At 43.5% G+C, this 115343-nt stretch carries 102 protein-coding genes, 1 pseudogene and 2 riboswitches (1 of these 105 running past the window's edge); of the genes and pseudogenes, 91 read left to right on the top strand and 12 right to left on the bottom strand.

Features of this window, described 5'->3' with window-relative positions; all coding sequences use genetic code 11:
• The 3 genes and pseudogenes from AC58U0_RS29700 to AC58U0_RS29690 all read left to right on the top strand — a co-directional run.
• Positions 1-792 carry the 3' portion of a sugar phosphate isomerase/epimerase family protein gene (locus tag AC58U0_RS29700; RefSeq protein WP_497382446.1) on the top strand. The gene continues 6 nt to the left of window position 1, outside the view, so the window shows 792 of its 798 coding nt (coding positions 7-798); its start codon lies beyond the left edge, outside the window; its stop codon occupies positions 790-792.
• A gap of 29 nt (positions 793-821) precedes the next feature.
• Positions 822-1065: pseudogene (locus AC58U0_RS29695) on the top strand (hypothetical protein).
• Between the two features lie 193 nt (positions 1066-1258).
• Positions 1259-2137 (top strand): GNAT family N-acetyltransferase, encoded by an 879-nt coding sequence (locus AC58U0_RS29690; protein WP_497382445.1) that lies wholly within the window; start codon positions 1259-1261, stop codon positions 2135-2137.
• A gap of 4 nt (positions 2138-2141) precedes the next feature.
• Here the strand turns inward: AC58U0_RS29690 and AC58U0_RS29685 are convergent, their stop codons facing one another.
• Entirely contained in the window at positions 2142-2579 is a 438-nt protein-coding gene (locus AC58U0_RS29685) for a DUF6376 family protein (protein WP_497382444.1), read from the bottom strand.
• 254 nt (positions 2580-2833) lie between these two features.
• On the opposite strand from AC58U0_RS29685, the gene AC58U0_RS29680 reads away from it, so the two are divergent.
• The 20 genes from AC58U0_RS29680 to AC58U0_RS29585 all read left to right on the top strand — a co-directional run bounded on the left by AC58U0_RS29680 (position 2834) and on the right by AC58U0_RS29585 (position 29458).
• Positions 2834-4045: an ROK family transcriptional regulator gene (locus AC58U0_RS29680; protein ID WP_497382443.1), complete on the top strand. Its 1212-nt coding sequence runs from the start codon at positions 2834-2836 to the stop codon at positions 4043-4045.
• A complete protein-coding gene (locus AC58U0_RS29675; protein ID WP_497382442.1) occupies positions 4032-5162 on the top strand; it encodes an extracellular solute-binding protein in 1131 nt (376 codons plus the stop codon). The genes AC58U0_RS29680 and AC58U0_RS29675 overlap by 14 nt, the downstream gene beginning before the upstream one ends.
• 65 nt (positions 5163-5227) lie before the next feature.
• Positions 5228-6310: an ABC transporter ATP-binding protein gene (locus AC58U0_RS29670; RefSeq protein ID WP_497382441.1), complete on the top strand. Its 1083-nt coding sequence runs from the start codon at positions 5228-5230 to the stop codon at positions 6308-6310.
• A gap of 15 nt (positions 6311-6325) precedes the next feature.
• Positions 6326-8056 carry an ABC transporter permease gene (locus AC58U0_RS29665; protein ID WP_497382440.1) on the top strand — a complete coding sequence of 577 codons (1731 nt, stop codon included), beginning with the start codon at positions 6326-6328 and terminating at the stop codon, positions 8054-8056.
• A 180-nt stretch (positions 8057-8236) separates the two neighbouring features.
• On the top strand, positions 8237-10684 hold the full coding sequence (locus tag AC58U0_RS29660; RefSeq protein ID WP_497382469.1) for an NEW3 domain-containing protein: 2448 nt from the start codon (positions 8237-8239) through the stop codon (positions 10682-10684).
• Between the two features lie 62 nt (positions 10685-10746).
• Positions 10747-11508 carry a creatininase family protein gene (locus AC58U0_RS29655; protein WP_497382439.1) on the top strand — a complete coding sequence of 254 codons (762 nt, stop codon included), beginning with the start codon at positions 10747-10749 and terminating at the stop codon, positions 11506-11508.
• 4 nt (positions 11509-11512) lie between these two features.
• A complete protein-coding gene (gene argH, locus AC58U0_RS29650; RefSeq protein WP_497382438.1) occupies positions 11513-13021 on the top strand; it encodes an argininosuccinate lyase in 1509 nt (502 codons plus the stop codon).
• Positions 13021-14007, top strand: coding sequence for an N-acetylglucosamine kinase (locus AC58U0_RS29645; protein WP_497382437.1), 987 nt, complete (start codon positions 13021-13023; stop codon positions 14005-14007). Before argH ends, AC58U0_RS29645 begins: the two co-directional genes overlap by 1 nt.
• Before the next feature lie 21 nt (positions 14008-14028).
• Positions 14029-14772, top strand: coding sequence for a PIG-L deacetylase family protein (locus AC58U0_RS29640; protein ID WP_497382435.1), 744 nt, complete (start codon positions 14029-14031; stop codon positions 14770-14772).
• Between the two features lie 238 nt (positions 14773-15010).
• On the top strand, positions 15011-15721 hold the full coding sequence (locus tag AC58U0_RS29635) for a ThuA domain-containing protein (RefSeq protein WP_497382434.1): 711 nt from the start codon (positions 15011-15013) through the stop codon (positions 15719-15721).
• Entirely contained in the window at positions 15721-16848 is a 1128-nt protein-coding gene (locus AC58U0_RS29630; protein ID WP_497382433.1) for a Gfo/Idh/MocA family protein, read from the top strand. The genes AC58U0_RS29635 and AC58U0_RS29630 overlap by 1 nt, the downstream gene beginning before the upstream one ends.
• 154 nt (positions 16849-17002) lie before the next feature.
• Positions 17003-18064, top strand: coding sequence for a zinc-dependent alcohol dehydrogenase (locus AC58U0_RS29625; protein ID WP_497382432.1), 1062 nt, complete (start codon positions 17003-17005; stop codon positions 18062-18064).
• Between the two features lie 34 nt (positions 18065-18098).
• Complete coding sequence (locus AC58U0_RS29620; protein WP_497382431.1) at positions 18099-18956, top strand: helix-turn-helix domain-containing protein; 858 nt, start codon at positions 18099-18101, stop codon at positions 18954-18956.
• Between the two features lie 32 nt (positions 18957-18988).
• On the top strand, positions 18989-19792 hold the full coding sequence (locus tag AC58U0_RS29615; RefSeq protein ID WP_497382430.1) for a sugar phosphate isomerase/epimerase family protein: 804 nt from the start codon (positions 18989-18991) through the stop codon (positions 19790-19792).
• 25 nt (positions 19793-19817) lie between these two features.
• A complete protein-coding gene (locus tag AC58U0_RS29610) occupies positions 19818-21131 on the top strand; it encodes an ABC transporter substrate-binding protein (RefSeq protein ID WP_497382429.1) in 1314 nt (437 codons plus the stop codon).
• 89 nt (positions 21132-21220) lie between these two features.
• On the top strand, positions 21221-22102 hold the full coding sequence (locus AC58U0_RS29605) for a carbohydrate ABC transporter permease (RefSeq protein WP_497382428.1): 882 nt from the start codon (positions 21221-21223) through the stop codon (positions 22100-22102).
• Between the two features lie 17 nt (positions 22103-22119).
• Complete coding sequence (locus AC58U0_RS29600) at positions 22120-22986, top strand: carbohydrate ABC transporter permease (RefSeq protein WP_497382427.1); 867 nt, start codon at positions 22120-22122, stop codon at positions 22984-22986.
• 492 nt (positions 22987-23478) lie between these two features.
• Positions 23479-26478, top strand: coding sequence for a carbohydrate binding domain-containing protein (locus AC58U0_RS29595; RefSeq protein ID WP_497382426.1), 3000 nt, complete (start codon positions 23479-23481; stop codon positions 26476-26478).
• Positions 26479-27118: 640 nt separating this feature from the next.
• Positions 27119-27835, top strand: coding sequence for a WecB/TagA/CpsF family glycosyltransferase (locus AC58U0_RS29590; protein WP_497382425.1), 717 nt, complete (start codon positions 27119-27121; stop codon positions 27833-27835).
• 228 nt (positions 27836-28063) lie between these two features.
• A complete protein-coding gene (locus AC58U0_RS29585) occupies positions 28064-29458 on the top strand; it encodes a WG repeat-containing protein (RefSeq protein ID WP_497382424.1) in 1395 nt (464 codons plus the stop codon).
• A 367-nt stretch (positions 29459-29825) separates the two neighbouring features.
• Here AC58U0_RS29585 and AC58U0_RS29580 read toward each other — a convergent pair whose 3' ends face one another.
• A complete protein-coding gene (locus AC58U0_RS29580; protein WP_497382423.1) occupies positions 29826-31250 on the bottom strand; it encodes an aminotransferase-like domain-containing protein in 1425 nt (474 codons plus the stop codon).
• A gap of 116 nt (positions 31251-31366) precedes the next feature.
• Here AC58U0_RS29580 and AC58U0_RS29575 point away from each other — a divergent pair, with 116 nt between their 5' ends.
• Complete coding sequence (locus AC58U0_RS29575) at positions 31367-32305, top strand: DMT family transporter (protein ID WP_497382422.1); 939 nt, start codon at positions 31367-31369, stop codon at positions 32303-32305.
• Between the two features lie 163 nt (positions 32306-32468).
• Here the strand turns inward: AC58U0_RS29575 and AC58U0_RS29570 are convergent, their stop codons facing one another.
• A complete protein-coding gene (locus tag AC58U0_RS29570; protein WP_497382421.1) occupies positions 32469-33665 on the bottom strand; it encodes an MFS transporter in 1197 nt (398 codons plus the stop codon).
• A complete protein-coding gene (locus AC58U0_RS29565) occupies positions 33662-34111 on the bottom strand; it encodes a MarR family winged helix-turn-helix transcriptional regulator (RefSeq protein WP_497382420.1) in 450 nt (149 codons plus the stop codon). The genes AC58U0_RS29570 and AC58U0_RS29565 overlap by 4 nt, the downstream gene beginning before the upstream one ends.
• An 820-nt stretch (positions 34112-34931) precedes the next feature.
• Here AC58U0_RS29565 and AC58U0_RS29560 point away from each other — a divergent pair.
• A complete protein-coding gene (locus AC58U0_RS29560; protein WP_497382419.1) occupies positions 34932-35435 on the top strand; it encodes a GrpB family protein in 504 nt (167 codons plus the stop codon).
• 109 nt (positions 35436-35544) lie between these two features.
• On the opposite strand, the gene AC58U0_RS29555 is transcribed toward AC58U0_RS29560, so the two are convergent.
• Positions 35545-35934, bottom strand: coding sequence for a group I truncated hemoglobin (locus tag AC58U0_RS29555; RefSeq protein WP_497382418.1), 390 nt, complete (start codon positions 35932-35934; stop codon positions 35545-35547).
• A gap of 117 nt (positions 35935-36051) precedes the next feature.
• Between AC58U0_RS29555 and AC58U0_RS29550 the strand changes: the two genes are divergently transcribed.
• On the top strand, positions 36052-36732 hold the full coding sequence (locus AC58U0_RS29550) for a response regulator (protein WP_497382416.1): 681 nt from the start codon (positions 36052-36054) through the stop codon (positions 36730-36732).
• A 202-nt stretch (positions 36733-36934) separates the two neighbouring features.
• Here the strand turns inward: AC58U0_RS29550 and AC58U0_RS29545 are convergent, their stop codons facing one another.
• Positions 36935-37333, bottom strand: coding sequence for a hypothetical protein (locus tag AC58U0_RS29545; RefSeq protein WP_497382415.1), 399 nt, complete (start codon positions 37331-37333; stop codon positions 36935-36937).
• Between the two features lie 201 nt (positions 37334-37534).
• Here AC58U0_RS29545 and AC58U0_RS29540 point away from each other — a divergent pair, with 201 nt between their 5' ends.
• The 4 genes from AC58U0_RS29540 (at position 37535) to metE (ending at position 43400) form a co-directional block, all read left to right on the top strand.
• Positions 37535-38887, top strand: a complete 1353-nt coding sequence (locus AC58U0_RS29540; RefSeq protein WP_497382414.1) for a sensor histidine kinase — start codon at positions 37535-37537, stop codon at positions 38885-38887.
• A gap of 149 nt (positions 38888-39036) precedes the next feature.
• Positions 39037-39960, top strand: coding sequence for a hypothetical protein (locus AC58U0_RS29535; RefSeq protein WP_497382413.1), 924 nt, complete (start codon positions 39037-39039; stop codon positions 39958-39960).
• Between the two features lie 124 nt (positions 39961-40084).
• Complete coding sequence (locus AC58U0_RS29530; RefSeq protein ID WP_497382412.1) at positions 40085-40987, top strand: LysR family transcriptional regulator; 903 nt, start codon at positions 40085-40087, stop codon at positions 40985-40987.
• A 109-nt stretch (positions 40988-41096) separates the two neighbouring features.
• Positions 41097-43400, top strand: coding sequence for a 5-methyltetrahydropteroyltriglutamate--homocysteine S-methyltransferase (gene metE / locus AC58U0_RS29525; RefSeq protein WP_497382411.1), 2304 nt, complete (start codon positions 41097-41099; stop codon positions 43398-43400).
• A gap of 119 nt (positions 43401-43519) precedes the next feature.
• Here the strand turns inward: metE and AC58U0_RS29520 are convergent, their stop codons facing one another.
• The gene (locus AC58U0_RS29520; RefSeq protein ID WP_497382410.1) at positions 43520-45535 is read right to left on the bottom strand and encodes a GxGYxYP domain-containing protein; all 2016 of its coding nucleotides are present in this window, start codon (positions 45533-45535) and stop codon (positions 43520-43522) included.
• A 433-nt stretch (positions 45536-45968) separates the two neighbouring features.
• Between AC58U0_RS29520 and AC58U0_RS29515 the strand changes: the two genes are divergently transcribed.
• From AC58U0_RS29515 to AC58U0_RS29485, 7 genes are all read left to right on the top strand, one after another.
• A complete protein-coding gene (locus AC58U0_RS29515; RefSeq protein ID WP_497382409.1) occupies positions 45969-47090 on the top strand; it encodes an amidohydrolase family protein in 1122 nt (373 codons plus the stop codon).
• Between the two features lie 55 nt (positions 47091-47145).
• Positions 47146-47841: an aspartate/glutamate racemase family protein gene (locus AC58U0_RS29510; RefSeq protein WP_497382408.1), complete on the top strand. Its 696-nt coding sequence runs from the start codon at positions 47146-47148 to the stop codon at positions 47839-47841.
• 32 nt (positions 47842-47873) lie between these two features.
• Positions 47874-48836: an NAD(P)H-dependent glycerol-3-phosphate dehydrogenase gene (locus AC58U0_RS29505; protein WP_497382407.1), complete on the top strand. Its 963-nt coding sequence runs from the start codon at positions 47874-47876 to the stop codon at positions 48834-48836.
• A 120-nt stretch (positions 48837-48956) separates the two neighbouring features.
• Positions 48957-50786, top strand: a complete 1830-nt coding sequence (locus AC58U0_RS29500; protein WP_497382406.1) for a sensor histidine kinase — start codon at positions 48957-48959, stop codon at positions 50784-50786.
• Positions 50761-51906 carry a response regulator gene (locus AC58U0_RS29495; RefSeq protein WP_497382405.1) on the top strand — a complete coding sequence of 382 codons (1146 nt, stop codon included), beginning with the start codon at positions 50761-50763 and terminating at the stop codon, positions 51904-51906. Before AC58U0_RS29500 ends, AC58U0_RS29495 begins: the two co-directional genes overlap by 26 nt.
• 74 nt (positions 51907-51980) lie before the next feature.
• Positions 51981-52823, top strand: a complete 843-nt coding sequence (locus AC58U0_RS29490; protein ID WP_497382404.1) for an RMD1 family protein — start codon at positions 51981-51983, stop codon at positions 52821-52823.
• A 296-nt stretch (positions 52824-53119) separates the two neighbouring features.
• Complete coding sequence (locus AC58U0_RS29485; RefSeq protein WP_082562131.1) at positions 53120-53227, top strand: YjcZ family sporulation protein; 108 nt, start codon at positions 53120-53122, stop codon at positions 53225-53227.
• 178 nt (positions 53228-53405) lie between these two features.
• On the opposite strand, the gene hflX is transcribed toward AC58U0_RS29485, so the two are convergent.
• Together hflX and AC58U0_RS29475 are read right to left on the bottom strand one after the other, a co-directional pair.
• Positions 53406-54671: a GTPase HflX gene (gene hflX, locus AC58U0_RS29480; RefSeq protein WP_497382403.1), complete on the bottom strand. Its 1266-nt coding sequence runs from the start codon at positions 54669-54671 to the stop codon at positions 53406-53408.
• 450 nt (positions 54672-55121) lie between these two features.
• The gene (locus AC58U0_RS29475) at positions 55122-56021 is read right to left on the bottom strand and encodes a LysR family transcriptional regulator (protein ID WP_497382468.1); all 900 of its coding nucleotides are present in this window, start codon (positions 56019-56021) and stop codon (positions 55122-55124) included.
• A gap of 193 nt (positions 56022-56214) precedes the next feature.
• Between AC58U0_RS29475 and AC58U0_RS29470 the strand changes: the two genes are divergently transcribed.
• The 16 genes from AC58U0_RS29470 (at position 56215) to AC58U0_RS29395 (ending at position 69756) form a co-directional block, all read left to right on the top strand.
• Positions 56215-56688, top strand: coding sequence for a DinB family protein (locus AC58U0_RS29470; RefSeq protein ID WP_497382402.1), 474 nt, complete (start codon positions 56215-56217; stop codon positions 56686-56688).
• A 326-nt stretch (positions 56689-57014) separates the two neighbouring features.
• Entirely contained in the window at positions 57015-57809 is a 795-nt protein-coding gene (locus AC58U0_RS29465; protein ID WP_497382401.1) for a hypothetical protein, read from the top strand.
• The gene (gene cysC, locus AC58U0_RS29460; RefSeq protein WP_497382400.1) at positions 57790-58371 is read left to right on the top strand and encodes an adenylyl-sulfate kinase; all 582 of its coding nucleotides are present in this window, start codon (positions 57790-57792) and stop codon (positions 58369-58371) included. Before AC58U0_RS29465 ends, cysC begins: the two co-directional genes overlap by 20 nt.
• A gap of 217 nt (positions 58372-58588) precedes the next feature.
• The gene (locus tag AC58U0_RS29455; protein ID WP_497382399.1) at positions 58589-58933 is read left to right on the top strand and encodes a YojF family protein; all 345 of its coding nucleotides are present in this window, start codon (positions 58589-58591) and stop codon (positions 58931-58933) included.
• A 23-nt stretch (positions 58934-58956) separates the two neighbouring features.
• Positions 58957-59613 carry a bacillithiol biosynthesis deacetylase BshB2 gene (bshB2, locus tag AC58U0_RS29450; protein ID WP_497382398.1) on the top strand — a complete coding sequence of 219 codons (657 nt, stop codon included), beginning with the start codon at positions 58957-58959 and terminating at the stop codon, positions 59611-59613.
• A 771-nt stretch (positions 59614-60384) separates the two neighbouring features.
• A complete protein-coding gene (locus AC58U0_RS29445) occupies positions 60385-60807 on the top strand; it encodes a MarR family winged helix-turn-helix transcriptional regulator (protein WP_497382397.1) in 423 nt (140 codons plus the stop codon).
• A 54-nt stretch (positions 60808-60861) separates the two neighbouring features.
• Positions 60862-61758 (top strand): alpha/beta hydrolase, encoded by an 897-nt coding sequence (locus AC58U0_RS29440; RefSeq protein ID WP_497382396.1) that lies wholly within the window; start codon positions 60862-60864, stop codon positions 61756-61758.
• Between the two features lie 156 nt (positions 61759-61914).
• Positions 61915-62211 carry a hypothetical protein gene (locus AC58U0_RS29435; RefSeq protein WP_497382395.1) on the top strand — a complete coding sequence of 99 codons (297 nt, stop codon included), beginning with the start codon at positions 61915-61917 and terminating at the stop codon, positions 62209-62211.
• 19 nt (positions 62212-62230) lie between these two features.
• Positions 62231-62689 carry a type II toxin-antitoxin system VapC family toxin gene (locus AC58U0_RS29430; RefSeq protein WP_497382394.1) on the top strand — a complete coding sequence of 153 codons (459 nt, stop codon included), beginning with the start codon at positions 62231-62233 and terminating at the stop codon, positions 62687-62689.
• Positions 62690-62864: 175 nt separating this feature from the next.
• Positions 62865-63398: a DUF1572 family protein gene (locus AC58U0_RS29425; RefSeq protein WP_497382393.1), complete on the top strand. Its 534-nt coding sequence runs from the start codon at positions 62865-62867 to the stop codon at positions 63396-63398.
• An 80-nt stretch (positions 63399-63478) separates the two neighbouring features.
• Positions 63479-64057, top strand: a complete 579-nt coding sequence (locus AC58U0_RS29420; RefSeq protein WP_497382392.1) for a P-loop nucleotide/nucleoside kinase family protein — start codon at positions 63479-63481, stop codon at positions 64055-64057.
• 415 nt (positions 64058-64472) lie between these two features.
• On the top strand, positions 64473-65345 hold the full coding sequence (gene mle, locus AC58U0_RS29415; protein ID WP_497382391.1) for an alpha/beta fold macrolide esterase: 873 nt from the start codon (positions 64473-64475) through the stop codon (positions 65343-65345).
• A gap of 23 nt (positions 65346-65368) precedes the next feature.
• Entirely contained in the window at positions 65369-65851 is a 483-nt protein-coding gene (locus AC58U0_RS29410) for an anthrone oxygenase family protein (RefSeq protein ID WP_497382390.1), read from the top strand.
• Positions 65852-66159: 308 nt separating this feature from the next.
• Positions 66160-66687: a Nif3-like dinuclear metal center hexameric protein gene (locus AC58U0_RS29405; protein WP_497382389.1), complete on the top strand. Its 528-nt coding sequence runs from the start codon at positions 66160-66162 to the stop codon at positions 66685-66687.
• Entirely contained in the window at positions 66680-67060 is a 381-nt protein-coding gene (locus AC58U0_RS29400; protein ID WP_497382388.1) for an NUDIX domain-containing protein, read from the top strand. The genes AC58U0_RS29405 and AC58U0_RS29400 overlap by 8 nt, the downstream gene beginning before the upstream one ends.
• Before the next feature lie 353 nt (positions 67061-67413).
• A complete protein-coding gene (locus AC58U0_RS29395; protein ID WP_497382387.1) occupies positions 67414-69756 on the top strand; it encodes a glycoside hydrolase family 95 protein in 2343 nt (780 codons plus the stop codon).
• Between the two features lie 282 nt (positions 69757-70038).
• Here the strand turns inward: AC58U0_RS29395 and AC58U0_RS29390 are convergent, their stop codons facing one another.
• On the bottom strand, positions 70039-70569 hold the full coding sequence (locus AC58U0_RS29390) for a hypothetical protein (RefSeq protein WP_497382386.1): 531 nt from the start codon (positions 70567-70569) through the stop codon (positions 70039-70041).
• Positions 70570-70668: 99 nt separating this feature from the next.
• Positions 70669-70798, bottom strand: a riboswitch (SAM riboswitch).
• Positions 70799-70931: 133 nt separating this feature from the next.
• Here AC58U0_RS29390 and AC58U0_RS29385 point away from each other — a divergent pair.
• The 10 genes from AC58U0_RS29385 (at position 70932) to AC58U0_RS29340 (ending at position 81292) form a co-directional block, all read left to right on the top strand.
• Positions 70932-71438, top strand: a complete 507-nt coding sequence (locus AC58U0_RS29385; protein ID WP_497382385.1) for a hypothetical protein — start codon at positions 70932-70934, stop codon at positions 71436-71438.
• An 813-nt stretch (positions 71439-72251) separates the two neighbouring features.
• The gene (locus AC58U0_RS29380) at positions 72252-72989 is read left to right on the top strand and encodes a hypothetical protein (RefSeq protein ID WP_497382384.1); all 738 of its coding nucleotides are present in this window, start codon (positions 72252-72254) and stop codon (positions 72987-72989) included.
• Positions 72990-73001: 12 nt separating this feature from the next.
• A complete protein-coding gene (locus tag AC58U0_RS29375) occupies positions 73002-74690 on the top strand; it encodes a vWA domain-containing protein (RefSeq protein WP_497382383.1) in 1689 nt (562 codons plus the stop codon).
• Positions 74691-74712: 22 nt separating this feature from the next.
• Positions 74713-75852: a toxic anion resistance protein gene (locus tag AC58U0_RS29370; RefSeq protein ID WP_497382382.1), complete on the top strand. Its 1140-nt coding sequence runs from the start codon at positions 74713-74715 to the stop codon at positions 75850-75852.
• Positions 75853-76048: 196 nt separating this feature from the next.
• Entirely contained in the window at positions 76049-77002 is a 954-nt protein-coding gene (argC, locus tag AC58U0_RS29365) for an N-acetyl-gamma-glutamyl-phosphate reductase (protein ID WP_497382381.1), read from the top strand.
• Between the two features lie 279 nt (positions 77003-77281).
• Positions 77282-77920 (top strand): cell wall hydrolase, encoded by a 639-nt coding sequence (locus AC58U0_RS29360; protein ID WP_497382380.1) that lies wholly within the window; start codon positions 77282-77284, stop codon positions 77918-77920.
• 304 nt (positions 77921-78224) lie between these two features.
• A complete protein-coding gene (locus AC58U0_RS29355) occupies positions 78225-78743 on the top strand; it encodes a GyrI-like domain-containing protein (RefSeq protein WP_497382379.1) in 519 nt (172 codons plus the stop codon).
• 97 nt (positions 78744-78840) lie between these two features.
• Positions 78841-79479 (top strand): hypothetical protein, encoded by a 639-nt coding sequence (locus AC58U0_RS29350; protein WP_497382378.1) that lies wholly within the window; start codon positions 78841-78843, stop codon positions 79477-79479.
• Between the two features lie 175 nt (positions 79480-79654).
• Positions 79655-80215 carry an NADPH-dependent FMN reductase gene (locus AC58U0_RS29345; protein WP_497382377.1) on the top strand — a complete coding sequence of 187 codons (561 nt, stop codon included), beginning with the start codon at positions 79655-79657 and terminating at the stop codon, positions 80213-80215.
• A gap of 171 nt (positions 80216-80386) precedes the next feature.
• Positions 80387-81292, top strand: a complete 906-nt coding sequence (locus AC58U0_RS29340; protein ID WP_497382376.1) for a helix-turn-helix transcriptional regulator — start codon at positions 80387-80389, stop codon at positions 81290-81292.
• A gap of 640 nt (positions 81293-81932) precedes the next feature.
• On the opposite strand, the gene AC58U0_RS29335 is transcribed toward AC58U0_RS29340, so the two are convergent.
• On the bottom strand, positions 81933-82733 hold the full coding sequence (locus tag AC58U0_RS29335) for a helix-turn-helix domain-containing protein (protein WP_497382375.1): 801 nt from the start codon (positions 82731-82733) through the stop codon (positions 81933-81935).
• 536 nt (positions 82734-83269) lie between these two features.
• Here AC58U0_RS29335 and AC58U0_RS29330 point away from each other — a divergent pair.
• The 25 genes from AC58U0_RS29330 to AC58U0_RS29210 all read left to right on the top strand — a co-directional run bounded on the left by AC58U0_RS29330 (position 83270) and on the right by AC58U0_RS29210 (position 112314).
• Complete coding sequence (locus tag AC58U0_RS29330; RefSeq protein WP_497382374.1) at positions 83270-84199, top strand: ABC transporter permease; 930 nt, start codon at positions 83270-83272, stop codon at positions 84197-84199.
• Between the two features lie 15 nt (positions 84200-84214).
• Positions 84215-85087, top strand: a complete 873-nt coding sequence (locus AC58U0_RS29325; RefSeq protein WP_497382373.1) for a carbohydrate ABC transporter permease — start codon at positions 84215-84217, stop codon at positions 85085-85087.
• 110 nt (positions 85088-85197) lie between these two features.
• The gene (locus tag AC58U0_RS29320; protein ID WP_497382372.1) at positions 85198-86856 is read left to right on the top strand and encodes an ABC transporter substrate-binding protein; all 1659 of its coding nucleotides are present in this window, start codon (positions 85198-85200) and stop codon (positions 86854-86856) included.
• Positions 86857-87048: 192 nt separating this feature from the next.
• The gene (locus AC58U0_RS29315) at positions 87049-90477 is read left to right on the top strand and encodes a glycoside hydrolase family 2 TIM barrel-domain containing protein (protein WP_497382371.1); all 3429 of its coding nucleotides are present in this window, start codon (positions 87049-87051) and stop codon (positions 90475-90477) included.
• Between the two features lie 62 nt (positions 90478-90539).
• A complete protein-coding gene (locus tag AC58U0_RS29310; RefSeq protein WP_497382370.1) occupies positions 90540-92600 on the top strand; it encodes an alpha-glucuronidase family glycosyl hydrolase in 2061 nt (686 codons plus the stop codon).
• 99 nt (positions 92601-92699) lie between these two features.
• On the top strand, positions 92700-93494 hold the full coding sequence (locus tag AC58U0_RS29305) for a Nif3-like dinuclear metal center hexameric protein (RefSeq protein ID WP_497382369.1): 795 nt from the start codon (positions 92700-92702) through the stop codon (positions 93492-93494).
• 56 nt (positions 93495-93550) lie between these two features.
• Positions 93551-93877: a hypothetical protein gene (locus AC58U0_RS29300; protein ID WP_497382368.1), complete on the top strand. Its 327-nt coding sequence runs from the start codon at positions 93551-93553 to the stop codon at positions 93875-93877.
• Between the two features lie 293 nt (positions 93878-94170).
• Positions 94171-94605 (top strand): SRPBCC family protein, encoded by a 435-nt coding sequence (locus AC58U0_RS29295; protein WP_497382367.1) that lies wholly within the window; start codon positions 94171-94173, stop codon positions 94603-94605.
• Positions 94606-94969: 364 nt separating this feature from the next.
• Complete coding sequence (locus AC58U0_RS29290) at positions 94970-95704, top strand: class I SAM-dependent methyltransferase (RefSeq protein ID WP_497382366.1); 735 nt, start codon at positions 94970-94972, stop codon at positions 95702-95704.
• Between the two features lie 355 nt (positions 95705-96059).
• The gene (locus AC58U0_RS29285; RefSeq protein WP_497382365.1) at positions 96060-96872 is read left to right on the top strand and encodes an alpha/beta fold hydrolase; all 813 of its coding nucleotides are present in this window, start codon (positions 96060-96062) and stop codon (positions 96870-96872) included.
• Positions 96873-96980: 108 nt separating this feature from the next.
• On the top strand, positions 96981-97415 hold the full coding sequence (locus AC58U0_RS29280; RefSeq protein WP_497382364.1) for a YciI family protein: 435 nt from the start codon (positions 96981-96983) through the stop codon (positions 97413-97415).
• Positions 97412-98677 carry an RNA polymerase sigma factor gene (locus AC58U0_RS29275; protein WP_497382363.1) on the top strand — a complete coding sequence of 422 codons (1266 nt, stop codon included), beginning with the start codon at positions 97412-97414 and terminating at the stop codon, positions 98675-98677. Before AC58U0_RS29280 ends, AC58U0_RS29275 begins: the two co-directional genes overlap by 4 nt.
• Before the next feature lie 123 nt (positions 98678-98800).
• Complete coding sequence (locus AC58U0_RS29270) at positions 98801-99226, top strand: YciI family protein (RefSeq protein ID WP_497382467.1); 426 nt, start codon at positions 98801-98803, stop codon at positions 99224-99226.
• Positions 99227-99259: 33 nt separating this feature from the next.
• The gene (locus AC58U0_RS29265; RefSeq protein WP_497382362.1) at positions 99260-99601 is read left to right on the top strand and encodes a DUF1801 domain-containing protein; all 342 of its coding nucleotides are present in this window, start codon (positions 99260-99262) and stop codon (positions 99599-99601) included.
• Between the two features lie 241 nt (positions 99602-99842).
• Positions 99843-101582, top strand: coding sequence for a sensor histidine kinase (locus AC58U0_RS29260; RefSeq protein ID WP_497382361.1), 1740 nt, complete (start codon positions 99843-99845; stop codon positions 101580-101582).
• On the top strand, positions 101582-103204 hold the full coding sequence (locus tag AC58U0_RS29255) for a response regulator (protein WP_497382360.1): 1623 nt from the start codon (positions 101582-101584) through the stop codon (positions 103202-103204). The genes AC58U0_RS29260 and AC58U0_RS29255 overlap by 1 nt, the downstream gene beginning before the upstream one ends.
• Positions 103205-103289: 85 nt before the next feature.
• Positions 103290-105530: an FAD-dependent oxidoreductase gene (locus tag AC58U0_RS29250; RefSeq protein ID WP_497382359.1), complete on the top strand. Its 2241-nt coding sequence runs from the start codon at positions 103290-103292 to the stop codon at positions 105528-105530.
• A 305-nt stretch (positions 105531-105835) separates the two neighbouring features.
• Positions 105836-105994, top strand: a complete 159-nt coding sequence (locus AC58U0_RS29245; protein ID WP_057302270.1) for a XapX domain-containing protein — start codon at positions 105836-105838, stop codon at positions 105992-105994.
• Positions 105995-106237: 243 nt separating this feature from the next.
• On the top strand, positions 106238-106669 hold the full coding sequence (locus AC58U0_RS29240) for an FMN-binding protein (RefSeq protein WP_497382358.1): 432 nt from the start codon (positions 106238-106240) through the stop codon (positions 106667-106669).
• A gap of 11 nt (positions 106670-106680) precedes the next feature.
• Entirely contained in the window at positions 106681-107562 is an 882-nt protein-coding gene (locus tag AC58U0_RS29235; RefSeq protein ID WP_497382357.1) for an FAD:protein FMN transferase, read from the top strand.
• A gap of 1 nt (position 107563) precedes the next feature.
• The gene (locus tag AC58U0_RS29230; RefSeq protein WP_497382356.1) at positions 107564-108358 is read left to right on the top strand and encodes an RnfABCDGE type electron transport complex subunit D; all 795 of its coding nucleotides are present in this window, start codon (positions 107564-107566) and stop codon (positions 108356-108358) included.
• Between the two features lie 110 nt (positions 108359-108468).
• A riboswitch (cyclic di-AMP (ydaO/yuaA leader) is annotated at positions 108469-108601 on the top strand.
• 5 nt (positions 108602-108606) lie between these two features.
• Positions 108607-109257 carry a CAP domain-containing protein gene (locus AC58U0_RS29225; RefSeq protein WP_497382355.1) on the top strand — a complete coding sequence of 217 codons (651 nt, stop codon included), beginning with the start codon at positions 108607-108609 and terminating at the stop codon, positions 109255-109257.
• 330 nt (positions 109258-109587) lie between these two features.
• Positions 109588-109932 (top strand): YheC/YheD family protein, encoded by a 345-nt coding sequence (locus AC58U0_RS29220; protein ID WP_497382354.1) that lies wholly within the window; start codon positions 109588-109590, stop codon positions 109930-109932.
• Positions 109933-110201: 269 nt separating this feature from the next.
• Positions 110202-111617, top strand: coding sequence for a glycoside hydrolase family 18 protein (locus AC58U0_RS29215; RefSeq protein WP_497382353.1), 1416 nt, complete (start codon positions 110202-110204; stop codon positions 111615-111617).
• Between the two features lie 172 nt (positions 111618-111789).
• Positions 111790-112314: an LURP-one-related/scramblase family protein gene (locus tag AC58U0_RS29210; protein WP_497382352.1), complete on the top strand. Its 525-nt coding sequence runs from the start codon at positions 111790-111792 to the stop codon at positions 112312-112314.
• 183 nt (positions 112315-112497) lie between these two features.
• Here the strand turns inward: AC58U0_RS29210 and AC58U0_RS29205 are convergent, their stop codons facing one another.
• Complete coding sequence (locus AC58U0_RS29205) at positions 112498-113499, bottom strand: oxidoreductase (protein ID WP_497382351.1); 1002 nt, start codon at positions 113497-113499, stop codon at positions 112498-112500.
• 152 nt (positions 113500-113651) lie between these two features.
• Between AC58U0_RS29205 and AC58U0_RS29200 the strand changes: the two genes are divergently transcribed.
• From AC58U0_RS29200 to AC58U0_RS29190, 3 genes are all read left to right on the top strand, one after another.
• Positions 113652-114089 (top strand): Lrp/AsnC family transcriptional regulator, encoded by a 438-nt coding sequence (locus tag AC58U0_RS29200; RefSeq protein WP_497382350.1) that lies wholly within the window; start codon positions 113652-113654, stop codon positions 114087-114089.
• A gap of 72 nt (positions 114090-114161) precedes the next feature.
• Positions 114162-114617: a GNAT family N-acetyltransferase gene (locus AC58U0_RS29195; protein WP_497382349.1), complete on the top strand. Its 456-nt coding sequence runs from the start codon at positions 114162-114164 to the stop codon at positions 114615-114617.
• A 17-nt stretch (positions 114618-114634) separates the two neighbouring features.
• Positions 114635-115141 (top strand): DUF402 domain-containing protein, encoded by a 507-nt coding sequence (locus tag AC58U0_RS29190; RefSeq protein ID WP_497382348.1) that lies wholly within the window; start codon positions 114635-114637, stop codon positions 115139-115141.
• Positions 115142-115343 lie beyond the last annotated feature (202 nt).

Raw genomic sequence — 115343 nt, 5'->3', positions numbered from 1 at the left:
ATTCGCGGCTTTTCGAGCAACATGTATGGTTGGTTTGAACGATGGAAGTCAGATGGGAAGGAGCCAGTGTGGGACGATTTGTACCGTGCCTGCGCTGAAGCGGGTCTTGACGCTGTCGAGACGGATGCAACACCTGAGAAGCTGGCACTAGTCCGTGCTTACGGACTAACGGTTTCAGCTTCCTATATCGGTCTTTCTCTACATGGCGAGTATGCAGACCTTGAAGCGGAAGTTCTTCCTTATGCAGAACGGCTCGCCGCTGCGGGCGGTACCGATCTGCTCGTCAACGCTGACCCCTATGGCGGTTGGAAGCATCCGCTGCCAAAGCCGGAGGAGCTTGTCCAGCGACAAGGAGACAACTTGTCTCGTCTTGCCGACAAGCTAAGCCCATTTGGACTGCAGCTCTCGCTGCACAATCATGCGGCGGATCGCCATAATGCTGAGGCTGATTTGCTCTCTGTCGTGCAGTTCGCCGACAAAGCTGTTGGCCTTTGCGTTGATACGGGCTGGGCGCATGTAGCAGGCTGTGATCCGGTTGCTTGGGTGCGTTCATATCCTGAACGCATCAAAGCATTTCACCTGCGCAACCAACGTGGCCGCGTTCCGGTCGAGGACGTGACCGAAGGGGAAATTGACATGCGGGCCTTGTTGGAAGCAGCAGCTCATGCAAACTATGGAGGTTGGATAGCACTCGAGCTATGGCATCCGCCAGAAACGAACCCTGCGCGTACGATGACCGAGGACGTGCAGCGGTCCATCGCTTTTTTACGGGAGATAGTGGGAAAACTGTAGGGGAAATGATTCGATTCTATCAAATGACTATGGATTTAGTAACAGTTGAGGTGAAAATATGGCAGTTGTTAATTGCCAGGGATCAGGATGTTGCATTTTTGGCAAGGCTGCTTCGTGCGGAAGCTGAAGGTGAAGGCGAACCGGGCATGATGATGGTCGGAAATGTAGGGCCCTTCTACATGGTATAATCAGCCTTATATAGGGCGTTATAAGAAGCATTGCTTTTATCAACCATTAGGAAAAGAATGCGAAAATATTTATAAAACGTACTGAAACAAATACAAACCAATAGGAGCTGAAAGGCTCCTTTTTTAACATAATAGTAAGTATAAGTTGTTTAGAGATGGTCTTGCTCTACAATTTTTGCTTAGCGGTGAGGAAACCGACTATAAATCCATAATTAATGAGATGGAAAAGAAGATATTCCGATATATCATAGGATAATTCACTATGGAGGTAGAGGATTATGTTTTTCAAAAAAATGAGCGAATTGTCGGCTGACGACATGGTTTCGTTGTGGAATAAGGGATTCGAAGGATATTTCATAAATAGTACACTGAACTTGGACAAATTTCTTTCAAGAACTGTCAACGAAGGGCTCTCACTAGAGCATTCCTTAGTCGTGTATGAAAATAGTGAACCTATTGGCTTCGTGATGAATGGGTTCCGTGTCATAGAAGGAAAGAAAGTGGCATGGAACGGGGGTACTGGCATTGCGTCTGAGCATAGGGGCAAAGGGATCGGAAAAAAACTAATGGAAAGAAACCTCCAATTGTATCGTGAACAAGGTGCGGATATCGCCTTGCTGGAGGCACTCATTCAAAACGAAGCAGCCAAAAAGCTGTATCAAAGTGTCGGCTTTGATATTACCGAGCAGCTAATCTGCTTCCAACATACAGAAGCTCTGGACGCAAGTCTCTTACAGCCAAACGCTCCTAGCCGATATGTTACGAAACGAGGACTGCCTGTAGAAGTCAAAGGACTGTCTTTCTACAGACATTTGTCAGCGTGGCAAACACAATGGGCCAGTTTGAAAGATGGGGAATCTATCATCATTTTCGATGAAGGAGATGAGGTGATTGGCTACGCACTTTTTAAGCGTGTTTTCGGAGAAGACGGTAATCTGGCTACCATCGCTCTTTACCAATGTGAATCGATTCCGGGTCGAGAAGACACCGAAGATATCCTCAAAGCAGTATTAAGTGAAGTTTACGCACCTTTTTCTTCCGCTTGTAAGCGTATAACCATGAACATAAGAGATTCCAACAAAGAGCTCATTGGGGTATTAGAGCGTTTAGGATTTACTACATTTGTGGAACAAGTGCACATGATGCGTCAATTATAAGAACTTACGAGCCTAAATTTTTAATTCGATTGATTAAACCTGTTACATCATTGATTGTCGTTAAGATTTGAGAATTTTGAAGTTTATCAAGTGCCAAATGACCGTTCTCTACCACTTTATTTATCTCTTGTAACAGTACTTCATTTTTGTCTACCAATTGTTGATGAATATCCTTTGCAATCGTAGGAACACTTTTCAGATTAAATTGTTCTATTTCCGTTTTTAATTCGTTTAATTGATTTTCAAGTTCCTGTTTCGTTTCCGGATTCAAAGCAGCATCTTTCATCATTTGCGGTGCTTGTTCGGCAAAATTACTTAGTTTATTTATGTGTTGCGTAGCTTGATTTACATAGTCTATCGAGTTATTTGCTCCTTCTAATATAGAACACGCACTCAACATCATGGTTGCAAGAATTAGTAATAGTGACAACCATTTTTTCATGTTAATATCTCTCCTTTACCTGTTATTTTGCTGGCAGAATATAATTTTTGTTATTGATTTATTACGTTTTTTTAGAAATAGGGTTTCAAATTCAGAGGGGCTGCCTTATGGCAGTCCTTTTTTCCATTCATGCGCGGATAGGTGATTACAATCTCACTTTTTTATTGAAGTTGTACTTAATTCGATAAATCCATAATAAGTATCGTATTAGAAAACTTTGTTAGTCATTCTAACTATCAAAGGGGGTGAACAAGGTGCTTGGTCGCAACCAAACTGGAAATAGCAAGCTCGTGAAACAATTGAACAGACAAGAGATCCTGCGTAAGCTTCGGGAAAATAAGCGGGTTTCCAGAGCAGATTTAGCGAAGCTAACGGAGCTAAGCCGTCCATGCGTATCTGCGCTGGTAGATGAAATGATGAAGGAAGGGCTTATCCACGAAGTTGGTGTAGGTGAGTCCAAAGGCGGAAGGAAGCCGATCCTGCTTGAGTATAATTTTCAAGCTTATGGCGTAGTTGGAGCGATTTTTGAAGGTAGTACGCTGTATATGTCTATCGCTGATCTAAGTGGAGATTTGTTAGTTGATTACAACTTTCGCTTGCAACAACCAACGAATGGCGATATGGCCATTCGTTGTCTGGAATTGGGTTTACAGACGTTGCTTAGCCAGAGTGGGTTCGAGAAATCTCGTTTACTAGGTGTTGGCTTAGGCTTACCCGGAATTACACAGCGTCGCGATGGAACCGTGAGTTATGCGCCAAGCACAGGTTGGATGGGGTTACCGGTCAAACAGGAGATCGAAGAGCGATTAGGTCTACCTGTTGTCATTGATAATGACGTTAATTTGATGACATTAGGGGAGTTTCATAAGGGTGTCGGCAACGGAGTTAAGAATCAGGTCTATATGTATGTAGGGACGGGAATCGGCGCGGGAATCATCCTAGATGGCCAATTTTATAGAGGCTCGCGTGAAGCATCCGGAGAGATCGGATATATGATGGTGGGGCAGGCAAAGAAGCTTAACCGGGGTGAATATGGCGTTTTTGAAAGGAATTATTCCGTTCCAGTCATCCAAGAAAAAGCTAGAAAAGTGCTGCCTTCCTTTGTGGAAGAGCCGGGTGTGATTAAACAACTAATTCGTCATACGGAAGATGGCCACGTAGAGGCAGGGCGATTATTAAATGACATCTACAGACATTGGGCCTACGGAATCGCAAATATGGTCAGTATACTTGATCCTGAATTGTTGATTTTAAGCGGGGAGATGATTGACATCGAGGAAAGCGGTGTTGAGAAGATCCAAGGTATGCTGACGGAATGGGTTCCATACGTACCCCAAATCAAGTTGGCGGCTTTAGGTTACAAAGCGGGCATCATCGGGGCGATTCATAGTGTCCTAGAAGCTTTCCCCGTAGTAAATTCCAACAAAATATACCTTTCGGGAGGTTATGTGAATGAAAGCAAGTAAGGGGAATGTGTCCAGAATACTCGTAGGCACTCTTGTGAGCATTATGATGGTTGTGATTACAGCTTGCGGAGGCTCCGCGCCGAGCTCTGGAAATGCTAGTCCAATACCCACGGTGAAGCCTTCAGATAAACCTGTAGCTACGGAGGCACCCAAACCTGCAGAGAAGCAAAAACTTGTTATTTATACAGCTAGGGATAAAAGTGTTGTCGATGAAATTATTCCAAAATTCAATGCGAAGCATCCGGAAGTTGAGGTCGAGGTCTTAACGATGGGTGCGCAGCAGATTCTGGAGCGTGTGCGGGGAGAGAAGGCTAACCCTCAAGCAGATTTTTGGTGGGGGGGTACTCAATCCGGTCTGATGACTGCGGCGAACGAAGATCTCTTGGAAAGCTTTAAGCCAAGTTTCGCAGATAGCATACCAGCTTTGTATAAAGATGCTAAGGATCGTTGGTATGGTGAAATGCTGCTGCCCGAAGTGATCATGTACAACTCCAAAGCACTTAAGCAGGAGGATGCACCTAAAGATTGGGACGCACTTCTTGATCCTAAATATAAAGGTAAAATCATTATCCGAGGCGTACTTGCATCGGGAACGATGAGAACGATTTATTCCGCTATGATTTTCAAAGAAGGTGCCGCTGATCCTAAAAAAGGGTATGACTGGCTGAAGAAGCTGGATGCCAATACAAAGGAATATGCGCAGGATCCTACTAACCTTTACTTAAAATTAGCCCGTGAAGAAGGAACACTTTCGCTCTGGAATTTGCAGGACATTATGATTCAGAAGCATTTGAAAAATCAGCCGTTTGATTTTATTTATCCAGCTAGCGGGGCACCTATCCTAGTTGACGGCGTAGGAATGGTGAAAAATGCCAAAAGCAAAGAAGCTGCGAAGAAATTTTATGAATTTCTTTTCGACTCAAAGCTTCGTATAGAGCTTGCCGATAAATTGTTCCAAATTCCTACACGTACGGATATTAGCAAAGACTCACTTCCAGCTTGGTTGAAAGGCATTGAACTTAAACCAATGAATCTCGACTGGACCGTCATGGCTGAAAAAGAGAAAGATTGGATGCAGTATTGGGATGAGAGCATTAAAGGTAAAGGCGGGAAATAAGCGAAATATCCGTTCGGGTAGAGATAGCTCCTTTACCCGAACTCAAAGTAAGGGGGGTACTGTACGTGATCGAAGTCGCTCTAGAACATGTAACCAAGCAATTTGGGAAAGTATCGGGTGTTCAGGATGTGCATATTCGGATTAAGCCCGGTGAATTCTTTACTTTCCTTGGTCCTAGCGGATGCGGAAAAACAACAACTTTGAGAATGATTGCCGGTTTTTACTATCCAACCTCTGGGCGTATCGTATTTGGCAATCAAGATGTAACGACAGTGCCGCCCCACAAGCGCAATACGGGAATGGTGTTTCAGAACTATGCTTTATTTCCCCATCTGACGGTATTTGAGAATGTGGCCTTTGGTCTTCAAGTTAGAAAACGACCGAAAGAAGAACGTCTCCGAAGGGTAGAACGCGCCTTACAGCAAGTACACTTACAGGGTTACGGAAATCGGCGTATTGACCAATTATCAGGCGGTCAGCAGCAGCGTGTTGCACTAGCCAGAGCACTTGTTATTGAGCCGAATATTTTACTTCTAGATGAGCCTTTATCCAACTTAGATGCCAAACTGCGGGAAGAAACACGCTTGGAGATTAAAAGGCTGCAGCTTGAATCAGGCATTACAACCATTTACGTGACGCATGATCAAGCTGAGGCCATGGCGATGTCGGATCGGATTATGGTCATGCAGGGCGGCGTTGTACAGCAGGTTGGAAAGCCGGAGGAAATCTACAACCGACCTATTAATCGTTTTGTCGCTTCTTTTATTGGTGAGTCTAATCTGTGGAACGGAACCGTGGAGCGAATAGAAGGAGATCAGGTCTTTGTAAGAGTTTCACCCGATCTTGTTCTATGCGGGTTGGTGAGTCATTCGGCACCTAATCGTCACTTGGCAGTGGGCGCACAAACCACTCTGTCTATCCGTCCTGAGGCAGTACGCGAGGCACAACCAGAATCTTCACTATCGGAGAACACATTCCTAGCTAAAGTTGTCATCGCAGAATTCACCGGGGTGAATGTCAATTATTTGACGGACGTATCCAATAAGCCCCTGAAAGCGATGTTCGTCAATCAAGGTCACCAAGTACGACAGCGTGACGATGCACTCGCGTTGCATATACCAAAGGAAAGCATTTACTTTCTAGAATAGGCGGAGGATGAGAATATGACCTTCAAGAAACCAGAATCTCATCAACCAGTGATCAAACGACCATCCATCACTGCTTCGCCTCATTTCGTATATGTATTAATCGCTCCCTTGTTTCTGATACTGCTGGGCTATGTGCTCTTTCCGCTGTATCAGACCTTCATTCAGAGCATTCAAATGGAAGGTAATCTTACTTTTAAAAATTATGCGCGGTTCTTCAGCTTGGAGCATACCGCCAATTTGGAAGCCCTCTGGACCAGTGTATATATCTCTGTACTAAGTGTAGTGACATGCGCGATTGTCGGAGTCACCATGGCTTTCCTATTGGAACGCTATGAGTTTCCAGGCCGCAAAGCGCTGACTGTGCTTGCCATGGTGCCGATGGCGCTGCCACCGCTGGTAGGTGTGCTTTCATTTACTTTTCTATATGGAGAAAGCGGTATTATTCCGCGGACGCTCAAGCTTTGGTTTGAGATGGACCACGTGCCGTTCTCGCTAAAAGGTGTATGGGGCGTTCTCATGGTTCATACCTTTACGATGTACACCTATTTCTATATGACCGCTTCCGCTGCGATCAAGGGGCTCGACCCCTCACTGGAGGAAGCAGCTGCAAGTCTTGGAGCCGGACGTCTTTATATCTGGCGGAGAATCATATTACCCATGCTCACCCCAGCTATCGTGGCTTCGTCCTTGCTTGTCTTCATGATTGCCATGGCTTCTTATACGGCTCCTCTCATCTTCGGAATCGACAGAACGATGACGATGCAAATTTATTTGTCCCGAACAAACGGAAATTTGGATATGGCAGCTACGCAATCTACCTTATTATCCATTGTTTCCATCCTATTTCTCATTATTATGCGTTGGTATCAGGGCTTGAGAAATTACCAGAACTTGAGCAAAGGAGTTAGTGTACATCGGACAGAGGTCAAGAGTGCATGGGGGAAATATACAGCTATGGTCCTCTCCACGATAGGCGTCATCATTCTGCTCCTGCCTATTCTGGTATTGATTCTCATATCCTTTTCCACGGATGGTACATGGACGACACAAATACTGCCGCCAGAATATACATTTAGTCATTATGTGGAATTGTTTACTGACAGCAAAACATGGCGTCCTATTGCTAACAGCTTCAAAATGAGCTTTGTTGCAACGGTTGGCAATGTGATATTCGGTGTGGCTGCTGCCTATGCGATCGTTCGACTGAAATTTAAAGGGAAGACATTGCTTGATGTGTTTATTATGCTCCCTTGGGCATTACCAGGAACGGTAGTAGGGATTAATTTAATTACTGCTTTCAGTACTCCGTCTGCCTACAGTTTTGGTCAAGTTCTTGTGGGAACTTTCTGGATCTTGCCGCTAGCCTACTTTGTGCGTCATCTACCGCTTGTGTTCCGTTCAACGTCGGCTACGCTTATGCAGATGGATCCTTCAATCGAAGAGGCAGCCCGTAATCTAGGAGCTTCGTGGTGGTATAGCTTTCGTCGAATCGTTTTCCCCTTGTCGCTTAGCGGGATTCTAGCGGGAACTTTATTGGCCTTCGTAACAGGCATTGGTGAGTTCGTATCATCGATTCTGTTGTTTACATCTAAAACAGCCCCGATTTCGGTGGAAATTTTCCAAAGAATGTATGCATTTGAATTCGGAACCGCTTGCGCCTATGGCGTACTTCAGATCATCCTCATCATCATTGTTCTCTTTATTTCTAAAAAATTGACCGGTGACAAAGCGGGTACAGCTGTGTAAAGGATGATCATTCTGCGGGAGGGTTCAAGACCGCTGCTTGATACTAGCGGGAAATTGGTTATTCCCGCTCAACTCTCAGAGGTGTTATAAGGAGGAGTAAAAGTGAAGAAAGCTACATGGAGGAAAGTGTTTACGAGTGTCACTAGCGTTGCCGTATTAGGTACCTTGCTGTTTCCTAGCATGGCGCAGCCGGTCAGCGCTGACAGAGGCGTAGTTGATCTCTGGAAATCGATTAAACCTCTCACGACCATCGCGAGCGCTATGAACACAGGAGCTCACCCTGACGATGAACACAGCGCTATGCTTGCCTATCTTTCATTAGGAAGAGGGGTTAATACGTTAAGTGTCATTGCAAACCGTGGGGAAGGAGGCCAGAATGAGATCGGCAGTGAACTAGGTAATGCGCTAGGCATTATACGAACACGCGAACTGCAGGAAGCTTCCAAAATCACGAATGTCACTTTGGGTATGTTAAGCGAGCAAATTAATGATCCTATATTTGACTTCGGTTTTTCAAAAAGCCCCGATGAAACACTGCAGAAGTGGGGAGATTCGGTGGTCTATGAAAGACTTATTCGGAAAATCCGGGAGTTGCGGCCTGACGTAGTCATTCCTTCTTTCCTCAACGAAGAATCGACACATGGTCATCATCGGGCCATTAACGTCATAACCGTTCGTGCATTCAAGGATGCGGCTAACCCTGAGGTGTTTCCAGAACATTTGAAAAATGGCCTGCAGCCTTGGCAAATAAAGAAGCTATACCTTCCTGCCAATGATAAGGATTACAACGTGGCTGTACCTGTAGGAGATTACGACGAAATTTACGGCGCTTCTTATGTCCAATTGGGAGAAGAATCCCGTTTTATGCATAAGAGTCAAGGGATGGGAAGACATGTTGATGAAGGTTCAAGCTTCAACTATTACAAATTAAATTCATCGGTTAAATCCGAAAAAGAGAATGATTTCTTCGACGGCATTGCATTCTCCTTTGATGATTTGGCCAAAGAGATAGAAGCGAAGGGCAAAGATAACAAAGTGATCAAAGATTTACGAGCCCTCCATAAGGATGCGGAAGAAGTCATTAAAGCATACCCTGTTTTCTCTGACGTGGCGCGAGAGGTACAAGAAATGAAGGCGGATGTAGAAACGGCCTTGAGCGATGTGAATGCATCGACATTAGATGCAAGCGTCAAGACCGATTTGCTTTATCGCCTTCATGTGAAGGATGCTCAGCTGAATAAAGCAGGTATGGAAGCATCGTCGTTGGTTGTGAAGTTAAAACCGGAAACTGGCGAAATCGTTGCAGGTCAAACGGTCAAAATGGTAGTTTCTGCTTACAATGGCGGCAAGACCAACCTGAAGAACGTTGGGCTCGGGCTGAATGTGCCTGAGGGGTGGACGACAAAAGCAGTCGGAAACACAAAATTTGACCAACTTAGCTACAATCAGACGGTTTCTGCCACTTATGAGGTTCAAGTCCCTAGGGATGCTGTAGAGTTCCAGGTGTATCAACCATCTGTAGTAAGTGCAGATGTCTTGTATCAGTTAAATGGTGTTTCTGGAAAAATACGTGTTACCCCATCGAATCAAGTGGCTGTGCTCCCGGCTTTTGCTATGTCGTTGAGCCCTGAGGCTACAGTACTTAACACATTAAAGACCGAAGAGCCTCTTCCGGTCAAGGTTACGGTTCGCAACTACTCGCCAGGAGCTGCCAAAACGTCCATTTCCTTGAACGTCCCTAAGGATTGGAATGTAACACCTGCATCTCAAGAAATAAATTTCGCTGCAAAAGGTGAAACAAAGCCGGTTACGTTCCAAGTCAAAGCTCCTGCTGGAACAGCAGTTGGCAAATATACGGTAACAGCGGTAGCAACAAGCGGTAATGTTACCAGTAAGGAAAATGTACAAATTATCGACTATCCACATATCGGCAAAACCTACTTGCTTCAGCCAGCAGAATTAAAGATTCAGGCCTTTGATTTGAAGGTGCCTACAGGTCTGAAAGTGGGATATGTATCCAGTGGATTCGACAATATTGATCAGTACTTAACCCAATTTGGCGTGAACGTAACGAAACTCGATGACAAAGCGATCCAATCCGCTGACTTATCTCAATATGACACGATTGTATTGGGCATACGGGCATATGGTTTCCGTCCAGAACTGCTTTCGAGCAATCAAAGACTTCTCTCTTATGTGGAAAACGGCGGCAATCTAGTCGTTCAATATCATAAGCCGGAAGATAAATGGAAACCTGAGCTTGCTCCTTATCCGATAAAAATTGGTGAACCGTTAATTCAATGGCGTGTCACGGATGAGAATTCCAAAGTAACGATGCTAGCACCTGATCATCCGATCTTTACGACTCCTAATAAGATTACAGATGCAGATTGGAACAATTGGATTCAAGATCGTTCGGCTTACAACCCGTCTGAGTGGGGCAAAGAGTACACGCAGCTGATATCGAACGGCGATGCAGGGGAGAAGGAATTTACCGGAACGTTCCTAAGCGCTAAATACGGTAAGGGAACCTACACCTACAGTTCACTTGTATGGTATCGTGAAATTCCGAACCTTGTCCCTGGTTCTATTCGACTCTTCGTGAACATGATCAGCTTAAAGCAATAGGAATAACTGCAGAGGGAGGCCTGATGGGGCCTCCCGATTTAACAAACGGGGGAATCAAGCCCATGGATATTAGGGAAGTACACGGTCGCGATTTACAGACTGTATTAAAAGAAGTCCGATTTGCAGTGGTACCGCTCGGATCCATCGAATATCACGGTCCGCATTCACCTCTCGGTACGGATGTCATTCTAGCGAATGGTTTCGCTGAACGTCTCCATCCTGATTTGAAACCGCTCATTTATCCCGTCATCCCTTATACAGCTTGTCCTGGAAAGACCCGTCATTATCCAGGAACAATCTCCGTGAGTCCGTCTGTCATCACCGATTATTTATATGAAATTGTTGACGGGATTTGTCAGATGGGTATCCGAAATGTACTGTTGTTAAACGCGCATGATGGGAATATAGGTGTTTCCAGAACAGTAGCAGAAGCTATTACAGCAACCTATAAGGACGCTAGTGTTCTATTAGTGAACTGGTGGCAAATGGTATCAACGCAAAGTGCCAAAGAAGCTGGAATTTTTACAGGAACAACTGGCAGAGGCCATGGAGGCCCCTATGAAATGTCGGTTGTCAAAGCATTTCGACCGGATTTGGTTCACGTAATTGACAGTGATGTAGACCTAACAGCAAATCATTCACTTTCGAATCTGCCTTATGTATTAGTGGAAGGTAGTCCAGCAGGTTGGGATGGCTACACGGGGCATGTTGGGCAGACATCATTAGAAGCAGGGGAATGGATTATTGCAGAAGCAGTTACTAACTTACATCAATTACTTGAAAGCTGGTTACAGAAACCAGTAATGAAAGACGGAGGTGAATAGTTGAATGGGAAATCGTGAGTCGATTATGGAAGTTGAAGGTAAAGCATTTCCTGGTAAAACATATACAGAAGCTGTTCTAGAACCTGCTTACAATGAAGCCAAACAGCATCTATTGGATGCCATGATGGCCATTAATAAAGCTCATTTGATTATGTTGAAGGAGCAGCAGTTGATTTCACAAGATGAGGCAAGCCAGATTGCAAATGCTATTGTACATCTTGACCTTGATCTTCTACGCCAATCTAATTATTCGGGTGAGTTTGAGGATTTATTCTTTCAGGTGGAAAGTCAGCTGCAGCAGCACGCGGGCAATGTTGCGGGAAATTTGCATCTAGCGAAGAGCCGTAATGATATGGGTGTTACTATTTACCGCATGGTACTTAGGGAGAAGCTTCTGGTCACGATGCAATCCGGTTTAAAGTTACGTAAGCAGCTTCTGCAATTCGCAGAAGAGCATATTCATACGTTGATGATTGGCTATACACATACCCAGCAGGCGCAGCCAACGACCATGGCTCACTACATCATGGCTGTTGTTGACTCGCTTACGAGAGACATCCGTCGGATGACGGCCGCTTACAATAATTGTAACCGCAGTAGTATGGGAGCAGCTGCGCTTACAACGTCGGGTTTGCCTATTGATCGGAACCGAGTGAAAGAGCTTCTAGCCTTCGACGAGCTTGTAGAGAATTCCTATGATGCGATTGGCGGAGCGGATTATTTGGGAGAGGTTGCAACTTCTATTAAACTTGCAGCCATCAACCTGGGTCGAGTCGTTCAGGATTTATTGCTCTGGTGTACACAGGAGTTTGCCGCTATCAAGGTAGCCAGTCCTTATGTTCAGATCAGTTCCATCATGCCGCAAAAGCGAAATCCTGTTTCTCTAGAACATATGCGCGCCCTTCTTTCTAGCTGCGTAGGCAATGCGGATTCTGTGCTTGCGATGATGCATAATACGCCTTTCGGCGATATTGTTGATACCGAAGACGACATGCAGCCTTACGCCTGGAAATCTCTTGAACTCATGGACAAGATCTATCGACTTCTAGCCGTCGTAGTGGGGACTATGGATGTTAATAAAGAGGTGCTTCGTAAACGGACAGAAGGCAGTTTCGCTACCGTTACCGAACTGGCGGATACCTTAGTTAGAACGGACAAACTCTCCTTCCGAACTTCCCACCATATCGTAAGTTCAGTCGTAAAGAGAGCGATGTTAGAAGGATTAGCAGCGAACGAAGTTACATGGGAACTCGTCAATGAAGCAGCTAAGGAGATCATCGGTCGTAATTTGATAATGGATAGAGTCACATTGGCACAAGCCTTAGACCCTGAGAACTTTATTCAAATACGCTCCTTGCCAGGAGGACCAAGCCCTCAAGAGATGATTAGAATGATTCAACTACGTTGTAAGGATCAACTAGCTCTGGATCAATGGTTAACGGAATCGGATCATAAAAGCCGAACTGCGCTGCAGGTTTTGGATGAAGTCATGAGGGAGTGGGGGAACCCATAATGTCAGCAAAAAAGATTCCACTTCTTGCTGTGGACGGCGGAGGAACCAAAAGCCTGTGCTACTTCTTCGATGAGCAGGGTCAGATTCGAGGACAGGGTAGGTCAGGATCTTGTAATTATCAGGGGGTCGGTAAAGAAGCAGCCGTGAGGGAGCTTATCCAGGCGATTCGAAATGCTTTGGAGGACGGTAAATTAGTAGGGAATGGAGAGGTTGGCGAAACAGAATTAGAAACGGATTGTGCGGCTTTGGGGATCGCTGGTTTGGATACCGAATATGACCGCAGGATCATCCTAACGTTAGTTGAAGAGGCGCTGCAGCATTTACGTATACATGCCAAACGTTTAATTATTGAAAATGACGGCTTCGCAGCATTACTGGGAGCAACGAATGGTCAACCAGGCATTCTAATGATTGCTGGAACAGGATCTATCGTTTATGGCGTTAATGATCAAGGCGTGGTTGCCAGAGCAGGAGGGTGGGGACATCGAGTTGGAGATGAGGGAAGCGGGTATTGGATAGGTAAACAAGCGATCATTCACATTTTGAAAACATGGGATGGACGGGCGGCCCCGAACAAACTGGCTGAGCTAATCTTACCTTATTTGGATCTAAAAGATCCCGAGGATTTGTTTAATTGGACATACAACTCGAGCTATTCTGTGGAAAAAGTAGCTGAATTGTCCAGTCTCGTCTCACAAGCACATACGCAGGGCGATCAAGTGGCTAAGTCCATTATGATTCAGGCAGCCGAACAGTTATTTACTTGTGCTAAGGCCGTCATTGAGCGAATAAATTTATATAGACAACCTTTTCAAATTATTTTGCAAGGCGGCGTACTACAAAACAATGCGTTTGTGAGGGAATATGTAACGAGCCAATTCAACACCTTTGCGCCATTCGGACAAATCGAAAACAAGAATAAGGAGCCTATATTTGGAGTGATGGCTCTTGCTCTAGATCACTATCAGAAATTTCATGATGGATGATTAGTCTAGTGGAGGGATCCTATGAAAAAAAGGCTGTTGTTCGTTTTTGCCCATCCTGATGATGAGTCATTCGCTTGCGCCGGCACCATGGCAAAATATAGGGAAGACGGTCACGACGTCCATTTGATCTGCGCAACCTCTGGTTGCGGAGGGAAGTCTGGCGAGTATTCAGTTACCTGCAAGAAGGAACTCGCCACACTCCGGGAGCAGGAATTGTCACAGGCTTGCGACGTTATAGGCGTAACTAACTTGTATTTGCTTCATTACGCGGATGGCAGTTTGATTAACCAGGATATCAATGAAATAGCCGCAAAAATTGAATCCCATATTGTACAGCTGCTGCCGCAAGTCATCGTAACGTTTCCTCCAAACGGAGTGACTGGACATCGAGATCATATAGCCATATCCCGAGCTACACAACAAGCGGTTCTTCAATCTGAGGAGAAATTGATGCCATCTCAGTATTGCACCTTGTTTTTCGCATCGATTCCTCACTACTATGATTATTGCGCAGATTCAGCACCAACCGGAGCAGTCCCCATAACTGGCAAAGTGAACATAGTGAATCAGCGTGAAACAAAAGGGCGTGCGCTTCACGCTCATCGAAGTCAAATCTATTCCGTTAACCGAGCCTACCCAGGTGTTATGCAAGGAGATTATGGGGTTATCGGACAATATGAGTACTACACAAAGGTGCGGGCTGACGGACTGTTTGAAGACATTCAGGAAAGAACGGAAGGAATTCCAGAGATAGAGCTTTGTTAACGAATGTGCAGATGTTACAAAAAGTGAAGTTAAATAATCGAGACCCTAAACCCGGTGAATAATCCTACATGGATTGTATATCGGTTTTTTTGTGTTACCTGTATAAGTGACAAATCACTATTTATTCGAGGCATATAAAATTTGCGAGCTCTTACGTACAATAAATGTAAGGGCTTTATTCATTTATGTGGATTTGGAAAATGTCCATAATACAGCTCATCTGAAGGAGGATAAATCAGTGAATATCGTGGTTTGGAATGAGTATCGACATGAAAAATCAAATGAAGCTGTGGCTGCCATTTACCCTGAAGGCATTCATACGGTGATTGCACAAGGTTTGCAACAGGAAGGTGTGAATGTAAGAACGGCTACATTAGATGAGGTCGAACATGGGCTTACGGATGAAGTTCTTAGTGAGACGGATGTTTTGATTTGGTGGGGGCATAAAGCGCATGAAGAAGTACGAGATGAGATTGTACAAAAGGTCTATCAACGGGTTCTGGCAGGTATGGGGATGATTGTCCTTCATTCCGGCCATTTTTCGAAAATATTCAAAAAATTAATGGGCACTTCTTGTGATCTGAAATGGCGGCAGGTTGGTGAAAAAGAGCGATTATGGGTAGTTAACCCATGCCATCCGATTGTCGAAGGCATTGGCGAATATATCGAGCTCGAGAAAGAGGAAATGTATGGGGAATTTTTTGACGTCCCAGAACCGGAAAGCACTCTTCTTCTTAGTTGGTTTGCCGGCGGGGAAGTGTTCAGAAGCGGATGTACGTATACGCGCGGGAAAGGGAAGATTTTTTATTTTCGGCCTGGTCACGAAACGTATCCAACCTATCATCATCCACAAATTATGAAGGTCATTGCGAATGCCGCACGGTGGGCTGCTCCAATGGATGGACCTCAACTGCAATTTGGCAAATCGGAACCTTTGGAGAAGCTCTAATGAAGGTCATTACGATCGGGATTATAGGTACAGGTTTTTCAGCAAAAGCCCATATAGAAGCTATTCGGCGTATTCCTTATTTACAAGTGGTAGCAATTGCGGCTAGCAGTTTGGAGAAAGCAGAAGAGTTTGCTAAAGAATATGGGATTCCTAAAGCGTATGGAAATGAAAGTGAACTCATCCAAGACAACGACGTCATGGCCGTTCATAATTGTACGCCGAACTATATGCATTACTCCATTAATCGCGAGGTTTTATTAGAAGGTAAGCATATATTATCTGAAAAACCGTTAGGGATGAGCGGTGAGCAGACAAAAGAGCTGGTACAATTGGCTGAAAATAGTACGGGAGTAAACGGAGTTGCATTCAATTATCGTCATTTTCCGTTAATAGCAGAAATTAAACATCAACTTCGTAAGCAGGCTTACGGAAAAGTAAACCTCGTATTTGGTGGTTTTTTGCAGGATTGGTTGTTAAACAATACAGATTACAATTGGCGACTAGAACCGAAATATAATGGTGCTTCACGTGCTTTAGCAGATATAGGCTCACATTGGTGCGATACGGTCCAATACGTGTTAGGCAGGAAAATGATCAAAGTCTTTGCGGATTTGAAGGTTGTTCATCCTATACGGTTAAAGCCGCATTCGGAAACCCTCTATGAGGAAATTCCCATGGAAACAGAAGACTATGGGAGTGTGCTCGTCCATTTTGAAGGTGGCATTCAAGGTGTATTTACCATTTCTCAAGTGAGTGCTGGTCGCAAGAACAAGCTGTTTTTTGAAATTGCAGCGGATAAAGGGACACTGGCTTGGAATCAAGAACAACCCAATTCCTTATGGATTGGTCGAAGAGATCAAGCGAATCATGAGCTATTCTCAGACCCTCGTTTGCTTACCGAATCGGCAGCAGCGCTTTCCCATTATCCTGGAGGCCATCAAGAAGGTTGGCCGGATGCTTTGAAAAATATGTTGATTGATTTTTATTCCGCTATTCGAAACCGAACGGCGAATGAATCAACCTATGCCAGATCATTTGCCAACTTCGAAGAAGGCGATCAGATCATGAAAGTCATGGACGCTATTCTGGAAAGTCACCATACGGAGCAATGGGTGAAAATTGAATAACCTGTATTAGTGACAAATATCTATTTATTAGAGTCATATATTAAATCTCAATTCCCTTTATAATTAAGATGTAAGCGTATAACAAAATAAAATATTTTTGATAAATGATTTTAATACATCACAAATTCATATAGAATAACTTGGAGGTTTCAAGATGCCAAAACAGCTTGTCGCAACTGCACCACGCAAAGCAGAGTTACTTAACTATGAAGAAACTCCATTAGCACAAGGACAAGTTAGAGTTAAAGTGGACTATGCGTCTCCTAAGCATGGATCTGAATTAGCTGATTTTCGCGGAGAGCGCAACCAAATGGAAGACATATATGATAACGACTGGCAACTCTTTATGCCGCCAAATCCAGACGTGGCTGTAGGGAGTCCTTTTGGTAAATGGAATATTGGCAATCAATGGGTAGGGCGGATTACGGAAATCGGGCCAGAGGTGCAAGGGTATGAGGTTGGCGAACGACTTTGCGGTTATGGCGGCATTCGTGAATCGCATGTGGTAAACACCATCAACCCGAAGCGGTTAATGAAAATGCCAGAAGATATGTGTTGGAAAAATGCCGTCTGCTTTGACCCTGCTCAATTTGCTTTAGGCGGCATTCGAGATGGGCAAGTTAAGATAGGGGATCGAGTTGCTATTTCAGGCCTTGGAGCTATAGGTGCAATTGCTGCACAAATGGCTAAGTTAGCCGGTGCCAGCTACGTTGCCGTCATAGACCCAATCCTGAAGAGAAGAGAAGCTGCTATTCGTGCAGGAGCAGACCAAGCATTTGATCCTTTGACACAGGATGTAGGTCTGGAATTGAAAAAAGCGACCAACAAGTTGGGTGTCGATGTGATCATTGAGACAAGCGCTAACGAACATGCTTTACAAGCCTGCTTACGAGGATTAGCTTATGGGGGAACGATCGCTTTTGTTGGCTGGGCCAGACCCTTTAAAGGCGGGTTAAATTTAGGGATGGAAGCACACTTCAATAATGCGAAAATTGTGTTTTCTCGTGCATGCAGTGAGCCCAATCCGGATTATCCACGTTGGAGCTGGAAACGAATTCAAGAGGTCTGTTGGGGTTTGTTGGCAACTAATCAGGTCAATTGCGAAGAGATTGTTGACCCTGTGATTCCTTTTTCAGAAGTGGCAGATGGATATGAGCAATATGTAGATCGCACACCCGAACAAAGCATTAAATTAGGCGTAACCTTTACGGCGTAATACAGGGATTGAATGAACCAAAAGGGGTGGTAATGTGTCGGACGGTGTCATGGATTTAGATCTCTTATTACAAAATGCGGTGCTTAATATTATACAATTTGATATTCATACCAGACGTGAGATGAAAACCTATAACCGCACCCGACCTTGTTACGTCATGTCCTACCATAAGAAAGGCTTTGCCAAGCTTAGGATCGGAGATGAATTATTTTCAATTGAACCGGGTACAGTCATTCTGATCCCGCCTAATGTCGTACATGATCATTTCAAGGAGAACGCAGATGAATCGATCTTTTTATGGTCACATTTTACGTTTGAAATTGGCGGAGTCATTGATGTGCTTAAGCTTTTTCAAATCCCTTACACATTTAAGTTAAAGGATTCAGAAGAGTTCGAGAAGGTTTTCCTGCAATACAATGAGCTTAAGCAGCAAACCGGATTTTTACCTACAACCATTTTACGCAAAGCGAAAGCCCTTGAGTTAATTTACTTAGTTCTCGAAAGTGCCATTCATATGGATGAGAGCAATGGTTCCAATATTCAATCGCGCAGCTTCATGGAAATATTGGCGAAAATTATTCAACACCCTGAGCAGGATTTCTCCTTGTCTCAATTTGCCAAAGAATTAAATATGCATCCCACTTACATTAGCAATCGATTCAAAGAATTGTACGGTAGATCGCCCATTCAAGTGCAGCGTGAAATGAAAATCCACAATGCCAAAACGTTGTTAAAAACAAGTCAATTATCCATTACCGAAATTGCGCTATCTTTAGGCTTTAATGGGATACCGAATTTCACAAGATTGTTTAAAACCTACGTGGGTACTTCACCATCGCATTATCGTGAACTCAATAAAAAGAAAATTGACGGGTATTTTACAAAGAATTAATTTTTTAAATTGAACATGTAGGAGAGAACAACATGAAATTTGCTATTCAAGATAAGTTAACCGGTTTATCTGATTACAAAGAAGTTTTTCTTATGGCAAAAGAGATTGGCTATGACGGAGTTGAATTAAACCTTTTCCAGCAGCCCTTGAATGATCATTTAACCGGTGAGCTGCAAGCTGCAATCGATTCAACGGGAATTCCGCTCACAGCTATTTGCGGTGGTTATCGGCACTGGATAGGGCACTTCGACGAATCAAAACGCTTAGAAGCTGTATCGGATATTCAGAAATCTTTGAAATACGCAGCACAGTTAGGAGCCCAAGGGATTATTGCGCCAGCAGCTTACGGCATGTTCTCCAAATCATTACCTCATCAAGTATTACCGCGCGAGGAACAAGGAGATCGCATAGCACTAAAAGATTCCTTGAAGCAAATAGCTGAGCATGCTGAGAAGCTGGAAGTGACCCTATTAATTGAACCTTTGAACCGTTATGAAGATCATATGCTGCATACTGTATCGCAAGCTGCCTCGTTGATTAAAGAGGTTGAAAGTCAGCATCTTAAGGTTTTAGGGGACTTTTTTCACATGAATATTGAAGAAGCTGATATTTCACGCACCATTGAAAACGATTACAGCAGCTTGGGTTACTTTCATCTGGCTGACAGCAATCGGCAGCTTCCTGGTAAAGCACATACTGATTTCCGGACACCTTTTCAAACCTTGAAAAGACTTAACTATGAGGGCTATTTATCCATGGAATGCAGAATTGGCGAAAAAAGGAGAGAGCTTTTACAAGAAACTTTACAATTTTTGCGGGGTTGTTTGCAGCAGTAATCCAAAATGACAGGGAGAGATAAAAATGAAAAAGTGGATACGATCAATGGTCCCGATTATGCTTATGAGCAGTTTGATATTGTCAGCTTGTACGACGAATGCCCCTGTAAAACAAGAAAGCAAATCCGCTGGAGATGCGAAAAAGGGTGAAACGGTTACTGTTAATTTTTGGGATAATTATACGGATACAACGCAATCTAAAGCTATGGATACCATTATTGCCAACTTTGAGAAACAAAATGGAAACATCAAGATCAAAAGATCTTCCATGAAAGCTGACGATCAACGTAAATTAATTAAGCCGGCATTATTGAGTAAAGAAGGACCGGATTTGTTTGCTTATGATGCAGGTCCAGGTTATTTGGGCGTTCTGGCTAAAGCTAATTTACTCATGGATTTGACAGCGAAATCAGAAAGCTTAGGATGGAATAAACGCTTCCCAGCCTGGATCCAAGAGCGTAATACGTTCGACAAAAAGATTTATGGCATTGGTACGCAAGTGGAGATGTTAGGTGTTTACTATAACAAAAAGATCTTCAAGGATTTAGGCGTAAACGTGCCAAAAACGTATGATGAATTTCTGGCCATTTGTAAAGCAGCTAAAGATAAAGGCATCGTAGGTATCTCTTTGGATGATAAAGACCAATGGCCTGCGCTCCATATGGAAAGTATATTCTATACAGCGGTTGCAGGAAAAACAGGAATTGAAGCTGTTTTGAATGGTCAAAAAAGCTTCGATCAACCTATTTTTGCTGAATCATTAGATATCTTCAAGAAATTGATTACAGACGGCTATACAACAAAAAGCCCACTGGCGATTTCTTATGAAGACGGCAATAAAGAATTTTTTACAGGTAAAGCTGCGATGCGTATGACGGGTACCTGGATGGTATCCGGTATGGTTGAGAACTTGAAAGAAGATGTTGGTTTCTTCCCGCTTCCATCCATTAAGCCGGAGCAACCGCTCATGGCACCAGGTGGAATTGGCGGCACGTTTGCAGTCTCTTCCGGCACCAAGCATCCTGATGAAACTGTTAAATTCCTGGATTATATGTACTCGACGGATACCGCAAAAACATGGTACGAGGCAAGCATTATTCCTCCAATGTCAATTGATATCAACACGATTAATGCGAATTCTCTCTTTAAAGAAGTCGTTAGTTTATCTGCATCAACGGCTGGTCAATCCTATAGTATTGATGTGTTAATGCCACAGAAGGTTAATGATGTTACGATGAATGATTTGCAGGAATTGATTGCTGGGAAGAAGACTGGCGCAGATGTGGTCAAGAATAAGCAAAAAGCTTTTGAAGAAGAAAAGGCAAAAGGTAACTACTAAGCCTTCATAATGAAAAAGAAAGCATAGAGATAGTGCTTCTAGTACTATCCCTATGCTTATCTAACAGAAGAGACACCGGAGGTGAACATATGAGCATCCTCACCAAAATAAAACCATTTAAGGCATTGTTTTTTATTTTACCAGCATTGCTTTTTTATATCCTATTTCTGATTATACCCATTATTCAGACGGCTCAATATAGTATGTTTGATTGGGATGGTGCTAGCCCAGTCATGAATTTCGTAGGGTTTGATAATTATGTGCGTTTGCTGCATGACCCTATTTTCTGGAAAGCGTTAGGGAATAATTTATTTTGGATTGCCTGTTCGGTGACGATTCCCATATTCATCGGTTTAATTCTGGCTATTTTAGTCCTATCCAAAGGAATTCGGGGAGCTATTATTTTCAGAGTTACTTATTTTATGCCGACGATCATCTCTCTGGTTGCAGTTGGTATCGTTTGGAACTGGATTTATCATCCGAGCTTTGGGTTCATCAATATAACCTTAGAAAAAATGGGCTTAAGCAGTTTGGCATTAGATTGGTTGGGGAATGAGCATACCGTAATGCCTGCACTAGCAACAGCTGGGAACTGGACTTATTATGGATTTTGTATGGTCATCTTTATGGCTGCTATGCAGGGAATTGATAAAAGCTTCTACGAGGTAGCAAAGATAGAAGGGGCATCTATTATACAAACTTTTGTCCGTGTAACAATCCCCTTATTGAAGAGCACAATCACTTTATTGATCTTAAATTCGTTAATTGGCTCGTTTAAAGTGTTTGATATCATTTATATGATGACGAAAGGCGGACCTTATCATTCATCGGAAGTGATTTCTACGTATATGTTTGACAGCGCTTTTCGCTTAAATGAAGTGGGTTATGGAGCAGCAATTTCGATAACGCTGGCTCTTATTATTGCCTCTTGCTCGGTCGTCTATATGCGTTTTGCTGAAAGGAATGATTAGAAATGAGGCGTTTATTGATGAAGGATACAATCAGAATTCAACTGACGGCTCCTAAAAGCTCGTCTTCGTATGTACAGCAAACTTTAACCTATTTGATCTTGCTTGCCTTTCTACTTATATCGGTCATGCCGATCGCTTGGATCCTTCTAGCTGCACTCAAGCCAGTAAGTGAATTAAATACAAACTTGTTTGCATTTCCCAAACATTTAACTCTAGGTAACTTTTCAGAGGCTTGGACCGTAGGGAAAATGGGGAAATATTTGGTTAACAGTGTGATTGTTGCTGTTCCTCGCGTGTTTTTTATTATTGTACTGGCTTCTTTAGCAGGCTTTGGCTTCGGAAAGCTTAAGTTCCCAGGCAGAGATATCTTGTTCTTCTTCTTTCTCTTCGGGATGATGGTGCCAATACAAGCAATGGTCATTCCACTTTATTACACGATGCAGCGTTTGGATTTGATTAATTCCTATTGGGCGCTAATCCTGCCGAGTTTTGGCTTGGCCATGCCGTTTGCGATCTTCATGATGCGAACATTTTTTAAGGATTTACCGGATGAGTTAATGGATGCTTCAAAAATAGATGGTTGTAATCATTTCACATCCTATCTTTATATTATGCTCCCGTTGACAATACCTGCGTTAACCTCATTGCTGGTATTTGAATTTATGTGGTCGTGGAACGATTTCTTACTTCCGCTGCTCTTTGTATATGACGATGCTTATCGCACACTGCCGCTCGGGATGATGTATTTCTTCGGTGAATACACTTCTAATCAGTCACTTATTGCAGCAGGGGTATCCATTGCCATTGTACCCATTATTGTGATCTATATTATTTTCCAAAGGAAATTTATAGAAGGTATTACAGCAGGTTCTGTGAAGGGCTAGCACTCGCCATTTTTATGGATGCAACCCTATTGTCTGGCATTGAACTCGACATGCAGAGTGCGAATCTGAGATAACAATTGGAGAATGCTGATTTGGTCATTACGTGTGAAGGAAGATTAGGTCAGCAAACTCTTTCTGGCAAATGGGTGAAAAGGCTGAAAAATAAAAACTATTTTTTTTGTATAATTATTGACTGTTCAGTAAAGTATATCTTGAAATTTTATACACTTTTTCTTGAAATTGTCCACACTTTCTAGAAATGATGACATATTTTAAACGCACATGTGGGCTTAAAATGAGAGTAGATCATCCAGGATATTAAGTGTTGACATTCGTTGATCCATAACATGTCTAGTCGAATGTTAATGACGGAAGGGAGGTGAACTTGACGAATATAGGCCCCAATGGGTAGGAAAGGAGTTCGTAAACGCAATTCGGAATCGACAGCTTCACGATTGACCGCAGCCAAACTTTGTGTGAGGAGTGGTAATTATGAAAGCAATTACGTTTCGCCCCATGTGGATTCGCCTCGTTTGTATGGTGTTTAGTTGTTTGCTTATCATCAGCTGTTTCCAGAACCTCGATGCTCGCGCATCTGGCATCACGATATCTATCCCCAACTCTTCTTTCGAGGATGCCGGGACCGGCATACCGCAATGGTACACACACCCCACTTACGGCCAAAATACAGCAACCGTCTCGAGTGAGAAAGCTTACACTGGCTTGAACAGTATGAAAATGGTTGACACTAGTAATTCGGCTTCACTTGCTCGGATTAGTGAAAAGGTTAGCATTACGGAGAATGAAGAGTATACCGCTTCTGTTTTTGCTTATATTGAGCAGGGATCGGTTGATGTTTGGCTGATCTTCTATAACGGCACTACGGAAACGATTGTTCCGCACACTGGCGTTACGCCAACACTCAATCAATGGACGAAGAGATCTATTACAGCAAAAGCTCCAACTGGTACGACACAAGTAGCGGTCATGGTTTACAGCTCATTAACGACTGTTACAACAGCCTATATCGACGATGTTTCGATCGGTCAAACCGTTAAAAATGCAGGCTTCGAAGACTCGTTAAGTGGTACCTGGACAGTGTCCTCTGGTGCAGCCGTTTCGACGGTGCAGAAGGCGGGAGGAACCTATAGTCTTAAACTGGACGATTCCAGCCCAACCACTGCTAGCACTGCGGAAAGCTCGAAGGTAACGGTTTATAATGGCACAAGAGTCGGAGCTACGGCCAAAATCTACGCATCCAGCGGCACCGGGCTGAGCATCCACCTTCTTTTCAAGAATGGCGCTGGAATTGTCCTTAAAGATGCTGCAAACGATTTCACGGGCATTGCTTCACAATGGACCCCGGTTTCTGTATCCGCTACCGCCCCTTCAGGCACAGCATCTGTCTCTGTATATCTAACAACGGGGATCACAACGTCGATGGTCGCTTACGTCGATGATGTGACGCTGGACCGCCCGATTGAATACAATCTTGGTACTCAAATTAAGAACAATCCACTGGACGTCGCTGTATTCGGCAAAGACGCAAGCGGTAACACCGATCTGATGTATGTCGGCTCCAGCGGATTTCCGTCCAAGTTGGTGGTTTACGATGCCCGAACGGGTGAGCTGTTGGATGATCGAGATCTCATGGTTGATCCGAATAACACTAGGATAGAAGCAGTTTGGGGAATGACGGTGGCTACGGATAAGTCCGTCTATTTGGGAACGGCTAACAAGAAAACGATGTTTCGGTATCTCCCCGGCACAGTGAGCACGGTTAATGGGCAAAAAGTAATTACTGGCAGCTCGTTAGTGCCAATCACCCTACCAACCGGAATGGACGTTATCTGGGATGTAACGGCGGGAAGCAACGGAAAAGTCTACGGCGGTACTTCCACCAGCGGCAAAGCGTTCCAGTACGATCCGACCGGAGGGACTGTCGTCTTAAACAATGGCCTACCCATCGTCAGTGGCCTTGATTTCGTGAGGTCGATCGCCTATGCGAGCGATACTGAGGTTTATATGGGTATGGGACCGACCTCGAATGCGACAATCATTCGCTTTAATCCGACGAATGGAACTCAAACCACCATTTCCCCGCCAAATTATGGCAGCAAGTTTGTGTATGGACTAGATTATATTTCGAACGGATCGGCGTCAAGGGTGTTCGCCCAGCTAACGGCGGGTCCAACGCTGGTATTGGATAGCACAACGGGTGCGGTTGCCTCTTCCTTAAGCGATATCGACTCACGCGGCGTATCGATGAAACACCCTTCGGATGATAAAGTGTTCTACACGAAAGGGAATAATCTTTACAGCTACGATATTTCAACGGCAGCAGAATTAAATCTGGGCGATGTAGGAGGAAGCGCAGCTGGTTATACTTATTTGACCGATGCAGGCAACACTTATCTGTATGCTGCGCTTAAATCAGGAAAAATTTTGAAATATAAGCTCGCAGCAACGCCTACAATTGATACGACGACATCGTTTGTAATTCCAGAATCTGTGACCAAAATCCGGTCACTGGTCAAGGGGCCAGCCGACAATATTTACACAAGCGGCTATTTGCTTGGAGGGATGGGCGTCTATAATCCGGATACCTCCGAAGAAAAGCGCTATAAAGGCGCAGGCCAAGCGGAAAATATGACGACATTGGGCAACAATCTGTATCTAGGCATATATCCCGGCGCGTGGATCAAAAAATACGATACAACGTCGACATGGAATGATACTACGAATCCTTCGCTCCTGTTCCAGGATATCGACGACGCCCCTTACAAACAGGATCGTCCGTTTGGCATGTTGGCAGAACCCTCAATGAATCGGCTTTATGTCGGTTCAGTAGCGAGTTCCGGGAATAATAAAGGCTCCTTCACCGTCTATGACTTGTCTACTTCCCAACAAGTCACGACCATTAACGATATTGTCTACCATCAAAGTGTTATTTCACTTGCATACAAGAACAATAAAGTTTTTGGCGGCACATCCGTTTACGGGGGAATCAGCAGCACGGTTGATGCGACGGAAGGAAAAGTGTTCGTTTGGAATACAACGGGCGCCAACTCGACACCAGTTCCTCAATTCGTCCCAGCCCCCGGAAGAAAAGTCATCTCAGATCTCATTGTTGGTCCGGATGGGAAAATATGGGGACTTGCGGAAGGGAACTCGTCAGGCAATTCGTCCCACGACACGACCGCAGATTTATTTATTATCGATCCGAATAATCCTGATGCTGCTCATACGACAGTATATCCCGACAAATTCAGCTCAATACCCGTGTCTTGGCAAGGCGGCAAGATGGTTGTCGGCAACGACGGTAACGTCTATGTGAGCATCGGTGCGAAATTGTACGCAGTTGACGCCAATTCTGCCAACAAAGACGCAGTTTCTTTAATCGGGGCAGGTGTGACGCTGCTGACAACGGATAAGTACGGAGATCTTTATTACGTGAAGTACGAAACTAATCTCTACAAGTACGATAAATAAAGGATTCTTCAGTTCTGGTTCATTCGACCATGTCATCGACATGGTCTTTTTTTCATAGGATGCTGGTCGTATTAACTGTCTGATTTTGTCGTCACCGAACAGGATGCTGAGAGTAAGAGGTTGGACATAATGCTAAGCTTACAAAGCTCCTGCATCTCTAGCTGAATAAAACGAAGGGAAGATTGGTCGATAGTTTAATTCTTCCCTGATGCGTGTTGGCGGAAGCGTTACGATTATCCGTTGATGAATACCGCCATCTCCATCAGCTTGCAATGCCAGCAAAACTGGAGGTTGAAGAGGAACTAGAATTGAGTAGCGGGTTGGAGCAAACGGTGAGTGCTCTTGAACCTAATCCAACTTTCATTTTGGGAAGAGGTTGGCATTTATTGTTGTGGAACTGCTGAGCGACTGAAAACGTTACTGGGTCAGAACATTCCAAAAGAATGAGGGATGAAATGAACAATCTTCAATCCGAACACCTACCATTTGCAAAAGTGGGACCGCAAATTCGTAAACCACCTTAGTAGCCGCTAATATTGCGGCTTTTATTTATTTTCTATGAAACAAAGGCTTTATGTTAAAATGTGGATATATGAATCAAAGGTGGATGAGCACTCAAATGGAGAACTGTTCGAATATCATGGGAATTCCAGTTCCTAAAATAACAATGGATGATACAGTTGAATTGATTAGCGAGGTAATAACTGAGAAAAAAACAGAACTATTCCATGTGGTTACGCTCAATCCGGAAATCACCATGTCTTGTCAACACGACCAACAACTGCGTTCCATTATAGACGAGGCGGGTCACCTCACAGCTGACGGTATCGGAATCGTCATGGTATCGCGTTTAAAAGGGAATCCGCTGCCCGAGCGTGTTACCGGTTGTGACCTTCTAGTCAAATTGCTTGAGACTGGAAATCGAAACAATTGGTCTTTTTACCTTCTTGGAGCGGATGAAACGACTAGTAAAAAGGCTGCCGAAAATATCAATAAGACATACCCCAATGTATCGGTTCTGGGAAGACATCACGGTTTTTATGATCAGATGGAAGAGGCGCAAATTATTGAAGAAATAGAAATATTGAGTCCTGATGTCTTAGTTGTTGCTTTAGGAGCTCCAAAAGCTGAACGTTGGATTTATAAGTTTAAGGAAAAGCTCAATGTTAGAGTAGCTATTGGCGTTGGAGGAAGTCTTGATATCATCGCTGGTAAAGTGAAACGAGCACCTGCCATTTGGCAAAAACTCCAGCTGGAATGGCTGTTTCGATTAGTAAATCAACCTTCAAGATGGCGGAGACAATTGATTTTGCCTCGTTTTGCTATTAGAGCGTTGTTTTTTAAAGAAGAAAGCTAAGTATATTGTAGTATTGTACATGGGATAACTTTTTCATAATGGTAAGCGGTAACTTTAATTCAGCGAAGCGAAGGTGCTGCTCAAGTCTGTTTCTTTCAAGCCGACCGAAGACCACTCGCAGGATGTTTACCTTTCGATTTCATACCTCGACTAAAATAAATATCAGCCCATTAGATCGATAAGTCAGATTGTTTCATGACTTCCCAAGATTAGAGGAGAGGGATTATTATGTTGAGAAAATATCGGGTTGCGCTTAGTTTAGTTCTTTCTCTAACAGTCTGCATAACAGGGACGTCCTTGATTCAGGCCAGTGATTCCCCACTTACGATTGAGGTGGACGGAGAGTCCATTACTTTTGTCCAGCAGCCGTTTATTGAAGATGGGACCACGCTTGTACCCTTTCGTCCTCTTTTTGAAAAGATGGGTTGGCAAGTAGATTGGGATCCCCAAACGAGTAAAATTACTGCGGCTGGTGATGGATTAAAGTTTGAAATGAAACCAGGCTTGAATGTAGTTGTTGTAAACGGGGAAGATGTTTTGTTGGATCAAGCACCTACAAACCGCAAAGGAACCGTCTTCGTTCCGCTGCGATTTGTAGGAGAAGCCAGTGGAAGAAAAGTCACCTGGATCGAACAAATTCGAACGGTAACGATCGGCGAGCCTAAACTGTACCCCATTCAGCAAGAAGGGAAATATGGATTAGTCGACAACCATGGTCAAAAAATAATGGATATGCCATATTCGACGCTGTTACCCTTCTCAGAAGGCTTAGCGCAGGTATGGAATGCAGCCCAAGACGGCAATGGCTCGGGGTATATCGATGCCAAAGGTCAATTGGCCATTCCGCTTCAATACTACGAAACGGATCCTTTTTCGGAGGGATTGGCCTACGTCACCATTTTAATCAAGCAAGATGTGAAGAAGCACCAATATATTGACACTACGGGCAAGGTAGTTATGGAACCGGATATTTTATTCGGTAGTCAATTTCACGAGGGGCTGGCCGCTGTCGCTGTTGCTAGTCACAATGATAACGGATACACCTACGGCTACCTGAACGTAAAAGGGGACTTTGCAATCGCTCCACATTATAATTTTGCATACGATTTTTCGGAAGGGCTCGGAAGAGTGAAGATTGGAGATAAATTCGGTTATATCGATAAATCAGGAACATCCGTGATCGATGTGAAATATGACGATGCCCTGGATTTCCATAACGGATTAGCTCCGGTTAAAGTCAGAGAGAAATGGGGGTATATCAACAAAAGCGGAGAGTGGGAGATTCAGCCTCAATATGAAGATGCGCAGCCATTTTCGGAAGGTCTTGCCGCCATTCAAACAGGGAGTAAATGGGGTTTTATTGACTACAAAGGGATTCTAGCGATACAACCTTCTTTTGACAAAGCAAAGTCATTCACAGGCGGACTAGCAGCCGTTCAAGTAGGTGATTGGAAATGGGGGTATTTGAATAAAAAAGGAGAGCTCCAGATAAAACCGGCTTATTACTTGGCAGAGCCTTTCGCAGCCGGAATTGCGAATGTTCGTGTCGGCTGGGAAGGAGAAGGCCCGGATTCAGGATATATTGACGTAAATGGGAACTATATATGGACCCCTAGCAGATAGGCGTTCGAAATAAATCCAAAAATAATTTTAATTAGAAACTTAAGCAATTTGTCCACTTGCTATGATAAATATTCGATCAACAGCTCATGGTTTATTTGGAGTTCTTTCGGCAAGGGATTATTGGTTAAAAGAGAATTGTAATATTTTTCGGGAGTGACTGAGGAAAAAGTGTCCTGCTTTAATACTTCAAATGCTACATCCGTATAACCCCAACGTGTCAAAAGTCTTTTCAAAAATTCGGAATGAGTCATAATATCGGTAGTCCCAAGGTGGAAAATGCCCGTCAGCCCTTGTTCCATCAAACCAACGATGATGAATCCCACCCTCAAGCTTAGTCTTGGGGATGGGATTTTTTGGCGTTTTGGGATTAAAATCGTCGAGCGATATCTGCGAGCAGCCTCACTCCATCCCGTAATTGTCCCTCATTCACGAATGAATAGCTTAAACGGATCCAAGATCGCATCTCTCTAAGAGGATCACAGATGATACCCGGAACAAAAGAGACCGATTGCCGGACGCTTTCTTTCAAAAGCTCTTCTACAGGAAGTGCTTCGGGAAGCTTAAGCCACAAATTGAAGCCTCCTTTTGGACTGACCCAACTCCATCCGGTAGCGGACAATTCTTCCTCCACAATTTCTTTTCTTATTTGAAGGGCGATGCGCAGCTTCTCCAAATGTTGCCTAATCCGTTCTGACTCGAAGTAGTGCAGAAAAATTTTCTGGTTAACCAACGGAGTTCCGTTATCAGCCAACGATTTTGCGGTAATGAGTGGTTTTATAACGGACGGACGGCCGATGACGGCGCAAATGCGCAGTCCTGGTGCCACATATTTACTGAAGCTGCGGAGATATACAACCCAACCATCTGTATCGTAAGAAAAAATAGGCTGAGGAGGCGGCTGGTCAAAATACATCTCGTTAATGGCATCATCTTCTATTAGTAAACAGCGATATCGTTCAGCTAGCTCGACAAGCTGCTTGCGTTGGACTGGAGGAACCGTATACCCTGTGGGATTATGAAAAGTAGGATTCATATAAAATATACGGGGTCGGTGCTGTTTCATTAGCATTTCGACTTTCTCCAAATCATAGCCTTCGGGGGAAATGTCGACAGGAATAAACCTTGCACCCTGTTGGCGGAAAATATCTAGCGCGGCACTATATGTTGGCCTTTCTACCAAGATAAAATCCATCGGTCTGATGTATACCCGAGAAATTAAGTCAATTGCCTGCTGACCTCCAGTCGTTATCAATAGATCGCTTACTGTCAGTTGAATACTGTGATGGCGTTTCATGTACTGGCAAAGGAATTCACGCAGTTCTTCATCCCCTTGTACACTGGAGTAGGTTCCCATTAATTTCGGATAGATGTCGAAAACTTTCTTAACATATTCAGATAGATAAAGATTCGGCAGTAAATTGGGATCGATCAATGATTGGGAAAATTGATAAATAACGGGTACTTGTTGAATTTCAGATAAGGAGTTTTTCAAATGGCCGGAAGAGGTGATAGGGCTTCTATCCGTATACTCGGAAATAACATGTTCCGTGAAGTCAGGACTTACATAATATCCCGATTTCTCCTTTACATAGACCTTATCGTTTTGTTTAAGTAACTGATACGCTCGAAACACTGTTAGCCGGTGTACCCGGAGCTCTTGGGCGAGCAGCCTAATCGAAGGCAGCTTGTCATGTGCTTTTAACTCTCCGCGCTCGATCCTGGTGATGATATAATCGTATGTTTGTCTAAAAAGTAGTTTGGTATCATTCGTCAATGAGTGTATATGTTTCATACCTAGTTCGCTCCTTTATTCACTTATTATATATCAAGCTTTCGCAATCTGTTCTGCTATCTTGCATCTGTTCTATTACCTTCCTTGTATAATACATATCAAGAGGGGGAACATCCATGATTATTTTTAATTATTTGCTCGTATGTCTCATTTTTGGCACAACTTTTTTAGCGATAAAGGTAGGTGTCGACGCTTCAACGCCGCCTTTCTTCTCCGCGGGAATTAGGTTCTTCCTTGCAGGTCTGATATTGTTCTTTTGGATGGTATGGAAGAAAAAGGCCAACTTATCGTTGTTAATTCACAAAGAAATGCTGCTAACAGGAATAGGTTTGACTTTCGGCACATTCTCTACCTTGTACTGGGCTGAGCAATATGTCTCATCCGGCTTCGCTGCCATTTTATCGGCTACGGCTCCAATGATGATGCTTGTGCTGCAAACACTTGTCCTGCGGCAGAAGACAACGGCACGATCTGTATTCGGTTGCATACTAGGATTCGTAGGTATCGTGTTGCTATTGCTTCCACACCTTACAATAACCGCTAATATAAGGTGGATAATCGGATGCGTCGCTATTTTGGTCGGACAGATATTCTATTCCTCTGGTGCCTTATATTCCAAACGGGTTATTCGGAAATTCCCACAAGCATCGCCCATTGCGCTTAACGCGGCTCAGATGATTTATGGAGGCCTGCTGCTTGTTATTCTGTCTTTATTCACGGAACACGTGGACATGAAAATTATGCTGACAACAAAGGCGATCGGATCACTTCTATACTTAATCGTTATCGGCTCGATGGTAGGACATAGTCTTTTCTATTGGCTCGTCGCCAAAACGAATCCTGTCTTTCCGACTACATGGCTCTATATTTCGCCGACAATTGCTCTCACTTTCGGAGTACTATTTTATGGTGAAACGATCACTTGGGTATCGGGAATAGGGGTGATAACAATTATTACTGGAACAGTTTTTGCTAATTTGGACAGCTTGAAACAATTGATCAATAAGAAGAGAATAGACTCAATACCCGTTAGACAGGCTAAAGTTTTAGACTGATAGGAAAGGGCTAAATTAATTTTCTCTGACACAAATAGAAAAAAACCACCATATATGGTGGCGGGCTTTCCTGAAGTATCTGAATAACTAAGCATCTGGCCATCTTTGAAGGCTGGGTGCATTTTTTTATCCATCACAGGAGGCATTTATTAGTTTAAATTATTTATTTAACTGTGGGCTGGGCTTGGCTTGAGGGGAGAAGCTGTTTTCGATGATAAAGCACGTAATACAGAATGGCAGAGCACGCGACAACCATGCCAGCTATGAAGTACATCGTATGGTAATTCGTTCTCGAAGCGACAGCGCCAAGTACATAGGAGCCAATCCCATATCCGGAGTCGAAAAGTAAGAAATACGTGCCTGTCGCAAGACCTCTGCGGTGAGCCGGCGCGGCTTGAATAGCGATCGTCTGGAAGCTGGGCAGCATTGCCCCGAATCCAAGGCCCAGCATACCTCCAGCGACTAAAAATAGGACAGGGGAAGAAGCTATGCTTAGGGTTATCATCCCTAATGTGAAAAGGATAACTCCAGGATATACTAATAAATGAGGACCTGAACGATCAAACCATTTGCCTGTAAAGGGTCTGGATATAACAATCATCAAAGCGAACACCATGAAGAAGTAACTCGCATACGTATCCAACCCGATGGATTTGGCGTATACCGAAAGAAACGTAGTAATAGCTCCATAAGAAAAGGCCAACACACTGCCTGCCAAAGAAATGGGCAAAGCCCGCGGCTCAATGAACTTTCTCCAACCAGTCTCGGATTGTATGCCCACTTTAGTGATAGCTTGAGGAATACGAATGGTCACCCCAAACAAGAAAGCGAGAAGCGCGAACACAATGCACACTCCAAATAGAAGACTATTATTGTGAGTCTGCATAATGGTTAGCCCCAGAAAAGGACCAACAACCATAGCCAAGCTCATGAAAAGGCTGAAATACCCAATTCCTTCACCTTTGCGGCGATCAGGAACAAGCTCGATGGCAACTGCACCTGCAGCCGTTGTCGCCATCCCGAAACCTATGCCATGAAGAAACCGTAAGCCCAGCAAAAAAGTATATTGATGAATGAGTGGATACAATGCCGTACAAATCATAAATAGCGCAAGCGAGAAAAGTATGATCTTCTTCCGGTTCCATTCATCCATCCACTTACCGGTTAAAGGCCTTAAAATGACGGTTGAAATAATAAAGACGGTCATGACCAGACCAATCTGCTGTTGCCCACCATGCAGTGTATCCGTAACGAAGATTGGCAGTGTGACGGCAAGGATGTAAAAAGTCATAAATAAAAAAAAGCTGCTGAAACAGACAGCAACAAAATTACGATTCCACAATTTCTGATTCGTATTCACTGTGAATCCTCCACTTCCTTGATGCATGCATTGGCTTGGTTGGTCAATTGGATGAGCATTCCCCGCAATATTGATGTTTGTTCCTCCGTAAAACCGCTAAGAACCGAGGAGATTACCTTCTGCTCGATCGGTGTCAGAACATCATTCAAAGCCTTGCCTTGCTCCGTGATAAAGGTAAGAAACGATCTTCGATCCGTCTCATTGGCCCGTCGTTCCACAAAGCCTTTGCGCTCCAATTGATCGAGGATTCGAGTGATATTGGTCTGATCCTTTTCAGCTCGGATCGCTAGTAACTTCTGTGTAATGCCATCTTCATCAGCTAAACGATTGAGTACAGCCCATTGCTCTGTAGTCATATCATAGGCTTGAAAATGGTTGTTCAATAACTGTGTCAAACGTCTTCCGGCATGGTTCAAAATAAATCCAAATGAGTTATCCAATCCCAAAATCATACACCTCACGAAATTAGTTGCTATAGCAATTATATTCCTAGCAAATAAATTCGTCAATAAAATGAATCCCAAGATGTATAACATTTTCGAGAACGGACATATTACTTTATGACGGTGATTCAGCGAGGTGTTGTGTCGCATATTATGCAGCTAACTACCAGGGAAGTTGTTATTGAATCTATATAGAAGCGAGGAGATGTGCCGCAGATTCATTAATGTAGTCATGTACTACAAGAATGTGATGAGGTAGAGACCCAGCTAAGTAAGGTTCAAGGCAAAAGTACCATCAATCCTATCACCGTCGAAAAGGACCCTGAAAGGGGTCTTTTTTCTTTGAGCAACAAAACACCCATTGCTTTTTGGGATTAAATAAATATAATGGTTATTAAAGGAATACGAATAAGGCAACGACGAGAAAGAGTAGTTGGACCCCGTTCTTTGGGCAGAGAGCTCCGGTAGCTGAGAAGGAGTAAAGAAACGTCTGACGAACATGGTCTCAGAGCCGTGCATCGAACCCTCTTGGGAGGAAGTAGACCGCACCGGGCGCACCCGTTAACGTGCCAGGATACAATCATCACATTTGGTGACGTACCTGTAGAGACCGGTAGCCGTGAGGGATCGGTTAATTTAGATGGAAACACGTGAGCGACAGCTTTCGTCCTTTTTGAGGATGGGGGCTTTTTTGTTTTCAAAATTTGTTTGTAGACAGGGAGGAATTGGAAATAGGTATTGTTCTAAAGGATTGACGTCAGTCGGATTGAAGAAGAGGTCCTGCGATTAAAAAGCTATTGAAAAGGAAAGAAGGAGGATTTCTATGGGCGCCAGTGTAGTAGTTGTAGAATACGATCCTAGTTGGGTTCAGTTGTTTGAACAGTTACGAGACTTTGTACTTCCGGTTTTAAGCGATCTCGAAGTCAGGATAGAACACATCGGAAGCACATCCGTTCCTGGGTTAGCAGCTAAACCAATTGTTGATATTGACGTGGTGGTTTCTAAGCAAGATGATATCCATAAAGCAATACAAAGGCTCGCCACTCTTGGGTACGTACATGAAGGTGATTTAGGAGCTACAGGGCGAGAGGCTTTTATTCCTCCCGATGGCATAACTTGGCATCACCTTTATGTATGCACTGTTGAAAACGACGAATATAAGCGTCATATCCTTTTTCGAGATTATTTAAGAAGTCATCCAGATGACGCTAAAATGTACGGCGACTTGAAGATGGAACTTGCACTTCGATTCCATAATGATCGTTTGGCATACTCTAATGCCAAAAGTGAATTCGTAAAAGGGATATTGAAACTTGCTGGATGGTAATAACAAGATCTTACGACTAGAAGGAGGACTGAGATGGGTTCGAAAGTCCCTATCCCATTTGGAAAATATTTGCTAAAATTGAACAAGAGAATCGCACTTTGACATATCATTAGCGTTCTTTAGGATCCTTGATCATTTGAGCTCTCAGAGGTAGCAGCAAGGCAAGTACTTGAACTATATCCCTTCCGGTTACTCTTAATTCAATCAGAGAATTGGTCAAATGGCCTAATACATCATCGAAATGCTCAGAAGTAATGTTCAGGTGTTCATGTGATTGCGTCAAGCTTTTGCCTGTGTAGTAATTCGGACCACCGGATGCAAAGGAGAGGAATATCGTTTGATGCTCCATAAGTCTTGTGAAATCAACATGTTGGAAGTAATGTGACACTCTCGAATCATCCTTAATTTTGTCATAGAAAAGTTCAACTGCCGACTGAATACCATTTTTTCCTCCAAGACGGTCATACAATGATAGGTTCGGTTCGTTCCTGTTCTCCATAGCCTACCCCCTTGTTATAATTTCCTTATTTATCCATTGTAAGAAAATCTCCTACCTAAAGGCAAATGAAATTTCATCTCGAATCCAAGGAGTGTATGTTCAGAAAAGGGGAATACCATGCAGCCGATTCAAGTTTTCGTGTGCGACGACGATCCGTTATTTCGTGAACTAATCGTCGATTATTTATCACGTGAGCCCGACCTGTTTATATCCGGATCTGCCGCTTATAAGTACCAACTGTTAAAAGCTATTGAAGAAATACCTATAGATATTTTGCTCCTAGATATCAATTTGACGGGAAATAATTATGATGGACTCGAAGCGGCCATTGAACTACAATCAACAGAACCTAACCTGAAGGTAATCGTACTCTCCTCACTGGATGAGGAAGAAGTTATGACACATGCCATCGCATACGGACGTGTTAGCAATTATATTACTAAGGCACATTACCGAGATATCCCTGATGCCATTCGTGGCGTTGTGGCAGGTAAGGGCAACCTGCATCACTCTTCTGCCGGCAAATTAATGAGACGGGTGGCATCTTCCTATGAAGAGGAGCTAAAAAGAAAATTAACTACGCTCCAAAAAGAGATTTTACGCTATCTTCAACAAGGCAAAAGCAGCAGCGAAATTGCTGAGCTTTTGTTCTACAACGAACAGTCGATCAATAATGAGCTATGCAAGATTACCAAACTAATCAAAGGTAAGTTTCCCTATTTGGAGTGGCTTCGAATCAAAAAACACAACCGCCAACAACTCTTGGAAATGACGATTCAACTGCGGTTGTTGGAATAAAGAAATAAACCGGACGCAGGAAACGTCCGATTTATTTCTTTAAATAAAGCCTGGTGGATCTGGTTGCGGATTGAAGGCAAGTAAGGCAGACGGGGGGGATGTGATTCCCGGGGGATCGGGCTGTGGATTAAATGATGGCGAAAGCATGACCCCTGCAGCAGCAACTAGTAAAGTACACAAAAAAGTTATTTTTTTCATCGGGTTAACCTACAGGCTGAACGATGACTGTATAATAGCCCCATGAGCCGGTACTATTCGTAATTGTCACAGTTACCGTTGTTTTGGCCCCGTCAGAGCTGAACAAGATTTTGGATCCGAAATTTGTAATTTGTGCATGGACGAATTGGCTCAACGGACCCGTGATTTCAATGGATTGCACATCATATTTATAGCTTGCTGGCAAATACTGTTCAACTGGACCAGAAGCGCCTGGGTGCAAATACACCGTCCCCAAGTTATGCAACTGGCGGATCACCGTGGTTTGCGGAGTTGTGGACAAGAACTCATTTGGCGAAGAAGTTTGGGCACTCACAGCCACTGGTAAAGCCAAGATAGCAGAAGCTACAGCACCTAGTAAACCTAATTTGATTGTCTTTCTCATTATAAAACGCCTCCTGTTTTTTCCCTCATGGGGGTTATTTGCTACAAAATCATCATAAGCCATTTTCAAAGAGGGAAATATACTCAGAAATCAGAGTATAAAGGGAGTCAGGAACTCATCAGCCCTTAGCGAACAAGTGGGTCTTGTGGAAAGCTGTTTGAGACAGAATCGTCAATTAGGTAGTTGACAGGTGGGAACACAATGATCTTTTCAGCCATTATTGATCTTTTACTTGCCGTTTTGCTTTATTTTTATGGACGAAAACAGGAAGCGACGAAGTGGTTGGTATTATTTTTGATTTTCGCAGGTTTGGGCAGCCTTTCCGAAGTCGTTGTTGAACCTGTATGGCGCAGCCTTTTTTTCTTTATACTCCAAGTTTGTACCCCTTACGGTTTCCTCATGTTCTCGATCGTATATTCTGTAACAACGACTCGTCGAGTCAAAAATACGCTCGCTTGCGCGCTTGTACTTCCGATTTTCATTACACTTCTTATTACTCCAATGAAGCAAAGTATTCAGTTAGATTTTGTCATTCTGCTTTACTGGTCGGTTCCCTATTACCTGGTTGGATGTTTACTGGTTATTTATTCTTATAGCAAGGAAACAAATTTGGTGAGAAAAAGAAATCGGCTTATTACAGTCTTTTTTGTTGTTCCTCCTGTTATCGTTATTGTTGTGTTAAATCATATGGAAAGAGCGATTCGAACATTTGACGGGTATCGGTATATCAGTATGTTCGTATGGATGGCTTTTGTAATTTTTATTGTATCCGCGATCCGATTTGGGGTGCTTGGCGTAAAAATTAAATTTGAAAAGCAATTACATGATCAAACGATCATAGGGATTGTATCAGGTGCGGCCATGCTGAATCATGCGATGAAAAACCACATTACCAACATTGATCTGCTGACGGGCCGAATGAAGGAAAACTTACAATTTCGAATGCATGAACAAACGGAGCAAGACATTGCGAATATCCAAGCGGAGACGAGACAAATGATGTTCATGGTAAATCGGATCAAGAAGCATATCGAAGATATAGAGATTGTAGAAGGCCCTATCAACTTGTCCGATATTGTGGCTCGAGCGATTCAATCCAATCGCTATTTGCTTGACGATAAAGGGATTTCAGTTGTTACAGATTATCCACCTTCTTACAACTTGATGTGCGATAAGCTTCACATGCAGGAAGTATTCGCTAACTTGATTCGCAATGCGATCGATGCTGTGGATTCGGAAAACGGAACGATTGAAATCAGAATTCATGAGAGCAGAAAAGATATTTTGATAGAGTTCTCCAACAATGGAAAGGGAATGGATAAGGAGACTGCTGCCCAACTGTTTGAGCCGTTCTTTACTACTAAACATCAGGAGAATAATTTCGGGCTGGGTCTGACTTATTGTTATCTGATCCTGCAGAAGCATGGAGGAAGTATTGAAGCAGTGAGCGAACAGACCGGCGTGACTTTCATCATGCAATTGCCGAAAAGTCGCAAAATACTACGTAGCAACAGTTTAGATCAAGGCCAAAGAAATCAAAAACATTCTTTATAAGAGTCCGAAGTGGTGTAACCACTAGGACTTTTTTTGTTTAATCCGTCTCTTATATGAGCTGTCAATCATCACTATTTCAAGTATATTTCCCCGAGTGGTATTCGATTAAGATAAGGATCGAACCAACCAATTGAGGGAGGAATACATGAATGAATGTGAATGGAAAGTTACACGAAATCACGAATATACCACTATTTATCTCCAGCTACTCAGCGAATCCTGCACATCCGAATCCAGCGTCGTTCAAACCTATGGCAGAGGCTCAGGTATTTCTGGGAACCGACTTTCCCGCGGGCTTTACAAACAGTTTCATACCGGGATTTTCCTTTCAATCAAAAACCGATGCAACCGGCGCATTCACCATATTCGTACCGGATGGATTTCCTGCTACGATCAAGGCATTCTTACTGGCAACGCATACGATTATGAAAGTGATCCCGCCATTGAATGTTCCTATTTTCGCGCCAGTGTACCGATCAGAAACGTTCCAATTCAGCCAAATCAATTCCAAAGTACAGGATATTTATGTTATTCGAACGGATGGAACGACGCAACAAAGCTTCTCGCAGGCACAGATTAACGAAATGACTACCCACATACAGCAACAAATGCATCTGGATAGCCTTTCCGCTTTTATAAATGACGGGTCAATCGGCATCGTAGGTCATGATCAAGGAGCAACACTCAAAGCAGACCTATTTCTAAGTCCGTTTACAGGTCCAGATCTGAATAGCTTTATTAGCGAAAAAGTCGATAATATCGATATCGATTTGCCTGGGCCTGATTTTATCGTCGGACTCTTTGTAAGTAAGGACGAAATAGCGAAGCAATTCCGGCAAGGTATTCATAATATGATGCCTTCGTTGAACAAACAAATTATAGACAGAGTTCAAAAGGATTTCGGCATGTTGATCGCTCAACTTGAAAAGAATACAAACAGCAAAGTGACTTTGACGTTCGAAAAATTGCGGTTTCCTGTAGTAGAAACAAGAATCATTGGTCCATTCACCATAAAAACCCGTGCTATTGTACCGGATCTATTCGTTGGCCTATCTCGAAAACTGTTCAGTTAGAATTTTATTAGACTAAATTCAATAGAAGCGTACACTCTTGATAGAGGGTGCGCTTTTTTTGCTCTCAAATGTTATTCTTAAGTTATGTTAATTATGGATCAAAATTTTAAAGGGGAGTATTTCGTTGACTCTACAACAATTAAAGTACGTTATTGAGGTTGCAAATCGGGGTTCCATTAACGAAGCTGCCAAGCGGTTGTTTATTTCTCAGCCTAGTCTTTCAAATGCGATTAAGGATCTGGAAGAAGAAATGCAGCTTGCAATTTTCGAAAGATCTAATAAGGGGATCTCGCTTTCTAAGGAGGGGATAGAATTCTTAAGCTACGCGCGACAGGTAGTCGAGCAGGCGGAATTATTGGAAAGCCGCTACCTCAATGCGAAGCCTTCCCCGCAGCATTTTTCGGTTTCCACCCAGCATTACGCTTTTGCGGTGAATGCATTTGTGAGTCTGGTCCAGGAGTATGGCCAAGATGAATATGAATTAGCTTTGAGAGAGACCAAAACCTATGAAATTATCGAAGATGTCAAAAATTTACGCAGCGAGATCGGTATTTTATATCTGAATGAGTTTAATGGGAAAGTCATCAACAAGTTGCTCAAAACCGCGAATTTGCAATTCAATAGCTTATTTACGGCTAAGCCGCATATATTCATCAGTATTAAGAACCCGCTGGCAAAGCAGTCGATTGTAACTGTTGACCAGCTTCAGAGTTATCCGTATCTGTCCTTTGATCAAGGGGAGTATAATTCCTTTCATTTTTCAGAAGAGATTCTCAGCACGATGTCACATAAGAAAAGCATTCGTGTTAACGACAGGGCGACGCTTTTCAATTTATTGATCGGATTGAACGGATATACCATATCGACAGGGGTGTTAAGCGCTGATTTGAATGGAAATGAAATCATTCCCGTACCATTGGATTGTGAGGAAACGATCAATGTCGGTTGGATTTCCCATAGAAATGCTTCGCTATCCAAGCTAGGAGCGGCATATAAACAAGCACTTATGCAGGCAATATCCCAATAATAAATTTGCTATAGCCAATAGCTATGACTAGATATAGTTTATTCCAGTTACGCTATAGCCACCAATCCGTGATATCTTTCTTATAACAAATTGTAGAGGGGTTTTACAGATGGTGAAAAGCAGTGTGTTGGGGTATCCGCGTATTGGTGCGGATCGAGAATGGAAGAAAGCGCTCGAGGCTTTCTGGTCAGGCAAGCTCGAAGAATCGGAGTTTCACCGTCAGTTGCAAGAGATCCGTTTGAATCATTTGCGTAAGCAGCAGGAGAAGGGCATCGACTTCATCGCAGTCAACGATTTCAGCTATTACGATCATATTCTTGATACAGCCACGATGCTCGGTATTATTCCGAAACGCTTTCCACATGAGGGCGGCACGGTACCCTTATCTGTTTATTACGGAATTGCCCGTGGGACGAAGGATGCAACCGCTAGCGAAATGACCAAGTGGTTTAATACCAACTATCATTATATCGTACCAGAACTGGACGAGGCATCGCCGGTGCTTACCGAAAATAGACCTCTTAAGGCTTATCGAGAGGCTAAGGAGAAGCTCGGTATCGAGGGCAAGCCTGTTATCATCGGACCTCTGACATTCTTGAAGCTGTCAAAAGGATACCGTATTTCGGAGACTGACGACTGGCTGGGACGGTTGCTTCCACTCTATGTGCAGATACTTCGGGAGCTTGCGAGTGAAGGGGTTCAATGGGTACAGATCGACGAACCGATTCTCGTAACGAAGTTAAGCGCAGAGGATTTGCAGCGATTAAAGACTATTTATGAGACGTTTGCCGCCTCAGTGCCAAACCTGAACATCATGCTGCAAACCTACTTTGAATCGGTAGAGCACTACAGTGATATCGTCGCGCTGCCCGTCAAAGGAATAGGCTTGGATTTCGTGCACGGTTACTCAGGCAATATATCGTCGATTAAAACGCTAGGTTTCCCGGAAGACAAGGTTTTAGGTGCAGGAGTTATTGACGGCCGTGGTATCTGGAAGGCGCCACTGCGCGGGAAACTGGCACTTGTAGAAGAACTCTCTAAAATCGTAACGGCTGAGCGACTCATTGTGCAGACGTCGTGTAGTTTGCTTCATGTTCCTGTATCGGTAAATCATGAGACGAAGCTCGGAGCTGAACTGAAGGATGCTCTCGCATTTGCAGATGAGAAACTGGATGAGCTTGTACTTCTGACGAAGGCGGTCTCTCGAGGCGGGGCTGTTATCACAGGCGAACTGGCAGAACGAGATCGTGCTCTTCAGGCACTCAAGCTGTCAGATGAGCGCAACCGAAGCGACATCCAGCATGCTGTCGTTGCCATCAGTGCTCAAAGTCCAGTGCGCAGTCGACCTTTTTCTGAGCGTCATATTGCTCAACAGAAGAAGTGGCAATTGCCGATTTTTCCGACGACGACAATTGGCAGCTTTCCGCAATCCCCAGAGGTTCGCAAGGCTCGTCAACAGTGGCGCAAGGGTGAATGGAACAATGAGCAGTATGCTAACTTCATCCGAGAACAGATCGATATCTGGATCAAGCTTCAGGAGGAGATCGGATTGGATGTTCTCGTGCATGGCGAATTTGAGCGAACCGACATGGTCGAGTTCTTTGGTGAGAAGCTCGCGGGCTTCGCGTTCACGCAGAACGGATGGGTGCAGTCGTACGGTTCTCGCTGTGTTAAACCGCCAATTATATTTGGGGACGTAGCATTCAAGGGGCCGATGACTGTTGAAGAAACAAAGTATGCACAGACACAAACCAAACGCCCCGTAAAAGGAATGCTGACGGGTCCGATTACGATAATGAATTGGTCGTTCGTTCGCGAGGACATCTCGCGTGAACAAATTGCCTACCAACTGGCCTATGCACTTAGACAAGAGGTGGAAGCGCTTGAACAGGCAGGAATTGGCATGATTCAGGTCGACGAGCCTGCGGTTCGCGAAGGGCTTCCGCTCAAGGAGGATGACCAAGCAAAGTATCTAGCATGGGCGGTCAGAGCATTCCGCATGGCTACCTGCACGGTACAAGATGCGACTCAAATTCACACCCATATGTGCTATTGCGAGTTCCATGACATGATCCATTCGATCGAAGCGATGGATGCCGATGTGATATCGATCGAGACATCACGCAGTCATGGTGAACTGATTCATAGCTTCGAATTGAACACATACAAACTGGGCATTGGTTTAGGTGTATACGATATCCACAGTCCTCGTATTCCGCGTGTGGAGGAAATGACCAGTATGATCGAACGCGCCTTGCGTGTGCTGGATCCGAAGTTATTCTGGATCAATCCGGACTGCGGACTTAAAACTCGTGGATTCGAAGAAACAGTCGCTTCCTTGCGCAACATGGTTGAAGCAACGCAGATCGCACGTGCGAAGCATGCCCAAGAACCTATATCCAATAATCTCTAAACGAAACATTCCTGTAGGGACTAAGATTTGGACTTCGGGCTTCCGTTAATAAAGGAGCAAAAAAGAATCGGACAGCGGCAGTTTAAAACTGCTCGCTATCCGATTTTTTTGACTTGGATTTACTCTTTTTTGGACAACCCATAAGCTTCACGAATAAGTGTGAAATATTGTTCGGCGTTTACGATCTTATATTCCTTTTCGAGTGATTCGGCGATGGCCAGAATATCGTTGGGTCTCATCCCCCACGCATTAACCCCGATGGAAAGGAACAATGGCGATTTACCGTCCCAGCCTTTCTTGGCCTCAGCTAGTATATTAACGCCATCCTGAACCGTTCCAATTCCTCGCATCATCGATACCGGAAGCGTGCCGTTCATGATTTCAATGCCGAATTGATCTGCTACAAGCAGGATGCCGGGAACTTTATAATTTTGCTCGTATGCGGCTGCTTCGGATGAGCTTATGGGTATGTCTTTGGTGACATCCCGGTTTATCACCATCGGAATGGTCATACCGGTCTGTTTGAGATATCTATAAGTATCCTTCATGAAATCCGGTAACGTCTCTTCCGGCCACGGATGTGGGTTGAAATAACCAGCACCGGACGGTCCGGCGACCAGCAGGTCATTCTCTGTCGCTGTTTTCCGATAGTAATTAAGAACCATTGGAGCAGCATCATAGAGTAATGGGCTGGAAGTCCAGTTAATGGGTACTTTGCCGCGCGCAGGATCTTCCCATAATATCTCGCGCATATGGTTCAAATCGTATTGCAAATTGTCTCCTTCACCGAAAGTGAAAGTCACATAGATTTTGTTTTCCAACTTGAGCGGATTAGGCTTGATCTTAGGGGCTGCTTCTACCTTTGTTCCCGAGAAGACGGTCATGTTGTGGAACCAATCAGCTGCCAATACAAAGACGCTATGCCTGGAAAGTAGGTCGACGGAGGCGGCTTCGCCTTCGAAGTCATTGCTGAACCAGCCCAGATAAGGTGTCCCCGGCTCGACATCGGAAAGAATCTTCTCTAAGAGCGCTCGCTGATCCGGCACATCCGTCGAAAGCCAGAAAACCATTGCTTTGTTAGCGACCGCATAGTCTCGCAAATATCCGTAAGGCTCTTTCTGTTCAGACGAGAGAGGGCGAATGTTGCCGACCGAAACTTTGTATTGATTCCACATCTCTACAGAGATCGTCAACTGTTTCGTGTCCACAGAAGGTTTAAATTCATACATGAAGTAACTTCCGTTATCGGCGAAGCGGTGGTCTGCACCCGGTAAATGCTTTGAATTTTGCCTGTCATACAAGTACAATTCTTCCTCGGGCGTACCAGCCTCAAATTGAGCGATGACGTTCCCATCTGCCTTTACGGTGATGGCATGAACGGCCGTTCCCCATCCGTCCTGCGTGAAGGAGTCGTCGAAACGAACGTAAACCGCTTCTTTCCCTAAAAACGATGAAAGGTCGTATTCATACGTTCCCCGGTTACTGGCATCCCGTATTTGTCTTTTTTCTTCTGCGATCGTTACGAAGGATTCCGGTAGACCAGGAGGGAGCGAGATTGATGTGTCCGGACTGAGCCCAATTAGCATCCGTTGGGTCGTCTGATTCCATAAGTTTTCGTATTGCCATGTGTACGCGTCAATTTTATTTTTAAATTTGCTCCGGAAATCTTCGATCACTTTCAATTTGTAGGGAGCTGCAGTAAGTTTGACTGCCAATTCAGGGCTGACGACAACAGCATTCTTAAGTCCAGCCATCGTGGTCGCGACGTTTATGGAATCTGGTGTTTTCGGATCATAGATAATGATTCCTTTTACTTCATTTTTATACAAATCGAAGACATCCATGCTGTTATCGTGGAGCTTATGAGGTATGGTCATTTCGTTATACCAAGGATCCACCTTGTTCTGAATCAGATAGATACGCGGACGCTCTCGATTCACAATGCCCTGAAGAGTAGTCATCAGCAGTTTGACGTCTCCAGGTGCATTAGAGACATTGACAACGTCCAATTGCTTGGGTTGATTAAACGTTGGAAGCGCTTGATTTTTGGGCCATTTAATCCCATCAGGAGTCACACCTTCAGCCTGTGCCGCAGAAATGCTGAAAGGCAGCATTGTCACACATAGTAATACCATGCATAAAATTCTTAATTTCCCTATCAATCTGCTCACCTCATTTAGAAATTTTCAAATACAACGAAGCTGTCTTTGTTTCAATGTAACCTCCTTCATCGAAGAGTAGCGTGCATTGTAATGTCATGACATATCTGCATGGATATATTTAACATGTTGTATATGGTAAATCAAGTGTTTCGATAAACAATCTTAAGAAAATACAAAATATCGTCTTATTCTACACGAATAAACCTAAGTAATGACATATTTTGCAGTTGGAGGAGACTGCTTAATGGATGGGGGTAAACCTCATTTGATATATTATATAATGCAGACTAAGTTCTTAATTTTCGATGGAAAATAAAGGATAATCAGTTGAGTTCCCCGAATTAATATTATTTGGTTCTACGATTTGAAGGCTGATACATTTCAAGAAAGAAAGTTGGTCATACGAATGAAAAACCGGATTATTAGTACATTCATAGTGACAGGGAGTATAGCCATAGGGATATGGCTAATTTCTGTTTTGGATCTATTCCCTTTTGATCAAGTAAAAGATTCCGCCGTTACAAAAGATTTACCCAACCCAAGCACACCAGTAGTTATTAATGAAACACAGATTAAGAAGGGGACGGAGAAAAATGTTAAAGAGTTAGTTGAGCAATATCGCAATTTAAAAGTCATCGATTCCCACAATCATGATGCATCTGATTCAAAGTATATAAATATGCTGGAAGTTTGGAAGCGTAATGCCGTCAATCAAGTTGTTCTCTTTGGAGATGTTTCGGAGCCAAGCGCAATAATGACCGACCAGATGTCTTGGATGGCTTACAAAGATAACCCTAACGTAATTATTCCTTACTTTTCAGGCTTCGATATGCATGATAAATCGAGTCTCGATGTAGTGACACATAACCTGGAACAAGGATATTTTGGTTTAGGTGAAATTGCAGCTGCTTCTTTGTATTCACCTGTGGTATCAAAAGTGGCTTGGAAGGGTGAAAGCCCAATGGACGGCTATTTACCGGACATATACGACATATGTGCAAAATACAAAGTCCCCATTCTTTTGCATATTGACCCGCCAAACGGAATGGTTATAGATAAGTTAGAAGAGGCGCTCGACAAACATCCAAACACAATCATCATATTCGCACATGCTAACGCGTTTAACTCACCGGAAAATATCAGAAAACTACTCGAAAAGCACCCAAATTTGTACGCGGATTTTTATGCGGGTTTCACCGCTCTCAATCCTGCTAGTACCAATAAGTTGGAGGATTTCGTACCTGTGATGAAGCAGTTTCCTGATCAGTTTATGTTGAGTACGGACTCTGGATTTGATATTGGTGAAGAGGCTGCAATTGGTGCGATGTATCAGTTATTAGATAAGCTTGACGACCCTGATTTGGCACGAAAAATTGCACATGATAACCTAGACGCCATTATTCGTAACCAACCAGCTACAGAGACACAGATTGCAGAAATCCGTAAGAAATCCAAAGAAACCGGACAAAGTTATGAATGGAGTCATCTATCGAAGGTAGAGGCCGGACAAATTCTTTGGAGTAAATAAAGATAACGATTTTCTGTTATTATGTAGTAAATAGTTATTTCCGAGGTGCTTATCTATGAAAACGATTGGGCTAATAGGTGGAATGAGTTGGGAGTCGTCCTTGCTTTATTACCAAATCATCAATCAGCGTGTAAAGGAAAAATTAGGCGGACATCATTCCGCAAAAAGTATTATGTATTCGGTGGATTTTCATGAGATCAAGACTCTTCAACATGAAGGGAAATGGGATGAAGCCACGAAAATCATGATTGATTCCGCACAAAAACTCGAATCTAGTGGTTCAGATTTCATTGTTATTTGCACGAATACGATGCACAAGATGGCGACTGAAGTAGAAGACTCGGTCTCAATACCAATACTACATATAGCTGATGCAACGGCAAATGAAATTGTTAAATGTGGCATTAAAAAAGTTGCTTTACTCGGTACTGCTTTTACAATGGAACAGGATTTTTACAAGGGTAGATTGATTGAGAAATTTGGACTTGATGTTATCGTTCCAAATGAAGCCGCAAGGAAGATTGTACATGATATTATCTATCAGGAACTTTGTCTTGGAATTATTAAAGAAAATTCTAAACAATCCTACTTAGAGATAATTAATAGTCTCGTCCAAGATGGGGTAGAGGCCGTTATCCTTGGCTGCACAGAAATCACCTTATTAATATCTCAACTGGATTGCAGGGTTCCTATATTCGATACTACGAAAATTCATGCTGAATATGCAGTGGATTTTGCATTGAATGATTAATTTAACAGGATGTAAAGGAGCTGATCTACTTAATGAGGGTTTCTGTTTTAGGTTGTGGAAGATGGGGATCTTTTTTAGCTTGGTATGCAAATAATGTAGGACATGAAGTCATTTTATGGGGAAGAGAAGAATCGAAAAATTATCAAAGATTAGTTCATTATAGAACAAATGAATATTTACAATTACCCCAAAACATACATTTAACAGATAATATTATTGAAGCAATTGAGTTTGCCGAAATTATATTTATCGCTATTAGTGCCCAAGAACTTAGAGGTTTTGCGAAGCAATTAGCTACCATGGAAATTACAAATAAGATCTTTGTTTTATGTATGAAAGGACTTGAAATGGAGTCCGGAGAAAGACTCTCACAAATTTTTATGGAAGAAATTCAATCACCTGTAAATGTAGCCATTTGGGTTGGACCTGGTCATGTTCAAGATTTTGTTAAGGACATTCCAAACTGTATGGTTATTGATTCAGATCACATGAACATAACGAAACTACTTGTAGACAGCTTCGGAAGTGAGATTATAAGATTTTATTATGGGCAAGATTTGTTAGGTAATGAAATAGGTGCTGCAGCAAAAAATGTCATTGGAATCGCAGCAGGGATGTTGGATGGATTAGGTTATACAAGTTTGAAGGGAGCCTTAATGGCTAGAGGGACAAAAGAAATTGCTAGATTGGTCAAGGCAATGGGAGGAAACGAATTAACCATTTATGGTTTAGGCCATCTTGGTGATTACGAAGCAACGGTGTTCTCTAATCATAGTCATAATCGACGTTTTGGTGAGGCATTCGTAAAAAAGGAACCATTCGAGAAATTAGCTGAAGGTGTAGCTACCGTAAAAGCTTTATTGCGATTGTCCACTAACTATGACGTGGAGCTACCCATCTGTCAGGCTGTTCATTCCGTACTTTCTGAAGGTAATGATCCAAAAGAACAACTAGTAAGATTATTTATGAGGCCCGTGAAGTTTGAAGGTATGTAACGAACTAGCATAATTATAAAGACACAAATTAGAGAAGATGATATCCTTATTAAGATAGACTTTTGTCGAATTGGCCCGAATGGCGGTTCAAAAGTCAATTGATATAAGGGAGATGCAGCCGTGGACACAAGACAATGGATGTCGGTAACGCTTTTTCTCGCAACGGCGCTGATGGTGTTCGTCTCTTTCTTGTCTTACCGGAAACGCCATCTGCCTGTTGCCAAAACGATGGTTCTGATCATGCTGGCAGCGGCTTGTTATTCGTTTGGCTACGCGTTTGAGGTGTTGAGCCGTAGCCTGAACGATGTGAAGCTGTCGCTTCAAATCGAGTACTTGGGCATTCCATTCGTTACTACACTCTGGCTCTTTCAGGTCATCCAATTTACTGGGACGGCGTCTCGCTACCGCAAGCGTCTTGCGCTAGTGCTATTCATTATCCCCATAGCGGTATTTTTTCTCCATTTGACCAACGATTGGCATCACCTGATCTATGAGCGTTATGTTCTGAATGAAAGCAATTCGGTTCCTTTGTACACGACTGTTAAGGGACCTTGGTATAAGGTGCACACCGTCTATAATTATTCCGTACTTCTGTGCGGAATGTTGCTGTTTATCCCCATGTATTGGCGGGCATTGCCGATCGTACGAAAGCAAATCGTCGTCCTCCTTTTGGGGGCAGTCGCGCCTATGGTGTTCAATTTATTTTTTTGGTCCGGAATGGACGTTGATTTGACGCCGTTTGGATTTGCCGTATCGGGTATCGCCTACGTTTGGGGGATTTTGCGGTTTAATTTACTTCGCTTGACGCCTCTTGCAATGGCTAAAGTGTTCGAAACGATCCGGGACGGGGTCGTCCTGTTCGATTATGAGGACCAAATTGTAAGTTACAATAGAGCAGCCGAAAAGGTCCTTCCTGAACTCGCTTTGCCGAAACGATACCCCGCCAAAATGGGGGTGGTTTTGTCGGAAAGTCCAGAACTTCTTGAACGTATTCGTGCCGCTAGTGACGGGGACGAACGCTTCCCATTTCACAGATTCCAAGCGAATCGCAACAAGCATTATAACTGTAGTTTGTCTCTGATTTATGATTCGGGTAATGTCCTGATTGGCAAGTTCCTAATGTTTAACGATATTACGGAGATGAAGGAGAGCGAGGCACGCCTGCGTGAGAACGCCCGGCAGTTGTCTGAGCTAAATGCGTTCAAGGACAAGCTTTTCACTGTCGTGGCGCACGATATTCGCGATCCGATCGCACTTCTCGTGAGTTTGACCGAGCTGCTAGGTGATGAACTGACTGCCGCCGACTTTGAGCATGCTGAATTGGTGAGGGAGCTTAAAGGACAAGTGCAAAGCACGTTTCAACTCGTAGAAAATTTATTGGATTGGTATCGCAGTCAGAAAGGGAAAGTCGTGTTTCGTCCGACGAGCTGGAATTTGCAGCAGGTCATCAGGCAGGCTTTATTACTTTCAGGCACGAAGGCTAGCATGAAGCAAATTCGGATGACAGAGCAGATCAACGAGAAACTAACGGTTAGAGCCGATAAAGAGATGTTAGATCTGATACTGCGCAACTTGCTTTCTAACGCGATCAAATTTACTGGAATTGGCGGGGCGATTGATATTGGGGCTGTTCTGGAAGGAGATCAGATCATCGTGTCTGTACGTGACAATGGTGCAGGAATCGACGATCAGACCTCGGAACTGCTGCGTCTAGAGGAGCCGTTCTTAAAGGTCATGGTTAACGGGGACGATTCGGAGGATATGAGATTCGGACTGGCGCTGATCCGCGAATTCGTTCGTATCCATGGTGGCAGCCTTTGGTTCGAGAGCGAGCCAGGGGTCGGGACGACCTTTTCATTTACCTTACCCGGATCGGCTGGTGTGCGGGAAGAGTCCGATGACGGGGGAATGGAGGAAGAAGTTTATGAAAGTGATTTTGGTGGACGATGAGCCGACAATGCATTTGATTCTGCGTAAAATGCTGGTTAAGCTGCCAGGGGTTCAAGTGGCTGGCGCTTTTACGGATACGAAGTCCGCAGCCTCCTTTCTAAGTGAGAACACCGACATCGGACTGGCTTTTGTTGATATCTCTATGCCAGGCGGGAGTGGAATGGAGTTCGCCGCCAAGATGGAAGCCTCGGCTTCTCCGATGCAAATCGTCTTCGTCACGTCTCACAAAGAATTTGCCTTGAAAGCTTACGAACTATCTGTGGTGGATTACCTGGTTAAGCCCGTTTCCCAGGAACGGCTTCAGCGGACGGTAAATCGTGTATTGGCTAGCCAGCAAGGCATTCATTCGTCGTCGCTGTCTGCTCCAGCTTCCGAAAATTCAGGCAGAATCGTCCTAACAATGTTAGGCGATGTCGTCGTGAGCAACGATGCAGGTCGTGTCAAGTGGATCTCCAGGAAATGTGCAGAGCTGTTCGCGTACTTGCTGTTTTATCGTGGCAAACGAATTCCACGTTCAAGGTTGGTTATGGACATCTTCGGAGGGATGCACCAAACCAATGCGGAGAATTATTTGAATACGACCGTATATCAATTGCGCAAGTCTTTGGAGCCGCTTGGCATGCGCGAGGTTGTACAATCTGAGAACGATGGCTATGCGCTTGAATTAAAGGATTTCATTATTGATTATTTGGAATTCGAAAACCAAGTGGGGGAGATGCATTCCATTGATGCGGGAAATGTGGAGAGAGCACTGCGTATCGAACGGCTGTATACGGGCGATCTATTCGGGGACAAGGCGTATGTGTGGGCCATTCACGAAACGGTGCGTTATGCGGAATTGTACACCTCGTTCATAAAGCGGCTTGCCGAAGTGCTTATTACGTTGCGGGATACGACCTCCTCATCGAAGTTGCTTCTCAAGCTGAACGGGCGTAATCCGCTGGACGAATCCGTTATACGCCATCTTATGACAATACACGAGATGACCGGGGACAAAAAAGGGTTGACGGCTCTGTATACCGACTATGTTCGGCTTCTCAGCAGGGAACTTGGCATACGTCCATCCGAGGAACTGATACATTTATATGACATGTTGATAAGCCGATTAACCAAAAAATAATTATGAGGATTGAAGCCCACTTTTTCTGTCAAGACTAGTTAGCATGACTTTTATAAAGCAGATGAGTGGTGAAAATGAAAGATATTACTTTTAAGGCTATGGCCGTCACAAATGAAATTGATCTGAACAAAATCGCCATCCACTGCGGTATACCCAAAAAATATACATGGGAACAGCCATTAATCCTAAGAGGCGATATCCTTAAATCGATCCTTAAAAAAGATATTCACGGTTTTCAACAAGTTATGGTCTTTTCTTTTGGCAGTGTAGTTTTTGTAAATCACACACACAAGGATGAGATCACTGGCTTTTTGAAATTTATCCAATCCTTCGAACCAGATATTGAGCTCCAGCCTGCTGACAGATACACAGACGATTACAGCCTTCATATCGAAGAAATCGAAAGCATGGAATTAACTGACAAGTATGTAGTGGTAGCTGAGTATGAATCTTTTTACCCTGAATTAATCTCCACTGTCCTTGCCAAGTCGGTCGCTCTTGAGAAGATAGAGGAACAGCTTGGGAAAATTCATGATGACCTCGAAATTATGATTGAGAGACTTGAAAAAGGGAATCTTCGTGTTGGCAACAAAGAATTAGCAAGAACGACCGCAAAAATCGTACGTCACGAGTATAACACTCTAGCCTACATCATGATTTTGGATAAACCTGATCTGACTTGGACAAATAGTACGGCTAGCCAATTTTATGATGGAATGATGGTTTTTTTTGAATTGAACGATCGATTTAAAATACTGAAAAGTAAAACGGATATTTTGTATCATATCTTGGAGGGTTTTTCAAATATCAGTCATTCCATCCGGGGGCTATTCGTCGAATGGATCGTAGTGATTCTTATTGTTATTGAGGTGGTATTAACCATATTACAAATTATAGGTTGGATTCCTTCACATTAGAAACGATAAAAGATAACATCGACTTAACAAAAAAAGCACAATGAACCAGGAGAATATAGCTCCTGATCCAATGTGCATTTTTGCTTTGCACTGCTCCAACTTCATTAATGTAATGCTAAACGATGCGAAAATACTATGAATAGAATAGGACAAGATTCAAGAATGATTGTTAGCGATGCCCTCAGAAAATGATTTTCCTCGGCGGTTTCCTCCCAGTGACAAACATCCAAGCAAGAAATATGTACCGCACATATGATTATACCGTAGTGAAATATCACCGAGGGGAATGAGTTAACATGGGAGCAGTAGGTTGTGGTGAAGGTTATGGGTATGGCCGTAACGTCGCATTTATCTTGGTTCTTTTTATTCTTTTGGTCATCATCACATCAGCTTTTGTAATTTAATATTCCTTAATCCAAAACAAATAATTTCTAGAAAAATAAAGACGGCCCTATCGCGAATAGATGCGAATGCGGGCCGTTTTTTTTCATTGTTCCACGAAAGAAACCAACATCCTTAATGAAGAATTAACTCCTTAGCTAAAAAGGATCTGAACTTTTTTCGGAAGATTGGAACCATAAATCAAAGCTGGAGGAAGTCATCTCGATACTGTTCAAAATCGGATACTCGACATTCCAACTTAAGACGGGTACCGTTCGGCTCATATTTCGTTGAATGAACATGGGCATGCTCATTGAAATAGGCTACTAATCGGCCATGCTCATAAGGAATCACAATTTCACATTGCATGTAATTCTGGAAAATGCGTTCGCGAATCAATTGAGTGAGCTCCTCGATGCCTCGCTTCTGCAGAGCTGAGAGATAGACGATATCATCTTTTAACAAAGGGTAAGCTTGCTCAGTCAAGTCGGTTTTGTTATAAGCAAAAATCATCGGAATTTGATCCGCTCCAAGTTCCTTCAACGTGTCATTTGTAACGTCAATGTGCTGTTCGAATTCCGGGTTTGCAAAGTCTACGACGTGAATCAGCAAATCGGCTTCTGCGACTTCTTCCAACGTAGATCGGAAAGCTTTAACCAAATGGTGGGGAAGCTGGCTTACGAAGCCTACCGTGTCAGTTAACAAAAATGACTTACGGTCTGGCAAGTTGACGCTTCGAACGGATGTCTCCAATGTAGCGAACAACATGTCTTTGACAAAGACCTGCTTATGCGCCTGCGGATTATACCACTCGATCATGGCGTTCATTAAGCTTGATTTGCCCGCGTTCGTATAGCCGACTAGACAAATAACAGGGACCTCGTTCTTACGGCGCTGCTTTCGTTGAGTTTGACGACGGGCTACGAGTTTCTCCAGTTCAGATTGCAAAGCCGTGATTCGGTCTTCGATTTTACGGCGGTCGAGTTCAAGCTTGGTCTCACCAGATCCGCGGTTTTTAAGTCCAGCTCCGCCTCCTTGACGACCTAACGATTCTCGGAGTCCTACAAGTCTGGGAAGCATGTATTGGAGCCTGGCAACCTCAACTTGCAGCTGGGCTTCCCTAGTCTGTGCGCGTTCCGCAAAAATGTCTAAAATTAGGATCGTCCTGTCAATGACTTTGCATGCAAGAGATGCTTCCAGGTTTCGAATCTGAGAGGGGGATAGCTCATCGTTACAAATGACGACGGATGCGTTTCGTTCCGTAATTAGCTGCGATAATTCTTGGATTTTACCCGTTCCGATGTAATGGGACGGAATCACACGAGTGACCTTCTGGCTTAGTTCACCAACCACCTCAATGCGGCATGCTGCGGCTAGGTTATTCAGTTCTTCCATCGAGTATGAAAAATCAGGGTGGTTCAAAACATGGACCCCGACGATAATCGCTTTCTCTTTCAGTTGTTCCATCGTTCATCATCCTTTCAAGTTAAGAAGTAAAAAAGAAACAACACAAGCAAGCTGCTTGTGTTGTCGGTAGTTGAGGACAATGACTTTCGTAGCGGACGAAAGAAAACAATCCGCGGTTTGGTCGATAAGGATGTTTCACCTTACTGCAAGCCGCGTTGTTTGATCACCGATAGAAGTATCAATTCAGGGTTATAAATGGACAAACTTATCCTGAGTCCTCTGTACACAGACAGAATCTTGAGCGCTATTCAATTAGCCGCGCAAAGATCTAACTCGGATAAAATGTATCACACGTAACCCCTCCGTTTCCTTAAAGTACTTTAAGAGTATCACAAGGAAGAGCTGCCTTGCCTCGCAAAGATTAATTATAATCATTTTTTACTGCGCAATAAATTATCCCATTTTCGCCCGCCGTTTTCGATTTCGTGGTTCGTTTCGGATATGGTGAGGTTACTGCTTCGCACGATTGATAACGTTCTCGATATAGGCTCTCAGAGTTTTGATGAACGTGCGCATAGCGTATCCGACATACCTGTCGCTGCGGTAGATCAGACAAATGTCTTGAGAAGGCGTAGGATTTCTCAGTTGAATAACCTGGATGTCTCTATTGTGAAGATTATCCAGCAGCAATCGAGGCAGAACACAAACACCAACTCCGTTCTGCACCATCTGAAGGAGGGAGGATAACGTTGTCGTCACCATATGCGGCTGCAGAACAAATCCCTTGTCCATGCAGAAGCGGTCGATCAGCTTGCGACATTGATGGTCGGGTGGGAACATGACCATCTTCAAGGTATGCAGCCTGTTCAAAGGTAGGAAGCTTTCCGAGGCAAGGGGATCATTCGTGCTTACCGCCAATGAGAACTCCTCGTGAAATAGAGGAATAGACGTGAGGCGTTCATCGATAACAGGTCCGATGGTTACGCCAACATCGATGCTTCGGTCCAACACTTGTTCTGTTATTTTCGTGGTTTCCAGAAGGGACAGCGAGATGGTGGGATAGGTCTGATGGAAGTTCAGCAGCAAGGCATTAAACATGAGATCCGCGTCGCCGGGCAAGACACCGATGGATAGCGATCCACCGTGCATTTGCTTCAGGTCAGTAATGGCATCAATCGCTTGCCGCAGATGCGCGAACACGGCAGCGCCATGTTCATGAAGAATCGCTCCGGCATCTGTGAGGACGATTGTTTTTCCCACGCGATCGAACAGTAAAACTCCCAATTCTTCTTCCAATCTTCTTATCTGCTGGCTGATGTTAGGAGCACTAACTCCCATCTTCTCTGCTGCTCTCGTAAAGTGGAGATCTTCACAAATCGCCATAAAATACTGTAGTTGTTTTAACTCCATACTCACACCTGCTTTCAAATGAATCGCCGATAATTGTTCAATAAATATTGTCAATTCATCTTCTCTATCTGTCAATTCATAATCGTTAACTTATACTTAACGTTCCGGTAATCCGCACTGCATTGATGGAATATTCCATGGAATCTATACTAGGAACATATCAGCGCTTCTTATTACAAAGGAGGAAAACAATATGTCAGAAATGATTATCGACTCAGCAAAAAAAGTGCGTCAAGTGGTGCTGTACCAAGTGCAGGCCATCCCAGAGGAACTGTTCGACATTCAAGTTGATTCCTATAATAACACGATACGCTGGAACATTGGACACATGATTTATTGGATGGATACCTACATGACGCTTGGCTTCTCAAAAAACTCGGCTATTCCACCAAGCTACGCATCGTTCTTCAATTCCGGGACAGCTCCGGCAAACTGGGCCGAAACGCCTCCATCAAAGGAAGAACTAATCCAACAGCTGTCAGGTCAGCTTAACTCCCTATCCGAGTTAGCTCCCGAGAGTCTGGAGGTACTGCTGAAAGATCCGCTGCAATTGGGGCCGCTCACTTTTAATCGGGCGGGAGAGTTGCTCAACTTTGGTTTGGTCCATGAAGGGATGCATCTTGCAACCTGCAATTGCTTACTTAAGGTCATTCATGGTAAGCATTAAAACGGATTCGAAGAATAACTTGAACTAAACAAGCCAGAGCATGGTTGGTCATGCTTCGGCTTTTTGCTGTGTAATACAGCTCATCAAAGATGGTGAAACGTGGTCACAGCAGAACGGAGAGTTTATATCTCAAAACACATAAATCTCGTGAGGAAATACAACTTTTTACTCTTCGGTAGAGACAAGTCTACACAATTTTTTAAAACACAAATCAAAAGATAGGTCTCTTTATAATGTTAAGTCTAACGCTATATTAAAAGATGCATATTCTATCATAAATCCTTGAAGATAGGACTTCTGTTTGAAGGAACTAGGAGGGAATAGGCATGTGGTTGGATAAGATATGGTTGGTTACTTGCTGCAATGAATTGGGAGGCTTGTTCAAATTCAACCCTCGAACCGACGAATACAAAAAGTTGCTAGAAGAAGACTGTAGAGGAATTGCCAGGTATAAGGATCATTATATTCTGGCTACAACTAGCACTGGACTCATGCTGCTGGACAAAAAATTTCAGGTTATCAAAACCGATAAAAGACCATTCCTTGATTATCACGGGGCTGCGATCAGTAAAAACTTCGCTTATGTGGTGGAGACACATCGCAATGCGATAGGGATTTTTCGGCTGCCAGATTTAGAGAAGGTGCGGGAGATACAACTTTTCCCTGAAGAGGAGGATATCCTGCATATGAATGATCTTTTCATTTATAAAGATCGTTTGTTTATCTCGATGTTTTCACTTGATGGACATTGGCGCCCACAAAAGGAGATGGCATCCGGAGGAATTATGGAGTTTTCGCTAGCTACAAAGCAATTTGTTCAGGTTCATTTTCCCAAGTCGATTCATCATCCTCATAGCGTATCCTTAAAAGAGGGAAAGCTATTGTACTGTTCTTCTTATATGGGGGAAGTCAAGCACGGGAATGAAGTTATATTCAGGACTTCTGGATATGCGCGGGGACTCTACTGCGACTCAAAGCAAATGGGAATAGGGAACAGCCAAACACGCTGGAGGAACGAAAAAAAAGAACAAGCTGGCATCTACATCTATTGTAGAGCGGATAAAAGTAATCGTTTTGTTGCGTTACCAGCTTCTGAAGTATATGGCATTCTATCTGTATAATACGGATTTTAAGATAGAGAGGAGAGTACAGAGTATGCGAAAAGGAGCAACCCTTTGGTTCACAGGCCTATCTAGTGCTGGAAAGTCAACCATCTGTAATCACTTGCAAGACCGGCTTCGGGAGTTAGATTGGAAGGTAGAAACCTTAGATGGCGATGCCCTTCGGAAAGAAGTATTTCAAGGATTGGGTTATAGCAAAGACGAACGTTCCCTAAATGTAAAAACTGCTGCTTATTTAGCCAAGCGACTTAATCGAAACGGCATTCTCGTATTGGCATCTTTCATCTCTCCCTATCGTAAGATGCGTGAAGAGTGTCGCCAATCCATCCCGGGGTTTATCGAAATCTATGTTAAATGCCCAATCGAAGTATGTATCCATAGGGATACCAAAGGTCTTTATGATAAAGCGCTTCGAGGAGAAATCCAGCAATTTACAGGGATTTCAGATCCGTATGAAGAACCGGAACAGCCCGAGCTCACTTTGGAGACAGATAAAATGGCGGCTCACGATTGCGTTGACCGAATTCTGGTATACTTGATCGAACATGATTATTTACCATAATTGCAATCTACGACCCGTGCAGTGGGTCTTTTTTTAGTTCTTACGCTATTCAGGTTAAAATTGAACAGTGACGTTGTAAAAAAACGGTATTTTTGAGAAGATACGAGTATCGATAAATGAGGCATTTTTAGGCATCATAACCTCATTTTTGAGAAATCGAATCTTAATGTACATTGTATTTGCTTGGTCGTTACCTTATTGTTTTGGAGGCATTGAAATGCAGCTTATTAATCCATCGGAAGTACAGCATCGAATCGATAGCTTAAAAGATCAGGAATTGTATATCCATCTAGAAATGACAACAGGCGCCTATGCGGCCCATCTTGACAGTACTAAGCATCCGGCGGCTAATTTCATAACCAATGCTTTGATCCGTTTCACACATGGGTCGATTGCCGGGAACGGGCCTTATCGGGTCGGGTTGAAAATGCAGCAAGGGTGGGTATACTCCGAAGGCCTGACTCACATTGATCAAAATGAAACGGAGAGGTTGATCCTGGCAGGGCATGACAGTCAGGGCAAGCTGATTGTATCGTTGCAATTAAGCCGGGAGCCCTTCTAGAGGATGAGGAGATGAAGACATCTATGAAACAGCAAATTCTTGTAGTACTGCCGCATCCGGATGATGAGGCATTTGGCGTTTCTGGTACACTGGCCATGCATGTGCAGCAAGGTGATCGAGTTACATATGCTTGTTTAACACTAGGCGAAATGGGCCGAAACATGGGGATACCGCCTTTTGCCAATCGCGTCACACTGCCGCAAATACGCAAGCAGGAGTTGGAAGAATCTTGCCGCGCGATCGGGATCCAAGATCTTAGAATGCTTGGTTTTCATGATAAGACGATTGAATTCGAGGAACAAGAGCTGTTGGACTCCGTAATCGATGAGCTCATACAAGAGATTCGTCCCTCGCTGATCATTACTTTCTTTCCTGGTTATAGCGTTCATCCTGATCATGATGCGTGCGGAGCTGCTGTGATACGAACGGTTGGAAAGCTTTCAAAAGACGAAAGGCCCCCCGTTCATTGCATGGCTTTTTCCAAAAATCATGAGCAAGCTATAGGAAAGCCTACCGTAATTAATGATGTCAGAAGCTTTTTGAAGCAAAAGATGGCCTCCATACAAGCACATCGAACCCAATTCAAAGCCGCCGAGTTACTAGGTAACAAAGAACCTAACTCAAAAGAGCTACAGGAGCGTTTCGGAACAGAGCGCTTCTGGATTTACCCATTTGAGTGATAAAGTCCAAATTTGGTTGTAAGCAGGCGACCGGTTGGATAGCAGCTAAGGGATAATATTAGCAACTCGTGAATATTAGTTGTTTCTTTTGAAAGACTTGTTCAGACAGACTTGACGTTGGTTGCATCATCAAATTTCACTTCACAGGGTGGAACCGAAATGCGATCGAGCGTATTCGTGACTGATAGACGAAGGCAGGTACAACCCTGACCTCGGCCTGATCAGAGATGTTTGTACACATGTACTGCTAGGCACTGATCTATCGGGGAATGTTTGTTCAATAAAACAGCAACAGTCTAGGACTATATTTTCTAGTCCATGGCTGCTGCTGTTTCGTTTTTTGAGTCAGTCTAATATTAATTTATTTTCACAGAACAGCAAGGATTCGATGATTTGATCTGGCATTAATCATTACGAATAATTAGATAAACAATCAGTCCTATGATTGGGAAAAACAACATAGCTAATAGAATAATTATTGCAAATTCAGTGCTTTTACCTCTCCTTATGCTATCTCGATATGCCCATACGCATAAAACTATGTGCACTAAAAATAACACAAAGGATATTAAAAAAAATAATAAAATAATACCGGAGCTAAGTGCAACCAAGTTTGATCACCTCTTTTAATTATTAATTTGTACGAAATCACAATGTGAAAGTTTCAGGTATTTCTCTAACTATCAATAATAATGTTTACATCGTCAATAAATACGCGGGAAGCATACAAAGTACATTGACATTGGTTTGATATCAAACTATAATGTAATTATGCAAAATAGAGATGCCATTTCATTAATTTCCAAAATTAGAGAGAAAGTTAATCGGTTTATTGTAGCAGAGATGGTGAAGTATGGGATAGACGGTATTGGCACCTCGCATGGTGATATCATCTATCAGCTATTTAAGAAGCCCAGACTCACTATGGCGGACATTTCCAAAGGGATTAATAAGGATAAATCTACAGTCACAGCGCTTGTTGACAAGTTGGTCCGGCTTGGATATGTGACAAAGGAAAGGGACAGAGAGGATTCGAGGGTAGTTTATGTTGCTTTAACCCATAAGGGGAGTGAACTGAAACCGATCTTTGAATCGATATCTAAAGAAATGTTAGACGTGTTTTACTTAAACATCTCTGAAAAAGAAAAAGAAGATCTGCTTAACGTTTTAAAAAAGATTTATTCCAACTTTTAAAATTTTTTTAATAAATAGTTTGATATCAAATTAAATGTTGAGGAGGAAATAATCATGAAAGATTTTACGAAAGAATTGCCCGATCATACGGAGAAATACATTGGGGAAAACGATTTATTTTTAGAGATATTCGAGGCGGAAAACCTCCCGAAAGCAACTAATAAAAGACCCTCTCTGCTTTTTATACACGGGGCCTACTCAGGAAGTTGGATGTGGAGCAAATACATTCCTCACTTTATCAATGAAGGGTGGAAATGCTATGTCATGAACTTGAGAAGTCACTACAAAAGCAGGCTGCAGGATATGACTAAGATAACTTTCGAGGATTATTTGGAGGATATTAAAGAGGTTATCGCTGAGTGCAGTGATTCGCCGATTCTTATCGGATTTAGCATGGGCGGGATCTTGAGCCAGAAGTTGGCTGAAACCGTTGAGATCGCAGGGTTGGTGTTGATCGACTCCGTCATAAGCAAAGAAGTGCATGAAGTAGTACCATACAAAGAATTAGCCCAGATGACACCTGGTATCATATTGCCTGCCCCAGCACGCGAAGAGCTTTCAAGCATAGATGAAACGGCAGATGACATTGAATTTCAAAGAAAGTATCTGTCCATGGAATCATCAAAGGCATTTAGCGCTTTTTCTTTTTCAAGCGAAGCAAGAGGTATATCAATAGACAGCAGTTCAATTTCTTGCCCGTGTTTGGTTATCAAAGCAGTAAACTGTGATGATGACGACCGTCGGGGGAGGGCGACAGCAGAGCATCTCCGTGCTGCATATACAGGGCTTTGGAACACCACTCATACAGGCGTGCTCGTAGGGCAGAGATATATGGAAACAGTAGATACAATCATGGACTGGTTAGCACACCGGATTCCATCCCAGGAAAGCGATCGATCTGCCCCGGTTACTGACAAATACAGCACAAAACCAAAAGAGGTCAACCAGTAAAAACTGGCTGACCTCTTCGTACGACAGAGAAAAATGCACAGTCTTTGCGATTGTACCACGACCTCGGAAACGATACTGAAGGTGCCAACATCACCCCCTGAAAACGACAGAATTCGACGAATTGTTATAAGAGTTATGCATAAGGAGTGAATCACGATGGCGAATAATTACAAACGCTTCATTCAAAATCAATTCGAAAAAGCGAAGTCTACCGCTTCCGAATTCATTTCTTCAAGAAGTGAAGAACAAGAAGAAGGCACTTTAGAACTAAATCCGCAATATTATGTTGAGCTGAAAGCAATCGCCGATATGCAGCATACGACCGTGCAAGGTATTGTCAATGATATCATTGTCCAATACCTGGCAAACGCCCCATACGAAACACCCCCCATCTCAGTGGATCAAAAGGAAGATAACCCGATTCTGTATTTGGATGGTATTTGTAAACTATAGGACTAAGGAGTGCTGACATATGGAAAACCACTTGAACATTCAGGATGCAATTTTTCTGGATGAAACAGCTTTAGCCGCTTTAATGAACCCTGAAGACCCTCGCTATGCGAAAGCCCGTTCCCTGTTTCTGGATTTACATGATCTTGAACGTAATTACATAACAACCAACTCCATTATATTTGACCTTCATGAATGGCTTCGCAATGAATACAGCTATCAGCAGGCGGAATATTTTCTGAATGCAATTGATAAAGCAGAGAGTAAAGGCAAGCTGGCGCTCATTTCCAGCGGCCCCGAATTAGAGGGGGAATCGCGAAGACTCCTTATGGACAGGCCCGAACTCCGTTTCTCGCTCAGCGAAGCATTCACTGCTGTGACCATGTCCTATTATCAGGTAAAACGTATCTTTACTTTCAACCGCAATTTCATTATGCTTGCCAATTTGGATAAGGATATTCGAATCATTCCATCCAATTAAAAGCCTTTAGACAAATACAGCCTGCCCTCTTGAGAGGCTGGCTGTATTTGTTTCATTGCAATGCCGTAAAATGCTTCTTTCGAGTGTAATTAAAGGGAAACAATCCGAGTTAAGCGAATTATTAATAAAGGGATTGGTACATTTTAACAATATAAATTGCAGAGGGGGAATACTCGTGCTAGACCTGACAAAGAACGTACTCGAAGACATGAACAAGCAGCTCGATCGAATCATAATGAGCTTAAACCAACTTGATGATGATTTGATTTGGAAAAAAGTGAAGGATTCCATGAACAGCATCGGTAACCTTTGCTTACATTTAGCAGGAAACGAGTATCAGAATTTTATAAGTGCAATCGGAAACAAACCGTTCATTCGGGAACGCACTCGAGAATTTATTTCTGATGGTGGCATATCGAAGGATGAATTGAGTAGTCTTCTTTTGAGGACAAGGTCCGAATCGGTAAGTATATTATCAGCTTTGTCCGAGGAGGATTTAAAAAGGGAAGTCATAATCCGATTTGACTTGGAGGATTGGAATAGAATGCTTCGGGTTAACGCTTCAGAAGATGAAACCTACGAAGTGAGAGTAATCAGCCAGCTTCTTGTTCAGGTTGCGGCACACTACGGATATCATGCAGGACAAATTGTGCTACTTTCCAAACTAATGAAAGATACGAATGAACACATAACAAGACAGTATCATTGATCATTCATCATTAAGCAAAGTGAAGCGGTATGATCTTTGTTTAAAACAGCATTCTTTCGAGAGGGATGTGAGAGATCATTTTGGAAAAACCATTGTTGATTATTGTGAACGGTCTTCCTGGAACCGGAAAGACAACCTTAGCAAAACGGCTTGCCGCAGAAATCCGTTTCCCATTGTTCTCTAGAGACGGTATATATGAGACGCTATTCGATGCCCTAGACTGTCAAAACAACGGTTGTCCCCCTTTGATAGGACCTTCAACATTTACTCTCCTCTATGCCTATGCAAACTCATTATTAAAAGTTGGCCAATCATTGGTGATTGAGGGTTTTTTTGGTCGACCTGAACTAAGAAGTGCTGAGTTTCTCCAACTGAAACTTACATGCGATTTTCAGCCATTTCAAATATTGTGTAAGACAGATGGGGAAGTTCTCTTGGATCGTTTCCTTAGACGCATGAGTACCGTAGAACGACATATCGGTCATCATGATCAGGAATGGATTGAAGAAGAACAAAACAAAGAGCGGCTTTTACAAGGACATCTTACGCCTCTTGCTCTCGGTGGTACGGTTGTTGAAATCGACACCACCACTCCTCACAGTTTTGACTATGCTGAACTACTTCAGCAAGTCCGAGCTGTTCAAGTCATTAAGTTTTAAATCAGGTCATCAACTGTCGCGGGCTTTAAAATACATTGTTTTTACCAACGTTTGACAGAAAACAAAACCCTGTGCTAAGATACAAATAATTCATTTTGGACGGAGGGTTGCGTGTGGCAAACTAATTTTTCGATCTATCTTTGCACAGTAAGAAGAGTAAATCTTATTGGCTATATTGTGTGCATAGTAATCGAAGAATGGTCTGCCTTCCACGGTACCCAATTTAATGATGATCGCTTACGTTCCCACTTGATGATCGACTTAGGTAAAGTTACATGTGTATGTGTTTGACATGTATTTGCTTTCGTCGATGAGGTATTCGTAACGCGATCACTCCATTCTTTTATCGATTACTTGAACACAGGCAGCCGGCCTGTGTTTTTTTATTTTTATAACAGTAAGGAGAGATCTTGCAATGAGCGAACAACTGTTTAAAGTTAACGGAATCGAACTTTGTGCAGAAAGCTTCGGCAACCCGGAACACCCGGCTATATTACTGATCATGGGAGCTCAAGCGTCCATGGTTTGGTGGGAAGAAGACTTCTGTAAACGTCTAGCCGCCAAAGGACACTTTATCATTCGTTACGATAATCGTGATGTCGGTCGGTCCATCACCTACGAACCCGGCAATCCTGAATACACCTTTGACGATATGACTGACGATGCTATCCATATCCTCGATCATTTTGGAATCACACAAGCCCATATTATAGGCATTTCAATGGGCGGCATGCTGACTCAAATCCTGGCTTTGCGACATCCAGAAAGAGTTTTGACCGTTTCGCTACTCTCTACTTCGAATTTCGCCCCAGGCCTCCCACCGATGGAAGATAAGGTGATGGATTACTTCTCCAATGCGGCGGCGATAGATTGGACGAATGATGCGGAGGTCATTGCTTTTACGGTTGGCAAATGGAAAGTTCTCGCAGGCTCGAAGCATCCGTTTGATGAGAAAAGAATATATGATTTAGCTTCAGAAGAAGTCAAAAGAAGCCATAATATGGCGAGCATGAATAATCACGGGATGGTGACGGGGGGAGAATCGTATTTGGTACGAACAGGCGACATCGACGTCCCCGCTCTGATTATTCACGGTACGGAGGATCCAATTATACCTTATGAACATGGAGTCGCTCTTGCCTGCGCTATTCCCAAAGCGGTTTTACTGTCCTTAGAGGGGGCAGGTCATGAGATTCACCATGAAGACTGGGATACCATCATTGACGCGATTTCCAATCACACCCGATACCTTATCGTACCCGCTAATGAAGGAAGACTGTTGCCGTAACAGGCAGTTGGAGGTGAATACCCATGAATAGCCTGCTCTATTATTTAACCTTTGTGTCCGCAATGGGATCCGGTTTGCTTGCTGGCATATTTTTCACTTTCTCGGCATTCGTAATGACCTCGCTCGCTCGCCTTCCGGCAGAGCAAGGCATATCTGCCATGCAGTCCATCAATACGACTATCCTGCAATCGTTATTTATCTTAGTCTTCATGGGCACAACCTTTCTAAGCATCATCCTGGGAATAGCCTCATCCATCAAATTAGGTACGGTTGGAGCAGCATATGTACTTACAGGCAGTCTGCTCATCCTTGTCGGCACATTTCTGGTGACAATCGTATTTAACGTACCGCTAAACGATACCTTAGCCTCTGTGACTTCAGGGAGTTCCGAGGGAACCCGGGTGTGGAGAGAATATCTTGCCGGTTGGATGCCCTGGAATCATGTACGGACGATAACTTCAATCGCTGCTCTGGCTTGTTTTATCATCGCTCTTCGCAAGTGGTAGGCTCTATGTTGAATTCGTCAGCCTAAATAACACGCCCGTCAGTTGGAGAGGGATTCAACTTATGAGAAACAATACTTCAGGAGCTGCTTTGAAGCAGCTCCTTTTTGAACTCATTGAAGTAATGGGCAGATTGCGTAGCAACAAAAGTAAATTTGTGGTATGTATAGAATTAATTTATAAATGAACTGGTGGTGTAATTGAGATGCACTGTGATCAATTCATTGAAGCTACTCACTCACTCTTCGGTGACTTATTGACCAACATTTGATGAAGGAGAAGAATATGCGTATTACAATTTTGGTCCTCAGATGATATACCGTATTGGTTTTTCAACGAATATTACACCAGATATCGTACGTCAAGCTGCTGCAAACAAGGTCGATCTAATCGTTACGCATCATGATGCTTGGGATTTAAAGGTCAACCAAATTATTCAAACTTCTTATCATAATGAAGGTAGGAGTATACCCGGAGTAGGTATATTCAAAGAGCCATTAACGTTTGAAGCGTTGAATGAACGGGTAACAACCGTATTAAAAGAAAGTGTTAAGTCATGGAAGAATTCTAAAAAACGAATAAGCAAAGTGGGCATTATTACGGGAGCTGGAAACTCAACTAACAATATCCTCGACGCGTTAAAATTGGGATGCGATGCCTACTTAACAGGTGAAAAAACATTGTATTCGGTACAATATGCTCAATATGTTGGAATGAATATGATAGTCGTAAGCCATACGTTTACTGAAATATTTGGGGTAAGATCATTGGTTGAACAGATCAGAATAAAGTTTAATTATCTCGAAATCATCGAGCTGTCTGAAGAGCATTTTGAATAGTCATGGTGATAAAAAATGGGGTATGCCAGCAGGAGCTATGGAACTAGATGAATCTGTGTTTGATGCCATGAAACGTGAGGTCAAAGAAGAAACAGGGCTTGATGTTTTTCAGGCAACATTAATTGCTATTTATTCTTCTCCAACAACACAAACATTCACGGACCGTTGGGGGAACGAGCATCATGTAATTGAATATTTATTTCGGGTGGATATGTGGTCGGGTACTCTTGAAAAAGAGACAGATGAAAGTGTAGATGCTGAATTTTACCCTTTGGATAATTTACCAGAAGCTTCAAGTGAGCTTTTTGCAAGACATCATCAAAGAGTATTTAAAGATTATAAAAAGTTCGATGGAAAATTAATATTGGAATAGTTGTCGGTGCTCTAATTGATTATTACTTAAGATGATTCTGATCGGTGGCGCAATAAAAAATGAGAGCATAAATATACTTAAAACGGAAATATGTACGTATATTTCCGAAGTGTATCTATTAGAAAATTGAATCCTATAGTATAAATATAGAAAGCGCTATCAGAGGAGGGGCAACTAGAGCATTGAGCAGAGGGAGAATCTTGTTAAATTTCTATAGGGAAGATGAAACAGCGGGAATATGCCATCACCAGCAGGGAAATCGGTAATCGAAATGCCCTAGCTGGGAAGGGAATTTGGGTATATATCGGAAGAGTTAACTTCCAATATATCCAGTAATATGAGGAGGTAGAAAAATGAAAATTCAATATTTCTCTGCAGCTGAAAAGTGGACAGAGGCACTGCCCATTGGTAATGGCCGACTCGGTGCCATGATATTTGGCGGGGTGATGAACGAACATTTGCAATTCAATGAAGACACGTTGTGGTCCGGTTCCCCAAAGGACGGTAACAATCCCAGAGCCAAAGAAGTACTTCCAGAAGTCCGCCGTCTTCTCATGGATGGTAAATTCATAGAAGCAGAAAAACTGAGTAAGGAAATGTTGGGTCCTTACACACAATCCTATATGCCACTTGGTGACTTGCACCTTAAGTTTGATCACGGAAATCTTTACCAATCTTATCACAGGAGCCTATCTCTTCAAGAAGGAATATCACGTGTGGAGTATCGGATTGGCAATGTTACATACAGCAGGGAAATATTTGCTTCTCATCCGGACCAAGTCATTGTGCTTCGTTTGCGAGCAAGCAAAACGGGTATGTTGAATCTGCATGCTAGGCTGGATAGTCAGCTCCATTACCGTACGGATACAATAGGAAATGATCTGGTGCTTAAGGGAACTGCGCCTGAACATGTGGATCCGAATTACTATGCTACCGACAATCCGGTTGTATTCGGTGACCCTATAACTGCAGAAGCGATACGTTTTGAAGCCCGTCTAGGGGCAGTGCTGGATGACGGTATGCTGCAAGTCGATCATGACGGCATGCATATTCTTGGAGCTACGGGAGTCACTCTCTATTTCGTGGCAGAGACTAGCTTTAACGGTTATGACAAATCCCCCGGCAAGCAGGGGAAGAATCCTGAGCCTCTTGTCGCCCGATCGCTAGAGTTGGTGAAGGCGCAATCGTATGATTCACTGCGACGTAAACACATTGAGGATCATCAAGCTTTATTTAATCGAGTAGAGCTTAGCTTGGGTGAAACCATTGCGCCAGCCGATTTATCGACAGAAGAGCGGATATCCGAATATGGGGCCAAGGATCCCGGACTGGTCGAGCTCTTATTTCATTATGGCCGTTATCTGATGATTGCTAGCTCTCGTCCAGGCACACAACCGGCTAATTTGCAGGGCATCTGGAATAAAGAAATACGGCCGCCGTGGAGCAGCAACTATACGCTTAACATCAATGCACAAATGAATTATTGGATGGTAGAAACCTGCAATCTTGCGGAATGCCATGAGCCTTTTCTCAGTTTTATCGGAAGATTGTCACAAAACGGAAAGAAAACGGCAGATGTACATTATGGGGCTCGTGGCTGGACGGCACATCATAATACGGATATTTGGTGCCAAGCCTCACCTGTCGGCGATTATGGTAATGGAGATCCCGTTTGGGCATTATGGCCGATGGGTGGACCGTGGACAACACAGCATTTATGGGAGCACTATGCATTTGGCAAAGATGACACTTTCCTGCGCAGTTATGCTTATCCTATTATGAAAGAAGCAGCGCTTTTTTGCCTGGATTGGTTGGTAGATGACGGTTCTGGACGCTTGATTACCATGCCATCTACTTCTCCGGAACACAAATTTGTGACCGCAGAAGGAAAAGCCGGCGTTAGCGTGGCAGCCACCATGGATCTGTCAATCATTTGGGATTTGTTTACGAACTGTATGGAAGCATCAGTTATTTTGCAAGTGGATGCTGACTTCCGTCAAGAATTGGATGATGCACGAAGTCGCTTATTTCCGATGCAAATCGGCAAATATGGCCAGCTTCAGGAGTGGTCCCAGGATTTCGAGGACGAAGATAAGCATCACAGGCACATCTCCCATTTATTCGGCGTTTATCCTGGCCGTCAGTTGACACAGCATACAACACCAGAGCTATATACTGCAGCGCAGCAATCCTTGAATAGGCGCGGAGATGAGGGGACGGGATGGAGTCTCGGCTGGAAAGTGGGATTATGGGCCCGATTTGGCGATGGAAATCGGGCGCATAGCCTAATTGCCAATCTGCTTAGGCTTGTTAAAGATGATACGGAAAATTACCAAACTGGGGGTATTTATGCGAATCTGTTTGATGCTCACCCCCCGTTTCAAATTGATGGTAATTTTGCAGCTGCATCAGGAATTGCTGAACTACTGCTGCAATCCCATCAAGGATATCTTCACTTGCTTCCCGCTCTGCCTGATGCTTGGCCGACAGGCTTCGTTAAAGGCTTGAGGGCACGCGGAGGATTCGAGGTGAACATAAGTTGGAATAAGGGCGAAATTGTTCAAGCGGAGATTTATTCTCATTCTGGAGGGCTTTGCAGCGTTCAGATCGATGCTTTGATTAGGAGTGAATTTCTAACTGTGAAAGGAAAACGATATACGATTTCATTGAATCCGTTGAACATTCAAGAACATTGAATGTTTCCTGTGTAAATAACCTGTATAAAAGGTCCACAGGATTGGAAAAAGACACCTTATTCTGGGTGTCTTTTTTAGTTATCATCAGTCTATAGCTGACGATTGACAAAGACCGACCGTAGGTGAAACTGTACATTTCAAATACAAAATGATTGTCAAACAAAACGGGAGGGAGTAATCCAATCCTTGACCCTATGAGACCTTATGAATAAACCTAGAGGAATCAATAAATTGATATATCTAGGTTTATTTTATTTTTTGGTTGAAATGATTATGTTTTTCTTAAAATGAGATGTACGCTTGCGTATGGTCAAATAAGTATGCTCGATCCCAAATGTATCTTTTATCCTTGTTGTCTTTTAATGTCAGTACAACTTTTCCTATTAGATCCATTAATGCCGACTCAATTAATTCTAATCTCACGGGTCCCCATGCCTCTTGGTTTACTTGAGTGTAGTTCATACATTCCATTAAAGTCAGACCTTTCATTCGCTGAAAAAGAGCAACCCACATAGTTAAATCGCACTTCAGGGTTTTACAAGGGATCGCAAAATCCCTTAAGCCAACTGCTCCTGTAGTTGTGGTAATAGCAATTAGCCCGCAGATATCTGTCTTGTCTCCAAGTTGCAGCTTCTCTGTAAGCTCATTGTCAAATCGAAAACATTCTATGCGGGTAATCTTGCACTGCTGCAAGGATTCAAGACCAATCGTCGAATTTTTCAATTTTAGCAATGCACTACGAAGGGGATGGATATCCTGGTGATACTCAACAGTTTCATCCATCGTAAAATTGTTAGAAATCGTGAACGGCATCCTGTCCCTCCTTTAAACAAGTTAAATTAGTTCATGAAAGCAAAAATGACCTTCTCTAGAATCAGAGAAAGGTCATAAGAACTCAAAGTCATATCCTCACTCTTATCTCCCAGATTCGCTTTGCACAGCGTTTCCGCAAGAATTAGCACCGTGCATTCCTTTGATTAACAAAGGTTTGTCGGTTGCCGGGTTTCATCGGGCTAGTCCCTCCACCTACTCTTGATAAGAAAAATCAACATATTCGATTATTTTTATAATACTATAAAGCACTCTGATGTCAAGGAAATTCACTCTTTACTATTAACATCCATATACTCATGAGTGAGTTGAAGTCTAAAAATATTTTCAATTAGTAAGTGGGTATGATTCCCAATAGGGAACTAATTCGAAAAGAAATATTTAATTGCAAAAAGTATTTTTTATTAGCTTTTATTCAACTGATTTTGAACTTTTTTCCATTTTTTGGAGTCTTTTTCAAGGAAGCTGAAATAAGATATAGATTAAAAACTTGGGGTAAGAGACTCAAAGTACCCGTGTTGCATAAGGATGATATTTACGATTCTGTTGCTGTTTTCGTTAAAGAGCACGGTTCAAGAAACAAAATCTGCTTCGATGTTCTTTTTCGCTTTTTGATACATTGTATCTGCAGTGATGAATCAACCTGGTCAGAAAGACTTGATAAACGAAGCATCAATCCATTACCTAACCAATTAATAACTAATTTATCTGAGCTAAAAGAACACTATAAGGATTTGGGTCAAGAGTTTTTTGATGGAGAATTAATTTTGGATACTATTATACCCATAGATAAAAATGTTGAGAATATCCAATCTTTTTTGTTTGAAGCTATACAAAATATATCACCCTAACAGAGATCTATAGCTTCATTAAGATATGTTTAAAAGGGAGTTGTGAGTGTATTATGCAAAAAGCAATAATTGTTAGTTACTTGACCGACAAAAGAAATAATTTAGAAGAATTAAATGAATTGTTATCCCAGGGATGGAAAGTAGTAAGTCAGAGTTCTATGGGAGGTGGAGGAGTGAATACAGTTCATTCTCTCGTAATACTCGAAAAATAGCGATTCCGTTTACGAAAGATTATAGTTGAAGGGCTTGCTTCGCGGCAGCTCCTTTTTTATCTATTAAAGTAAAGAAAAATAGATAGAACAGTAAATATATATTGGATACAAATGGTAAATAATGTTAATATATAGTATAATGAGTTTGTTCCATTGTATAAATTTTAGCTTCATTGAATGAAACGGAAATTTTACATTATGTCAGTCAACATCCTTGTTCTCTGAATTAATAAAAACAGTTTCCGTTCAGCTAAGAACTTTAATTTAATGAATAAGGAGCAGTTTTGCATCGGCAGCTGCTCCTTATTGGTTTGTTAAATTGTAGGAAGTACACTTTATTTATAATTTATTTTTTAGAAACAATCCAGCAAATCCCTGAGTTTGCTGGATTTTTAGACTTCAAAACATATTTGTCAACTAACACCGTGCAAGGATACATCTGCAGCAGCTATAGAAGGTATGAGTCCGAATGGTATACCGTTGATAATCAGCACAAAACGGTTCGAAATGATCATGTGAGCACATGACGCTAATATATATAGGTAGTAATCGAGGCGGGAGAAGCAAATTAATCGTAATTCGAAACGAGGGGGTGTAAGAATTGCTAAGCAAAAATCATTTAAAACTTGTCGTAATCATTTTAGGTATAGTGGTTTTTAATATTGCGGTCCTTTCACCGGGGATTATAGGGATAGAGATCGGCGGTAGCGCTCTTGAAACTGCTTCAGGTGTGACAATAATTTTTGCCAGTATCCTCGCTCTATCGTACGCGACCAACGTGTTGATATTCAAGCTACCGTCAGTTAAACCAGTGAAAGAAATCAGGACTCACAATGAATATATAGATGCCCTTACTCATTATAAAGGAGTCAAAACTTTGCAGAGCGATATTGGGCTAGCCCTTCGGCAGCTAGAGCGCCTTAGAAAAAGAATGGAGACCCTGTTAGGACTTTTAAATCAAAGGTTTGATCCTAATGAACTCACTTATAAGAAATTCACTTCCGTGTCGCAAGAAGTAGAGAATTTGTTCTATCTCAACATTCGCAGCATACTGGGCAGAATGCATGTATTCGATGAGAACGAGTACAAGATTGTGATGCTCAAGGAATCGTCGAGGTTACCTTCGGATCTCATCGCAGAAAAGATGATGGTGTATAACGAGTTCCTATCATTCGTTAAAGATTCTCTCGGTACAAACGAAGAAATTTTGTTGAAAATAGACAAACTTTTAATGGAAATCTCACGATTGGACAGTTTAGAACTTGCTGACATAGAACAGATGCCGTGCATGCAAGAAATAGACTCGTTGATAAAACAAACAAAACACTATAAGGAATAAGAGGTGACTTCGATGAAAAATAAGAGAGGTTTGTTCCTCCTATCGGGTATTATCATTGTATTAGCATTCGGACTTGTGTATGCAGGTGTAAAACTGACTGCAAATCTTGGGAAATCAAGTAGTCAAGTCGCAGCAGAAAATGCTGGGGAACGTTTATCCGAACTTTACTCCGATATATCTATTGCCACGGATAAGCCTGTAAAGGGACAGATAGACCTTAATCCGGTTGATGTAGCTGAAACGCTTCCGGATATCTCGAAGTTTCCAATAACAGTGGGAAGTACAACGGATAATTTTGTTGAGATCTTCTCCTCTACAGAAAAGTCGGGAACCGGCGTTGATGGTTGGTTAACCGAAGTGGCAACGGAGTTCAATCAAGCCAAGATTGAAGTAAACGGCAAACCAGCTTCCGTGAAGATACGTAATATTGCTTCTGGTACTGCGACGGACTATATCAAATCCCGTAAATACATTCCTGACGCCTTCACTCCATCCAACGAGTTATGGGGAGAAATCGTAAAGGCAAATGGTATCAAGACTCAGCTAATTACGAAGCGTTTAGTAGGAAACGTGCCGGGGATCGTCATTTCAAAGGCAAAACATGATGCTCTGGTAGAGAAGTACGGGTCAGTGAATATCAAAACCATCACAGAAGCGATTTCCAATAACGAGTTCGCAATGGGATATACCGATCCATTCGCCAGCTCTACTGGTCTGAACTTTCTCGTTACTGCTCTGAACACCTTCGACAGCTCCAACATATTGGGGGAGAAAGCGGTTAAAGGATTCGAGAATTTCCAATCCAATGTACCGTTCACCGCGTCCACAACAATCCAAATGCGTGAAGCTGCCAAGTCTGGCGCTCTAGACGGGTTTGTCTTGGAGTATCAGACATATGTCAACGCAGTAGACCTTAAAGGTAGCTATGTGTTCACACCATTTGGCGTTAGGCATGATAGCCCACTCTATGCATTAGGGGACCTGCCACAGAATAAACTCGATGTAATAAAGAAATTTGCTGAATTCGTAACACAAGAGAAATACCAAAAAACAGCGAAAGAAAAGGGCTTTAACGGCCTCGAAGATTACAAGTCTGAACTCGCACCTGTTGATGGTAATCTTCTAGCTTCTGCTCAAAAAGTATGGAAAGAAAAGAAGAATGGCACCAAACCAATTGTCGCGGTATTTGTAACGGATGTTTCGGGAAGCATGGCGGGGGCGCCGCTCAATCGACTCAAGGAGTCCTTATTCAAGGGGCAGAAATACTTGGGCAAAGACAACAGCATCGGCTTGGTTTCCTACTCCAGTGGTGTAACAATCAAACTCCCGATCGCGAAGTACGACACAAATCAGCAGTCCATGTTCGTCGGTGCGGTCAACAGCCTCCAGGCGAGTGGTGGAACGGCAACCTTTGACGGTATTATTGTAGCCCTAAAGATGATTCAAGACGAAATGGCTGTTAATCCGAATATGAAGCCAATCATTTTTGTTTTGAGCGATGGCGAGACAAACGAAGGGCATTCTCTCAAGGACATAAAGGGATTAGTCGAAATCTATAAAGTCCCCATCTATACGATCGGCTATAACGCAAACATCAAAGCCCTCGAAAGCATTTCTAGTATCAACGAAGCTGCAAGCATCAATGCAGACACTGACGATGTGGTGTATAAACTCGGCAACCTGTTCAACGTCCAAATGTAATTCAAATCGAGGGGGGATTCACATGTCATTCACATTGGAAATAGCCAATCCTGAAGAAATTAAAGCAGTGATCGAACATGAGATTAAGCCGGTTCCCGAGGAAATCGCCAAGTTGAAAGAGATTGCTGACTCTAATGTAGCTACAATCATGTCATTGGAACTTGATTCGCTCGAGAAACGGAGGGAAATTCTACAATCGATCGATACATTCGGTGTAGATACAATGAAATTGTCTTCCTCTAAAAATGCGTTACTGCAAGTGTCGGTCGGTAATCTTTCAAAAGCTGGCGAAGATGGCGGGCAAGTAGCCAAGGGATTAGCAGACCTGCACACACAAATCAAAGATTTGGATCCTAGCCTCGTTGATTTTGCCAAAACCGGCATCCTTGGTAAGTTCTTCAGCCCTATTCGGAGCTACTTCCTTAAATATGAAAAGGCAGATGGCATCATTGCAGATATCATCGTTTCTTTAGATAAGGGAAAGTCCACACTCAAGAATGACAACACCACACTGGAGTTCGAACAACAATCTTTGCGTGAATTATCCAAGAAACTTAGAAAGGAAATTCAGCTTGGAGCACTGATGGATGAATCCATTGAGGTACAAATCGAAACAGCAAAGATACGGAATGAAGATCCAGAAAAGATTCGGTTTATTACGGAGGAAATCCTCTTCCCTTTAAGGCAGAGGGTTATGGACTTGCAAGAGATGTTGGTTGTAAACCAACAGGGCATTATGGCAATGGAACTGGTTATACGGAACAATAGGCAGATGATGCGTGTTGTCGATCGCTCAAAGACCGTAACGATTTCCGCATTGAAGATATCTGTCATGGTTGCCAGCGCCCTGTACAATCAAAATATCGCTTTGAAAAAAGTTGAGCTCTTGAACAAAGTAACTAGCAATCTAATAACTGCTACTTCGCGTATGCTGAACGAACAGGGAGCCGAAATTCATAAGAAATCAATTGAATCCAACATTTCAGTTGATACTCTAAAACAAGCATTTACAGATGTAATTTCTGCTCTGGACTCGATTAGTACCTATAAACAGGAGGCTCTGCCAAAAATGCGCGAAACAATCAATGAGTTCCGCAATTTGGCTGATATCGGCGAAAAGCAAATATTGCGTCTGGAGAAGGGCAGCCAGTTATCCATATAGGACCGCGGTATTAAAAAGGGCAGGATAGCGCAGCAACAGTTTGACCACAAATTTTATATCAGCATAAAAAGACAAAGCCACTCCTAACAATTGAGTGGTTTCTTTCGATAGAAATTTTCTTTTAAAGGGAATAATATATTGTATATAAATGCGTTGTTTCGTATAATTATTCATTATGAGTACGGAGGTATATGCTATGAAAGTATTTGTAGATGGCCAATACGGGACGACGGGACTAAAAATACATGAAAGACTTAACCAACGAAACGATGTGGAACTTCTTTTGATTTCGGAGGAGCATAAGAAGGAACCCGAGATCCGAATAAAGTTAATGAATGAAGCAGATATTGTATTCTTGTGTCTACCAGACCAGGCTGCTCGAGAGGCCTTAACACTCATTATGAATCCTAATACTCGAGTTATTGATAGCAGTACGGCTTTTCGTACCAATGATTTGTGGACCTATGGCTTGCCAGAATTATCGGCATTACAAAGGGATGAGATAGCCAACGCAGCTCGTGTGTCAGTGCCAGGTTGCCATGCTACTGCATTTGTGCTTGCGATTAATCCACTTGTCCAAAGGGGAATCCTTCCACGTGGTTATCCGGTTTGTTGCCACTCATTAACGGGTTATAGTGGTGGGGGCAAGGCATTAATTGAACAATACGAGACAGGTAGTTTTAGTGATGTAAACGACAGCCTAAGGCACCCACAGCACTATAGTTTAAAGCTGGATCATAAGCATTTACCTGAAATGAAGAAATTTACAGATCTTGAGTTCCAACCTGTATTCCTCCCGACTATTTGCAACTTTTACAATGGTATGGTTGTGACGGTTCCTTTGGTTACTCGTCTGCTTATTAATCAACCTAGCCTTCAGGAAATTCATGCTGTCCTCACAGATTATTATCAAGGAGAAACGTTTGTAAGAGTCATCCCGCTTGATGATACTAGGGGAATTTCCCAATATGCTCTTGATCCGACACTATGTAACGGAACCAATTATTCTGAGATTTTTGTCCTAGGAAATGACGATCAAGTTCTTGTCGCATGCAGACTGGACAACCTCGGGAAGGGTTCATCGGGAGCAGCAATTCAATGTATGAACATAATGTTGGGACTTGATGAGGGATTAGGGCTTTTCTCGTAAAACATGCCTTTACAGACAAAACAGAGCGCAGAGGAAACTACATCATTACGCTAATCAGAAACGAAAATGGAGATAGCTGCCTTATTAGCATTGCTCCATTTTGTGATTTGCGACCCTTAACAGGTGTTTCTTCCGAAGTTTATAGGGACAGCCTGGTGCTGTTCCCTATTTTCGAGCGTGTAAGGCGACATCTTGAGTCGGATCAACACCCCTAAATTTGTAATGCTGCATGTCGTTGCCTGTGCAGCGCGTAAAAGGAAGAGGAGGTTATCTTGAAACATGAAGAAGAAACTACAGGCTCTTATCTGCGTCTGTTCCCTTGGTGTAATGGGGATGGCCGCACCGGTCAGTGCGCAATCGTTAGGTCAGGGCACACAAAGTGACCAAGTACTGGATTTGCAAGAACGATTAAGCGCACTGGGTTACTTTAAAACAGGAATTACCGGTTATTACGGTATCCAGACTAAGAATGCGGTAAAGAAATTTCAAGCCAGTTATGGCTTGTCAGTTGATGGTGAAGCCGATTCCCTAACTCTTTCTAAACTAAATAAAACGATTTCACCCAAACAGTCGGTTCTGGACGAAATGGCGCGAATCATTCATTCCGAAGCTCGAGGGGAGTCCTTTTTAGGACAAGTTGCCGTGGGAGCTGTCGTTCTTAATCGAGTTCAGTCCGAGAAATTTCCTGATTCCATCACTGAGGTTATTCATCAGCCAGGTCAATTTTCAGCCGTTGAAGATGGCCAGTTTAACCTTAAACCAAATTTGTCGGCCTACCGCGCGGCAATGGCCGCTTTGAACGGTTTGGATCCAACAACTGGAGCACTATATTTTTACAATCCTGATATTGCCCAGGCATCTTGGAGCAAAAAAAGAACTGCCAAGATTACTATTGGTAATCATGTATTTACCTTTTAAGCGTAGATATAACGGCAAAAGTCGCGTATATCCGGAGGAGTTGCTTAGCGGCAACTCCTCTTTTTGTATTAAAATAGCCATTTTCACAATGCTTGAACATTTAAAAAAAGAAAAATTAAGTATTTAAGTAGCTTTACAATTCAGGGGATGAGCGATAAATTAGGCTGCCGTGATAAACTCGGTGGCCTGTTTGAACGGGCAGGATAGTCTAATCTTATTTGTAAAAAAGGTTTTTTATGGAAAATCGTGAAATATATTTAGCAGGATGTCATCATGGATAATGGTTAAGAGAGGAGAGGGTATTTTGCAGAAGACGATAGCTGTTGAGTTAGTTGAAGTGGCGCCTTTCAAGGCATTGGCAGTACGGACAGGGATGACACCTGACAAGAGCGGGACACGGGTGGCGTGGAGCACGCTTACAGCGCAGGTCCTCCTTAAGGATGCGAGACTAACTGATGGGCCCTCTGCGTATGTGTTCATTCCACAGGAGCAATGGAGCAAGCAAGTCGATACGCTCTGGGTCGGACTAGCGGTTCACGAGTTCGGAGATGTACCGGATGGCATTGAGACTCTGGAGGTATGCGGAGGGCTCTGTGCGAGCGCCCGCGTATACGGGAATGAGGGGCACATGTGGCGAGTATATGATGCGATGTTTGCGTGGCTAGAGCAGTCGCCCGATTATGAGCTGGATCGGCGTGAAGGAGTATTCGGGATGGAGACGGTTCCATTTGAACCGTTGAACGCTCTCACTATCCCTTACACGGAAATCGAAACATTCGACTTTACGATGTTATACCCGGTGCGCAAGAAGTCGGGGCTTTAATACACAAGTCAAAGAAGCCACTACTTGCCATAGGAGCACCGATCGACGAATATGGACGGATTGGAATATATTCAACGTGTTATTTTAGGGGGTTCATATGAAATTTCTAATCATCCAACCAAAATTAGAGAAGAACATAGTTCAACTTGAGACTGAACTGCGAAATAATCCTTTCGCTGATGTTGTAATCTTTCCAGAAGGTTATTTGAATGAAAATGTGGAACAAGCATGTATTTTAGCAAAGAATTATAACAAGATATTAATTGGAGGATATAGAAGGCTAAACGACAATCCAAAGGATAGAGCCATAATTATTAACCGCTCTGGTGAAATCGTTTTGGATCGGATTAAGTACAGCCGGACGACTTTTAAGTCGGTAGAGGGTCTAAAGATAGGACACATACTATGTGATGAATTGGTCAAACAAGGAGTGAAGAATGAAGATGCTCTTGCTGTTGACATTATTGTACATCCAATCGGTGTAGGAATGTTCAGTGAGGAACAGTTCGACGAATGGATAAATGAAGCAAAAAAGATTGCTGTTACATATAAATCTATGATTGTTGGTACGAGTCACGCCGACGGCTCATTCAGCGGTAGTGATGTATCTATACCAATTGCATACTGCTTTGATGAGAATGGTGATGCTATTTTCGTTTCAAAAAACGATGTACGAACTCGAATGTTGGATATTCAAACAAAAACTGTTTCTTTTCCTCAACTCATCAATCAATAAACGCGAAAATTTTAAGCGGATAACGTTTGTTCAATAACACCAATGGTAGGCTTCCGGTTTAGGGGCCTTTTTTTTGTCAACAGGCCTTTAAACTAAAGCCATTCCAGACAAAATGAAGAAAATATTATATGATTGAATGAGAATGGCTTCTAAATTCTTGAGGAGGTTGGCTAATTTGAAAAGAATAGGAATTATTGTTGGTAGCTTAAGGGAAAATTCGTTTAATCAAATGATTGCGAATACGATCCCTGAACTCGTAGATTCCGCGAAATATGAATACATATCGATTGAGAATCTTCCCTTGTATAACGCAGATTTGGATCATGGAGAAGGGCCAGACCCAGTTATGCATTATCGTGAGGCGATTCAAAAGACGGATGGCATCATCATCGTTAGCCCTGAGTATAACTCAGGAATACCGGGAGTACTGAAAAATGCACTGGACTGGGCATCGACTCCAACCAAAACAGCCGTCCTAATTCATAAGCCTGCAGGTGTGATAGGTGCAACGCCTGGCGTAAAAGGAACGATTCTGTCGCAGCAGCAAATTAGGCAAACGTTGGATGCCACCCAGTCATATGTTATGCCGTCTCAAAAAATGTATATATCTCAAGTTTTGGATAAAATTGATTCAGATACTCGCAAGCTCATAGATGAAACGACCCGCAAATATCTGCAGCGCTATGTACAATCGTTTATGCAATGGGTAGATCAGGTACAACGGCTGAATGAGTAGTACAGGTTCTACACATACAGATCCCATACTTGATCGAATATTAGAAGAAGTAAAAAGAAGGTTTTCCTGACTTAACAAGAGAGACGATTGGAGGAGCTTGCAGCGAAGCAGCTCCTCTTTCTCATTGAAGTAACGGGCAGCATTTCTATAGAAACTTAATGGGTGATAATGATGAAACTAGAACGGTTAATATCGATTACTTATGCACTCTTAAATAACGAAGTCATTTCTGCTTCAGAGCTTGCGAGCAAATATCATGTATCCCAACGAACCATTTACCGTGATATAGAGGCTATTTGTGCGGCTGGAATCCCTGTTGTATCCTTTCAAGGCGTCAATGGCGGATATGGGATTATTAAAGAATATAAAATGGATAAAAGTTTATTGCACGCAAGCGACATTGAGTCATTAATCACGCTACTTCACAGCACGGCAACGGTGTTTAAGGATGACCGAGTAACGGAGACTATGCATAGGCTTCAGACCATTCAAAGCGATAAGATGCCAAGCTTGACCATGGATCTTGGAAGCTGGCGAGCCAACAACGCAACTCTCCATACACTTCGAGCAGCCATAACGGCTCGCCATGTCATTCGATTTGAATACATGAATTCTAAGAATGAGAGAGCCAATAGGATCGTTGAACCAGTCAGCCTTCTGTTTAAATATTATTCTTGGTATTTACATGGGTACTGTAGGGCTCGTAACGATTATCGCGTATTTAAACTTACAAGAATGTTAGATTTGGTTAGCTTGCCTGAATTATACCAGCGTAGTCACCCAACACTACTACAAGATATTTCTTTGGACTATCAGAAAGAAGAAATCGAGGGTGCTGTTCTTCATTTCTCAGGCAGATCCTTGGCACATGCCCTGGATTGTTTTTATGCGGAGGATAAATATTTCAATGAAGATGGTACGCTTACGGTTACCATTATCAATCCTTCTGAAGTTGAATGGTTAGTTGAAACGATTTTAAGCTTTGGTGATGATGTGGAGGTTCTTGAACCACTCGCGTTAAGGCAATTGCTCAAAGATAAGATTGAAAAAATGTTAAATCGATATCTTCAAGTATGACAGACTGTTGTCATACTTTTTTTATTATAATGAGCTCAATGAGAAGGCAAGTCAGCTTTTCAAGGAATTGGAGGTACACACCATGCACAATTATCCATATTTTTTTGAGGAAAAGATAAGAGAACACAATCAGGAGCTCAAAGAGATTGAAAGTAACGCCTGGAAGTGGGCTCGATCTGTTTCGAAGAAATCAAAACCCACTGTCCTATCTGTCCTTTTGGCACTTATCGGACTGAAATGATGAAGTACCTCCTCAAATCATAAAAAAGCCACCCTTAATATTAATCTCGGGTGACTTTTTATGGTAAGAAGGTGAAACATGAGATGAGTAGCTGGTGGGCTTAATATATAATATTCAAATTTATAAATAATGCTTGGACACATATGGAGTTGGACGCAGCCAAAAAAAACGGTCTGTAGTAGCATCTATTTCGCGATATCCCAACTACTCATTCCTCTCAGTGAATTATCACTACGGTATAAATATATGTTCGGTACATAGTTCTTGCTTGGACATATGCCATTGGAAGGCAACCGTCGAATCCGCGCATTAGCAAATTTTAATCAATCAGTGACAGCTTACTCCTTTACAACTTAGGTTCACAAATGAACAATTTGATTATTATTCCACAACCCCGGTTCATTCTGAGGTTCTTTTTTGCATGCTCGCCTTTGACGGAGGATAGCCTTTAATGGATCTAAATACATTGCTGAAATAGCAGTTGTCTTTGTACCCGCAGCGTTCCGCTACTTCCGAGACGGAAAACCCGCCGCCGGACAGCATCATTTCCGCGTTGTTGACCCGAATGATGTTGATGAAATGTTTGACGCTGAAGCTCGTGCTGGTTTTGAAGAGCTTGCCGAGATACACAGGGTGCAGATTGACTACCTTGGCGACAGTCGCCAAATCCAGCTCATTCGAGTAGTGATCGATGATGAACTCCTTGACCTTATCGATCCGGATATCAGAGTGGGAGTTCGGGGAATGATGAAAGGAAATTGTCAGCAATCGATGGAGAATCAAATGAAAGATGCCCCTCGCAAACATCCGATATCCAGGCTGCATGCCACTCCAAACGCGATTAAATTCAAGGATGTAGTTTAAGATTTCGCTTGAGATTCGATTTTTGGTTACGATTTCGAACGGAAATCTGATTTTATCGGAGGGCTGCAACAGAGTAAAGTTGAAGGCGTAGGAATGCATGGGATCATCTTTGAAGGTATGCGCCTCGCGGATACTTCCCTGGGGAATGTAAAGCATATCCCCCGCTTCCACCGTGATTTTCTCGCCGTTAACAAAATAATTCGCTTTTCCTTCGACGATGAATGTCAGGTCATGAAAATCGATTTCTTGTCGGATGATTTCCCATTCGGGAAAACAGCGTCGGTCGACGAATAAGAAAACCTCGGGGACAATTGATTCGAACTGCTCGAAGTCCATGGCAAAGATCAGCTCCTGTATTATTCAGGATCGCTTCCTTTATCGGGAAAAGGAGGCACTGTGTCCATCATAACATGCCCATAAGGCTCTTAAAAGATATTTAATAATTACAAGTATTCTTGTATTCTTCTATGGTAAAAAAATAGGCCATTTTGTAAAATAATATTAATTAGATGGTGCTCATACTTCAAAGAATACCGTTCTAATTTGCGAGATTGTTATTTAATAATTACAGGTTATATTGACTCTAATAACGAGGGGAACGGCAATTGATGTGCTGCTTGTATTTAAACCTTCGGACTCCCCATAATTCGCATTGACTTCTAAAAGAAGAGTATTTGAAATGATATTGTGACTAACTAGTAAGGAGGACCCTCAATGATATAGGTAACTTAACCGGTTTTTTTAAAGTGTCTTGTATGCGCTTTCTGAAAGCGCATAAGAATTCAGGTGACTAGTGATTAAGCGCAATTTCGAAGATTTTTGGGGTATATGATTAGGAGACAATTTGCCAATAGAAAGTGGTGGGTGATTATATGTCAGTTGCGAATAAGGCGGTTTTACAGACCCCTCTTCTAAGACATGTCAGGAAGGAGTGGAAGTTGTATTCCTTTCTACTTATTCCCGTTATTTACTTTATCATTTTCAAGTACGTTCCTATGCTTGGTAATGTAATCGCTTTCCGTAAGTATAGAGGCGGAACAAACTTATTTGGGACGGAATGGGTGGGATTATCTTACTTTACCATGTTCATGAAGGATCCCTCCTTTTGGAGAGCCTTCCGCAACGATTTATATTTAAGTGTCTTGTATTTAGTCATTCGTTTCCCGCTTACTTTGATTTTTGCGTTATTGCTGAATGAACTGCGGCGGATTCGCATCAAGAAATTCGTCCAGACCGTATCGTATCTGCCTCACTTTATCTCCATGGTCATCGTCGCGGGCATGACCAAGGAATTGCTATCCATGTCCGGGCCGATTAACACATTGCTCACCAATCTGGGTTTGGGGAAAATTGCTTTCATTTCCTTACCGCAATGGTTCCCGACGATTTATGTAACGTCCGGTATTTGGCAAGGGCTCGGTTGGGGCACCATTCTCTATTTAGCGGCGATGACCAGCATCAATACGGATTTGTACGAGTCGGCCAAAGTGGATGGGGCTAATCGGTTACGGCTAGCATGGCACATTACGATTCCAGGTATTTTGCCGACGATCATGACGCTGCTCATTCTCGATATTGGCGGCATATTAGGAGCGAATTTTGAGAAAATCCTGCTCTTGTACAATCCATTAACCTATGAGTCAGCAGATGTAATCTCCACTTATGTCTACCGGATGGGGATCACCGGTGGGAACTTCAGTTATGCGACTGCAGTTGGTCTGTTCGAAGGCGTCATCGGTCTTATTCTGGTCACGTCGGCGAACTACATTTCCAAGAAAACAACGAATTCGAGCTTGTGGTAGAAAGGAGTAGTTCAGATGAAGGAGTCAGCGTCCTACCGTATGTTTCAGATTTTTAACGGATTCATCATGGCCCTTGTCGTCGTCATGACTTTGTATCCGTTCTTATATCTAGTCGCTCAGTCGTTCAGCTCAGAGGCTGCCGTATATGCAGGGAAGGTCACCGTATTCCCCGTTGACTTTACGGACCAAACGTACCGAGCTGTGCTAAGCAGACCTGAATTCTTCAAATATTATGGCAATACGATCCTGTATGCCATTGTAGGCACGGTGATATCCGTAGCGGCGACGGCCGTTATGTCTTACCCGTTGTCGAAGGATAGGTTGCGTCTTAACAAATTCTTTATCCCTTTTGTCTTGTTCACGATGTATTTTGGCGGTGGGCTGATCCCGAACTATATCTTGGTCGCCAAAACGCTGCACATGAGGGATACCATCTGGGCCATTATCATACCCGGCGCCATCAGCGCCTTCAATGTCATCCTGATGAAGACCTTCTTTGCAGGCTTGCCGAACGAATTGGAAGAAGCGGCTAAGGTCGACGGCCTAGGCGTCTACCGCATCTTCCTAAGGATTACGCTTCCGCTCTCCAAACCGATCCTGGCCACGATGGTATTGTTCAGCATGGTCTCCATCTGGAACAACTGGTTTGGTCCGTCGCTCTACCTGGAATCGAAGGATAAATGGCCGATCGCCCTCTATTTGCGGCAGATTATCGACAGCGCGATTAATCCGACTGAAGCCGGACTCAGCAGCGATGCGACCGCTCAGATCGCGGCAACCATTAAATCCACCGCCATGGTGTTGACCTCTTTGCCGATTATTTGTCTCTATCCTTTCGTGCAGAAGTATTTTGTGCAAGGCATGATGATTGGTTCCGTAAAAGGGTAATCGCGTTATGTTTGTTTCGGAAAGGCTGCAATCGCGGGCTGTTCTAATAGGCATCTACATGGCAGCGTTTCTGTTATATAAAATAAACACATTTGAAAGGGTGGCACTGAATGAAAAGATCTGCAAAAGCAATAGGGGTCGCATTGGCGGTCATGATGGCCGTAGGCATGACAGCATGTACGAATAGCGACACGAAAGAATCGTCCAGCAGCGCTTCCCCAGGCACGAGCTCCGCAGCACCACAGAATTACACGTTTGGTGAAGGCCAAACGTTCCGTTCGAATGAGCCTGTGAACTACTCGATCATGTTCAGCGATCAACCTACCTACCCGTATAAGAAGGAATGGCGGCTCTGGAGCGCGATCACAGAAAAAACAAACGTATCGTTTGACGTAAACGTAGTGGCTGCTACCGAATACGAAAACAAGAAGTCGCTCTTAGTCAACAGCGGCGACGCTCCCTTCATTATTCCCAAAACATATGACGAATCAGCTTACGTAGCCGGAGGCCAAATTGTACCGATCAGCGATTGGGTACAGTACATGCCGAACTATCAGAAGGCTGTAAAAGCTTGGGGAATGGAAAGAGACCTGCAGCAGAAGCTGAAATCGGACGGGAAATATTACGTGCTGCCAGGGCTGTGGGAATCGCCGGGTGCAGGCTACTCCTACATGATTCGGAAAGACATTTTCGAAAAAGCGGGAGTCGACGTAAAGGGTCAGGAAGGCAAATGGACTTATGAAGACTTTTATCAAGCCCTCAAGAAAGTGAAAGAGTTTACCGGCGCGAAGTACGTAATGTCCGATGAATTCACCGGAAAATCGACGCTGAATATTACGGCAGCTCAATACGGCGTAACCGGCGGTTGGGGAGTTGCCAACGGTACGCGCTTCAACGAACAGACGAAACAGTTCGAATTCGCCAATTCGACCAATGAGTTCAAGGAATATGTGACGTTTTTAAACAAGCTGGTCAAAGAGGGGCTGCTCGATCCGGAGTCCTTCACCCAAGACGATAAAACCGCACAAGCTAAGTTCTATAAAGGCGATACTTATGTCATGAACGCCAACTACCAGATACTTGCCGACTCCAAGACCAAGATGCAGGTGCCGAACACTGATCTGTATATGATCGTTCAACCGGGCGGTCCGAAAGGGATGCTTCAAATCGAAACGTCCCGTCTCGAGAACGGAGTTATGATCAGCCAGAATGCGCTCAAGAAGCTCGGCAAGGACAATTTTATCAAAATGCTTCGCTTTGTTGACTGGCTGTGGTATTCGGACGAAGGCCAAACGCTCAGTTTGTGGGGCGTCGAAGGCGAGACCTATACGAAGGATGCGAGCGGCAACATTACGCTCAAACCGGACATCTCCTTTAACGGCATGAACCCGACAGCAACGAAAAAATTAAACGTCGACTTCGGCTTCGGCGGAGGTAACTTCGCGTACGGTGGTTCCACTAAACTGCGGATGTCCAAAATGACCGAAGGCGAGAAAGACTACCTCAGCCGCATTCAGACTCATCGTAAACCGAGAACGCTAGCTCCGCCAATCATGGGTACCCCGGACGAAAGCGAACAAATGAACCTGATCTCGAAGCCGCTGATGGATTATGTGGATACGATGACCCTGAAGTTCGTCACTGGCCAAGCTAACATTGCAAACGATTGGAATGCCTATGTGGCTCAGGTTGAAGCGCTCGGCGCTTCCCGCTATATCAAAATGGCAAATGATATTTTTAACAAGACGAAGAGCAAGCTTGGATACTAATCATAACCAATAGTACTCTTATAGGATCTGCGACCATAGACATTGTCGTAGATCCTGAATTTTAAATATGAAAATTACTGGTGGCGTTAGCCCAAGTCATCTATATATGAAACAACGAAAGGATCAAGATTCTTTTAGGTCTGATAAGTCTTTTTACATATTTCAGGATACCTTGGAGCGTGGGAGTAAACGATGAATAAGAAGACACTGTTTAATAGTAGATGGGAATTTGCCAAGAGCAGTCTGGATGTGACGGATGGCGCAAGTTTGACATTTGAGCCGGTAGATCTCCCTCATGATTGGCTGATCTACGATTCTTTGAATTTGTATGAAAATAGTATCGGCTGGTACAGGAAGAGATTTACATGTGCCAAAGAAGCGGATCGGCAAATTCTAATAAGCTTCGATGGAGTCTATATGGACTCATCCGTTTATGTGAATCAGCAGTTTATAGGAGAGTGGAAGTACGGATATTCATCCTTCGAACACGAGATCACAGATGCGATCGTAGACGGGGATAATGAAATCGTGGTGAAGGTCGTCCACCAAAGTCCGAATAGCCGGTGGTATTCGGGGGCCGGCATCTACCGCAACGTGTGGCTAAAGACAAGAGACTGCAATCACATTGTAACAGATGGAATTTATGCTGCTGCAAAAAGGGTCGACGACAGTTGGGAGGTAGAAGTCGAGACTGAATTGAACCTCCATGAGGACGCCCAAATCTCGCATACGATCCTGTACAAGGGGGAACTTGTTGCAACTGCGACAGATAAGATTGTTGCAGGCGGCTTTCTTCATCGACAGAAGCTAACGATAGATCGCCCTCATTTATGGAGCATGGCTGAGCCGCATCTGTATCAGCTTGTCACCCAATTGCAGCGTGCTGCAGAGGAGCGGGAAGTCATAGTCGTAGAGAGCATCACTCAGAATCTCGGGCTTCGTGAGATCAAGCTTGACCCTCAGCTGGGCTTCTATTTGAACGGCATAAGAATGAAATTGAACGGGGTTTGCGAGCACCACGATCTGGGAGCGCTTGGAGCCGCCTTCCATAAAGAAGCACTGAGAAGAAGGCTTCGGATATTGAAAGAAATGGGCGTTAACGCCATTCGAACCGCTCACAATATGCCTGCGGTAGAGCTTATGGATCTTGCGGATGAGATGGGGTTTCTAGTCGTCTCTGAAGCGTTCGATATGTGGGAAAGATCCAAAACTCCGTACGATTATGCAAGATTTTTTAAGGATTGGGCTAAGGCCGATGTGAAAAGCTGGGTCAAGCGGGATCGGAATCATCCGAGCCTGATGATGTGGAGTATCGGGAATGAGATTTACGACACTCATGCAGATGCAAGAGGGCAAGAAATTACTCGAATGCTTATGGATGAAGTGCTGAAATATGATCCGAAGCAGAACGGCAAAGTGACCATCGGTTCCAATTATATGCCTTGGGAGAATGCGCAAAAATGTGCGGATATCGTGAAGGTTGCCGGCTACAACTACGCGGAGAAATATTACCATAAGCACCATGAGGAGCATCCCGATTGGATTATTTACGGCAGCGAGACGGCCTCTCTCGTTCAAAGCAGAGGCATTTATCGATTCCCGTTCGAGAAGTCCATTCTTGCCGATGACGACGAGCAGTGCTCGGCTCTGGGAAATAGTGCGACGAGCTGGGGAGCCAAGTCCGTCGAGGCCTGTATTATCGCTGAAAGAGACGCGCCTTTCTCTCTAGGACAATTCATCTGGACCGGCTTCGATTATATTGGGGAACCGACGCCTTATCATACCAAGAACTCCTATCTCGGACAGATGGATACGGCTACATTCAAGAAAGATTCGTATTACATCTACCAATCGGCATGGACTGACTACAAGACGAATCCGATGGTCCATATTTTTCCCTATTGGGACTTTAATCCGGGCCAATTGATCGATGTTCGAGTATGCTCGAATGCGCCGAAAATCGAATTGCAATTGAGTGGCGCTATCGTGGGAACCTTTGATATCGATCATAAGCATGGAACCCAGCTGGTCGGCTGGTGGAAGCTTCCTTATGAAACAGGGGAATTGAAAGCAATAGCCTATGATGAAACAGGCCGTGTCATTGCGACGGATATAAGAAGGTCCTTTGGAGATGCGAAGAAGATTTGTCTGCTGCCGGATAAAGAGAGCCTGATGGCCGATGGTACGGACTTGATCTTCCTGGAAATCTACATGGAAGATTCAGATGGTAATCCGGTGGAGAATGCAAGCAATCGGGTTCGTGTTGAGGCGACGGGGGCAGGCCGTTTGCTTGGTTTGGATAATGGCGATAGTACCGACTATGATCCATATAAAGGGAAAAGCAGAAGACTATTCAGCGGCAAACTTATGGCGATCATCGGGGCTACCCTGGAGCCCGGCAAAATTCGGGTTGTGGTTTCTTCCGTCGGTTTGGAGAGTCAGACGGTGGAATTTGATGTTCTTCCGTTATGGGAAGTAACATCCTTAGCTGGGGTTTCCGCCCATACCAAGAATCAAGAGCTGCCGCTGATCATGGGAACCGTAGATGAAATCCCATTACGCAAGATTGAAATCGTAAGCCCGTCCGGACAGATGTTCAACGAATCGAGAAAAGAGATGACGCTGCAAGCCTGCCTATACCCCGCAGATGCCTCCTATCAAGAGGTCGAGTGGAGTGTTGTAAATGATACGGGAATTGCCTCCAATCTTGCGAAAGTGGAATCATTTGGCCAAAAAGCGAGAATCACCGCATGGGGTGATGGCGAATTCCGGGTACGTTGTATGAGTAAGAACGGTACGAACAAGACGAAGCTCATCTCCCAACTGGAATTTAAAGCAGTCGGACTCGGCACAGCTTACAAGGATCCTTATGGATTTATCTCTGCCGGTCTTTTTGATTACAGTAAAGGGGAGGTTGGAAACGGGAACGAAAGAGGCGTAGCTACAAGCCGGGACGGTGAAACTGAAGTCGGGTTCCGTGATATTGATTTCGGAACGCACGGGTCCGATCTCATTACGATTCCGATTTTCGCCTTGTCCAGCGAAGAGTATTCCCTGCAAATTTGGGAAGGCATGCCGGATGAAGCGGGCAGTGTACTCCTTGCGGATGTCATCTATCAGAAACCGTCCAAGTGGAATGTGTATCAAGAAGAAACTTATCGGTTATCTAAGCGTCTTTGCGGGATCACTTCCATTTGCTTCGTCCTTCAGAAGAAGGTACACATCAAGGGCTTTTCGTTCCAAAAGCAGAACAGAGTCTTCGAGAAAAATTACGCCACGGAATGCGATCGCATTTATGGCGATACGTTTACGATCTCGGAAGCCAGCGTTGAAGGGATAGGAAATAATGTTTTCTTGGAATTCGACCAAATGGATTTTACAAGCCTAGGGGCAACGCAGCTTGTCGTCTATGGCCGATCAGTTCTTGATAAAAATACCATTCATATTCGTTTCGCTAATCCGGAAGGTGAGGAAAATCAACTCATCGAGTTTACACAGTCCGATGGTTACGAAGAGCGGATATTTGAATTGGAGAAAATAACAGGCCTCCAAAAAGTAACCTTTCTATTTCTACCGGGAAGCCATTTCGATTTTGGTTGGTTCCGATTTGGATCATCCTGAAAGCGGACGGGGGTTACATGGTAAGCGTCAGCTATTTAACATAAACTAGCGGAGGTATCACGATGAGTCACATCACGAACGCATATGCCTGCTGGTTACGCAATGCGCCGATAAACGATGACAAGAGAGTAGAGGAATACCAGGAATGGGCACGAGAGATCGCCGTGCTCGGTCCTTTATCAGAGGTGCTTCAGACTGCGGTCGCGGAGTTAATGGATGGTCTCGATGCTATGCTTGGAGTGAGACCCCTCCGTTCCACGGCTTCCAATGGGAGTTCCTGCATCCTGATCGGCGTTCGCGGGCAGTTACAAGGTCTTGATGCCGAGCTAAGTTGGCCGGATGGATCCGAAGACGGTTACGTGATCAGAAACGTATCGATGGATGGACAATCGAGACTTGTGGTTGCCGGCCAATCGGCCAATGGAGCCTTGTACGCGGTTTTCCATCTGCTGCGGCTGATGCAATGCGGCGAGAGTTTGGCTGATATTGCGATAACGGAAACGCCCGCGAACGGATTGCGAATGCTAAACCAATGGGATAATATGGACGGTTCGATTGAACGGGGCTATGCGGGGAAATCCATATTCTACCGAAATAACGAGATTGTTCGAGACATGTCGCGAATCCGTGATTATGCCCGCTTGCTGGCATCGGTGGGAATCAATGCCATTTCGATCAATAACGTGAACGTACACTCCGTAGAATCCCTGCTGATTACGGATAAGCTATTACCGGATGTCGCTCGGGTCGCCAGCATATTCCGGCGCTATGGAATCTCAACGTTCGTAAGCGTCAACTACGCCAGTCCGTTAGAGCTTGGAGGCCTGACCAGCGCAGACCCGCTTGACGAAAGTGTCAGGCAATGGTGGAAGGAGAAAGCTGAGGAGATTTACCAAGAGATCCCGGACTTTGGCGGCTTCCTGGTAAAGGCAGATTCCGAGGGGCGACCCGGGCCGTTCACCTATGGGCGTGACCATGCCGATGGTGCGAATATGCTGGCGGAAGTGCTTCAGCCCTTCGGCGGGATCGTCATTTGGCGCTGCTTCGTATACAATTGTGATCAGGATTGGCGCGATAGCAAGACCGACCGGGCGAGATCGGCGTTCGATCATTTTACACCACTTGATGGAAAATTTCGCGATAACGTCATTCTGCAGATTAAGAACGGCCCCATGGATTTCCAGGTCCGTGAGCCGGTTTCTCCGCTTCTCGGAGCGATGCCCGCGACGAATCAGGTGCTGGAGCTGCAGATCACGCAGGAGTACACGGGCCAGCAGAGACATCTGTGCTATCTGATCCCCCAGTGGAAAGAGGTTCTCGATTTCGATACGTTTGCCCATGGGAGCGGAAGTACGATTGCGAAAGCGGCAAGCGGCCAGTTGTTCGGGAGACGGCTCGGAGGCATTGCGGCGGTATCGAATATCGGAGACAACCCGAATTGGACCGGCCACACGCTTGCACAAGCCAATTTATATGGCTTTGGAAGGCTTGCTTGGAATCCACAGCTATCAGCTGAGCAAATCACGCAAGAATGGATCTATATGACATTCGGGTCTGACAATGATGTAGTACGCAGTGTGACGAAGATGCTTCTCGATTCCTGGAGAATCTATGAAAATTACACAGCTCCTCTTGGCGTAGGATGGATGGTCAATCCGAGTCACCATTATGGTCCGAACGTAGACGGTTACGAATATTCGAGATGGGGGACATACCATTTTGCCGACTGCCAAGGCATCGGCGTAGACCGAACCGTCCAATCGGGAACAGGGTACACATCCCAATACTTTGCGCCGCGTTCGGAATGGTACGAGTCGAGGGAGTTATGTCCGGATGAATTGCTTCTCTTTTTCCATCATGTGCCATATACGCACAAACTGAAGACGGGTAAGACGGTCATCCAGCACATCTATGATACTCACTTCGACGGCGTTCTTCAGGCGGAGGAATTGGTCCAGATCTGGAGTTCGATAGAGGGGAAAATAGATGCAGAACGCTTCGAAGATGTGAGGAGCCGACTGCGAGAGCAAGCGGCACATGCGAAGGAGTGGCGTGACCAGATCAATACCTACTTCTTCCGCAAATCGGGCATTCGTGACGAATACGGCCGTATCATAAATTAATATATGGAAGACGGGACGAACAAACTGACGTGGCCACCTGTATTTGTCTACAGTCCCGTCTTTATTTTGCTGATCACTTCATAATAAGGGATGGTTTGGATGACGATTACAATTGGACAGGTTATTGATCGATTGTTAGAGCAGGCTCCAGTAAACGAGCCCACTGTGGATTCATTGTTAGTCGGATCGGTCCAAACGGAAGTAACGGGAATTGTCGTTGTTTTTTTGGCCACGCAGGCTGTGATTGAACAGGCTGTGGCTTTAGGAGCCAACTTGATCATTTCACACGAAAGTCCGTTTTACCGTCACCAGGAGGATATGATGGGGGGGCAGGATGATTCAGTTATCAACGAAAAGCGCGAATTGCTTGATCGTACCGGAATCGCCATTTATCGTTATCACGATCATATTCACCGTTACAAAACGGACGGTATTATGATGGGGTTAATTAACGCACTGGGCTGGGCGCCCTACGTTGAAGAGCATTTGCCCGCCGCAACGGTTGTGCAAATTCCTTGCATGAACCTTGAACGTACGGTGCAATATTTGAAGGAAAAACTTCAAATACCATTCGTGCGTGTAGTGGGGAAAATAGATATGCCTTGCACCTGCATTGGACTATTGGCAGGCTACAGAGGGGGGGCAGCCTTGGCGCTCCCATTGCTGAAAGACTACAAGCTCGACCTGGTTATCGTCGGAGAAGGGCCGGAATGGGAAACGCCGGAATATATTCGCGACGCTGTTCATCAAGGCAAGAACAAGGCATTCATCGCGTTGGGTCACGCGGAAAGTGAAGAGCCCGGCATGAAGGAATTGGCGGAACGACTGCGGGAACAGTTCACCGGCCTTCCCGTTCATTTTACAAGGGAAAAGCCTTTATTTCATATTTTGTAGTCCTAATGAAAGTATCGAATAATGTCCTCACAATGTTATATAAGGGGGATTCAGTTATGACTATGAAAAGAGAATTAGTTCTCGATATAGCAGGAGTTCTAGCTACAAATTTTTCGCCATTTTTCTGGCAAGAACTATCCGAAATGTCCAAAGTACCTTATGAAATGCTTGTTAAGTTTAAACAGGAAATGCGTGAAGAACTATGGACTGGCAAAATCTCAGAGGAAAAGTTTTGGACCCTAATTTGCAAGCAATTTCCCACAATTAAAATAGATAGGGCAAAAGCAATTCTTATTTCGCAAATTAAGTCATTGCCAGCTATCAAAGAAGTAGCGACATGGAGCAAATATGCTAATATCCATCTATTAAGCAACCATCGGTAGAGAACGGTGATTGGATAGAAAGAATCATGCCACTTCTATCAAATGCTAACTCATAAATAAAGGAATCTCACTCAACTTAACTGAAAAATCGCTCCATATTAAAGATCAAGCAGGCAGTCAGCATATGAAATTATCCCCTTTAAGAAGACAGCGCGAATTACTTGGAGGGGATTTTTCGTTGGGGTTTAATGCCCGAAGAAACCTCTAGAGTAAGGGCACTTCAGACTTATCGACAGCTGTGAATGATTATGGTAATATTTGAGAATAATAGATTCATCACAGGAGGTTATATAATGGGAACAAGTAATCAGGCAACGATAACGGTAGAAACAATCGTTCATTCTCCCGTCGAAAGCGTGTGGAAATATTGGACGGAGCCGAAACATATTAAGCAATGGAGTAAGGCTTCCGATGACTGGCATACTCCGTTTGCCGAGAATGATCTGAGGGCCGGCGGTAAATTCGTCTCGAGAATGGAAGCCAAGGACGGCAGCATGGGATTTGATTTCGGCGGCGTATATGATGAGGTCAGCATGAACGAGAGCATCTCCTATACGCTTGGCGACGGTAGAAAAGTGAAGATCACTTTTATTGGCCGAGACAACGAAACGCAAATCATCGAATCGTTCGAAGCGGAAGAGACCAACGCTATCGAGATGCAGCAAGCCGGATGGCAGGCGATTTTAGATAATTTCAAAAAATATGTGGAAACGGCTAAAGAAGAATAAAAACTTTCGAAGCCTTAGAAGCGCATGCCGACATTGGCATGCGCTTTGCCTTTGTCCCCCTGCAGGGGCGTCATCCGTCTTTTTTATTTTCTACTACTGTTAAACATAGAACAAAGAAGCAAATAATATGCGGATGTCTGCGAAACCAGGAGAATGATGTGACGGATTTTGGATTCAATAGTTTAAAGTCTATTTGCACTAAAACAGTACTTTTAGATAAACAGGATTGTTTAGTTAAAATAAAATTTTCAATAAAGTCTTTCACAATTAAATGATAAACTCTAGATACCATAAATCAAAGAACAATATACTTATCTTTTGGCAGGGTGAGAATATAAGTTCAAGTTAGGAGTCTTGGGTTAATATGAAACAGAATAAATATGATGATCTCGGATTCTTCGAAAAATACAGTGAGATGCCTCGCTCGATTGGTGGACTAAATGCTGCCGGGGAGTGGCCCGTACTTCGTGCAATGCTTCCCGCGCTTCGAGATAAAAGAGTTCTTGATCTTGGATGCGGCTTTGGTTGGCATTGCCAATATGCAAGAGAACAACAAGCCCGGTCAGTGGTTGGCGTAGATCTCTCTGAGAAAATGTTAGCGTATGCCAGAGAAAAAAACAATGATTCCACGATTGAGTATCGGAGGCTCGCAATTGAAGACATCAACTTTGAAGCAGGGGAGTTTGACGTTGTGATCAGCTCGCTTGCTCTTCATTATGTGGAGCACTTCGAAATCGTTTGTCGTAACATACATCATTGTCTTGTATCAGGAGGATCGTTTATACTTTCGGTAGAACATCCGATCTTTACTGCACTCGCTGCACAAGACTGGTATTATGGTTCGGGGGGCGAGCGATTGCACTGGCCTGTCGACGACTATCAGAATGAAGGTCTACGGCAGGCGAGATTTCTGGACAATGATGTTGTCAAATATCATCGAACTATCGCTACCTATGTTAATGCGTTAATAGATTCTGGCTTTACTATTATGAAACTCTCCGAACCTCAACCAACGCAAGAAACTTTGGATAAGTATCCAGAAATGAAAGACGAAACCCGTCGCCCCATTTTCCTCTTGATCGCAGCGGTCAAGAATTAAACGTATCAGTTAGTATAACTAGAACGACGGAATACGAGTGCATCAAAACAACAGGCTGCCGGCATTATTGGCAGCCTGTTGTGTTATCGGATAGACTTGTCGATTTTCTATGCTAAAAACGAGCGGATTCGACTGGGGAGTGATTAAGCTGCGTCAGGTTAAATGGGACACGGATCAATATATTGAAATTTTTATTTGAAGTTGTGTCGATTTTGTCGTCAACGGTTCGTCGTCTTTATAGAGGCTCGGATATCCAGTAAAAAGAGGAATCCGATCTAGTCCCAAAACAAACTAGAAATAAAGTTGAGCGTGACAGCACGACTGAACGTAAAACAACAAAAAAAGGAGACATACAATGTATTCAATAATATCAAGAGACGGTACCAAGATCGTTTATGACAAAGTGGGTCAAGGGCCAGCACTCATTCTGGTAGCAGGTGCGTTCAGCTACCGAAAATTTCCGGGGCTGGTGCAGCTGGCAAATCTGATGTCAGAGCACTTCACGGTCTACAACTACGACCGCCGCGGTCGCGGCGATAGCGAAGACACACAGCCTTTTGACATAGCGCGCGAGTTTGAAGATCTTCAGGCATTGATTGATGAAGCTGGCGGCTCGGCATGTGTTTGGGGATTGTCATCCGGGGCGGTTCTTGCCCTGCAGGCAGCAGCAAGAGGGGTAAACATCACGAAACTGGCTCTGCATGAACCTCCATTTATAGTCAATGCTGCCGATCGAATGCCGCCGAAAAATTTCGTAATGCACGTTACTGAGCTTATTTCCGCTAATCGCCGGGCAGAGGCAATCAAGTACTTTATGACCAAGGGCATGGGGGCTCCTTCATTCGTTGTCAGCTTGATGCGCATGATGCCAGGTGTGTGGTCTAGGCTCATGGCCGTTGCACACACACTCCCCTATGATGCGGCTTTGTTGGATGGATATATAGACGGAAAGTCGTTGCCTACCAAATTGTGGAGCACAGTCACGATCCCAACGCTGGTACTCGAAGGTACAGAGAGCCCGGTTGCGTTGCGTCACGGTGCACAGGCACTAGCCAACGTGCTGCCCAATGCGCAACTGCTGAGTAAAAAGGGACTAGGCCATACCAAGAAACTTGATACAAAAATGATTTCATCGGAGCTTACAGCATTCTTTATGGGCATTCTTTAGTTTTAAAGCGTGAGTATCCCCAAAGCGTCAAACTATGGGCTGCAGGAATACTACATCCTGCCGCCGAAAAAATAACGAAGCTACACTAAAAATAGGAGGTAATCACATATGAGATTTATGATGATAGTTAAAGCTACAACAGATTCTGAGGCGGGGACTATGCCCAGCCAGGAGCTTATTGATGCCATGCAAAAGTATAACGAGGAATTGGTGAAAGCTGGTGTTTTGCTTGCTGCCGATGGATTGCAACCCAGTTCAAGCGGAATCCGGATATCTTATCCGGAGCCTGGAGGCAAACCAAAGGTTATTGATGGTCCATTCACGGAAGCGAAAGAAATGATCGCGGGATATACGCTGATCGAAGTCAAATCCAGGGAAGAAGCTATAGAATGGGCTCTACGCATGCCGGATCCCCACGGATATGGACAAGGCGAGATTGAGCTCAGACAGGTATTTGAGTTTGAGGAGTTAACGAGCGATACCAAATCGCAGGAGAAAGAAGCGCTCCTTCGCAAACTGGCTCAGGAGCAGAAGAAAGCGTGACATTGTCTATTACACAGCGGACTATTGATGCAATATGGCGAATTGAATCAGCAAAGCTAATCGCGGGATTAACGCGAATGGTACAGGATGTGGGTCTCGCAGAGGATCTTGCCCAGGATGCATTGGTGATTGCCCTTGAAAGATGGCCGGAAATCGGAATTCCAGACAATCCTGGAGCCTGGCTGATGACGACGGCTAAGCGGCGCGCGATCGATTATATGCGCAGGACTAAATTGCGTGATCAGAAATACGTAGAGATTGCCAACGGTATGGATTTGTATACAGAGGAAGACATGGATCGTATTTTGGATGGGGAGATCGGTGACGATCTCCTTCGTCTGATCTTTATGACCTGTCATCCGGTGTTATCACAGGATGCGAGAGTTGCCCTAACACTGCGCCTGTTATCCGGGCTTACCACTGATGAAATCGCACGTTCTTTCCTTGCTGCCGAATCTACGATTGCCCAGCGGATTGTCCGGGCCAAGAGAACGCTCAGCGCCGAAAAAGTTCCTTTTGAGGTGCCTGTAGGAGAAGAACTCAAAGAACGTCTGTATACAGTGCTCGAGGTCATTTATCTTATGTTCAATGAAGGTTATTCGGCGACCTCCGGTGATCACTGGATACGTCCTCTGCTATGTCAGGAGGCGCTTAGACTGGGGCGCGTACTTGCCGAAATCGCACCTCATGAACCGGAAGTTCACGGATTAGTTGGCTTAATGGAAATTCAATCCTCGCGGTTTAAAACCCGAGTTAGCTCAACAGGCGAACCCGTGCTTTTGATGGACCAGAACCGGGCGCATTGGGATCGCTTGCTAATCCGCCGTGGATTGGCAGCACTTGAGCGCAGCCAGAAGCTTGGACGCCCGCTCGGTCCATACTCGTTGCAGGCAGCAATTTCTGCTTGCCATGCACAGGCGCCTACCGCAGCTGAGACCGATTGGATCCGCATTGCAGCGCTTTATGAAGCGTTATCTAGGGTAACGCCATCACCGATCGTCGAGTTAAACCGGGCGGTCGCCATATCTATGGCGTTTGGTCCTGCCTTCGGGCTGCAGATTGTCGATGAGCTGTACGCCGAACCTTCACTCAAGGGATACCATCTGCTCCCAAGCGTTCGCGGTGATCTCCTAGTGAAGCTGGGGCGGTTCGATGAAGCTCGTACAGAATTTGAACGTGCGGTGTCGATGACCCAGAATGTCCGTGAGCAGGAGCTTTTAAAGAACCGAGCTGCTGACTGTGAGTTTGAAGCATCGAAATAAATTTTTTAGCCGCCTTGTCGATTACATAGTTTCCCGTTCGTTGTCATAGTAGGGGAAGGGTTACGGCAGCTAGCTGCTGCCTCAAGTCATCTTCCCACAAGGAGGGAAATGATCGTGCGATTTATGTTGATTTTCAAGGCGACAGGGTACTCGGAGGCGGGTGTAAAGATCTGCCGGGAACACAATGATGCTATGGTTGCATACAAGAAGTCTTTAGCCAAATCCGGTGCGCTCCTGGCTTCAGAAGAGCTTCAGCCTAGCTCCAGCGGGATCAGGATATTGTATCCACTACATGGCGGAGAGCCGGAAGTTAAGGCAGGCCCTTTTCCGGCAGATCAAATGCTTATTGCCGGATATACGCTGATCGATGTGAGTTCAGAAGATGAGGCTGCAGATATGGCGCTCCGGATGCCAATTCCAAGAGGAAACGGGGCATTCGAAATCGAGATGCGGGAGCTCAAAGAAAATATGGATTTTACGCGAGACCCAAGAATAATAGCCTTGGAAACCGATTTAGAGGACCAAATCAACATGTTGAAAAGAATATAATATACCATTACTTTCATAAAGGAGTGTATCAATATGAATCAGGAAGTAACCGATTTTATTGAAGCGTTAAAAGAACCATGGCAGGGGGAACAGTCCAAAAATCTTCGTGAAGTTGTCCACCAGGCTATACCGGATGTACATGAACGTATTCAGTATAAGAAGCCCCATTTTTTGAAAAACGGAAAATACGCTGCCGTCATCTCGACGTCGAAAGACGCGGTCAGCTTTACGATCTTTAATGCTGCCACGCTGGAGCTTCCAGAAGGCATGTTTGATGGTCCCCCGGAACGAAAAACACTGAAGCTGCGTAAAGGGGATTCATTTGATTCCGGGCAGCTGGTGTCATTGGTCAGTCAAGCTTCAGGCTCACTTTAATCGCTGTTCTTTTTTATTTGTTTAGGAAGACCGTTGCATGTTCCATGCAGTGGTCTTTTTTGTATTCAGATAAAGATCTTATAAGAAATTCTTAAAATATAAGAAATTTAACCTCGTTTGGCACGCTATGATAGGAACAATCGGAGGAATGTCTCCAAATGATATGAAAAAATTTATGTCCCTCTCTTTGTTGCACTATGCTATTCTTGTGATAAATACAGACTTAAAGGGAAGATGGCCCATGCGGAGAAGAATTAGCTTGCCTCTGAAATTATTTCTTATATGTTTTGCGTTTGTTTTAAGCTGCATTATTTTGATAAGCCAATTGTCCTACCGATATGTTCAAAAGGAAATAAGAACCAACGACGCCTATTACTCGAAACAAATTCTGGCTAAGGTAGACCAATATTTAACCGTTAACTTTTCATCGTTTCAGACGATTCTCTTCTCATTCGAAACATCGGTGAAAGCCAATATTAACAATAAAGAAGTGATCCAAAAACAATTAAGGGAGCTGTATGAGCTTAACAGCAATTATGTCAGTAACATTTATTTGATCAAGAATGATTTATCCATCATCGGCGGCAGCACGCCAACCCGAATTTTCGATGAACCGCTTCCTGATCGATTACCTCTGTTTGACGCGGCAGACAAGAATAGAGGGACAACAATTGTCAGTGAACCATATAAGTCCAAGTATTCCGGCTGGACGGTGACGATGGTCCGGTACTTGAACGGTTCGCCGTCTCCATTGGCAATTGCGGTAGATTTAGACCTTAACGCGATTGAGGACACACTATTCAAAATTAATAAACAAGAACATATGAATCTGGCGCTAATTACTGCTACTGGTAAAATCATTGCCGGGTTTTCTGAAAATATTGGCCCCCTGGATGTGCAAGACCACACTTTTTCAATCGGGGATACGTCGGGGGAACAAATTCTTGATGCCAACGGAACAAGCTTTCAATTGCATACCCGAGAAGGGGTGCCGGTATCCCTACTGAAACAGCCTACGGAGAAATTCAACTGGTTCATTATTTCGATTAATGATGAATCACGCATGGCGGCAGCTTTGACTCGACTAGAAACCTATTATATTTGGCTTCTTCTTGCCGGTCTCATATTAAGTCTTTTCATATCCTTTATTATTGCCAAATACATACGGACTCCGCTTTATTCGCTCAAATCGAAAATGAAACGGGTGGAACAAGGTGATCTAGCAACCACAATTTCCATTGATCGTAATGATGAATTTGGGGATCTTTCCAAAGCTTTCGACCGGATGCTGCAGCAAATTGGGGAGCTGATTCGACGGTCAGAGCTCCATAACGAGCTTGAACGTAAGCTGGAAATCCAAGTTCTGCAATCGCAGATTAACCCTCATTTTCTGTATAATACGCTCGGCTCTATCAGCAATGTGATACGTCTTGGGCAAATCGATAAAGTGGATGTGGTGATCGGGTCACTTATTTCTATATTGGAATACGGAATATCCGATGCTTCGGAGCAAGTTTCGCTGCGCCAAGAACTACAGAATGTATCGGATTACATCGAGATCCAGAACATACGTTATAATCGGAACTTCATGCTAATAGAGAAGATCGAAGCGGGTTTGTTGGATTTTCCAGTTTTTCGAATGCTCTTGCAGCCCATGGTCGAGAATAGTATCTTTCATGGTTATAATGGAGGGCAAATTGAAGGTTCCATCACTATTCAAGCGTATCGGGACGGAGATTTTGTTAGGGTAGAAGTCATTGATCATGGCGAGGGAATTTCGGCTAAACAAATAGCGTCTATTTTAAATGCCGAGTCGAGTGATTTGGAAGTAAAAAGGAAACGGATCGGGCTGAATAATATTCATGGCCGAATAAGGCTTCATTACGGTGGAGAGTATGGCCTACAAATCATCAGCATACCGAAGATGGAAACTTGTGTCCGCGCGATATTTCCAACAAGTATTTTGAAAGGAGATGCATGATGATGAGAACGTATACCTGCTTCATTGTTGACGATGAAGATCTGATTATTCAAAGATTAGAGCTGTTCTTTCGAGAGCTTACAAATAAGGATCAACGATTCCGTTTAGTGGGAAAAGCAAATAGCGGGTTGCAAGGAATGGAAGAGGCTCTGAGGCTTAAGCCTGATATCCTTATATCGGATATTGTCATGCCGAAAATGGATGGAATTTCCATGATTGAGCAGCTGAAACCACAGCTTCCCCATACGCAATATATCCTTTTGACAGCTTATTCTTCTTTCGAATATGCACAGAGAGCTATTCATGCCAACATATTGGAGTACATTGTTAAAGTTCCTTTGAGGGAAGCAGATGTTGAGCGGGCACTGGATAAAGCAGCCGGGGTTCTGGATGAGATGAAGAAAAAGGAAGAGGAATTTCAATCTTTACATGTTTCCGTCCTAGAAAATAAATACAGAGCACGCAAGCAATTTTTTAATGAGCTGATCCGTGGTGAGATTCCATCTCATCGGGCATCAGATTTTGCAAATCGCATGCAATTTCATTTTTTTCAATCCTATTACTGCTGTTTTATTGTTGAAATGAACCATTATGAAAGCTTTCGGCATGAATATTCGGCAGCTGACCAGAGCATTTTGAAATATGCGATTGCCAATGTGATTGAAGAAACCGTGATGAGTTTTGGCATGGGTGTAGCTACAGATTTATATGATAATCAATTTATTGGTTTTCTTTCTTGGGAAAATAATCGCAGTGATATGGATACGGAAGATGCTTGCCAGACGCTGGGCAGCCAGATTGTGGCCAATTTAAATCAATATTTGAATCAAACGGTATCCGTAGCTTTTGGCGGGACGCACCGTGGCTGGGAATCTATCAAAAAAGCATACACGGAAGCCGCAAATGTGAGTAAGGACTTGTATTATTCGACTGTGAAAATAGTCAAAACGCCTGCGCACCGTTTCCAATATCACGACGAGAAAAAGGTGGAAATTCAGCAAAAGCTAACTGAGTTCCTTGTATGGATGCAAAGGGAAGTTACCAAGGAAGAACTCGAGCAGAAAATTTCATCTTTATACGAATTTGTTGCAGCCAACAGAATTCATAAGGCCATCATGGCACCTTTGCTGCGTGAATTGTACAGGGATATTGCAGCGAAATTTAAATCAGGAAGCGCATTAACGGTAGAATTAGAAGAGTTCCCTATCCATTTCATGACATTCAGGGAGCAGCTCACTTATATTTGCGACTTCGCTTTCGAATATTTACAGGCTGGAAAACCTCTTCATCGTGTAGAAATCATGAGAGCCATGCGGTTTATCGAGCAAAATCTGAAGCAACGATTAACGTTGGAAGCCATTGCGGAAGATGTGAATTTGGCTCCATCATATTTCAGCAGTCTATTTAAAAAAACAATGAACGAAGGCGTGATCAGTTACATCAATCGGAAAAAAATTCAACTCTCTCTTGAGCTGTTAAAGGTTAAGGATTATTCCATTTTGGAATTGTGCGAGGAAGTAGGGATTGTGAATGAAGGTTACTTTTGTAAACTTTTCAAAGAACATACGGGGGATACGCCAAAGCAATATCGCATAAAAATGACCCGGTATGAATTGAAATGAAGCAGCAAAAAATCGTATGAATTTTTCTCGAAATGTTGTAAAAAACCGGATATGAAATGAACTACCATGATAGGAGTATCTAATCATGGAGGTTATCAAAATGGAGATTATCAAATCGGATGTAACCGTTGTAGGCGGGGGAATTGCTGGTGTTTGCGCTGCCATTGCTGCCGCTCGGCATGGGTTGCAAGTTTCACTCATCAATGATCGGCCTGTTCTTGGCGGGAATGCTAGCAGCGAGGTTAGGGTACATATCAACGGATCGGCTTATCTCGGAAACAGTCCATCTTATTATGCACGCGAAGGCGGTCTTGTGGATGAACTTAAGCTGAAGATTTTCCATTATAACCCTTTATATAACAAGAAGCTGATGTTTTCGATTTCGGATATGGCCTTGCTGGATATGGTCTATGGAGAGCCTAACATTTCACTCTTTCTGAATACATGCGTGCATGAAACGGGGATGGAGAACGGCAGAATCAAATGGGTGGATGGTCTGCAATTGGCTTCTGAAAGAAAATTTCGCTTTGAAAGCCCAACCTATATCGATTGTTCTGGTGACGGGGTAGTCGGTTATCAAGCAGGCGCTCTCTTCAGATGGGGGAGAGAAGCGAAGCACGAATTCAATGAAGATTTGGCTCCTGAAGTGGCGGACCATTACACCATGGGAGATACGATTCTTTTTCAAGCTCGTGATGTGGGGTATCCTGTTCCGTTTAAGAGACCTGAGTTTGCCTACGATATTACGAAATTAAGCTTCTTCGATAGTATTAGGAAGGGGTTAAACCATCGAGCTATTCCCAGGAAAATCAATGGATTAGGCGGTTTGTGGTGGCTGGAATACGGCGGTCATTTGGATATTATTAAAAACAATGAAGATATCGCGTTGGAGCTTCGGAAATTGGTTTACGGGATTTGGGATTATATCAAAAATAGCGGCCAATTCGACGATGTGGATCAACTGATCTTGGATTATGTATGCCCAATTCCGGGGAAACGGGAGTCGAGACGTTTTATCGGGGATTATATGTTGTCGCAGAACGATCTCACATCAAAGCCTCATTTCGAAGATGCTGTATCCGTTGGTGGGTGGTACATGGACTTGCACGCCGCTAAAGGCATTTATGATGATGGACCGGCTACAGCGTGGAATTTTGTGCCTGGCTTGTACAACATTCCTTTTCGCAGTTTGTACTCCGGAAATATCCCCAATTTGATGTTTGCTGGCCGGAATATCAGTGCTACTCATGTCGCTTTCGGATCAACTAGGGTAATGGCTACGTGCGGATGCATGGGACAGGCGGTTGGAACGGCTGCTTCTTTATGCGTTAAATACGGCGTGGACCCGGCTGCTATAGGAGAAGATTATATCAGAGAGCTGCAAACACTGTTACTTCGAGACGGACAAACGATTGTAGGGCTTAAAGAAGAAGTGAACCCTTACTTCACTGACGGGTTAAGCGTTCGGGCATCGTCCCAGCGGGCCTTTGACAATGAGCATGCAACAGAAGCCATTCCTCTGGATAAAGGATTGTGTTTGGTTGTACCGATTCAAACGGACACTGGTGAAAGTGTACGGATTAAAGTCAAGAACGATTCCGAACGGTTGGAAACCTTGAGAATCAAGCTATTTGACGGGGAATGGAAGGAAAACTATATTCCTGTTAATGAGCTGAGTGGTTACAGCGTGGATATCCTGGCTGGTTATGACGATTGGATTACGTTGGATTTGGGTTGCAAGAAGCCTGCGGATAATAAAATTTACATTGTGTTAGAAGCTTCTGAGAGCCTTGCCGTGTACGGTAATGAAGAGAAAATCACAGGTGCAGTCAGCTTCCATTATAGACCGGAAGTACCCTCTAAATTGAAGAAGTTCAATAAGAGCATTTGCTTTAAGGAACTGCAACCTGCTCAAAACATGTTTGAACCTATGAACGTCATCAACGGTTATTCCAGACCCTATGGCTTGCCAAATGGATGGATTTCTGAACGAACAGAAGGACATGAATGGTTGGAATTTACTTTTGCTGCACCTAAAGATTTGGAGGAAATCCAACTTGTTTTCAATTCCGAACTGGATTTGGAGCATTTCGATGATCCGATTAGACCTCTGATTAAGGACTACGCTATTACTTTAATCTTTGGAGACGGAACCGAGAGGGAAATTAAGATCAGTGGGAATTATCTCACATTGAATAAACATAAGGTGAATGCGAAAGGCGTAGCCCAAATCCGGTTTGATTTCATAGCTACTTATGGTTCGCCTTACTTTGAAGTGTTTGCCATCAAATTGTTCGCACCTAATGGCATAGAGGTGAAGCGGTGATGGAGGAATGTTTCCTATGTGAAGGGCTTCTTAATGTTTTTCATATGCTTGAAAATGGTGAAGAAGTGACGGTAGTTTACTTGGGAGGCAGCATTACCCGATTCCTGTTTCGATTATTGTAATAATTGTCAGCCCTTTGAAGCAAATTATTGAGAACGGTCCTACATGTGGTTAAACACTATGTCAGTATGACAAAAGGTCCTCAGCCTGTGCGATCGCAGTCAACATCGAAAGCAACAAGTAATATGCTAAGCAATTAAGCCATCGAAATTAAGGATGCAGTCAAACATTGAGGTGTCTAAAGTATGAAGGAGCTTCTGTTGTCATTAGGAGCAGGTTTAATTATTGGCGTTCTATTCAAGGTGCTAAAGCTGCCTTTGCCCGCACCGCCTGTACTTTCAGGTATTTTAGGAATAGTAGGTATTTATGCAGGCGGCAAGATAATGGAATTGTTTCTAAAATAGGAAGCAGGACGAATTAGAAAAAGGAGGAGTTTTGTCGTTAAACGTTGAATAAAGAGCTGCCAAAATCGATTAACTCCGCTAACAAGCGGACGTGTTACTCTCATCCCTTTTTGGGGATGGGAGTTTTTTAGTTCTCCAAGCTAACAATAACACCGAATACTTTCAGTTAATCTTAAGAAAATTTTAATGGTTGCTCCATATAATGAAACTATCGATGAAACATGATATATGGGAGGGATTCACATGGCAAAAATGAACAAAAAGTGGGTCGCTCTGTGTTCAACAGCTATTGGAGCTATTTATGCCGCCGGATATTTCGCAACGGAAACTCAGGCAACGATTCAGCAACCACTACAACAACAACAACAAGTCCAAGTTACACAAACTAAAAGCAATCAAATAAATAGACTTTATAAAGAGGGTACCTATACGGGGACAGGAAGCAATCGACGTGGATCAATTCAGGTGGCTGTCACCATTAAAAGCGATAAAATTACTGATGTTGAAATCAGCCATTTTGCCATGCATTATACAATTGATGATGTTGTAGGGCTGCCTCAAGAAGTGGTACAAAAACAAAGTGCGCAGGTACGGAATGTATCGGGCGCAACGTACAGCGCACAAGCATTTAAAGATGCCGTACAAGATGCGCTTTCTCAGGCGCGAAACTCATAATGGACAAAATCATGAAAAAAACGAAATTATTTATGGATACCGTTGTAGATATACAGGTCGTCACTCGGAAATCAAAGGATCAGACAGAAACAGCCATTGATCGGGCTTTTGAGGCATTTCGGAAAGTCGAACAAGCTTGCAGCCGTTTCAGTCTAGATAGTGAATTGATGGGGGCATGTCGAGTCATAAAAACTCCCGTTCGGATAAGTCCGTTTTTATTTGAGCCTTTGAAGTTTGGTTTGGAAGTGGCGAAATGGACGAATGGGATATTTGATCCTGCGGTGGGAAAAGCGATGGAAGAACTGGGATTCAATCAGCATTATTTAACTGGGGAAACCATTCAAAGCTCCTCAGTGGGTTCCGCTTCCTATCGGGATATCATCTTAAATGAGCAGGATCGTACATTGTATTTGCGGAAGCCGATGGTGATTGATTTAGGTGCCGTGGCTAAAGGATTCGCAATCGACTTGGCCGCAAACGAGTTGAAAGGTTTTGAAGGATTTGTCGTCAATGCTGGCGGTGACCTCTATGCTGGGGGAGTAGACGAATACGGCAGCAAGTGGAGAATTGGCATTCAGCATCCCGAGTACAAAGAACAAATCATTCAAACGGTTGAAATATCGAATGAGGCGGTCTGTACCTCTGGAAGTTACGAGCGCAAGAGCGAATTAAAAGCCGGTATGCATCATATCATCGACCCCAAAACGAAACAATCACCGGACGAATGGGTCAGCTGCAGCGTCATCGCCCCTTTCGCTATGATGGCGGACGCCTTCTCGACGGCCTTCTTCTTATTGGGGTTGGACCGCGGGAGAACGTTAATAGAACAAGTTGATCTCAAGGGAATCTTGATATCATCCGATTTACTAATATATAGAGTAGGGGGTACATAAATTGACAGTTAACCAATGGATTAAAACGCCAAAGGGATATGTCATAGTTTCCTTGGTTGCCTTTCTATTAATAGCCTCCATATGGTCACTAGATATTAGAGGCATTTATAATAGTATCATTGCCGTCGTTGCTTCTTCAGCCGTGGATACTCTTTGTTCCCGTATTGCCAAAAGGAAGCGAATGATGCCGGATGGTGCGGTAATAACCGGGTTAATCATAGCTTTAATCTTAAGCACAACTTCCTCATGGTATATTGTTGCTGCAACTTCCATTATGGCTATTTTGTCGAAACATTTATTTGTCTATAAGAAAAAACCAATCTTCAATCCAGCGGCATTCGGACTGCTGCTATCCATCCTTTTCTTTCGAACAGGACAAAGCTGGTGGGGCGCATTCGGGGATCTTCCCACATGGACAGTTGTGTTTCTTTTGATTGGCGGATACATGGTGACGAACCGAGTAAACAAATTTCATCAAGTTTTTTCATTTCTAGGAACTTATTTCATCTTATTATTGATTATGGGGATTATTGATGTCGGAGACGCCACTGACGCACTTCGATCGCCTTTTATTAATGCATCCCTTTTCTTTGCTCTTTTTATGCTTACAGATCCGCCTACTTCACCGGCAAAAAATAAGGATCAAGTCATTTTTGGCATCCTTAGCGCGATCGTGGGTGCAGTTATTTATAGCATTTTTGGAGGTTTGATGTACTTATTTATAGGATTGCTTATCGGGAACTTATATCATTTACTTGTACCGAAGCTTAGGAATACCACTGGATATATTAATTGAATGAGGGGATTATTTACATGCGAACAAACGTAATGGATGCTCTTGGAAAATTTTGAGTCATGTTCTCCATGATTTCACATGATACAATTTGTAAGATCCTGTGGATCAAATAACTCAGAAGGCCGAAGCTTCCAGCAAGCACGGGGGAACCATTATTTGGGGTGAAGCCGCTATCTGCGGCCGGGTGATTACTCTTTGATCCGAATCCGACAGCTAACCTCGCAGGCCGCAAAAAGGAGAGGTTTATTTTGAAACGTTACAAAAAGCTCGTAGTTACCGGCGCAATAGGATTGAGCATTCTCGCAGGATCGAGCGCGGCAATGGCCGCACCAGCAACTCACACAGTATCAGGTAATGATACCATGTGGTTAATATCCCAGAAGTATGGTATAAGCCTATCTTCGCTTATTAAGGCAAACCCTCAGGTTGCCAATCCGAACGTGATTTGGTCAGGTATGAGCCTCAACATCCCTGGAAGCACGAGTACAAATGCAGGTACAAAAACGACAGTTACGACTGCGCCATCCCAATCAGCATTTGCTAGCCAAGTGGTTAACTTAGTTAACCAAGAACGAGCTAAGGCAGGACTTCGTCCATTAACTAGCAACAGCTCACTTACAGCCATGGCTTTGGACAAAGCGAAGGATATGTACAACAACGGCTATTTCGATCATACCTCGCCGACCTACGGGTCTCCTTTTGATATGATGAGCACATATGGCATTCGCTATTCCTACGCAGGTGAAAACATTGCGAAAGGTCAACAAACGCCTGAAGCTGTCATGAAAGCATGGATGAACAGCACAGGTCATCGTCAAAACATTCTTAGCCCCAACTTCACCCAAATCGGTGTTGCGTTCTATAACGGCGAATGGGTACAGGAATTCATTAGTAACTAAAGCAGCGTATGTCTGCAGAATATTTCAAGAGAAACCAGCAACCTTGTGTTTGCTGGTTTTTTTGTTTTTAAATTAACGGATGTTCTGATTTCCAAGGCAGGTTCACACGTCTGGTGTTGTAATAATTGAAAGATTACGGGGTTGTTTTGTTATGAAAAGAGCAAAAGGTGAGCCGTATTGTTCCTGGTTATCTCAAGAAATTGATGTTCTAAATTGTATACATAACACTAAGGAAGTACGATCAATATCAGTTTTACTCCGCTGAAGTCGTATCCATCCTGTGATCAGCATAATATGCTGTCTAATAAACGCTGGAAAAGGATTGATGGCATGCAATCTAAGTTAGCCCGGCTGGCTAAGTGGAACCTTCATCGCTTTTACTCGAGGTATCCTGAAATTGCTAAATACCTACCACCAACAATGATTTTCAACCTTTCTACATTTTCTGTTTTTTTGAAAAAGTATAACTCGGTATATATCAAAGCTAATACGCAGCATACAGGAAAGGGCATTATTAAAGCCTGGCGCGCGGCTAAACATTACAAGTTTGTTAGAGTAAGAGGAAAAGCAAATCATGCATCAACACCCTCTGAGTTATATCAGAAAATCCTTAATTCAGGCTCTAAAACAACATATATCATTCAATTATCAAAGAATCCGTTTTTTGTTCGCTGATTATAGAAAACACAATAAACGACTGATATAGAAAAGGGCCTTTCTACTAAATCGTAGGAAGGCCTTTCTATATCAGTCATCATTTAATGACATCGGACAGTATTCTGTTGATAAAGATTATAGATACGCTGGTCACCTTTGCGACGGAATACCTTTGTACCGAAATAGAGTGGATTTGATTCCATTAAATTGGGTATTCGCCCAAATCACTAGAGACATTAGCGGAATAAAGTACAGATAGAAGTTTAAGGCGAGAGCGAGGTATAAAAGTGCAAATTCATGTGGTGCAAAGAGGAGAGAATCTATGGCTGATTTCAGGTCGTTATGGTGTGAATGCCAATCGGATTATCGCCGTCAATGAACTCCGAGAACCCAATCGTTTAGTCATCGGTCAGGCATTAGTCATCCCAGCTCCTTATCCCGAATATGTGGTTAGATTAGGAGACACGCTTGGGACGATTGCCGGGCGTTTCGGCATCACAATAGAGGCTATTGCTCGGGCAAATTTAATAAGCGATGTCACACAAATCAGGCCGGATCAATCATTAATTATTCCGGTTTTGTATCATACCGTGCGGAAGGGTGAGTCACTTTGGGAGATCGCTCATCGATACGGCGTTACTATGCAAGCCATTGCACAAGCTAATGAGATTACAAATCCTGCGCTTATTTTCCCGGGTCATAACTTGAAAATCCCAGAAAAGCAGAGGCAGATTATCGATGTCAATGGTTATACCAATGTTTTTGGAAAGGTGGCTGCCGGGCAAGTTCGGAAGGATGGGATGCATCTAACGTACTTATGCCCTTTTGGTTATCGAATGAAGGACGATGGAACCCTTGAGCCCGCTGATGATCAGCAGCTCATCGCAGCTGCCTATGAGAAACATGTCGTACCGGTCATGTCAATCACTAATTTCTCAGCAACAGAAGTCGGATCGAAGCTGGCACACACCATTTTATCCAGTCCCGAATTGCAGAATAAGCTAGTGACCAACATCTTAACGATTATGGAAAACAAGGGCTATCGTGGTTTAAATGTTGATTTTGAGAACGTATATCCTAGCGACCGTGAGTTATATAATCAATTTCTTCGACTTGCTGTCCGCAGGCTGCATGATAAAGGTTTTTTTGTATCTTCCGCCCTTGCCCCGAAAACCAGTTCAGAGCAAAAGGGTTTGCTCTACGAAGCTCACGATTATGCTGCCCATGGAGACATTGTCGACTTCGTCGTACTCATGACGTATGAGTGGGGATACAGATTCGGTCCTCCTCAATCCATATCCCCCATCAACGAAATACGACGCGTTCTTGACTATGCGGTCACTGTGATTCCTAGAAATAAAATATTTATGGGCTTTCAGTTATACGCACGTGATTGGCTCCTTCCTCATGTGAAAGGACAACAGGCAGAGACATTTGATATGCAAGAAGCCATTCGTCGAGCCATTCAACATGGGGCGGAGATCAAGTATGATCAGCTGTCCCAAACGCCAAACTATCGCTATATAGATGAAAATCAACATACACATGAAGTCTGGTTCGAAGATGCAAGAAGTGCCCAGGCCAAATTCGATCTGGTCAAGGAATATAACTTGAGAGGGGTCAGTTATTGGGTACTTGGTTATCCGTTTCCGCAAAATTGGGTATTGCTCGAAGATAATTTTCAAATACGTAAACTCATATAACAAATACGAATAATAATACTTAACCATGCTGCGTTCACTCACATTGGGTGAATGCTTATTTTATTTAGGGGGGATGACTTTACAAAAGCGATATTCAAGGAAAAAATACACATATAAGAAGATAAACTTATTTCTTGTTCACTCCGTCTAAATTTAAAACGTAACAATCGGTGTGAGTAGTGGGGAGGCGAGTGTACTGAATCTATACTTTCGGGATAATTTTTTTAATAGCGGTGTTACGGAGATTCTGGACGAACAGGAAAAAAAAGTCGGGCATCTAGATTTGAAGAGCTCTTTTGGCTCTGCGATCGATGTGTATGGGCAGAATGGCCAGCTGTTGTGCAAAGGAAGTTTTCCAATCTTCTCAGGCAAATGGGAGGTTACGGGTGCCAATGGGGAGCAATTAGGCGTGTTGAGAAGCAGATTTGCGTTTTTAACCAAGAAATTCACCTATGAAACCGAAACACGAGGTAGCTACGAGATTATATCCCCAGTATTTTCAAAGGAATATGAGATATCCGATGAATCCGGCGCGTTTGTTGCCCGTTTTGAACAAGTAAACGGCTGGTTTTCTTCAGGTGCTTTTCTTCTGAACAATCAATGCGACTTTTTGGATACTTACGAACTTGTAGCGGTAATCATGGGAATGCATGCAATACAGAAAAGGCAGAACGCTGCGGCAAACGACGCAACTTAATGAATGAAGAGCCAAATAGATGTTCAACGAATGTCCAACGATAATGTAGGAGCTTGCAAAGCAGCTCCTCTTTTCTATTAAAAGGACATGTTAAGAAAAGAAACCGCCCAAAGTTGGCGGTTTTAATATTTTCCCTCATAAAATAGTGCCTTTGTAACGACAGCGGCGGCTAGTCCAGGAGCTTCACTCCTTTCGACCAATCATTTTCTGCGCGAAATCGGGGTCCTCCAGCATCGGGCGCCCGATAGCTACAGCATCCGCCAGCCCGTCCCCGATGATCCGATTCGCAAAGCTGCGGGAATAGATTTTACCGACGGCGATGACAGGCACGTGTAGATGCTGTTTAAGGATGGCTGCGTCAGGCAGTTGGTAGCCTGGATGAGTATCCGTCGGCTGGATGGGCAGCAGCCCGCCAGATGATACATCAACCGCGTCCAAAAGACCGTCCGCTGCGATTGGTTTGAGCATCCGTGCAAGTTCCAGCGGATTGAGGCCTCCTTCGACGTAATCTGTCGAGGAGATCCGCACGATAACCGGATAATTACTGCCGGTTTCGGAGCGGATTGCGGCAAGTGTGTCTTGCAAAAACTTCGCCCTGCCGCGAGTCGAACCACCGTATGCGTCGCTGCGGTGATTAGATACCGGCGACATGAACTGGTGAATCAAAAATCCATGTGCCGCATGTACCTCAATTCCATCAAAACCTGCCTCGATGCTGCGTCGGGCCGCCAAACGATAATCCTCCATAAGGGCCTCAATTTCGGAGACCGACAATTGCGCAGGCACTCCGTATGAGTCGTCATAAGGAATTGCACTTGGCGCAATGAGCCGCTTCGTTACTTCCGGCGCCGACTTTCTTCCTCCGTGAGACAGTTGAACGAATATTGGTGTATGCTCGGTATGAACGGCATCGGTTACTCTTTTTAACGCATCGGTATGACGATCCGAATAAATACCGATGTCGTTAGGCACCAGTCTGCCGTTATCGGATACAGCCGTCGATTCCACTATCACTAATCCGACTGCATTCGCCCTTCTAGAGTAATGCTGAACATGATGTTCTGTCGCATAACCTTCCGGCGAGCCTTTGTATTGCTGCATAGGCGCCATGATTAACCGGTTACGAAGTTCGAAGCTGCCAATGGTTAGAGGGGTGTCGAGGGTAAGTGATTTTGTTGTGATCATTTGTTATCCACTCCTTTAAATTTAATTACAATGACATTGTATAAAGTTAGAGCTATAATTTACATATATAAATCATGTTATTAATCGCCGATGAACCTTCATATTAAAGTTAAAATTATGATTTCAGCATATAAAATAAAGGAGGACTCTCTATGGACGGAATCGACAGTAAAATACTATCGCTGCTGCATGAGAACGCGCGAATGCCTGTTGCCGAAATTGGCCGGTCGATCGCGATGACACAGCCGGCCGTTACGGAACGGATCCGCAAACTTGAGGAACAGGGGATCATCGCCGGTTACAAGGCAGTTCTCTCGCCTAAGAAACTAGGCAAAGACGTCACGGCGTTTGTGCTTTTCAAGACGAACAATTGTTTGGACTTCCAGGAATTCTGCACGCAATCCCCGGATGTCATCGAATTGTACCGCATCAGTGGGGAATATAATTTTATGATGAAAATAATTACCGAATCGATGGAATCTTTTACCGTTTTTCTTGATTCGTGTAACCCGCACGGTTTCTCTTCAACACTTATCGTGCTTTCGGCGGCGATTGAGAATAAGCGCCTGATCGCTGACACTGGCGAATAAGGGTAGATATTGTAGATGAATATTTTAAAACGTAATATAATGATTAAAAAATAGAGACTTGGAGTGATTTTAATGGATATTAAAATAGATGATTTAACTGGACCTGACGTGGTTGCATTAATAGGAGAACATCTTCAGGATATGGCATCGCTATCTCCGCCAGAAAGTACACATGCCCTAAATCTGGATAAATTGAAAAAACCGGAAATCACCTTCTGGAGCGGATGGGAACAAGATGAATTAGTTGGTTGTGGAGCAATCAAGGAACTTGATAGTCAACACGGCGAGATAAAATCAATGCGAACTTCTACATCACATCTAAGAAAAGGCGTTGCAAAGCGAATCCTTGAACACATCATTGAAGAAGCCAAGAGACGCGGGTATCAACGGGTAAGCTTGGAAACGGGCTCAATGGATGCTTTCGGACCAGCTAGAAGACTGTATGAAAGTTTTGGGTTTCAATACTGCAAGCCCTTTTCCGATTACATAGAAGACCCTTATAGTGTGTTTATGACAAAGGAATTATGAGTCTTAAGGATGATACAATGGCTAATCAAATAACAATTCAGGCTTTAAAATATGGAAATTTACTACATTATGAGTGGAACACAACTTTATTAGAAAAGACGGATTCACACATTTTTGTCCTAGGCGAGTACGGAAGAAAATTAAATCATTACACGAAGCAAAAGGTTTTTACCGTAGAAGCTTGGACAGTTGAATATTTCTCATTTAATTCATGGTTTACTGTTAGTGCTGACGTAGTTGGCGGCAAAATTCAACAATTTTATTGCAATATAAATCAGCCTGCGAAAATTGAAGGTAACATTGTTTCTTTTGTAGATTTAGACCTGGATTATGTACAAAGAAACGGTGAATGGAAGGTTGTTGACGAAGATGAGTTTGAGAGCAATGCAATAAAATTTGCTTATCCAGAAGCTCTAATTCATAAAGCTTGGCAAGAGTTACTGAGCTTAAAGGAACTTATTAGAATAAAAGCATTTCCTTTTGATGGATCGCTCGAAACGTTTATCGACTGTATCCCAAGATAAATTATGGAGGGTAATAATGAAAAATACACTTCTATGGGGTGGATGCTGTAATAACTATCATTATATATCTGATAAAGTGAGGAGCTGGCTGTGTGAACTGCACCCCAATTGTTAGACACAGTCTAACAATTGGAGGTGCAGTTTTTTTGGCTAAATACTCAACCGAGGAGAAACTAGAAGCAGTCCTGGCTTATCTAGAAGG

It is taken from the genome of Paenibacillus sp. J31P190 (genome assembly GCF_059692075.1).
This window is presented reverse-complemented; position numbering and strand designations above follow the sequence as displayed.

What these genes read in the sequence shown, in the direction of transcription:
- AC58U0_RS29410 (WP_497382390.1), top strand. Translation starts at nt 65,369, where the DNA reads ATGAATAGCCTGCTCTATTATTTAACCTTTGTGTCCGCAATGGGATCC.
- AC58U0_RS29685 (WP_497382444.1), bottom strand. Translation starts at nt 2,579, where the DNA reads ATGAAAAAATGGTTGTCACTATTACTAATTCTTGCAACCATGATGTTG.
- AC58U0_RS29575 (WP_497382422.1), top strand. Translation starts at nt 31,367, where the DNA reads ATGATTATTTTTAATTATTTGCTCGTATGTCTCATTTTTGGCACAACT.
- AC58U0_RS29195 (WP_497382349.1), top strand. Translation starts at nt 114,162, where the DNA reads ATGGATATTAAAATAGATGATTTAACTGGACCTGACGTGGTTGCATTA.
- AC58U0_RS29540 (WP_497382414.1), top strand. Translation starts at nt 37,535, where the DNA reads ATGATCTTTTCAGCCATTATTGATCTTTTACTTGCCGTTTTGCTTTAT.
- AC58U0_RS29535 (WP_497382413.1), top strand. Translation starts at nt 39,037, where the DNA reads ATGAATGTGAATGGAAAGTTACACGAAATCACGAATATACCACTATTT.
- AC58U0_RS29630 (WP_497382433.1), top strand. Translation starts at nt 15,721, where the DNA reads ATGAAGGTCATTACGATCGGGATTATAGGTACAGGTTTTTCAGCAAAA.
- argH (WP_497382438.1), top strand. Translation starts at nt 11,513, where the DNA reads ATGGGAAATCGTGAGTCGATTATGGAAGTTGAAGGTAAAGCATTTCCT.
- AC58U0_RS29310 (WP_497382370.1), top strand. Translation starts at nt 90,540, where the DNA reads ATGAGTCACATCACGAACGCATATGCCTGCTGGTTACGCAATGCGCCG.
- AC58U0_RS29250 (WP_497382359.1), top strand. Translation starts at nt 103,290, where the DNA reads ATGGAGGTTATCAAAATGGAGATTATCAAATCGGATGTAACCGTTGTA.
- AC58U0_RS29370 (WP_497382382.1), top strand. Translation starts at nt 74,713, where the DNA reads ATGTCATTCACATTGGAAATAGCCAATCCTGAAGAAATTAAAGCAGTG.
- AC58U0_RS29690 (WP_497382445.1), top strand. Translation starts at nt 1,259, where the DNA reads ATGTTTTTCAAAAAAATGAGCGAATTGTCGGCTGACGACATGGTTTCG.
- AC58U0_RS29490 (WP_497382404.1), top strand. Translation starts at nt 51,981, where the DNA reads ATGAAAGATATTACTTTTAAGGCTATGGCCGTCACAAATGAAATTGAT.
- AC58U0_RS29435 (WP_497382395.1), top strand. Translation starts at nt 61,915, where the DNA reads ATGGCGAATAATTACAAACGCTTCATTCAAAATCAATTCGAAAAAGCG.
- AC58U0_RS29190 (WP_497382348.1), top strand. Translation starts at nt 114,635, where the DNA reads ATGGCTAATCAAATAACAATTCAGGCTTTAAAATATGGAAATTTACTA.
- AC58U0_RS29655 (WP_497382439.1), top strand. Translation starts at nt 10,747, where the DNA reads ATGGATATTAGGGAAGTACACGGTCGCGATTTACAGACTGTATTAAAA.
- AC58U0_RS29455 (WP_497382399.1), top strand. Translation starts at nt 58,589, where the DNA reads ATGCAGCTTATTAATCCATCGGAAGTACAGCATCGAATCGATAGCTTA.
- AC58U0_RS29285 (WP_497382365.1), top strand. Translation starts at nt 96,060, where the DNA reads ATGTATTCAATAATATCAAGAGACGGTACCAAGATCGTTTATGACAAA.
- AC58U0_RS29660 (WP_497382469.1), top strand. Translation starts at nt 8,237, where the DNA reads ATGGCGCAGCCGGTCAGCGCTGACAGAGGCGTAGTTGATCTCTGGAAA.
- AC58U0_RS29320 (WP_497382372.1), top strand. Translation starts at nt 85,198, where the DNA reads ATGAAAAGATCTGCAAAAGCAATAGGGGTCGCATTGGCGGTCATGATG.
- hflX (WP_497382403.1), bottom strand. Translation starts at nt 54,671, where the DNA reads ATGGAACAACTGAAAGAGAAAGCGATTATCGTCGGGGTCCATGTTTTG.
- AC58U0_RS29300 (WP_497382368.1), top strand. Translation starts at nt 93,551, where the DNA reads ATGACTATGAAAAGAGAATTAGTTCTCGATATAGCAGGAGTTCTAGCT.
- AC58U0_RS29665 (WP_497382440.1), top strand. Translation starts at nt 6,326, where the DNA reads ATGACCTTCAAGAAACCAGAATCTCATCAACCAGTGATCAAACGACCA.
- AC58U0_RS29545 (WP_497382415.1), bottom strand. Translation starts at nt 37,333, where the DNA reads ATGAGAAAGACAATCAAATTAGGTTTACTAGGTGCTGTAGCTTCTGCT.
- AC58U0_RS29640 (WP_497382435.1), top strand. Translation starts at nt 14,029, where the DNA reads ATGAAAAAAAGGCTGTTGTTCGTTTTTGCCCATCCTGATGATGAGTCA.
- AC58U0_RS29550 (WP_497382416.1), top strand. Translation starts at nt 36,052, where the DNA reads ATGCAGCCGATTCAAGTTTTCGTGTGCGACGACGATCCGTTATTTCGT.
- AC58U0_RS29340 (WP_497382376.1), top strand. Translation starts at nt 80,387, where the DNA reads ATGAAACTAGAACGGTTAATATCGATTACTTATGCACTCTTAAATAAC.
- AC58U0_RS29330 (WP_497382374.1), top strand. Translation starts at nt 83,270, where the DNA reads ATGTCAGTTGCGAATAAGGCGGTTTTACAGACCCCTCTTCTAAGACAT.
- AC58U0_RS29580 (WP_497382423.1), bottom strand. Translation starts at nt 31,250, where the DNA reads ATGAAACATATACACTCATTGACGAATGATACCAAACTACTTTTTAGA.
- AC58U0_RS29240 (WP_497382358.1), top strand. Translation starts at nt 106,238, where the DNA reads ATGGCAAAAATGAACAAAAAGTGGGTCGCTCTGTGTTCAACAGCTATT.
- metE (WP_497382411.1), top strand. Translation starts at nt 41,097, where the DNA reads ATGGTGAAAAGCAGTGTGTTGGGGTATCCGCGTATTGGTGCGGATCGA.
- AC58U0_RS29245 (WP_057302270.1), top strand. Translation starts at nt 105,836, where the DNA reads ATGAAGGAGCTTCTGTTGTCATTAGGAGCAGGTTTAATTATTGGCGTT.
- AC58U0_RS29505 (WP_497382407.1), top strand. Translation starts at nt 47,874, where the DNA reads ATGAGGGTTTCTGTTTTAGGTTGTGGAAGATGGGGATCTTTTTTAGCT.
- AC58U0_RS29385 (WP_497382385.1), top strand. Translation starts at nt 70,932, where the DNA reads ATGATTCCCAATAGGGAACTAATTCGAAAAGAAATATTTAATTGCAAA.
- AC58U0_RS29440 (WP_497382396.1), top strand. Translation starts at nt 60,862, where the DNA reads ATGAAAGATTTTACGAAAGAATTGCCCGATCATACGGAGAAATACATT.
- AC58U0_RS29555 (WP_497382418.1), bottom strand. Translation starts at nt 35,934, where the DNA reads ATGGAGAACAGGAACGAACCGAACCTATCATTGTATGACCGTCTTGGA.
- argC (WP_497382381.1), top strand. Translation starts at nt 76,049, where the DNA reads ATGAAAGTATTTGTAGATGGCCAATACGGGACGACGGGACTAAAAATA.
- AC58U0_RS29395 (WP_497382387.1), top strand. Translation starts at nt 67,414, where the DNA reads ATGAAAATTCAATATTTCTCTGCAGCTGAAAAGTGGACAGAGGCACTG.
- AC58U0_RS29625 (WP_497382432.1), top strand. Translation starts at nt 17,003, where the DNA reads ATGCCAAAACAGCTTGTCGCAACTGCACCACGCAAAGCAGAGTTACTT.
- AC58U0_RS29295 (WP_497382367.1), top strand. Translation starts at nt 94,171, where the DNA reads ATGGGAACAAGTAATCAGGCAACGATAACGGTAGAAACAATCGTTCAT.
- AC58U0_RS29645 (WP_497382437.1), top strand. Translation starts at nt 13,021, where the DNA reads ATGTCAGCAAAAAAGATTCCACTTCTTGCTGTGGACGGCGGAGGAACC.
- AC58U0_RS29590 (WP_497382425.1), top strand. Translation starts at nt 27,119, where the DNA reads ATGGGAATTCCAGTTCCTAAAATAACAATGGATGATACAGTTGAATTG.
- AC58U0_RS29445 (WP_497382397.1), top strand. Translation starts at nt 60,385, where the DNA reads ATGCAAAATAGAGATGCCATTTCATTAATTTCCAAAATTAGAGAGAAA.
- AC58U0_RS29520 (WP_497382410.1), bottom strand. Translation starts at nt 45,535, where the DNA reads ATGGTATTACTATGTGTGACAATGCTGCCTTTCAGCATTTCTGCGGCA.
- AC58U0_RS29675 (WP_497382442.1), top strand. Translation starts at nt 4,032, where the DNA reads ATGAAAGCAAGTAAGGGGAATGTGTCCAGAATACTCGTAGGCACTCTT.
- AC58U0_RS29335 (WP_497382375.1), bottom strand. Translation starts at nt 82,733, where the DNA reads ATGGACTTCGAGCAGTTCGAATCAATTGTCCCCGAGGTTTTCTTATTC.
- AC58U0_RS29470 (WP_497382402.1), top strand. Translation starts at nt 56,215, where the DNA reads ATGTCAGAAATGATTATCGACTCAGCAAAAAAAGTGCGTCAAGTGGTG.
- AC58U0_RS29585 (WP_497382424.1), top strand. Translation starts at nt 28,064, where the DNA reads ATGTTGAGAAAATATCGGGTTGCGCTTAGTTTAGTTCTTTCTCTAACA.
- AC58U0_RS29205 (WP_497382351.1), bottom strand. Translation starts at nt 113,499, where the DNA reads ATGATCACAACAAAATCACTTACCCTCGACACCCCTCTAACCATTGGC.
- AC58U0_RS29235 (WP_497382357.1), top strand. Translation starts at nt 106,681, where the DNA reads ATGAAAAAAACGAAATTATTTATGGATACCGTTGTAGATATACAGGTC.
- AC58U0_RS29465 (WP_497382401.1), top strand. Translation starts at nt 57,015, where the DNA reads ATGTGGTTGGATAAGATATGGTTGGTTACTTGCTGCAATGAATTGGGA.
- AC58U0_RS29515 (WP_497382409.1), top strand. Translation starts at nt 45,969, where the DNA reads ATGAAAAACCGGATTATTAGTACATTCATAGTGACAGGGAGTATAGCC.
- AC58U0_RS29290 (WP_497382366.1), top strand. Translation starts at nt 94,970, where the DNA reads ATGAAACAGAATAAATATGATGATCTCGGATTCTTCGAAAAATACAGT.
- AC58U0_RS29390 (WP_497382386.1), bottom strand. Translation starts at nt 70,569, where the DNA reads ATGCCGTTCACGATTTCTAACAATTTTACGATGGATGAAACTGTTGAG.
- AC58U0_RS29605 (WP_497382428.1), top strand. Translation starts at nt 21,221, where the DNA reads ATGAGCATCCTCACCAAAATAAAACCATTTAAGGCATTGTTTTTTATT.
- AC58U0_RS29255 (WP_497382360.1), top strand. Translation starts at nt 101,582, where the DNA reads ATGATGAGAACGTATACCTGCTTCATTGTTGACGATGAAGATCTGATT.
- AC58U0_RS29220 (WP_497382354.1), top strand. Translation starts at nt 109,588, where the DNA reads ATGCAATCTAAGTTAGCCCGGCTGGCTAAGTGGAACCTTCATCGCTTT.
- cysC (WP_497382400.1), top strand. Translation starts at nt 57,790, where the DNA reads ATGGCATTCTATCTGTATAATACGGATTTTAAGATAGAGAGGAGAGTA.
- AC58U0_RS29475 (WP_497382468.1), bottom strand. Translation starts at nt 56,021, where the DNA reads ATGGAGTTAAAACAACTACAGTATTTTATGGCGATTTGTGAAGATCTC.
- AC58U0_RS29305 (WP_497382369.1), top strand. Translation starts at nt 92,700, where the DNA reads ATGACGATTACAATTGGACAGGTTATTGATCGATTGTTAGAGCAGGCT.
- bshB2 (WP_497382398.1), top strand. Translation starts at nt 58,957, where the DNA reads ATGAAACAGCAAATTCTTGTAGTACTGCCGCATCCGGATGATGAGGCA.
- AC58U0_RS29595 (WP_497382426.1), top strand. Translation starts at nt 23,479, where the DNA reads ATGAAAGCAATTACGTTTCGCCCCATGTGGATTCGCCTCGTTTGTATG.
- AC58U0_RS29375 (WP_497382383.1), top strand. Translation starts at nt 73,002, where the DNA reads ATGAAAAATAAGAGAGGTTTGTTCCTCCTATCGGGTATTATCATTGTA.
- AC58U0_RS29610 (WP_497382429.1), top strand. Translation starts at nt 19,818, where the DNA reads ATGAAAAAGTGGATACGATCAATGGTCCCGATTATGCTTATGAGCAGT.
- AC58U0_RS29600 (WP_497382427.1), top strand. Translation starts at nt 22,120, where the DNA reads ATGAAGGATACAATCAGAATTCAACTGACGGCTCCTAAAAGCTCGTCT.
- AC58U0_RS29360 (WP_497382380.1), top strand. Translation starts at nt 77,282, where the DNA reads ATGAAGAAGAAACTACAGGCTCTTATCTGCGTCTGTTCCCTTGGTGTA.
- mle (WP_497382391.1), top strand. Translation starts at nt 64,473, where the DNA reads ATGAGCGAACAACTGTTTAAAGTTAACGGAATCGAACTTTGTGCAGAA.
- AC58U0_RS29265 (WP_497382362.1), top strand. Translation starts at nt 99,260, where the DNA reads ATGAATCAGGAAGTAACCGATTTTATTGAAGCGTTAAAAGAACCATGG.
- AC58U0_RS29315 (WP_497382371.1), top strand. Translation starts at nt 87,049, where the DNA reads ATGAATAAGAAGACACTGTTTAATAGTAGATGGGAATTTGCCAAGAGC.
- AC58U0_RS29495 (WP_497382405.1), top strand. Translation starts at nt 50,761, where the DNA reads ATGAAAGTGATTTTGGTGGACGATGAGCCGACAATGCATTTGATTCTG.
- AC58U0_RS29510 (WP_497382408.1), top strand. Translation starts at nt 47,146, where the DNA reads ATGAAAACGATTGGGCTAATAGGTGGAATGAGTTGGGAGTCGTCCTTG.
- AC58U0_RS29325 (WP_497382373.1), top strand. Translation starts at nt 84,215, where the DNA reads ATGAAGGAGTCAGCGTCCTACCGTATGTTTCAGATTTTTAACGGATTC.
- AC58U0_RS29270 (WP_497382467.1), top strand. Translation starts at nt 98,801, where the DNA reads ATGTTGATTTTCAAGGCGACAGGGTACTCGGAGGCGGGTGTAAAGATC.
- AC58U0_RS29200 (WP_497382350.1), top strand. Translation starts at nt 113,652, where the DNA reads ATGGACGGAATCGACAGTAAAATACTATCGCTGCTGCATGAGAACGCG.
- AC58U0_RS29260 (WP_497382361.1), top strand. Translation starts at nt 99,843, where the DNA reads ATGCGGAGAAGAATTAGCTTGCCTCTGAAATTATTTCTTATATGTTTT.
- AC58U0_RS29280 (WP_497382364.1), top strand. Translation starts at nt 96,981, where the DNA reads ATGAGATTTATGATGATAGTTAAAGCTACAACAGATTCTGAGGCGGGG.
- AC58U0_RS29350 (WP_497382378.1), top strand. Translation starts at nt 78,841, where the DNA reads ATGAAATTTCTAATCATCCAACCAAAATTAGAGAAGAACATAGTTCAA.
- AC58U0_RS29405 (WP_497382389.1), top strand. Translation starts at nt 66,160, where the DNA reads ATGATATACCGTATTGGTTTTTCAACGAATATTACACCAGATATCGTA.
- AC58U0_RS29560 (WP_497382419.1), top strand. Translation starts at nt 34,932, where the DNA reads ATGGGCGCCAGTGTAGTAGTTGTAGAATACGATCCTAGTTGGGTTCAG.
- AC58U0_RS29430 (WP_497382394.1), top strand. Translation starts at nt 62,231, where the DNA reads ATGGAAAACCACTTGAACATTCAGGATGCAATTTTTCTGGATGAAACA.
- AC58U0_RS29615 (WP_497382430.1), top strand. Translation starts at nt 18,989, where the DNA reads ATGAAATTTGCTATTCAAGATAAGTTAACCGGTTTATCTGATTACAAA.
- AC58U0_RS29485 (WP_082562131.1), top strand. Translation starts at nt 53,120, where the DNA reads ATGGGAGCAGTAGGTTGTGGTGAAGGTTATGGGTATGGCCGTAACGTC.